The organism is Caballeronia sp. GAWG2-1, assembly GCF_023631405.1.
Lineage (GTDB): Bacteria > Pseudomonadota > Gammaproteobacteria > Burkholderiales > Burkholderiaceae > Caballeronia.
Window position 1 is genome coordinate 56981 of record NZ_JALQDD010000023.1, and the last position, 114586, is coordinate 171566.

Sequence of the window (114586 nt, forward strand, 5' to 3'; positions counted from 1 at the left end):
TACGGCAGCAGATCCACTCGAGTCAAGAGTTGTCGATGTGCGGTGGCACCGACTGAGTACTGCAAATCTTAGTACTTTGAACATCAGAGCGTGAAACATCCTTAGCATTTCCATCTATCATGTTGATATTCTTGAATGATTTCTGCTGCGACTGGTTTTTGCGAGGTTTCACGTCGTACTGAGCCGGGACGGATCGTTTTGTTTAGAGCCAGATGCTCGCGCGGCTCGTTTGAGAGTAATAAAAGTAAACACCTTTGAAACCTTGTTAACCCTGTTAACGCCTTGGCAAAACCTTACTGCATAAGGCTTTCCAGGCCGTCGGGTGAGATGTTTCAGGATAGAAGGTGAAGCTATTCGGGACACTCTGGTGATGTCCTTCAGGGCCGTACGTGAGGACTCGCGGGAGGCTTGGTGAGCGGATTCAGGGAGCCCGTTTTTAATGTAGGTGAGATTTTCCGGGGGCTTAGTGCCTCAGTTCTCCCGCCATGGTTGGATTGTGGTCGAAATCCTCGATCAACCGAGGTGAGGCTTATCGGGATTGGCCGATTGGTGTCCGTCACCGGATAAAACGGGTCGATTTTACCGATAGGTGAGGTATTTCAGGCGCCAAAGCGTTCGTGCGGTGAGACTTTGCAGGACCAACAGCCATAAAACGAGCGAAATCGGACCCCGAAGCCTTGGAGGTGAGGCTTTACGGGGAGATGTGAGGCCAGAGAGACCGCTACGTTTTGTGCAATGCTTCCCTTGAAGCGGGCCAAAATAGGAGAGGTGAGCTTTTACGGGGGCCTATTCGTGGTCATTCCCGCATTGGCTTGCTCGACGGAAGACACTTCCTTTGTCCTACTCCGAAATAGCGTGACATCGCTGAACCCGGTTCAAACACCTCATCTTCAGAATACCTTCTTTAAACAATGAGTTAGCACAAGCGCCTGGGCTATGCCAGCGTTAGGGTGAGAGTATTCGGGACCTCGTCGCGATAAGGCAGCGCTCACGGAATATCTCCTAGGGTGAGAATATTCAGGATCGGGCATTCGTCACGTAAGCCTTTCGAGCCGTCTTCGGAGCCTTATAGGGCGAGTCTCCAGCGGACGTAGACCGCGAAGGTGAGCTTTCTCAGGAGCTTCAAGTGAGCCTTTGCAGGACCGAAACGCGCCTCGAATTTTCCTTCAAGGTGAGCCCTTTCGGGATGCCAACACGCATGAACCAAGACGGCGCCTGGAGACGGCTTTGCTCACGTTTGTCCTATATTCCGCTTAAGGTGAGGTATTACAGGAGCGTTTTGAAGTTCGTCGACTTAAGGAGATCCACATATGCCCTTTTTCTGTTGCTTTTGGCGACGATCGTCATCCCAAATGAACGCGTCGTGCGTGTGCGACACGCCATTTTTGGGGAAAATTTTTTTCGGTGAGATTTTTCGGGACCTGTGCCGCGATGCCGTGATGCCCGCTGGCGCTTGCCGCTCCCGTTTACCCGCGTGGCTTCTAGGGATGGCGCCTGACGCTCAAAGGTGAGTGGTGAGAGTTTACGGGACCGCACCGCAGTGAGCTTCCGTTTGTTCTCGTACTTCACCCCAAACGGTGAAGGCCACCCCGTAGACGTTAATCACCGCACTCGGTATGCTGCTGGCAATCCCGATACTGTCCGACGCATGGCAACCAAACGCGCAAAGAAAACCGATGTTGTCAGCCCGAGCTCGGCTGAGTTGCGCAAGGCGGTCGAAGCCATCGCGATTCAACCGAAGAGCGGCAAGATCACGCTGCTTACTCGCAAGCTCTTCAACGTTCTGCTCGCCGTGGCGCAGCAGGCGGACGAATCTGGCGACACCTACCGCGCGTTGCTGTCCGACATCGTCGCGAATTCCGCATTCGATTCGAACGATACAGCGCTGGTCAAGGAGCATCTGCGTCGCATGGTGTCGGTGCAGGTCGAGTGGAGCACGGGCACGTCGAGCCAGAAGCCCGGCCGCAAGTGGGGCATCTCGACGCTCATCGCCGACGCGGAAATTCTCGAGGACCCGACGACGCGTCGCGTGTGGGTCGAATTTTCCTTCGCTCCAAAAATCAAAAAGAAGCTGCTCGATCCGGTGCAGTATGCGCGTCTGAGCCTGCAGTTCCAAAGCCAGTTGCGCAGCAGCGCGGGTCTTGCGCTTTATGAAATATGCGTGCGTTATCTGACCAACCCCAGCCATCTGACGATGCGCGAAACGTGGGAGTGGTGGCGGCCGATTCTATCCGGCACGCCAGATACCGAGGCTGGAGACGAGGCCAAGCGAGAGTACAAGTATTTCAAGCGCGACTATCTTCGTCCCGCAATCGCGGAAGTCAACGCCGTCACCAACATTTTCGTTGAACTGGTGGAACACCGAGAGGGTCGTCGCGTCGCCGAGATTCAGTTCCGCGTCACGGAGCGCAAGCAGCCGATGCTGGCGCTCGACGAACATCCGAACGTCTTCGACAGCACGCTGGTCGACAGGATGGTAAAGATCGGCATTCCGTTGAAAGAGGCGCAGACGCTGTACGCCGACAGCGAGGAAAATCGCATTCGGGCGGCGTTGCAGATGACCGAGCAACGGTTGCGCAGCACGACGCTTCCGCCTATCAGAAGCGCGGCAGCGCTGTTCAAGGACGCGCTCAAGAAGGGCTACGCGCCGCCGCTCGAAGCGCTACCGCCGGCAACGGCCAACGGCGCGCCGCGGTCGACAGCGGGATCGGCATCCGGCGCCGATGATCTCAAGGCACGCCTGCTTGGCGAGTTCTCGGCATATAGAAGGAAGGAAGCGCGTGCGCTCTACGACGAGCAAGGTGAGCGGGAACGGGAGCTGGCGCGGCAGAGTTTCGAAGACGACGTATTGCCGGAACTCGGCACGCATATGCGCGACGATTGGCGTAAGCGCGGCCTCGATTCGAAGCTGGCGGAAACGTCATTTTTCGACTGGCTGGCTAGGAAGACGTGGGGCGAGCCGACCGATGGGGATTTGCTCGCCTTCACACTTAGCCAGACACGCGCTAACTGAACGCGTCTGGCAGAGGGCGGACGCTGTTATTTCTTCTCTTCGTTGAACTGAAGCATGGTTTCGATCTGACGCAGCAGTTCATCTCGTCGATCCCGTGACAAGCCGCGCAACCGCAACTCAAGGCGATCCTCGCCATATGACTTGAGATCGCCGACCGCGACGCCGTCCAGTTTAATCTCCATTCGTTGGGCATAGCGTTGCCGGCCGGGTGGCTTGGGCACTTCTTGTCCGCTTGCGCGTCCCTTCACGATATCCGCGACTTGTCGCGTGCTCAGATCATCCGACGTGATCTTGTTGATGAGGCGCAGCGTGGCATCGCTGCCACGCGCCGAGTGGTAGCGCGTGATTTGATAGGCCATGTTCGACCCGAATCGATCAGGCCGAGCGACCATTTCCTGCATGACGTTTTCAGGAAGCTTCGCAACCGATAGCGCGACAGCGATAGTAGATTCGTCTAGCCCAAGATGGTCGGCCAATTCTCGTTGGCTCTGGAAATGTTGCTCGTCCAGAAAGCGTCGCCAGACGACGGCATTATCGAAGACGGTTTGCGAATCCCGCTGAACGTTCAGATCGTAGCCAAGCTTGTAGCTTTGAATTCCAATAGGCAGATCGACGACGATCGCTTTGACGGTTTCCTTGTTGGCTTCCTTGAGCGCACGGACGCGACGGCCACCGTCGCTTACGAAGAAGGTCCCAGCGTTATCGTAGTCGGGGATGACGTGGATGGCCTGCTGCTGTCCCTGCCTTGCAAGGTTGACGGCTAGCTCCGCGATTGATGCTTTCAGATAGAAATGGCGCGGATTAAACGGGCTTGCTTTGATCGCCTTTAGCGGCAACTCGATGACCTGCCCGGGCGTGTAGCGATTCGCACGTCGCCAGGCGCGAAACTGCTCGGATTCGGTGCTGACGTCTGCGTCGGCCTGCTCGTCGGATACGAAAGTGCTTGCGCGTCCATTCGCGGCCTGTCCGACGCTTTGTATATCGACGATTCCATCGATGGCGTTCAGGCGATCTAGAGCGGTTCGCTTCTCGCTGCTTGTCGTATCGGGGCGGGCCTTGAAGCCTTTTGCCAGTTGGGACGGTTTCATTCAGGGTCCTTTATGCGCATAAAGTCAGGAGAGCATGCCGAGGATTTCATCGGCGCACGCGCGAATCTCGGCAGCAGCGAGGCGCGAGCCGCGGTCGGACATTTGCAAAACGGTTTGTCCCAGCGCCATGGCCTGCTTGTAGCACTCTCGGGTTGGGATCTGCGTTTTTAGTAGCGGAAAGCCCAGTTCTTCAAGAGCGACCTTCAGCTCGCGCGTGAGCATCCGCTTCTCTTCCGTCTTGTTCAGCAGAAACACCGCGCGCAGATCTTCGTTCATCACCTGCGCTTGCTGAACCAGTTTGACGAGGCCGACGCTCGACCAATAATCGGCAGGCGATGATGATGTCGGAATCACTGCCACGCTCGCGGCTAGCAGAACGACGCCTGACACCTTCTCTGTAATTGACGGCGGGCAATCCACCACGATGATGTCGTAGTCATTCACGAACTTTCTGATTTCACGATGGATTTGTCCGCCCGCTTCCGAAAGATTCACGACAGGAAAGGGGATGCCGCTCGCTTCGTCTGACGCAGCGCTCGACCAGTGGATTAACGTGTTTTGACCGTCTGCATCGACGACGAGCACGCGCTTCTTCTTTTCGTGAAAAGCTGCGCCGAGGTGCATTGCAATCGTGCTCTTGCCAACGCCGCCCTTCTGCTGCGTGATCGCTATGATTTCCGCCGCCACTTTAATGCTCCGGTTTTTGCAGGCGGTTGAATTTTACATTGAGGTTTAGTAATTTCAACTTTAATTCGACATTTAATGTGTCGTTAGCCATTTGGCATAGGGTGAGCTTTAGTTGATTTTGTGAAAGCGCGGACGTGGGGCCTGATGGATGCAATTTCAAATCGCACATCATGCTCGACAGCAAGAAGCTGAGGCGTAAGACCAATATCTCCTCGTCACGGCTTTAGGCGTCTTGGAAATTATTAAGCGGTGCCGCGCGGCCGGACCAGCTTTATGCGCATAAAGTCACGGCACCCCCGAAGCCCGAAGCCCCGAAGCCCGAAGCCCGAAGCCCGAAGCCCGAAGCCCGAAGCCCGAAGCCCGAAGCCCGAAGCCCGAAGCCCGAAGCCCGAAGCCTCGCAGCCCACAGCCCGAAACGACACCGCACGCCCCACCCCCAAAATCGCCTATCCTAACCCTGCCTCAACCGCCATTCGCCGACCGAGTCCGGAGCTCCGTAATGACCGTTCGCAACCTGGACATCTTGTTCGCGCCGAAGTCAATTGCTGTGATCGGCGCATCAACGCGGCCGGGCAGCATCGGCGAAATGGTATGGGCCCGCGCCAACAGCGCTGGATTCAAAGGCCCAATCTGGCCAGTAAATCCAAAGCACCAAACCATAGGCGAACAGCCGAGCTTCGCCGACTTAGCTCACCTTCCTGAAGCGCCGAGCGTTGCGGTGCTATGCACGCCCCCTAAAACTTGGCCTCAACTAGTTGAACAACTCGGAGACTGTGGGACCAAAGCTGTCGTCGTTATTGGAGAGGCAGCGAGACACCCCGCGAGAGCCGAATTCATCTCCAATGCAGAGTCCCACGAATGGACTGCCCGTACCCTTGCCGCCGCGCGTCCCTTCCTGCTGCGCGTGGTAGGACCGGCAAGTCTCGGCGTAGTGTCTCCCGCCGTCGGCGCATGCCTCGGGGCGCCAGCGTGCAGTGTCAAATCGGGCGGCGTCGCTTGGGTATCAGGCTCGAATGCGCTAACCAATGGCGTGCTCGGCTGGGCCCGCGCGCGGGGCCTCGGCTTCTCACGCATCGTCGCGTTGGGCGATGAAGCCGACGTCGATTCCGGCGATATCCTCGACTTCCTCGCTACCGACGCATCGACCAAAGCGATTCTTCTTGCGATCGAAACCGTCCGCGCCGCACGCAAATTTATCTCCGCCGCGCGCGCCGCCGCGAGGAATAAGCCGGTACTCGTTCTACGAACCGGACACGACGACCCATTCGATCGCCTATACGGTGCAGCCTTCCGCCGTGCCGGACTTGTACGCGTGGATTCGCTCGACGATCTGCTCGACGAAATCGAAACCCTGGGCGTGGGAAGCGTCGCAGCCGGCGACGTGGCAACCGTCATCACCAGCGATCGCGGCGTCGCCACTTTGGCAAGAGATGCGTTCAGCAAAGCCGGCGATGATCTGGCGCAATGGCCACTCGCCGCACGCGACGCCGTCTCGCTCGCGTTACCCCGAGCCGAATCCGGTAATCCCCTTTTGCTCGGCGACGATGCATCGCCCGCCGATTTCGGCATCGCGGTGGAAACGCTGGCTCCGCATCGCGACACCGGCACCATCTTCGTCGTACACGCGCCGACGCATAGCGCGCCCGTCGCGGACGTCGCTCGCACATTGATCGCCGCGCGCCGCCAGGCTCATCGCGGATTGCTCGCGTGTTTCTTCGGTTGCGTGGATGCCGCCACCCGCGACGCACTCCACGCAAATGGCATCCCGGTTCACACTACCCCGCAGCGGCTCGCACGTGGCTTTGCACGCCTCGTCGATTTTCGTCAGGGACGCGAATTGTTGATGCAAACACCCGACGGACTTCCAACGGAAATTCCAGAAGAAATCGATATTGCGCAAAACGAAATTCGAATCGCGTTGGAAAACGGCATTGCGGAATTGAATGGTGAACGTGCGGCGCGCATCCTCGCCCGCTTCGGCATCACGGTGAAGCCGGGACCGCCCGATTCCTTTTCCGCCGATGCAGTCGAGATACAGGCGCGCCTGCTCAACCATCGCGTCTTTGGACCGGTGTTCGAATTCAAGGCCGAAGGCGCGCTCGGACTTGCCGATGCGCTTCATGAATTTGCGTTGCCTCCGCTCAACCCTGTCCTTGCGCGCGATCTCGTCATGCGTTCGCCGCGCTCGCGCGAATTGCCCACCGACATGCTGTTGAACGCGCTGACCGCGCTGTCGCAAATGGTTTGTTATATAGAGGAGATCGTCGCACTGCGGCTGACGTTGCGTGTCACGCGCGATTCGGTTGCGGTGCACGAGCCGCAATTGACCTTAGGCGCGTATCGCAAGCAGCTAGCGATCGTGCCGTATCCGCGATGCATGGATGAGACGCTCGACTGGCGCGGCATGCGTATTACCGTGCGGCCCATTCGTCCCGAGGATGAAGATGCGCATCGCGCGTTCGTATCGGCGAACACGGCCGAAGATTTGCGCTTGCGCTTTTTCGGTGCCGTGCGCAGTTTCGATCATTCGCAACTCGCGCGGATGACCCAAATCGACTACGACCGCGAAATGGCGTTGATCGTGACACGGAGCATTGCGGAGGGCGCCACGGAAACGCTGGGCGTCGCACGCGCCATTTCCGATCCGGACAACGAGACTGCGGAGTTTGCCGTCGCCGCGCGCTCGGACATGAAAGGGAAGGGCTTGGGCTCGCTGCTGCTCACGCGAATCATCGACTATGCGCGAGAGCGTGGAACACGCTGGCTGGTGGGCGAAGCTTTGCGCGAGAACACGGGGATGATCGCGCTCGCGCGCAAAGCCGGTTTCGAATTGATCAGAACCGAAGATCCGAGCGTCGTTGGTTTTCGGATGCGACTCGGTGAAAAACCGACCTAGCCGGCCGTTCGCGATTAGCCGGCCAGTCGCCCGGACGCCTCGTCGATCTGCGCTCTCGTTATCGCCAACTCTTCGAGCAAAGCATCGGGATACGAACTTCCCGTTTCCTTTTCGAGTCTCGCGATCGTCAGCGCCGAGCGCGCCGAGTCTTTCGGCGTCGCGATGAACGACTTCACGGAATGTCCCGCCGAGAATGCTTCGAAGAGCGGTACACGAATCTCTTCCGGCAGCGCACGCGAAGTCCATTGATAAGGCTTGCCGTTATGCGTCAGTTGCGGCGGCAGTGTGCGTTCCTTCTTCGCGGCCGGAATAAGGCCGAAATTGCGCGCCGCTTCCGCGATCTGCTCGGCGGAAAAAAGCTCGTCCGGCGTGATGTCGAACTGCGCGATATGCGCTTCGAGCGCTTGCATTGCAGCGGCGCGATCGTCGCGCTTCTTCTGTGCGCGCGCGACGATATCGCGCAATTCGTCGGCCTCGTCAGGCGTGATCGTAAAGCTCGCCTGTTTCTGTTGAAGTTCGGAAAAACGCTGGAATTCTGAATCGGAAAGGAGTTTTGCCATGAACCGTGAAGATAGAGCGCGGCGTGCGCGTGAACCGGCTGCCGCTTTTTAGGAGGGCCGCCATTCTAACGCGTGTATCAGCCTTGATTCAGTCCCGCGTCATCGAAAGCTCGCTCGCGGCGCCGCGCAAAAGCGCCGTTACTTCTTCGATGGAAGGCGCGACGTATTCGTCGATACGCCGCATGAAAGGGCAGGTCAGCGCCGCGATGGCTTGGCCCGATGGCCCAAGCAACGGAAAAGTCACATCGGTGACGCCGAAGGTCTGCTGGCTGTCCTTTTGTGAATAGCCGAGCTCGCCGATCTTTTCGTAGTCGGCATCGAGTACTGCGCGATCGAGCGCCAGTTCGCCTTTCACCTTTGTATGTTCCGCCAGCATGTGCTCGCGCTGCTCCTCGGTTTGAAACGCGAGCACCACGCGACCGGAGCCGGTGTCGATAAGGCCGACGCGTGACCCCAGCCGGACCGAAATTCCCCACGTGCCGGGACCGTCCACTTGCGCGATCACCAGCAGGTTGCCGCGATCGTAGACGACCAGGTGAACCGACTGCTCGGCGGCATCGGCGAAACGTTGCATCACGGGCAGAGCCTCGGCAATTAGCCGGTTCATCGGCGGATGCCGGTGCGCAAGCGCGTACAACTTCAGGCTCAGCGAATAGCGGTCGCCCTCGGGCGAGCGCACGACGTATTGTCGCGCGACCAGCCGTTCCAGCATCCGATACATCTCGCTTGCATTGCGCCCGAGCATCTTCGTGATCTCGGCGCGCGTCAGTCCCGATTTCTGTTCCGAGAGTAATTCGAGAATGTCCAGTCCCTTGTCGAGCGCGGGCGCGCGATAGCGATCCGCGTCGCCATCGGTGTCGGTTACTTCAACGTCCATGTTAGGTATGCGTCGATTCATGAATTGGCGCCGAGTTTAAGCCTTTCGTCAGCAATAGCGTTGCCCGCGCTAGGGAAAGCACCAACTGACTTCTGATTGTCCGTATATGAATAATACGTTCACTGATGAATATGCGTATCGACAGTTTCCCGTAGTCACCCACACGGCCGTAGTCGCAAAAAACACAAGATCAGGAGACAAGCATGACGTCCTCAACTTCCTTTCGCCGCCTGGCCGTAAAAGCCGGCGTGGCGCTCGCCGTACTTTCGACCACCGGTGCAGCTGGCCTCGCGCAAGCCGCCGATGCCGGCAAGGTCGGCCTCGGTCTCCCGCTTCTGACTTCGCCGTTCTGGCAGTCGTACAACAACTATCTGCCGAAGTACGCGAAGGACATGGGCATAGACATCCTTGCGCCCGTCAACTCGAACGGCGATCCCGCGCAGCAGATCACCGACATGAACAACCTGCTGAACCTGGGCGCGAAGGGCATCGTGGTCGGCCCGCTGGATTCGGCCGCAATCAGCCGCGCGCTCGACGCCTCGGCGGCGAAGAACGTGCCGGTCGTCGCCGTCGATGTCGCGCCGACGCAAGGCAAGGTCGCGATGGTCGTGCGCGCCGACAACCGCGCGTATGGTTCGAAGTCGTGCGAGTACATTGGCGAGCACGTGAAGTCGGGCAAGGTCGTGCAGATCATGGGCGATCTGGCATCGGTCAATGGCCGCGATCGTTCGGAAGCGTTTCGCGAGTGCCTGAAGAAATTCCCGTCGCTGAGCCTGCTCGAGATTCCCGCCGCATGGAAGGGCGAGGCCGCCGCGACCGCGCTCGACAGCCTGCTCACCGCGAACCCCGACGTGAAGGCGATCTATATGCAGGCGGGCGGCGTCTATCTGTCGCCGACGTTGCAGACCTTGCGCCGCAAGCAGTTGCTGGTGAAGGCGGGCGATCCGAAGCACATCGTGATCGTGAGCAATGACGGCATTCCGCAGGAATATGATGCGATCCGCCGTGGCGATATCGACGCGACCATCTCGCAACCCGCCGATCTCTACGCAAAGTATGGCCTCTTCTATATCAAGGCGGCTCTGGCGGGACAAACCTTCAAACCGGGCCCGACGGATCACGGCAGCACGATCGTTCAGCGCGGTCCAGGCATTCTCGAAGATCAATTGCCCGCGCCGCTCGTGACGAAAGCCAATGTCGATGACAAAACACTTTGGGGCAACACCGTCAAATGAGCGCGCCCGTCGTTGAGACAGTTGGCCTGACGAAGCGCTATGGCTCGACGCCCGCACTCGCAGATGTGAGCATGCGCGTGCTGCCCGGCGAGTCGCATGCGCTAGTCGGACGCAACGGCGCGGGCAAATCGACGCTCGTGTCGATGATCACCGGCCTGAAGAAGCCGGACGCTGGCGAGATCCGCTTCAACGACGCGCCCGCGCCGCCGCTCGCCGACCGCGATGCATGGCGCGAGCGCGTCGCCTGCGTCTATCAGCATTCGACGATCATCCGCGAGTTGTCGGTGGCCGAGAATCTGTACATCAATCGGCAGCATCAGAAGGGCGGCGTGATCGACTGGCGCGCCATGCGCCGTGATGCCCGCGCGCTGCTCGACCACTGGAAGATCGACGTGCGCGAAGACGCACGCGCGGGCGATCTGACAGTGGAAGCGCGGCAGTTGGTGGAGATTGCGCGGGCGTTGTCGTACGGTGCGCGCTTCATCATTCTCGATGAACCGACTGCACAGTTGGACGGCGAGGAGATCAAGCGTCTCTTCAAGCGTATTGAAGAGTTACAGCGCGAAGGCGTCACTTTCCTGTTCATTTCGCATCACTTGCAAGAGGTGTACGAAATCTGTCAGGCAGTGACAGTTCTGCGCGACGCTCGGCATATCGTCAGCGCGCCGGTTTCGGCATTGCCGCGCGACCGGCTCATCGAAGCGATGACGGGCGAGCAGGGAGGCCTTGCCGTCGCGGATGCCGCCGCGCGCGCGCCCCTGCCCGCTGGTGCGCCGCAAGCGCTGCGTGTCGAAGCGTTACGCGGCGACGACTACGAGAACGTCACGTTGAGCGTTCGCAAGGGCGAAGTGATCGGCCTGACCGGCGCGACGACGAGCGGCCGGACGAGCGTCGCCGAAGCCATCGCCGGATTGAAGGCGCAACGCGCGGGCACGATCAGCGTCGATGGCCGCGTGCTGCCGCCGGGCGACGTGCCGGCCGCGCTGGCGCATGGTGTCGGCTGCGTGCCGAAAGACCGGCATCGCGAAGGCTTGGTGCTGTCGCAATCCGTCGCGGAAAACGCGTCCATGACGATCGCGCGATTGCTCGGCCGCTTCGGTATTGCGACGCCCGCGAAAAAGAACGCCTTCGGACGCCGCATGATTGCCGCGCTCGGCATCAAGACGCAGGGCCCGGAACATATCGTGTCGGGCTTGTCGGGCGGCAATCAGCAAAAAGTGGTGATGGCGCGCGCGCTCGCCACTGATCCGGACGTGCTCGTTCTGATCGATCCCACCGCTGGCGTCGATGTGAAGTCGAAGGAAGCGCTGCTCGGCGTCGTCGAACGCGTGCGCGAGGAAGGAAAGGCGGTGCTCGTCGTATCGGGCGAGCTGGACGACTTGCGCACGTGCGACCGCGTCCTGGTGATGTTTCGCGGCGCCATCGTCGCCGAATTCCCTGCCGGATGGCAGGACCATGAACTCATCGCATCCGTCGAAGGGGTGAATCTCCATGAAGCATGACGTACCCAACCCGGCGATGACCGGCGCGAGCATGGCCGTGGCGCGCCCGCGCATCGAACTGGCGCGTTTTCGCGACCTCGCATTGCTGCCCGCGCTGGCGCTCTTGCTTGCCATCGGCGCGTTCGTCAGCCCGAGCTTTCTCACGCAGGCGAATCTCATCAGCATCCTTGGGGCATCGGCGGCGCTTGCGCTTGTCGTGCTGGCCGAATCGCTGATCGTTCTGACAGGCAAATTCGATTTATCGCTCGAATCGACGGTCGGCATTGCTCCCGCTGTCGGCGCGATGCTCGTGATGCCGGCGGCATCGGCGGGCTTCGGTTTCGAGTGGCCGGCGGCAGCGGGACTTGCGGCGATCGTCGTGGTCGGTGCGCTGATCGGCTTCTTCAACGGCTTTCTGGTCGTGCGGCTGCGGCTGAACGCGTTCATCGTCACGCTCGCAATGCTGATCGTGCTGCGCGGCATGCTCGTCGGCGCGACCAAGGGCGGCACGTTGTTCGACATGCCGCCTTCGTTCTTCACGCTGGCCACGACACTCGTGCTCGGTCTGCCGATCTCGGTATGGCTCGCGGCGGCCGCGTTCGCCGTTGCCGCGTTCATGCTGCGTTACCACCGCCTCGGCCGCGCGCTTTACGCGATCGGCGGCAATCCCGAAGCGGCGCGCGCGGCAGGCATTCGCGTGGAGCGCATCACGTGGGGCGTGTTCGTGCTCGGCAGCGTACTGGCATCGATTGGCGGTTTGATCGTCACAGGCTACGTCGGCGCGATCAACGCGAACCAGGGCAATGGAATGATCTTCACGGTGTTCGCGGCGGCAGTGATCGGCGGCATTTCGTTGGATGGCGGCAAGGGCACGATGCTCGGCGCGTTATCGGGCGTGTTGCTGCTGGGCGTCGTGCAGAACTTGCTGACCTTGGCGCAGGTGCCATCGTTCTGGATTCAGGCGATTTACGGCGCGATCATCCTGGGTTCGCTGATGGTGGCGAGACTGGCGGGTGGAGATGCGCAGAACTGAAGCGGGAGCGCAGCCGCACGCGTCTCGCGAAATCGGCTGACGCGTCCAGCGCCCGGACGACGAACGTCAGCAGGCGGCTGCTGAAGATGCCGCGAGCATACGGCTCAATGTCCACGACGACACGGATTTCAGAAGGAACGAGATGCCCGACACAGAGACAGAAACCACCGACCCCCGCCTGATCCTCTTGAGCAAAGAAGACAACTGTCTGATAGCAGCAGCCCGCCTAATCGCAGGCGAAACGCTTCAGATAGAAGGCGAGCCAGTCAAGCTGGAAACGACGATAGAACTGGCTCACAAAATAGCCCGCCGCGCGTTGAAGAAGGACGACAAAGTCCTGCGCTACGGCGCGATCATCGGCCACGTGAGCACAGACGTTCCCCGCGGCGCGCATCTCCACACTCACAATCTGGAGAGCGACTACATCCCCACCTACACGCACGACGCCGGCCATGCCTACGTGCAGCATTGAGAGCCATGAACACATCAACATTGCTGGGCTTCCCAAGAGCCGATGGCCGCAAGGGCATCCGCAACATCGTCGCGGTGGCGTACATGGTCGAGTGCGCGCATCACGTTGCCCGCGAGATCGTCACGCACTTCCGCCCATCGTTCGACGCATTCGACGCCGCGCAAAACGAAGCGCCGCCCGTGCACCTGATCGGCTTCCCCGGCTGCTATCCGAATAGCTACGCCGAAAAGATGCTGGAGCGCATCTGCACGCATCCGAACGTGGGCGCGGTGCTGTTCGTGTCGCTTGGCTGCGAAAGCATGAACAAGCACTATCTCGCCGATGTCGTGCGCGCGAGCGGCCGCCCCGCCGCCGTCGTGACGATCCAGGAAAACGGCGGCACGCGCAGCACGATTCAGCACGGTCTCGACTGGGTACGCGAAGCGCGCGCGACGCTCGCCGCGCAAGAGAAAGTGCCGATGGCGCTCGATGAACTCGTCATCGGCACGATCTGCGGCGGCTCGGACGGCACGAGCGGCATCACGGCGAATCCGGCCGTGGGCCGCGCCTTCGACACCTTCATCGACGAAGGCGCGGCGTGCATCTTCGAGGAAACCGGCGAACTCGTCGGCTGCGAATTTCATATGAAGACACGCGCGGCGCGTCCCGAACTCGGCGATGAAATCGTCGCGTGCGTGGAAAAAGCCGCGCGCTATTACACGACGATGGGCCACGGTTCCTTCGCGGTCGGCAACGCGGACGGCGGGCTCACGACGCAGGAAGAGAAGTCGCTCGGCGCGTATGCGAAGAGCGGCGCGTCGCCTATCGTCGGCATCATCAAGCCGGGCGATGTCCCGCCGACCGGCGGCCTTTATCTGCTCGATGTCGTGCCCGACGGCGAGCCGCGCTTCGGCTTTCCGAACATCAGCGACAACGCGGAAATCGGCGAACTCATCGCGTGCGGCTCACACGTAATCCTCTTTACGACGGGGCGCGGCTCGGTGGTCGGCTCGGCGATATCGCCCGTCATCAAGGTCTGCGCAAATCCGGCGACGTATCGCAACCTGTCCGGCGACATGGACGTGGATGCCGGCCGCATCCTGGAAGGCCGGGCGACGCTCGACGAAGTAGGGCGCGAAGTGTTCGATGTCACCGTGGCGGTGGCGACGGGCGCTGCGTCGAAATCGGAGTCGCTGGGGCATCAGGAATTCATCCTGACTTACAAAACCTTCGAGCCCGTCGGCCCCGCGTGTTTGCCTGGCGGCGCGCAACGCGTTAGTGTTGCGTCTCGCGGCACCGCAGAAGTCGTTTCGAACTGAACAATCGACTGAGGGTTGCACAATGAACGGAGACACGCAGGAGGCCGTCACGCGCCGACGCAAGATCGGGCGGACGGATCTGGAGGTGACGGCACTTTCGCTCGGCACGGCGCCGCTAGGCGGGCTTTATCACGAACTGACGGAAGACGAGGCGCGCGCTACAGTCGATGCGGCGTGGCAAGCGGGCATCCGTTTCTTCGATACCGCACCGCATTACGGACACACGAAGGCAGAACACCGTCTCGGCGATGCCCTGCGACGCCACGCGCGAAGTGACTACGTGCTCTCGACCAAAGTGGGCCGCCGCTTCGTGCCGCGCACCGCGCCCGACGACGGCAGCGAAGGCTGGGCCGCGCCGCTACCGTTCCAGGCCATCTACGACTACACCTACGACGGCATCCTGCGCTCGTTCGAAGACAGCCAGCAGCGGCTCGGCATGATCGACATCGATATCGTACTGATACACGACATCGGCCGTGTCACGCACGGCGAAAAAAACACGCATTATTGGCGTCAGCTCACCGATGAAGGCGGCTTTCGTGCGCTCGATGAACTCAAGCAGTCGCGCGGCGTGAAAGCAGTCGGCCTCGGCGTGAACGAAGGCGCGGCGGTGCGCGAGGCAATGGCCGAATACGACATCGACTGCGCGTTGCTCGCTGGCCGCTACACGCTGCTCGAACAGAACACGCTCGACGATCTCTTGCCCGAGTGCGAACAGCGCGGTGTGAGCATCCTGCTTGGCGGCGCGTTCAATTCGGGCATTCTCGCGCGCGGTCTCGATGCCGACGCGCAAGGCGATCTCAAGTTCAACTACGGCGATGCGCCCAAAGAGATCGTCGATCGTGTGGCGAGGCTGGAACGCATCTGTCGCGAGTATGGCGTCGCGCTGTCGACAGCCGCCCTGCAGTTTCCTTATGCGCATAAAGTCGTCGCCACGGTGTTGATGGGCGCGCGCAAGCCCGAGGAAGTGCGTGAGAATGCGGCGTCATTCGCCACGCCGGTTCCTTCGGCGTTGTGGGACGCTTTGCGTGCGGCTGGCTTGCTGCATGAGAAGGCGCCAACACCGCAATGAACATCGACGCTCATCAACATTATTGGGACCCGGCGCGTGGCGATTACGGTTGGCTCACGCCCGATCTCAAGCCGCTCTATCGCGTCTTCGGTTCCGATGATCTGGCGCCGCTCCGCAAGATCACGAATGTCAAGCAAACGGTCGTCGTGCAAGCGGCGGCGACCGTCGATGAAACGCGTTATCTGCTCAATCTAGCGCGCGATGACGAATCCATTGCGGGCGTCGTCGGCTGGGTTCCGCTCGATTCCGTCGACGCGGTAGAAATCATCGACGAATTCGCGCGCGACAAAAAATTCAAAGCCGTGCGGCCGATGCTGCAAGACCTGCCCGACGATACGTGGATAGACCACGCGCCGCGCCCGGAAGCCATCCAGCGTCTGATCGAGCTCGATCTTGCTTTCGACGCGCTCATCTTCGCGCGCCACGTGCCATCGCTCGTCGAGTTCGCCGGGCGTTATCCGGCGTTGCGTATCGTCGTGGATCACGGTGCGAAGCCGCCCATCCGCGATGGCGAAGCGGGCTGGCAACCGTGGGCCGGTGGCATCGCGCAACTCGCTGCCTTGCCGCAGCGCCTCTATTGCAAGCTATCGGGGCTCGCGACAGAAGCGTCGCCTAGCTGGACCGCCGACACGCTCGCGCCTTACGTCGCGCATCTCATCGACCAATTCGGACACGAGCGCCTCATGTGGGGCAGCGATTGGCCGGTACTGAACTTAAACGGTTGCTACACTGATTGGCACGCCGCCGCGAGGCGCTTGGTCTCGCATCTCGAAAAAGCCGAGGAAGACGCGATTTTCGGCGGAAACGCCCGTGCGTTCTATCGCCTCTGAAGCCGCTGATATACCCGGCATGTCTTAAAATCAACTTCCACTGGAGCAGTAGATGGTACAAAGACTGGCAGGCAAGACGGCGCTGATCACCGCGGCGGGACAAGGAATCGGGCTCGCGACGGCCGAGCTTTTCGCGGCGGAAGGCGCGCGCGTGATCGCAACCGACATTCGTATCGAAGGGCTCGAAGGCAAGCCGGTCGAAGCTCACAAGCTCGACGTGCTCGACCCCCAAGCCATCGAGGCGCTCGCGAAGGAAGTCGGCGCCATCGACGTGCTCTTCAACTGCGCGGGCTATGTGCATCCCGGTTCGATTCTCGAAGCGAGCGAAGCGGACTGGGACCTCGCCTTCAATCTGAACGCGAAGGCCATGTATCGGACGATCCGCGCGTTCCTGCCGAAGATGCTGGAAAAGGGCGGCGGCTCGATCGTCAATATGTCGTCGGCGGCGTCGAGCGTGAAGGGCGTGCCGAACCGCTTCGTGTATGGTGCGTCGAAGGCGGCGGTCATCGGGCTCACGAAATCCGTCGCGGCGGATTTCGTCACGCGCGGCATCCGCTGCAACGCAATTTGTCCGGGCACGGTGGAGTCGCCGTCGCTGAAGGACCGCATCGCCGAGCAAGCCAAGGCGCAGGGCGCGACGATCGACCAGATTCAGGCGGCTTTCGTTTCGCGTCAACCAATGGGCCGCGTCGGCCGCACGGAAGAAATCGCGGCGCTCGCGCTGTATCTCGCCTCGGACGAGTCGTCGTTCACGACGGGTCAGGCTCACGTCATCGATGGCGGCTGGTCCAACTAGGACCGGCCGCTGCGTTTTCAACCTTTGCATTTCGAAATACGAGGATCTATTCAGATGAAGCTGCTTCGTTACGGCCCCAAGGGTCAGGAAAAACCGGGTTTGCTGGATGCCGAAGGCAAGATTCGCGATCTGTCGAAGGTCGTGGACGACATCTCCGGCGCTACGCTGACCGATGCGGGCCTGGCCAAGCTGCGCGCGACCGACCCGGCGTCGCTGCCGGTGGTGGATGGCAATCCGCGTATCGGGCCGTGTGTCGGACGTGTGGGCAAGTTCGTGTGTATTGGCCTCAACTACGCGGATCACGCCGCCGAATCGAATCTGCCCGTGCCGACCGAGCCGGTCATTTTCGGCAAGTGGACGAGCGCCATTTGCGGCCCGAACGACGACGTGGAAATTCCGCGCAATTCGAAGAAGACCGACTGGGAAGTCGAACTCGGCGTGGTGATCGGCAAGGAAGCCAAGTATGTCGATGAAGCCAACGCGCTCGACTACGTGGCCGGTTACTGCGTGATCAACGACGTCTCCGAGCGCGAATGGCAGCTCGAACACGGCACGCAATGGGACAAGGGCAAGGGCTTCGACACGTTCGGGCCGCTCGGCCCGTGGCTCGTGACGAAAGACGAAGTCGCCGATCCGCAGAAGCTCGATCTCTGGCTCGAAGTGGACGGTCATCGTTACCAGAACGGCAACACGAAGACCATGGTCTTCACCGTCGCGCAACTGGTCGCGTATCTGTCGAAGACGATGAGCCTGCAGCCCGGCGATGTAATCTCGACCGGCACGCCTCCGGGCGTCGGCATGGGCGTGAAGCCCAGCGCCGTGTACCTGAAGTCCGGGCAGACCATTCGCCTTGGTATCGAAGGTCTCGGCGAGCAGCAGCAGAAGACGGTCGACGCGTAATTCCTTCGCGCTGTGAAAGCAAAAAACCTCGCTGCGGCGAGGTTTTTCGTCTTCAGGACGGAAGGTTGAGGTTCAGGCGTTATAGAGCGCTTCGGCCGCGCTTTCGCTGATGCGCGTGATCGTGCCTTGCGCCACCGCGACGAGCGTTTCGGCATTGCCGTCGGTGACGAAGACATCGCACTGGCAGGTTGCCTGCGTCATGCCGGCATGCACCACGCGCGCCCGCGCCATCAGCGTGCCGGAAACCGCCGGGCGCAGATAGTTGATCTTGTATTCGCCGGTGACGACCTTCGGACCGAGCCTCAGCGCGCCTGCGAACGTCAGCGCGTTGTCCACGAGATAACTCACCACCCCGCCGTGCACGAAACCGTGTTGTTGCCTCAGCTCATCGCGGATCTGCAGACACAGCGTGAGACTCGCTGCATCGACCTGCATCAGTTTCGTTCCGAGCAAGGCGCTAAACGGTTGCGCATTCAGCGCACCGCGCGCGATATCGACTAATTCGGCCATTCGGACACTCCTTGGGGTGGGTTCGGCGCCGTCCTGCAAAGACAATAGGTAGGGTTTCTTCGCACTGCAAGGACGTTCGACAAAAATCGTGCGAACGCAGCATGCGCGCGCCCGCCGTTTCGGCAAGCGCGCCGGTCATCCCGCTCGCGCAAAGCGGCATCGACGCCAAACAATTCAAGCTGGCGCGCTTCATTGCCGTAAACCCGGACTTCCGCCGTAGTCATACGGCTCATTCGTTCGGGTTCTTGAGAAATGTTTGCAAAGATCAAGGTTTCATCCGGTTTGCTCGCCGTGCTGGTGGTGTTTTGCCTATTCCAACTGGTCACCGAAGGGCTTGGCTTCTGGTCGCTTTCGCGCACGCATGACGATGTGGGCAACCTGTCCGATATCGCGCTCAAGCAAGTCAACGCGGTCAACAAGACCACGCAGCATCTGATGGATGCGCGCATCAACCTGTCTCGCGCCGGCACGCGCATGGTGCGCGGCGGCACGGAGCCGGTCGAGATCGTGCAGCACGCGCGCGAGCAGATCGCGCAGGCGGACAAGTCGTTCGCGGCCTTCCTCGACGCGCCGAAGACCGGCGATGAGAACAAGGCGCTCATGGCCGCGCTTCAGGCCAAATACGCGGAGTATTCGAAGGCGCTCGGCGAGCTCGTCCAGTATCTGGATGCGGGCAACATTCAGGCGTTCCTCGATCAGCCGACACAGGGCTTTCAGGATCGCTATCTCGCCGAACAGCAGAACTTCGTCAACTTCGGCAATGCGGCGAGCAGTGCGTATCTCGAATCGATCGATACGCGCTACGCCTGGTTCCGCGCGGTCGGCATCGCCATTTTCGTGGCGCTGGTCGCGGGTGTCGCGGCGGTGCATTTTGCGCTGCGCCGTGGCGTGATCGCGCCGCTGGAAGAAGCGGGACGCCATTTCGAGCGCATTGCGCAAGGCCGCCTCGACGAACGTATCGCGGAACGCGGCAGCAATGAAATCGGCAGGCTCTTCGCGGGACTCGCGATGATGCAGGCAAGCGTCGCCACGACGGTAAAGACCGTGCGCGAGACGTCCGATTCGATCAACTTGGGCGCCGATGAAATCGCGAGCGGCAACGCCGATCTGTCCGCGCGCACGGAGAATCAGGCGGCATCGCTCGAGGAAACGGCGTCGAGCATGGAAGAATTGACGGCGACGGTGCGTCAGAACGCCGAGCACGCGCGCGAGGCCAACACGCTGGCGGGCGTGGCGCTCGAAGCGACTTCGCGCGGTTCGGGCGTGGTGGATGACGTCGTGGAGAAGATGCGCGGCATCGCTAAAAGCTCGGACAAGATCGCGGAAATCATCTCGGTCATCGACGGCATCGCGTTTCAGACCAACATCCTCGCGCTGAACGCGGCCGTCGAAGCGGCGCGCGCCGGTGAGCAAGGGCGCGGGTTTGCAGTCGTCGCGGGCGAAGTGCGCGGCCTCGCGCAACGCTCGGCGCAATCGGCGAAGGAAATCAAGGAACTGATCGGCGAATCGGTCGCGCAGGTCAGCGACGGCTCGACGCTGGTCGAACGCGCGGGCACGGCGATGCGCGAGGTATCGACCTCGATTTCACGCGTCACGCAGATGATGGCGGAGATCAGCGCGTCGTCGCTGGAGCAGAGCGTGGGGATCGAGCAGGTGAACCAGGCCGTGACGCAAATGGACGAGATGACTCAGCAGAACGCCGCGCTCGTGGAGCAGGCCGCGGCTGCCGCGCAGTCGCTCCATGAACAGACGCGGCAGTTGAAGGATGCGGTTTCGGTGTTTCAGGTGGCTTGACGAGTGGATGACTTCGGCGTCTGTCGGGCGCCTGAATTTTCACGGCCCTGACGCTTTCGCTCGTCGAATGCGCAGGGCGGCTATCGATTGCAGCCGCAAGTAATGCCGTGATGCGATGGCGATCCAACCGCTCAATCCGGCAACGCCGCGTATGCCGTCGCCAAATGATACGGCGTGGTCGAAGGCATCTCCGACCTTGTGATCGCGCCGTCAGCCGAGCGGCACTCGATCCACCCGCGCGCATGTAGGAACCGTGCGCCGAAGCGTTCGATCTGTTCGCCGACGGCTTCGCCGCGCGTTGCCAGCGCGCGTAGATATTCGGTTTGCGCCCAGATGCGCTGCGTGCCATCGATCACGCGTCCCGCTTCGTCCAGCGCGGCGCTCACGCCGCCAGTCGACTTGTCGACGCCATGTTTCCGCGCGAAGTCGAACGCCTGTTCGAGCCGCGCGTTCAGTCCCGCCGCCTCGAATGCGGGATGGCCGCTGCCGATTGCCAGGAAATACCACTCGAATTGATGTCCCGGCTCCAGGCGATTGCCCGGCGCGCCAATCGGCAATTCGGCGATACTGCCGGTCGCCTCGTGCACGAACGTGCGCGCGACCGATTGCGCCAGCACAGCGAGCCGCTCGTCGAAAGCGATGTTGCCCGTGGCATCGCGCGCGGCGAGCCACGCTTCGCTCAAATGCATGAGCGGATTTTGCAGCGGACCTTCGAGCATCGCGCCGAAGTCTTCGCTGTACGCGGCGTTCAGCAAGCCGCCATCGCTACCCGCGAACTTCGTTTCGATAAGCCGCGCGGTTTCATCGAGCAAGGCGAATGCGTCCGCCGATCCGCTCTTTTGCGCGAAATGCGCGCACGCATAAACCACGAACGCGTGCGTATAAAGGTCCTTCTGGCGCTCGTGGGGCGCGCCGTTTGCATCGACGCTATAGAACCATCCGCCGTTTTGCTTGTCCTGAAAATAGTGTCGCAACGAATCGAACAGCACCGACGCGTGCGCGAGATCGCCCGCATCCGTGAAAGCGAACAACTGACGGGCGCATGCCATCGCGCGATAACGCTTGGGTGGCAACGGCGCGTGATCGTCGGGCGTAACGGCTTCGAATGGCAGGTGAAGCGCTGTGTTGAAGCCGGGACCGCGCCAAATGGGCAGCACGATGCTCGTGTAGTGTTCGCGCAATGAAGTGCCGTTTGAGTGCTGTTGCTGCATAAGACAAGTTCCAGCCTGATGGTTCGGAAGAGATGAGCCCTTTGAAAACGGCTCGGCACAGCCGGATAAGCATAGCAAAAGCGCTCCGGCAGGAGACCGGCCACGACGACAGGAGGTCAAAGATGTTGGGCAACGTAGAACTCGTTTCACGACTCATCATGGCTGCGGCGCTCGGCAGCGTGATCGGTTTCGAGCGCGAACGGCTTTCATGGGCGGCGGGCTTGCGCACGCACATGCTGGTGTGCGTTGGCTCCGCGCTCATCATGATCGTGTCTGCCTACGGTTTCGAAGAGGCGCTCAAGGCCGATCACGTCGTGCTCGATCCATCGCGGATCGCGGCGCAGGTCGTGTCCGGCATCGGCTTTCTCGGCGCGGGATCCATTCTGCTGCGTGGCGAGATCGTGCGCGGGCTGACCACCGCCGCGAGCTTGTGGTCGGTTGCGGCGATCGGGCTGGCGGTAGGCGGCGGGCTGTACACGGCATCGATCGCGGCGACGGCCATCATCCTCGTCATTCTGGCGGGACTCAAACCGCTGGAGCGGCGCTTCATCAGCGTCAAGCAGCAGCGGCAATTGACGATGCTGGTCGATCGCGGCTCGCTGTCCTTTCACGGCCTGCACGAAGCGCTCGGGCCAGGCAGCGTGCGCGTGAAGCAGTTCGTCGTGCAGCAAAGCGACGAATCGCCGGAACTCGATGAAGTGCAGGTCGTGCTTTCGCGGCTTTCGACGCAGGAATATCGGTCGATTTGCGAGCGGCTTAAGCATCTGAGCGTGGTGCGGGAATTCCACGAAGAGGATGGAAGCTGACGGCATCGCCCGCGCGACGCAAGACATGCACGAACACGATGTGGGATAAGCCGCCGCGCCGTGCGACAATGCCGCCTCTCGAAAATCATTGCCGAACCGCATGTGCGCGTTTCGCGCCGGTTGTCCCGGTCACCGCCTTTCGACCTATGCCAGATCCTGCTGTTAAGCGTCACCGCCATACCTTCGATACACCCGCCGACGCCGTCGCTCCTCTCACGCGACCGCGCCGTGGCCGCGCCGCCGAGGCGTCATCGGCCGACAGCGCCGACACCGAAAAGAAACTCGCGCGCGCCGTGCGTTCGGCGCAGCGTCTTGCCCAGTTGAGCGCAACGCAGCGCTGCGCGGGCGAGACGCTCGATCTCTTCGCCGAAGACGCCGAGCGCGCCAACCTTCAGGCGCTGAACACCGACATTCGCCAGGGCACGTTCGAAGGCTTCGAACTGCCGGACGTGTTTTTGGCGGCGGTGCAATCGAATGGCGCATTGGCCGTGAACAAGCGGATGGCGCCGCGTTCGGAAGCCGCGCCGCATCCGGCATCGGTTCAGGACGAGTTGCTCGTCGTGGCCGAAGGCGATGAAATCGACGCTGCGCCGCCAACTCATGCGCCAGGCGAACTTGCTGCATCGATCGACTCGCATTCCGCGGATATCGTCGCAGGCTCATTGAGCGCCGCGCTCGTTGATGCACGCATTGCGCATGAGGACGCGTCCTTCGACCCGGTGCTGGATCGCGCACGCGTGACGGCGTTCACCGACACAATCGACGCGTTACGCGCCGTGATCTCCGAGCAGCGCGGATCGACTGCCGCGCACGCCCGCCGCATGAAGACGCTGCTGACGATCATCGTGTGCGTCACGCTGCTGACGGTGGCGACCGGCGTCGTGCAAACGGTCGTGCTGATGCGTATGGGTCGCGACACCACGTTGCAGCAGGAGCGCATGGAGCAACTCATGCTCAATCAGCAGGCGACACTTGCTTCTCTCTTCGATGCGCATTCCGAAACCGACGCCAGTAACGGCGCTGCGAGTCGAGAGACGGCGCGTGCGCTCCACTCGCAACGTCACACGCGCTGATTCCCGCCAAAAACTGTTACTTTGACGCGACATTCCGTCTCAAGACGGACTGTCGCGTAAGTTTTTCGTCACTTTCTGCGTGCTTGCTGGAAGGCCGTCTCCGAGCTGTCCCCGTTTTCGCGAGAAAAAGTCACACTAAAAAATGTAGAAAAACTACCAATTTGTTCGGTCGTAAATGTTGCATTGCACTAGGAATAGCTAAGGGCAAACCCTATAATCGGTCCTAAGGGAAAACCCTCTTATCACCAACCGGAGTTTGACATGAGCTACCTCTTCGCCTTGCTGCAAAAATTCGCTTCGCTGTTCGAATCGCCGCACCTGCCGATGGACAGCGACTACTCGTATCAAGCGCGTTTCCGTGAATCCGAGCGTCAACGCAAGTCACGCGGTACCGCTTTCGGCGTTCGTCTGTAATGCGTAACTAATGGCGGTGCGGGACAACCACAACTAGCAATGCGAGACGGCCTGACGCCGTAGACCCCGCCCGCCGATTAGTCTTAAGTTTGTAGTTTTTCTAGCAGATTCCCTCTAACTTTCCGCCTTTAAGATCGCCCCGACCGAGCAATTTGGCCGCACGATCATCCTTCTTCCCCGCATCTGCATTGCAAACGCGCGAACACTTGTTCTTGCGCGACACGCGCAATTCGCCGAATCTTGGCCATTCGACGCCAAAAAATCCTTGCGTCACAAGGGCTTACCCGCGCCCGTCCAGAATCCTCCTTATTCCATTGTCGTATTTCGACATGCAGTTGTCGCAAATAGTCGGCTAGCGATACTTTTTTCTGGCAACTATGTATGCACAGCGCGGACGCACGTCCGCCACGCTATGGAGATTTCGATGAATTCCCCAAAGGTAGTAGTCGAAGGGCTATGCAAGGTGTTCGGCAACAGCCCCAAGCAGGCGATCGACATGCTCGCCGGCGGCGCGACGAAAGAAGAAGTCTTTGCGCGCACCGGGCAGATCGTCGGCGTACATAACGTTTCCTTCGACGTCAAGGAAGGCGAGATCTTCGTGCTCATGGGCCTTTCCGGTTCCGGCAAATCGACGCTGATCCGTTTGATCAACCGTCTCGTCGATCCCACCGCCGGCAAGGTGCTGATCGATGGCCGCGACGTGGCGGCCGTGCCGCGCTCGGAACTCACGGCGCTGCGCCGCAAGGACATGAGCATGGTGTTTCAGTCCTTCGCGCTGATGCCGCAGCGCACCGTGCTTTCGAACGCCGCATTCGGTCTGGAAGTCGCGGGCGTCGGCAAGAAGGAACGCGAGAAGCGCGCGATGACCGTGCTCGAACAAGTCGGCCTTGCATCGTTCGCGCAGAAGTTGCCAGCGCAACTATCGGGCGGGATGCAGCAGCGCGTGGGGCTTGCGCGGGCGCTGGCGGTGAATCCCTCGCTGATGATCATGGACGAAGCGTTCTCCGCGCTCGATCCGCTCAAACGCAAGGAAATGCAGAACGTCCTGCTCGACTTGCAACGCGAGCAGCAGCGCACGATTCTCTTTGTCTCGCACGATCTCGAAGAAGCCATGCGTATCGGCACGCGCATCGCGATCATGGAAGGCGGCCGCGTGGTGCAGATCGGCACGCCGCAGGAAATCATCCAGAACCCCGCCGACGACTACGTGCAAGCGTTCTTCGACGGCATCGATACCAGCCGCTATCTAACCGCCGGCGACCTCATGCAGACCGATGTCGTGCCGCTCATGAAGCATTCGCCGCAGATCGACGCATCGAGCGTGGCGGAGACGCTCAACGGCAGCGCGGACTATGCGTTCGTGCTTGACGGCGAGCGGCGCATTCGCGGTTTCGTCGGCCGCGATTCGAACGGCAATCCAGTGCCGCAGATCAATCACATCGAGTGTATCGAGCGCAACATGGCGCTCGATGACGTCGTGCACCGCGTGGTCGCGAGTCCCGCGCCGCTGCCGGTGGTCGACGCCGAGGGTTTCTATTGCGGTTCGGTCAACAAGTCGAACGTCCTGAAGGTCTTAACCCGCCATCGAGGTTCCCATGTCTGAAATCATTCCGCTCGGTAGCTGGGTCGATCACGGCGTCCATTACCTGCTCGACCACGACGCCAAGACGTTCGATTCAATCGGCAAGGTCATCGAGAGCTTCGCCGCTTTCATCGAACACAGCCTCCAGGCCGTCCCGATGTGGGCGCTCATGGCCATCTTCGTCGGCATCGGCTTGTGGCGCGTGGGCTGGCGCTTTGCCGCCTTCACGTTGCTCTCGCTCTTGCTGATCTACGCGACCGGCTTCTGGGATCAGATGGTCATCACGCTTGGTCTCACACTCTCGTCGACCTTCATCAGCCTGTTGCTCGGAATTCCGCTCGGTATCTGGACGGCGAAGAGCAAGGTCGTGGAGATGGCCGTTCGTCCCGTGCTCGACTTGATGCAGACGATGCCCGCCTTCGTGTATCTGATTCCCGCCGCGATGCTGTTCGGCCTCGGCCGCGTGCCCGGCATTCTTTCGACCGTGATCTTCGCGATGCCGCCCGCCGTCCGTCTTACGTCGCTCGGTATCAAGCACGTGAACCGCGAGATCGTGGAAGCGGGTCAGGCGTTCGGCTGCACGCCGTGGCAACTGCTCTACAAGGTGCAGATTCCCAACGCGCTGCCTTCGATCATGACAGGCGTGAACCAGACGATCATGATGGCGCTGTCGATGGTCATCATCGCGTCGATGGTGGGTGCGGGCGGTCTCGGCAACGACGTGCTCGCGAGCATTCAGCGTCTGGATATCGGCCTCGGCTTCGAGAGCGGCTTGTCCGTCGTGTTGCTGGCGATCATTCTGGACCGTATCACCGAGAGCTTCGGCCGTTCGCCCGGCATGGCGCGCGCCCCGCTTCTTTCGGGCATTCGCAGCGTCATGAAGGTGCGCCGCGCACCGGCCGCGCAACAAGGCTGATGCACTCATGAAACGCGACGCGCTCGTTCCGGCTGCCTCGGAATCGCCGTTGTCCAACCTCGCGCACTTCGGCTTCCTCACGCTGCCGAATTTCTCGATGATCGCGTTCACGAGCGCGGTCGAAGTGCTGCGCATGGCCAACTACGTCGGCCGCGCGCAGCACTACACGTGGTCGGTCATCACACCGGATGGCGAGCCTGCTCGAGCAAGCAATGGCATCACCGTGAAGCCAACCACGACGCTCGACGAAGCCGGCATGCCCGATGTGCTCATCGTCTGCGCGGGCTGGCACGTGACGGATCACGTGGACGATACGATCATCGAGCTATTGCAGCGCGTGCACGAAGCGGGCGTTCCGCTCGGCGGCATTTGCACCGGGCCTTATGCGTTGCTCGCGGCCAAGCTGCTCGACGGCTATCGCTGCACTGTGCATTGGGAAGACATGTCGCCGCTCAACAAGCGCTTCCCGCATGTGCGTTTTGCCGATGAGCTCTTCGTGATCGACCGCGACCGCATGACTTGCACGGGTGGCACGGCGCCGCTCGATCTCATGCTCAATCTCGTGAGCTTGCGGCTTGGCCAGGCGCATGCGGCGCAAGTGTCGGAGCAGTTCATCGTCGAACGCATTCGCTCTTCGACGGACTATCAGCACATTCCCGTCGATGCGCGCGTCGGCTTTTCGCGTGCCGAACTCGTCGAAGTGGTGCGCCTGATGGAAGCGAATATCGAAGAGCCGCTTTCGCTCGAAGAACTCGCGCGGCTCGTGCATCTTTCGCAACGACACTTGCAACGCATGTTCAAGATGTTCCTCAATGTATCGCCGACGCATTACTACTTGACGCTTCGCTTGCGGCGCGCACGCGAGTTGTTGCGCAACACGGATGCATCGATTGCACGCGTCACCAGCATCTGCGGATTCCATTCGCCTTGTCATTTCAGCAAGGCGTATCGCGCGCAATTCGGACACGCGCCGAGTGTGGAGCGGCGTCTGTCTGCTTGACCTAATCGACATCGTTCTGGCTTCGCGCGTTCTTCATGGACCGCGCGTGAGCCTCTCATCGTCAATTGAAAACAGCAACGGGAGATAAGGCATGAATCGTTCGTGGATCGCATCGTTTGCTTTCGCGGTAACTTGCGCTGCGAATGCGGCCGAACCCGCTGCATGTAAGAACGTGCGTTTCGCCGATGTCGGATGGACCGACATTGCCGCGACCACCGGGCTTGCATCGACGGTCCTGCAGGGACTTGGTTATAGCCCGACGAAAACGATCGCATCGGTGCCGATCACCTTCGCCGGCGTGAAGAGCAAGCAGATCGACGTGTTCCTCGGCTACTGGTCGCCGACCATGGATCCGATGATCGATTCGTTCAAGAAAGCGAATCAGGTGAAGGTGCTGCCGACGCCGAATCTCATCGGTGCAAAGTACACGCTGGCGGTGCCGGAATACGCGTACAACGGCGGCATCAAGACGTTCAGCGATATCGCGAAGAACTACGACAAGCTCGACGGCAAGATCTATGGTATCGAGCCGGGCAACGACGGTAACGCGCTCATCAAGAAGATGATCGACAGCAATCAGTACGGGCTCGGAAAGTTCAAGCTGGTTGAATCGAGCGAGGCGGGGATGCTTGTCGAAGTGAATCGCGCCATTCGCGACAAGAAGCCGATAGTGTTTCTGGGCTGGGAACCGCATCCCATGAACGTCCAGATGAAGATCGATTATCTCTCGGGCGGCGACGATGTCTTTGGCCCCAACTACGGCGAAGCGCGCGTGCTGACCGTGACGCCGACCGATTACGACACACGTTGCCCGAATGTCGCGAAGCTCGTATCGAATCTGCGGTTCACGACGGACATTGAGAATCACGTCATGCTGCCGATCATGAACAAAACCGACGCCAACAAGGCCGCGCGCGAGTGGTTGAAGCAGAATCCCGCGGTGCTCGATAAATGGCTCGCAGGTGTCAAAACCTTCGATGGCAAGGACGGGTTGCCGGCGGTGAAGGCTTATGTCGCCGGCAACTGAAGGTCAGGTGCGATAGTCCGTCTTGCCGCCCTCGATCATGCGCAAGGCGGCTTGCCATTGCAGCGCGATGATCCCTTCCGACTCGTCCCTGCGATACTGCGCGGCAGTCGTTTCGCAAACCTTCTGCGAAGGCAGATTCAGCTCGCCGCCGCCCGCGAGCGCACGCAGTTGAATCTCGCAGGCGCGTTCGAGGAAATACATCTCTTGAAACGCCGAGGGAATCGACGGACCGCAAGTGAGCAGCCCGTGATTGCGCAAGATCATCGCGTTATGCAGGCCGAGATCGTTGACGAGCCGGTCACGTTCCGCGAGATCGAGCGCAATGCCTTCATAGTCATGGTAAGCAATGTGCCCGTAGTACTTGAGCGCATGCTGGCTGATCGGCAAAAGCCCTTGTTTCTGCGCCGATACCGCCGCGCCCGCCGCCGTATGCGTATGCACGACGCACACGACATCGTGACGCGCCATATGAATGGCCGAGTGAATGGTGAAGCCCGCCGGATTGACGAGAAACCGCTCCGGATAATCCCGCGCAGCCGGATCCACCGCGCGTCCTTCGCTATCGATCAAAACAAGGTCCGACGCGCGCATCTCGTCGAAGAGCACGCCGTATTTGTTGATGAGGAAGTGATGCTCCGGCCCCGGCACGCGCGCACTGATGTGCGTGAAGATCATGTCGGTCCAGCGAAAATGCGCAATCACGCGGTAGAGCGCCGCCAGATCGCAACGCAGCGCCCATTCTTCCTTCGAATAACCGTGGTTCTCCATGCCGTTCCTCCTTGGGTTGTAAGCCGCGGATAACGTGGATAGATCGTGTTAGATCGCCTGTGCGCGGCCCGGGAAAGTCTCGTCGTAGTCCAGCGTCTGATTCTCTTCTTCGGCGTTGCCAGAGCCGCCTTGTTCACGATACATCATCGGCGGAAGACCGTATTGCTTGCGGAATTCGCGGCCGAGATGCGAGGCATCGGAAAAGCCGCAACTCGATGCAATATCCGCTACCGTCTTGTCCGAACTCGTGAGCAGCCACGCCGCCGTGCGCAAACGCACTTGCTTTGCGTAGGCTTGCGGCGCCTTGCCGGTTTCCGCCTTGAACAGACGTTCGAGTTGACGCGTGGAAAGGTCAAGCTTGTGCGCGAGTTCGTCGAGCGTGAGCGAGCGTCCCACGTGCTGTTCCATCAGCAGAATGGCGCGCTTGACCTTGGGATGCGTCGCCGGCGCAAGTCCCGGCGGATGCGGCTGCGGCGCGTTGCCCTTCTGCATGTCGTCGACGAGGAGAATGCGCAATGCCTTTTGCACCGTCGCGGTCTCGAAGTGACGCAGCAGGATGGCCGCCGCGACATCGATGGATGCGCGTCCGCCCGAACACGTAATGCGCCGCCTGTCGATCACGAAGAGCCGATCCGCCACGAGCGCCTGCTCATCCACGTGCGGAAAGCGTTCGACGAAATCCCAGTAGTGAAACCAGCTCACGCAGATTCGATGCCCTTCCAGCACGCCCGCACGCATCAGCGAGAACACGCCCGTGCACATGCCGACGATGGTTGCATCGAGGGCGGCGGCGCGGCGGATGAACTGCAAGGTGGCATCGCTTGCGGAGGGCCCCGAGTGCAAGAGACCGCCGACCACGACGACGTAATCGAAGTGCTCGGCCTGATCGAAAGTCTCCCACGGCGTGATCTGGATGCCGCAGCTTGCGCGCACGGGTGCGAGCGTCTCGCCGATCACGCTCCACGAACAGCGCACGGGGCGGCTGAAATCGCCTTCATCGGCGGAAAGGCGCAAGAGATCGACGAAACCGGAGAACGCGGTCAGCGTGAAGTTCGGCAACAGCACGATGCCGAAGCGAATACGCGATTTGGATTGACCGTCGATGGAAAGCGGCGGAAGCGATTCTGCGGGGTTCATGCGCGTGAAGTGCGGCGGCCTGGAAGTATGCCGCGAGCATATCACTCGTGCGTGGAGCACGGGCGCATGGTCAGAAATGAGAAGGGCCGCGATACGGCGGCCCTGAAGGAAGACTAGTTGCCCAGCACGGCGATGGCCCAGGCGAACGCCGAGCCGACGAGCGCGCCGGTGGTTCGACCGAGCAGGCTTGCGACGGTGTAGTCGGCCCAGCGCTGTTCGACTTCGGCCTTCAATACGCCGAAGTAACGCAAGGCGGGATCGACGCAACACGCGACCATCAACGCGGCCCAGGTGGGCGCTTCGCGCGTGAGAACGTGTTCGGGAGAAATGATGTCGATGGCCTGAAGCAAGCCGACCACGGCGGCGCCGACAATGAAAGCAAGAGTCCAGGATTTGAAGAACTGATCGGGAAGAGCAGAGCTTTGCATGGATACAGAAGACGAAGGAACAACAGAGAAACGAGCGACGCGTCAAGCCTTGAAGGGTGGCCGCTCACGGACTTAGGGAATATACCGAGACGTCCTCTTTCGGCCCGTAGGATCAGTCTCAAAATTCCCGCGATCTGCAACGAAGCTGCGCAAAAACGCGCCAACCTCGAAATGCTCTGCTACCGCCGCGTTCGCGTGGCGGACTCATGCGGCGACTTTCGATCAAACGTCATGAACCTTGGTAAATCCGTCATTGGGGCGAGCGTTCCCGCGCGCTGACGCCGCCATCCCATTTCGATGCCGCTTTTGTTCTATCGGACGGATTTGCGGTTTGGTGCAATGAGCACAGTCGCGAAAGGTGGGCAAGCGGCCCATGATCCAACCAGGAATGCACATGAACGTCAGCGTTTTCGATCTGTTCAAGATCGGCATCGGTCCTTCCAGCTCGCATACCGTCGGGCCGATGATCGCGGCGTGCCGCTTCGCCTCGCACATCGAGGACGCGAATCTGCTTGGCTTCGTCACGCGGGTGCGCGCTGAACTGTTCGGCTCGCTCGGCGCCACCGGCAAGGGCCACGGCACCGACAAGGCCGTGCTGCTCGGCCTGGAAGGCAATCTGCCCGATCTGATCGATCCCGACCTGATCGCGCCGCGCCTCAAAGAAATTCGCGAAACGAAGCGCCTGATGTTGCTCGGCAAGCATGCGGTCGCGTTCGAAGAGCGCGAACACATAGGCTTTTATCGCAAGCTGATGCCGGGCGCGCCGGGATCGAGCATCGTGCATCCGAACGGCATGCGCTTTCAGGCGTTCGACGAGAACGGCCAGCTGCTCGTCGAGAAAGAATACTTCTCGGTCGGCGGCGGTTTCGTCGTGAATCGCGAAGGCGATCGCGTCAACGGACTGCGCGCGGGCGGCAGCGTGCCGTATCCGTTTCGCACCGGCGACGATCTCATGCGCGTGTGCAAGGAGACAGGTCTGTCTATCGCCGAGGTCACGTTGCAAAACGAATGCGCGAATCGCAGCGAACAGGAAGTGCGCGAGGGCATGCTCGCCGTGTGGCGCGTGATGGCGGCATGCGTCGAGCGCGGCTGCAAGGAGCGCGGCGAGTTGCCGGGACCGATGCACGTCAAGCGTCGCGCGGCGGATCTTTCGTCGCAACTGCGCTTTCGTTCCGAAGAGTCGTTGCGCGATCCGCTTTCGATGCTCGACTGGGTCAACCTCTATGCAATGGCCGTCAACGAAGAGAACGCGGCGGGCGGCCGCGTCGTCACCGCGCCGACCAATGGCGCAGCGGGCGTGATCCCCGCCGTGCTGCACTACTACGTGAAGTTCATGCACGGCTCGAACGACGATGGCATCGTGCGCTTCCTTCTTACGGCAGCCGCCATCGGCATCATCTACAAGGAAACGGCTTCGATCTCGGGTGCCGAAGTGGGCTGCCAGGGCGAAGTGGGCGTGGCCTGCTCGATGGCCGCCGCCGCGCTGGCATCGGTCATGGGAGGCACGCCCGCGCAAGTCGAAAACGCCGCCGAAATCGGCATGGAACATAACCTTGGCATGACCTGCGACCCGGTGGGCGGCCTCGTGCAGATTCCCTGCATCGAGCGCAATGCGATGGGCGCGATCAAGGCCATCAACGCCGCGCGCATGGCGATGAAGGGCGACGGCCAGCATTACGTCTCGCTCGATTCGGTCATCAAGACCATGCGCGAAACCGGCGCCGATATGAAAACGAAATACAAGGAGACGTCGCGCGGCGGACTGGCCGTCAACGTCATCGAATGCTGAATTCAGTACGTCACGAAGGAAAGGAAACACCATGACCCGCTATTCGATCTTCAGCCTCTTGCGCAACGGCATGTCGTATCACGAGAACTGGGAGCGCCAGTGGCGAAGCCCCGAGCCCAAGCGCGAATACGACGTGGTGATCGTCGGCGGCGGCGGGCATGGTCTTGCGACGGCGTATTACCTGGCGAAGGAACACGGCATCACGAATGTCGCGATTCTGGAGAAGGGATGGATAGGCGGCGGCAATACCGCGCGCAACACGACGATCGTGCGCTCGAACTATCTGTGGGACGAATCTGCGGCTTTATACGAAAAGGCAATGAAGCTGTGGGAAGGCCTTTCGCAAGACCTCAACTACAACGTCATGTTCAGCCAGCGCGGCGTCATGAATCTCGCGCATACGCTGCAGGATGTGCGCGATACCGAACGCCGCGTGAACGCCAACCGTCTCAATGGCGTCGATGCCGAGTTCCTCACGCCCGCGCAGATCAAGGAAATCGAGCCGACTATCAATCTCAATAGCCGCTATCCGGTGCTGGGTGCGTCGATTCAACGGCGCGGCGGCGTCGCGCGTCACGATGCCGTGGCGTGGGGGTTCGCGCGCGGCGCGGATCAGGCGGGCGTGGACATCATCCAGAACTGTCAGGTCACGGGAATTCGGCGCGACGGCAGCCAAGTCACGGGCGTCGATACCACAAAGGGTTTCATCAAGGCGAAGAAGGTCGCGGTGGTCGCGGCGGGCAATACGACATCGCTTGCGGATATGGCCGGCGTGCGTCTGCCGCTCGAAAGCCATCCGCTGCAGGCGCTCGTGTCCGAGCCCATCAAGCCGGTGGTCAACACGGTCGTCATGTCGAACGCGGTGCACGCTTACATCAGCCAGTCCGACAAGGGCGATCTCGTGATCGGCGCGGGCGTCGATCAATACACGGGCTTCGGGCAGCGCGGCAGTTTTCAGATTATCGAAGGCACGCTAGAGGCTATCGTCGAAATGTTCCCGGTGTTCTCGCGTGTGCGCATGAATCGCCAGTGGGGCGGCATTGTCGATGTCTCGCCGGATGCTTGCCCGATCATCAGCAAGACGGATGTGAAGGGCCTCTATTTCAATTGCGGCTGGGGCACGGGCGGCTTCAAGGCGACGCCGGGCTCGGGCTGGGCGTACGCGCACACCATCGCGAAAGACGAGCCGCATGCGCTGAATGCGCCGTTCTCGCTGGAGCGCTTCTATACGGGTCATCTGATCGACGAACACGGCGCGGCTGCCGTGGCGCACTAATCGCACTTTAGGGAGTTAGGAACATGTTGCTGATCGAATGCCCCTGGTGCGGCCCGCGCGCCGAAAGCGAATTTTCCTGCGGCGGCGAAGCGGATATCGCGCGCCCGCTCGAAACGGACAAGCTCACCGACAAGGAATGGGGCGATTACCTCTTCATGCGCAAGAACTCGCGCGGCAAGCATCGCGAACAATGGATGCATGCGCAAGGCTGCCGCCGCTGGTTCAAGGCGCAACGCGATACGGTTTCATACGAGATTCAGGGCTACGAGACGTTCGACCGTCCGCTTGCCGTGATGGACACGAATAACGGAGGCACGTCGAAATGAGCCAGAAAGACCGACTCGGCGCGGGTGGACGCATCAACCGCGCGATTGCGTTGACGTTCACCTTCAACGGCAAGACGTATCAGGGTTTTCAAGGCGATACGCTCGCCTCCGCGCTGCTCGCCAACGGCCAGCATTTCGTTGCGCGTAGCTGGAAGTATCACCGGCCCCGCGGCATCGTCACGGCAGGTGTGGAAGAGCCGAATGCCGTCGTGCAGCTCGAAACCGGCGCGTACACGGTGCCCAATGCGCGTGCCACCGAAATTGAGCTGTATCAGGGACTCGTCGCGACGAGTGTGAATGCGAAGCCGAGCATCGAGAACGATCGCATGGCCGTGAATCAGAAGATCGCGCGCTTCATTCCAGCGGGCTTCTACTACAAGACCTTCATGTGGCCGCGCAAATTCTGGCCGAAGTACGAAGAAGTGATTCGCGATGCAGCGGGTCTCGGCAAGGCGCCCGAGCAACGCGACGCGGATCGTTACGACAAGTGCTTCGCGCATTGCGACGTGCTCGTGGTCGGCGGCGGTCCTTCGGGACTCGCGGCGGCGCATGCGGCGGGTTTGTCGGGCGCGCGCGTGATTCTCGTCGACGATCAAAGCGAACTCGGCGGCTCGTTGCTCTCGTGCCGCGCGGAGATCGATGGCAAGCCCGCGCTGCAATGGGTGCAGAAGATCGAAGCCGAACTGCGCAAAATGCCCGACGTGAAGGTACTTTCGCGCAGCACGGCGTTCGGCTATCAGGATCACAACCTCGTGACCATCACGCAGCGTCTGACCGAGCATCTGCCGGTGTCGTTGCGCAAGGGCACGCGTGAACTGCTGTGGAAGGTGCGCGCCAAGCGCGTGATTCTCGCGACGGGCGCGCACGAGCGGCCTGTCGTGTTCGGCAACAACGATTTGCCGGGCGTGATGATGGCTTCCGCCATATCGACGTATCTGCATCGCTATGCGGTGTTGCCGGGACGTCGCGCGGTCGTGTTCACCAACAACGATGACGCGTATCAATGCGCGCTCGATCTGAAGGCGGCCGGCGCGGACGTCACGGTCGTCGATCCGCGCCCCGCGGAAACGAAAGGTGCGTTGCCTGCTGCCGCGCGTCGCTATGGCGTGCGCGTCATCAACGATGCGGTCATCACGGCGGCGCACGGCAAGCTGCGCGTGTCGTCAGTGGAAGTCGCGGCTTATGCGAAGGGGCAAGTCGGCGCGAAGCAGTCCGACCTGCAATGCGACCTCGTGGCGATGTCGGGCGGCTGGAGTCCCGTGTTGCATCTCTTCGCGCAATCGGGCGGCAAGGCGCACTGGCACGAGGATAAAGCCTGCTTCGTCCCCGGCAAGGCCATGCAACTGGAAAGCAGCGTGGGCGCGTGCGCGGGCGAGTTCTCGCTGGCGCGCGGCATCCGCTTCGCACTCGATGCGGGCGCCGACGCAGCGCGCGCGGCAGGGCTTCTCGTCGCGCGGCCGAATCCGGTGCAAGTGGCCGAGATCACGGAAGCGCCGTCGTTGCCGTTGTGGCTCGTCGGTGGACGCGAACTCGCGACGCGCGGCCCCAAGCAGTTCATCGACTTCCAGAACGACGTCTCCGCTGCCGACATCTTTCTCGCGGCGCGTGAAGGCTTCGAATCGGTCGAGCACGTGAAGCGTTATACGGCGATGGGCTTCGGCACCGATCAAGGCAAGCTCGGCAACATCAACGGCATGGCGATTCTCGCGCAAGCTCTGAACAAGACGATTCCCGAGACCGGCACGACGACCTTCCGCCCGAACTACACGCCGGTTTCCTTCGGCACGTTCGCGGGCCGCGAACTGGGCGAGTTTCTCGATCCGGTGCGCAAGACGGCGGTTCACGAATGGCACGTTCAGAACGGCGCCGCGTTCGAGGATGTCGGCAACTGGAAGCGTCCCTGGTACTACCCGAAGGCGGGCGAGGATATGTACGCGGCAGTCGCGCGCGAATCGCTCGCAGTGCGCGAAAGCGTCGGCATTCTCGATGCATCGACGCTCGGCAAGATCGACATTCAAGGCCCGGATGCGGCTCAGTTGCTGAACTGGGTCTATACGAATCCGTGGAGCAAGCTCGAAGTCGGCAAGTGCCGCTACGGTCTCATGCTCGACGAAAACGGCATGATTTTCGACGACGGCGTGACCGTGCGCCTGGCCGACCAGCATTACATGATGACGACCACCACGGGCGGCGCGGCGCGCGTACTCACGTGGCTCGAACGCTGGCTGCAAACCGAATGGCCCGACATGCGCGTGCGGCTTGCCTCCGTGACGGATCACTGGGCCACGTTCGCGGTCGTGGGACCGAACAGCCGCAAGGTGCTGCAGAAGGTGTGTCACGACATCGACTTCGCGAACGCCGCGTTCCCGTTCATGAGCTATCGCGAGGGCACGGTGGCGGGTGCATCGGCGCGCGTGATGCGCATCAGCTTCTCGGGCGAACTCGCATATGAAGTGAACGTGCCGGCCAATGTCGGACGCGCGGTGTGGGAAGCCATCATGGAAGCGGGCGCGGAATTCGACATCACGCCCTACGGCACCGAAACCATGCACGTGTTGCGCGCGGAGAAGGGCTACATCATCGTGGGCCAGGATACGGATGGCTCGATGACGCCTTACGACCTCGGCATGGGCGGGCTAGTCGCGAAGTCGAAGGACTTCATCGGCAAGCGTTCGCTCACGCGTTCGGACACCGCCAAGCCAGGACGCAAGCAGTTCGTCGGTTTGCTCTCGGACGATCCTTCGTTTGTCATTCCGGAAGGCTCGCAGATCGTCGCGGGTCCGTTCCAGGGCGACTCGGCGCCAATGCTCGGTCATGTCACATCGAGCTATTTCAGCCCTATTTTGAAGCGCTCGATTGCGCTTGCCGTGGTGAAGGGCGGTCTCGACAAGATCGGCGAGGCGGTCACCATTCCGCTTTCGAGCGGCAAGCAGATCAACGCAAAAATCACCAGTTCGGTGTTCTACGATAGCGAAGGAGCACGTCAGCATGTGGAATGAAACCAGAGGTTCCTCGACGGTCGTCGATCGCGTCACGGTTGGACAAGGGGTGTGGCAGGAGTCACCGCTCGTCGGCGCGGATGCGTTGATGAAGGCGCATCAGGCGGGCTCGCCGAAAGCGTTTCGTCTTTCCGAGCGGCCGTTTCTCCAACTCGTCAACGTGCGTGGCGATACGCGCGATGCGGCCTTCGTGCAGGCCGTGCAAAGCGTGATTGGCTGCGCGCCGCCCGACAAACCGAACACCACCGCGCGCGGCAATGGCCACGACATGCTGTGGCTCGGCCCCGATGAATGGCTCGTGCGCTCACTGACCGCGCACGATGCCGCACGCCCCGCGCCGCTCGAAGCGAAGTTGCGCGACGCGTTCAAGGGCGCGTTCGCGGCAGCGGTGGATATCGGCAGCGGCTATACGGTGCTCGAAATCGATGGGCCGCGCACGCGCGATGTCCTTTCACGCGGATGCCCGCTCGACTTGCATCCGAAAGCATTCGGCGAAGGCCAGTGCGCGCAGAGTCATTACTTCAAGGCTTCGCTCACGCTCGTGCCGTTAGGCGGTGACCGCTTCGAACTGATCATCCGCCGCAGCTTCGCGGACTACTTCGTGAAGATCATGCTCGATGCCGCCGAGCCCTTGCTCGCATGAAGCCGTTCGAACCGCTTGCCATGGGCGGACAGGGCTGGCGCGTCGTCGTCGATGAACTGATGGTGACGACGCGCGTCGGCTTGTACGAACATGAGCATCGTGCGCCGCAGCCGGTTGCTATCGATGCAAGCCTGCGCTATCGAAGCACGCCGCATGAATCGACGGATGGTCTTATCGATTACGAAGCGTGGTGCGACCGCGTGAGTGCGTTTCTCGAAACGAAGCCGCATACGCGTTTGCTCGAAACGCTCGCGATGGAAATCGCCGCGTTCTCCTTCGATGAATGGCCCGCGCTCGACGGTCTCACGCTCGCGTTGCATAAGCCCAAGATTCGTGAAGGCACGCGCCGTCTTGCGTTGGAACTCGACTGGCGTCGTGCCGATTTCGACGCGTGGCGCGCACAGAACGCAGCCGCGCTTCAAGCTTCCTGACCTTCACGACGATGACTTCATCGCGCGACACGGCGGCGTTGCTTTCCGAGCGCGCGGTCAAGGAGCGCGATGCGAACGCGGCGCTCGCGCTTCTCGAACGCAGCATTGCGTTGAAGCATCGGCGGATTGCGTTGATTCGCTATCTGCATGCGCAGTATCTCGACGCGCCGCTCGATGCGCGTCACCACGAGTACGTGAAGGCCATCGCTGCAAGGCTCAGCGTTGATGCGCTCATGCGTATTGCCGCGGCGGCGCGCGCACGCTATGACGCATGACGCGTACGTTCCATCCCGATGACGCGAATCTTCTATGTTGCGGATTTATGTCGGCGTCTACTGAAAACGCTTTGACTTCTGTACGCCACGTCCACGCGGTTAGCGCCGCATCGAGAGAGGGATGACATGTCCACCGCCACGCAATCGCGCGCGAGCGCTGCTGCACGGCTAGAACGCCTGCCGTTCTCCGGGTATCACCGCACCATTTTCATCATCATTGCCGTTGCGTTTTTCTTCGATTCGGTGGACCTCGGCACGATGACCTTCGTGCTCGGTTCGATCAAGACGGAGTTCGGTTTGTCGACCGCGACTGCGGGCCTCGTTGCAAGCGCAAGCTTCTTCGGCATGGTGCTCGGCGCGGCCGTCGCGGGCTTGCTTGCGGACCGCTTCGGACGCCGGCCCGTGTTCCAGTGGAGCATGGTGCTGTGGGGACTGGCGTCGTACCTGTGCTCGACGGCGCATTCCGTCGATGCGTTGATCTTCTATCGCGTGCTGCTTGGTATCGGCATGGGAATGGAGTTTCCTATCGCGCAGACGTTGCTCTCCGAGTTCGTGCCGACGGCGTCACGCGGCAGACTGATTGCGTTGATGGATGGCTTCTGGCCGCTGGGATTCATCGCGTCGGGCGTGGTGTCGTACTTCGTGTTGCCGCAGTTTGGCTGGCGCACCGAGTTTGCGCTGCTCGCGATACCCGCGGTGTTCGTGCTGATCGTGCGGCGCGTGGTGCCCGAGTCGCCGCGATGGCTCGAACATCACGGACGTATCGAAGAAGCGGATCGCGTGCTCGATGAAGTCGAGGCGAAGGTCATGAAGGCCAGCGGCTTGCGTGCGTTGCCTGCGCCTTCGATGCTGGCGGAACCGCCTGTCAGGAAGGGCTCCGGAGCGTTTCGTGAGATCTGGAGTGCGGCATACAGGCGTCGCACGATCATGGTTTGGGCGCTTTGGTTCTTTGCGTTGCTTGGCTTCTATGGATTGACGTCGTGGCTCGGCGCGTTGATGCAACAGGCCGGTTTTGCCGTCACGAAGTCCGTGCTTTATACGGTGCTGATCTCGCTTGGCGGCGTGCCGGGTTTCTTGTGTGCGGCGTGGCTCGTGGAACGGTGGGGACGCAAGCCGACTTGCATCGCATCGCTTTTGGGTAGCGGGTTGATGGCGTACTTGTATGGCCAGACCGCGTTGCATGCTGAAACGCCGACGCTCCTGATCTGCGCGGGACTTGCCATGCAGTTCTTCCTCTTCGCGATGTGGGCCGTGCTTTATACCTATACGCCCGAGTTGTATGGGACCGGCGCGCGCGCGACGGGGTCGGGGTTTGCATCGGCGATCGGGCGTGTCGGGTCGTTGATCGGGCCTTATGTCGTTGGCGTCGTGTTGCCGGCCTTCGGACAAGGCGGAGTCTTTTCGCTGGGCGCCGCCTGTTTTGTGGTGGCGGCGTCGGCGGTTTGGATTCTTGGGATCGAGACGCGCGGGCTCGCGCTGGAGACGCTGGTTTCGGAGGCAGAGGTGGTGGAAGGGAGCGGGGTGCTGGTTTCGGCTCGGGAGTGAGGGATCGCGGCGTGGCCCACACCGTTGATCCCGAAGGCCGATGGTACGATGTAAAAAACGAACATCTCACTTCAAAGCGAAAATCGGCGAGAGACGGGACAAAGCCAGCGTATGACACGTTTATTCTTGCCCGGACCCAAGCGGCAACCAGTCCCGCGCCATGTTGTTCGATCGACCTCGCGCGCGGGATCTCCCCGATGAACAAGCATCCCGCGCAGCCTGACATGCAGGCGATCACGCCGCCCGATCGCGCGACGCTCCTGCGCGAAATCGACCGGACCGCGTGCTGGGATATCGTGGTGATCGGCGGCGGCGCGAGCGGTCTAGGCACGGCTGTCGATGCCGCGTCGCGCGGCTATCGCACCTTGCTGCTCGAAGCGCGGGACTTCGCGAAGGGCACGTCGAGTAAGGCGACCAAGCTCGTGCACGGCGGTGTGCGTTATCTCGCGCAAGGCAACATCCCGCTCGTGCGCGAGGCTTTGCATGAACGAGGCCTGCTTGCACGCAATGCGCCGCATCTGGTGAACGCGCTGGGTTTCGTCGTGCCCGCTTACCGCTTAACCGACAAGCTGTTCTACGGCGCCGGCCTGAAGGTCTACGACTGGCTTGCGGGCGCATTGAATCTCGCGCCGAGTCGTGGTCTCGGTCTGCGCGAAACGCACGACAAGGCGCCCATGCTCGCCGGCAATCTGCAGGGCCGTGCGCTCCGTGGCGGCACGCTCTACTATGACGGCCAGTTCGACGACGCGCGCCTCGCCATCGCACTCGCGCGCACGGTTTTCGATCTCGACGGCATCGCGCTGAACAATGCGGCAGTGCGCGGTATCGAAGTGGATCGCGCGGACAGGACGCATCGGATTGCCTTCGAAGACACCGAAACGGGCGATGCCTTCTCAGTGCGCGCCCGCTGCGTGGTCAACGCAACCGGCGTCTGGGTGGATGCCATTCGCGCAATGGACGATCACCGCGCGCGTCCCATCGTGGCGCCGAGTCAGGGCGTGCATCTCACGTTGCCCGGCCGCTTCCTCAAAAGCGATAACGCCATTCTCGTGCCGAAGACGAAAGACGGCCGTGTGCTGTTCGTGGTGCCGTGGCATAGGCAGACTATCGTCGGCACGACGGATACACCGCAGAGCGACGTGCCGCTCGAACCGCGTGCAAGCGACGCGGAGATCGACTTCATCCTGAGTTCGGCGGCAGATTATCTCTCGCTCAAACCGACGCGCGACGATGTCTTGAGCGTGTGGGCCGGCCTGCGTCCGCTCGTGAAGGGCGATAGCGGCGCGTCGACGGCGGCGCTGTCGCGCGAGCATACGATCGAATCGAGTTCCACCGGAATGATCACGGTGACGGGCGGCAAGTGGACGACGTATCGACTGATGGCGGAACAAGTGGTCGATCTGGCCATTGCAAACGGTCTGTTGGCGGCTGCGCCATGCCGCACGCGCTCGTTGCCCTTGCATGGCGCAACGGGCGTGCAAAGCGGGTACTACGGTTCGGATGCGGGGATCATTGAACGATTGCCGGGCGCGGACACGTTGCTCGTCGAAGCAGGCGGCCTGACCGAAGCGCAAACGCGTTTCGCGGTGCGCGCGGAGCTGGCGCGTTCGGTCGAAGACGTGCTTGCGCGCCGTAATCGCGCGCTCTTTCTGGATGCCGCCGCAGCACGTGCGGCGGCGCCCGAAGTGGCGCGAATCATGGCTCAAGAACTCGGCCGCGACGCTGCCTGGGAGTCCGCGCAAGTCGCCAGTTTCGAAGCCTTCGCCCGAAACTGGACCTTGCGTTGATGCGCTGAAGTAAGCGTCAGAACGCGTGCCGCATGCCGATCATCGCGATGAACTGCGACGGCCCGGACGACGGCGTGGTGTTCTGCGAATCGCCGACCACCGCGACTGCATCCGAAATTCTCACACCGCCCGCGCCATTCGCGATCAAAGACTGACCGCTCGCGTGCTGATAAGCCTGCAACGCGTAGAACGTGGTGCGCGCGGACAAAGCATAAGTCTGCTCCAGCGAAATCTGTTGATAACGCGCCGGGTCATTCACGCCGTTCGACTTGCTGGCCCGTGTGTAGCTGTAGCCCGCCGCTGCGGCGAAAGCAGGCGTGAAACGATACGACGCAATCGCGCCGTACGAGTTGAACACGGCTTCGTCCGAGAACAGTGAGTGCGCGCCCGGTGCGTATTGCACGTTCGAATAGTTCAGACCCACCATCAGGTCCTTGAGCGTGTAGCGCGCGGCAGCGGCGATCATCTGCACGCCGCCCGACGTGGCGTAGCCGTTGTTGACCGGCGAATTGTTGGCGAAGCTGCCGATGGCGCTGCTCGTCGCGACGTCTTTAAGGTGCACATAACCCGCTGCGATCGAGACGGGCTTGAAGTCGTAGCGCAACGCCGCGCTGAGGTTGGAGCCGCTCGCAATGCTGCCGGCTTCGCCGCCGAGTCCGGCTTGTGCGGCGAGCGTCAGACCCGCGATGTTCGGCGAGACATACGAGACCGAGTTATTGAAGCGCAGCGTGGTGTCGAGCGCATCGACATCGCCGGGATGTGCGCCGGTCGCGCCCGTGAGCGCGCTGGTCGGGCCGAGCGCGCCGACGAGATTGAAGTAGGGCGTGTATTGCCGCCCGAGCGTCAGCGTGCCGTAACGGTCGTTGGAGAGACCGGCATAGGCTTGTCGATTGAACATGCCCGCGGAGCTTGCCGCTGCGCCGTTCAGGGAATTGAAGCCGCTCTCCAGACGAAACACGGCTTTTGTGCCGCCGCCGAGATCTTCCGCGCCCAGCAGGCCAAACTTGCTCGCCTGCAAACTGCCTTGCGACATATACACGTTCGACGAGCCGCGCTGATTGCTGGCATAGGCGAAGGCGTTATCGACTACGCCGTACAACGTGACGCTGCTCTGCGCTGCCGCCGATGCGGACACGACCGCCGCTGCGAGCGGCAGACACGCGATGGCAAGCGCGCGCGTGGGTTGAAGCTTTGAGACTTGCATTGCTACTTCGGTCCTTCAGTTTAAAAGTGTTGATCAAATGTTGATGTTCAAGGTCAGATGTAGCCAACCCTGTTCGGTGCGCTCACTGATCACCGTGCCATTCGTGCATGAAGCACGGCGCGCGTCGGAAGCGGGCACGCTGATGCGCACTTCGTTCTGCGAGCGCGGCATGTTACCTGCTCGTTCGACGGCGATTCGCAACGTTTCGTGGTCGCTGTGTATTCGCACGCGCCAGCGGCCTTGTTCGCCGCGACGCCATGCTTCGCTTTCGCCGTCACATTTATTTCCATTCGGTACGGCGACGGGAACGCTTCGGAATACGAATGGGCTGCGATCGTAATAATTGAGATGAAGACGAGGCACTAGGGAAAACCATGCGTCGGATGCAAAGGTCGCCGCCGGTTATCGAGCCGAAGAGTTCGGCTCGGAGGAGGTTTCTCTGGAAATGCTCAGATGCGCGAGGTGGCGGAGTCGCTCGTCACGTCACTTTTGGCACGCTCGACCAGTTCCTTCTGCAACCAGCCGCTGTCGCGCGCGCGCTTGCCGTTCGCCACGAAGTACGGCGTCTCGACGCGTGGCAAGGCATCGCGCCCGCGAATGCGATCCGCGATCTTTTCCGCGAGCATGATGGTCGGCGCGTTGAGATTGCCCGTCGTGATCTGCGGCATGATCGACGCATCCACTACGCGCAAGCCTTCCATGCCGTGCACGCGTCCTTCGGCATCGACCACGGCCATATCGTCGTAACCCATCTTGCACGAGCACGACGGGTGATATGCGGTCTCCGCTTTCGCGCGGATGAAGGCATCCAGATCCCGGTCGCTCATGCTCTTTGCGCCGGGATTCAACTCGCGTCCGCGATATTTGCTGAGCGCCGGCTGCTGCATGATCTCGCGCGTGATGCGAAGCGCATCGCGGAACTCGCGCCAGTCGAGCGGATCGGCCATGTAGTTGAAGAGGATGCCCGGATGCGCGTGCGGGTCGCGTGACGTGAGCTTGACGCGTCCACGGCTGGGCGATCGCATCGACCCGACATGCGCCTGAAACCCATGCATCTCGATGGCGTTCGAACCGTTGTAATTGATCGCCACCGGCAGAAAGTGATACTGGATGTTCGGCCACGGATCGTCATCGCGCGTGCGGATGAAACCGCCCGCCTCGAACTGATTGCTCGCGCCTATGCCCGTGCCTTTCAGAAGCCATTCGAGCCCGATAGCAGGCTGATTACGCAGTTGCAGCGCGGGATAAAGCGAGACCGGCTCCTTGCATTCGTATTGCATGTACATCTCGAGGTGATCTTGCAGATTCTCACCGACTCCCGGCAGATCGTGCACCACGGGAATCTCGAGTTCCCTGAGCCAGCTCGAACGCCCGACACCGGAACGCTGCAGCAATTGCGGCGAAGCAATGGCGCCGCTGCATATGAGCACTTCACGCCGCGCATGCGCGCGCACGCGTTGCGCGCCATGCAGATAAGCCACGCCAGTCGCGCGCTTGCTCGCGAACAACACACGGTCAGTAGTTGCATGCGTAACTATCGTGAGATTGCCGCGATGCTTCGCGTGATCCAGATAACCACGCGCCGTGCTCGCGCGCCTTCCGTTCGGCGTGACGGTGCGATCCATCGGTCCAAAGCCTTCTTGCCGATAGCCGTTGAGATCGTCCGTACGCGGATAACCCGCCTGCACGCCTGCTTCGACCATCGCCGCGAAGAGTGGATTGTTGCCGGGTTTGCTGGTCGTGACATGAACGGGACCGTCGCCACCGTGATAATCGTTCGCACCGATATCGCGTGTCTCCGCTTTGCGGAAATACGGCAGACAGTCGAGATAGCTCCAGTTTGCAAGACCCGGCCGCATGGCCCAGTTGTCGTAGTCGAGCGCATTGCCGCGTATGTAGCACATGCCGTTGATGAGCGACGATCCGCCGAGTCCCTTGCCGCGTCCGCATTCCATGCGACGATCGTTCATATGCGGTTCGGGCTCGGTTTCATACGCCCAGTTGTAGCGCCGCCCTTGCAGCGGATAAGCAAGCGCCGCCGGCATCTGCGTGCGAAAGTCGAAGCGATAATCCGGGCCGCCCGCTTCGAGCAGCAGCACCGTCACGTCCTCGTCTTCGGTGAGACGCGAGGCAAGCACGTTGCCCGCCGATCCCGCGCCCACGATGATGTAGTCGTATTCCATCGCGCTCATCGAAAGCTCCTTAAAACACGGGCTGATAAGGCCCGAGCTCGACCTGCACGGACTTGATGCGCGTGTGGGCATTGAGCGTCACTATGCCGTTTTCGCGCCCCACGCCCGATTGCTTGTAGCCGCCCACGGGCATTTCCGCGGGCGATTCGCCCCATGTGTTGATCCAGCAGATACCCGCTTGCAACCGATGAATCACGCGATGCGCACGCGATATGTTCTCCGTGACCACGCCCGCCGCAAGCCCGTATTCGGTATCGTTCGCGCGCGCGATGACTTCGTCTTCGTCGTCGAAGGCAAGAATGCTCATCACCGGTCCGAAGATTTCCTCGCGCACGATACGCATGTCGTCGCGGCAATCGGCAAACACGGTCGGTGCGACATACTGGCCGCGCGCGAATGCACCATCGCTCATGCGCGCGCCGCCGGCGATGAGTCGCGCGCCTTCGCGCTTGCCGCTTTCGATAAAGCCGAGCACTTTATGCAGTTGCGCCGCGCTTGCAAGCGGGCCGAAGTTGGTGCGCGGATCATCCGGCGCGCCAATGCGAATACGCTTTACGCGCTCCAGCACCAGCGCTTCGAAGCGTTCGATCACGCCGCGCTCGACGAACACGCGCGTGCCGTTCGTGCATACCTGTCCCGAGCTAAAGAAGTTCGCGCTCATGGCAATGTCGGCGGCGCGTTCGAGATTGGCGTCGTGAAATACGATGAGCGGCGACTTGCCACCCAGTTCCATCGTCACTTCCTTGAGCGTCGAGCCGCCCGCATGCGCCATGACCTTCTTGCCGGTTTGCACCCCGCCCGTGAACGATATCTTCTCGATACCCGCATGTTCCGCGAGCATGGCGCCCACGCGGCCATCGCCTTGAACCACATTGAAGACTCCGGCGGGCACGCCCGCTTCGGTATAAATCTCCGCGAGCTTCAGCGCGGTGAGTGGCGTGATCTCGCTTGGCTTGAAGATCATCGCGTTGCCGGCCGCGAGCGCGGGCGCAGACTTCCAGCAAGCTATCTGGATCGGATAATTCCATGCGCCGATGCCCGCGCACACGCCAAGCGGCTCGCGTCGCGTATAGATGAACGACGATTCGCGCAGCGGTATTTGCGTGCCTTCGATGGCCGTCGCGAGTCCCGCGTAATACTCGATCACATCCGCGCCGGTGACGATATCCACGGCGCGCGTCTCCGCAATCGGCTTGCCGGTGTCGCGCGTTTCGAGCGCGGCGAGTTCGTCGTTGTGCGCGCGTAGCAGGTCGACGGTGCGTCGCAGGATGCGGGAGCGCTGCATCGCGGTCATCGCGGCCCATTGGCGTTGCCCTTCGTGTGCTGCGTGCACGGCGCGATCGACATCCGCTTGCGACGCCTGCTGGACGTGCGCGATGGATTCACCGGTGGCGGGATCGAGCGTGACGAAGGTTTCGCCGCTCGTGGCATCGACGTATGCGCCGCCGATGTAAAGGCGTTGCTCTTCCATGTCGTGCTCCTTTGAGGATGGAGGGTTTTAGCCGCGCGCTTCGAGCACCAGGTCGATGTAGTCGTAAGCGAGGCGCAACGCCGACTTCGTATCGAACGGTTCGCCTGCAAGCGCGCCGCGCAGCCAGAGACCGTCGATAAGCGCGGCAAGACCGCTGGCCGCACGGCGCGCGGCGGGCTTCGTCAAGGCGCGCGAGAAGTCCGCGCATAGATTCGAATAGAGTCGCCGCGTGTTGACACGCTGCAAACGCCGCAACTCGGGCTTGTGCATGCTCTCGGACCAGAACGCGAGCCATGTCTTCATGGCGGGGCCGTTCACCTGTTCGACATCGAAATTCGCGGCGACCACTGCGCGCAACTTCGCCCGCGGCTCGGCTTTCGCGGCCTTGCGGCGACGCGACGTGGCCTGCCAGAGATTACGCAGCACATGACGCATGGTGGCTTCGAGCAGCCCGTCCTTGTCGCCGAAATAGTGACTGACGATTCCCGTCGATGTGCTCGCGCGCTGCGCCACCGAGGCGAGCGTCGCACCGCCGAGGCCCGCTTCGTCGATGGTCTGCAAGGTCGCGTCGATGAGTTGCGCGCGACGAATCTCGCGCATTCCGAGTTTGGGCATGGTCGCTTCGGCTGTCAGTTCGATTCGATGTTAGGGGGTTTTATATTGAACGGTCAATCAATAAAAACCGCCGAAGAGCGTCATGTCGGTTTGAGTCAAACCCGCGTCGCATTGGAGATCGGTCGTGCGCGACTAGCGGCGCTACGCTCGACGAACGGGCGCGATGAACCGTGACGGTGCATCGCGCGAGCCGTCCACGAGACATGGAGACGATCAATGAGCAGCAATCGCGGCGTCGTATATCTGGGGCAGGGCAAGGTGGAAGTGCAGTCCATCGACTATCCGAAGATGGTCGATCCACGCGGGCGCGACATCGGCCACGGCGTCATTCTTCGCGTAGTCAGTACCAATATCTGCGGCTCGGATCAGCATATGGTGCGCGGCCGCACGACGGCGGAAGTCGGCCTCGTGCTCGGGCACGAGATCACGGGCGAAGTGATCGAAATCGGCCGCGATGTGGAGACGCTTGCCATTGGCGATCTCGTTTCGGTGCCGTTCAACGTGGCATGCGGGCGCTGCCCGACCTGCAAGGCGCAACATACGGGCGTGTGTCTGAACGTAAACCCGTCGCGTGCTGGCGGCGCGTATGGTTATGTCGATATGGGTGGCTGGATAGGCGGCCAAGCGGAATACGTGATGGTTCCGTATGCCGATTTCAATCTGCTGAAGTTTCCGGACAAGGCACAGGCCATGTCGAAGATACGCGACCTCACGTGTCTCTCCGACATCTTGCCGACGGGTTATCACGGCGCGGTGATGGCGGGCGTGAAGCCGGGTGCGACGGTCTATATCGCGGGCGCGGGACCGGTTGGAATGGCGGCGGCGGCATCGGCGCGCATCTTGGGCGCGGCGTGCACCATCGTCGGCGACATGAACGAAGAGCGCCTGGCGCACGCGCGCAAGATGGGTTTCGAGACCATCGATCTCTCGAAGGACGCGACGCTCGGCGAGCAGATCGAGCAGATTCTCGGTAAGCCGGAAGTGGATTGCGCGGTCGATTGCGTGGGCTTCGAGGCACACGGTCACGGCAGCGGCAGCGGCGAGGAAGCGCCGGCCACCGTGCTCAATTCGCTGATGGAGATCACGAAGGCAGCGGGCGCCATTGGCATTCCCGGCCTCTATGTCACCGATGACCCCGGCGCCGCCGATGCCGCCGCGCGCAAGGGCAGTCTCAGCATTCGCTTCGGCCTTGGCTGGGCGAAGTCGCATTCGTTCCACACGGGACAGACGCCGGTGATGAAGTACAACCGCAATCTGATGCAGGCCATCTTGTGGGATCGTTTGCCGATTGCGGATATCGTCAACGTGTCCGTGATTTCGCTCGATGAAGCGCCCGAAGGCTACAGAAAGTTCGATGGCGGCGCGCCGAGGAAGTTCGTGCTCGATCCGCACGGATTGTTGAAAGCGGCGTAATCGGCCTTTTTGTTCGAACCGTTATCAGGCAACCAGCGCCGAAGGTGCAACCGCCGCAAGTGAAGGCGCTTGCTTGCGGCGTTCGCGCGTGGGCGCGGTTCCGAAGGCATCGCGATAACTCTTCGAGAAGTGGCACGCCGACTGGAAGCCGCAAGCCATGGTGATATGCATGATCGACATATCGGTTTGCAGCAGCAGTTCGCGCGCGCGCCGCAGACGCAGCGTGAGATAGTAGTGCGTCGGCGTCATGCCGAGATGCTCGCGAAAGAGCCGCTGCAATTGCCGTTGCGACATGCCGGCAAGACGCGCCAGTTCCTCGCGCGACAGCGGCTCCTCGATGTTGTTCTCCATGAGCGAGATCACTTCGAAGAGCGACTTGTTGGCCGATCCGAGTCGTGCCACGAGCGGCATGCGCTGCTGCGCGCTCGTATCGCGTACATGTTCGACGATGAATTGCTCGGCGATCTGCGTCACGCGCGCCGTACCCACGCGGGATGCGATGAGATTGAGCATCATGTCGAGCGGCGCGACGCCGCCGGTACACGTGACGCGATCGCGGTCGATCACGAACAGTTCCTTCAGGAAGCGCGTGTCGGGAAACTCTTCCTTGAGCGCCGACATGTTCTCCCAGTGGATGGCGCACGCATAGCCCGCGAGTAAGCCCGCACGAGCCAGTGCATAAGTGCCGGTGCAGAGGCTGCCGAGCACGCTGCCCATGCGGGCGAAGCGGCGCAGCGCGGCGAGATGTGCGGGCGTGGTCGCGCGCTGCACATCGATGCCGCCGACCACGAACACGATATCGGGTTGTCCCACGCATTCCACCGGACCTGTGTCGACGGACAAGCCGTTGCTCGCGGTGACGGGACCGCCATCGGGACTCACGATCGACCAGCGATACAACGGCTGCCCCGTCAGATAGTTCGCCATGCGCAGGACTTCGATCGCGTTGGTGAAAGCGATCATGGTGAAGTTGGGAAGCGGCATGAAAGCGAAGTGCGACAGCGACGCCGTGCGATCGGGGGACATGTGAGGAATGATTCCTTCGAATCTATTGTTTGACGCCGTCAGATGCGGCGCTTTGCCACTTTTTGCATTTTGGTTTCGTTTGCAACTACCATGCCATCAGGCTAAACCCTGAGCCTCGCGAGGCATCGTGCATGCTTCATATAGACGCGATTTCCTCGCCGACCCTCCACGAGCAAGGGCGCGCACCTTCGAAGCGCACGGGCGTTCCGCGACAGTGCAGCGGCGCACCGAATAAATCGCTACACCGAAATCCATCGGGCCACTTGTCGAAAAAAGACGCGCATGTCGGAAAAGGCCAAGAACACGTCTAAATTCGTAAATTGACCGGCAGGACTAAAGTCAAGAATAGACGCAACGATTACGGCCGCGACGGCAAACGGAAAAGTATCCGAAGAGCCACCCGCACCGCCGTCGAACGACCGTCACACTTGACCCACGGACCTGCCAATGTCGAACTCGAATCCCTTCTTCGAAGCCCCGCTTGCATCCAGCGACGCTTCGGTGCGCGGCGCGATCCTGAAAGAACTGGAGCGCCAGCAATCGCAAATCGAACTGATCGCGTCGGAAAACATCGTGTCGCGCGCCGTACTGGAAGCGCAAGGCTCGGTGCTCACGAACAAGTACGCGGAAGGGTATCCGGGCAAGCGCTATTACGGCGGCTGTGAATTCGTGGATGAAGTCGAGGCGCTCGCCATCGATCGCATCAAGCAGCTCTTCAACGCGAAGTTCGCCAACGTGCAGCCGCATTCGGGCGCGCAGGCCAACGGCGCCGTGATGCTTGCGCTCGCCAAACCCGGCGACACCATTCTCGGCATGTCGCTCGATGCGGGCGGTCACCTCACGCATGGCGCGAAGCCCGCGCTTTCGGGCAAGTGGTTCAACGCGGTGCAATATGGTGTGAACCGCGACACCATGCTGATCGATTACGAGCAGATCGAGGAACTCGCGAAGCAACACAAGCCGTCATTGCTGATCGCGGGATTCTCGGCGTATCCGCGCAAGCTGGACTTCGCGCGTCTGCGCAAGATCGCCGATAGCGTCGATGCGAAGCTCATGGTCGATATGGCGCATATCGCGGGCATCATCGCGGCGGGGCGTCACGATAACCCCGTGGATCATGCGCACGTGGTCACGTCCACCACGCACAAGACCTTGCGCGGTCCGCGCGGCGGTTTCATCCTCACGAACGACGAAGACATCGCCAAGAAGATCAACTCGGCCGTGTTCCCCGGCCTGCAAGGCGGCCCGCTGATGCATGTGATAGCAGGCAAGGCGGTGGCCTTCGGCGAAGCGCTGCGGCCGGACTTCAAGACGTATATCGACAACGTGCTCGCAAATGCGCAAGCGCTCGGCGAAGTGCTCAAGGAAGGTGGCGTCGATCTCGTCACCGGCGGCACGGACAACCATCTGCTGCTCGTCGATCTGCGCCCGAAAGGCCTCAAGGGCAATCAGGTCGAGCATGCGCTGGAACGCGCGGGCATCACCTGCAACAAGAACGGCATTCCCTTCGATACCGAAAAGCCGACCGTCACCTCGGGCATTCGCTTAGGCACGCCGGCAGGCACGACGCGCGGCTTCGGCGTCAACGAGTTCCGCGAAACCGGCCGCCTGATTCTCGAAGTCTTCGAATCGCTGCGCGAGCATCCGGAAGGTGATCCGCAAACCGAACAACGCGTGCGCCGCGAGATCTTCGCGCTGTGCGAACGCTTCCCCATCTACTAAGCACACGGAGTTATCAACGATGAGCACTCTGCACGACAACAGCATCATCATCGACGGCCTGAACATCTCCAAGTTCGAGCGCTCCGTGTTCGAGGACATGCGCAAAGGTAACGTCACCGCGGTGAACTGCACGGTTTCGGTCTGGGAAGACTTCCAGAAGACGATCGACAACATCGCCGAGATGAAGCAACAGATTCGCGAGTACAGCGAGATTCTCACGCTCGTGCGCACGACCGACGACATTCTGCGCGCGAAGAAGGAAAACAAGACAGGCATCATCTTCGGCTTCCAGAACTCGTATGCGTTCGAGGACAACCTCGGCTATATCGAAGTGTTCAAGGAGCTCGGCGTGAACGTGGTGCAACTCTGCTACAACACGCAGAACCTGGTCGGCACGGGCTGCTATGAACCGGACGGCGGACTCTCGGGTTATGGCAAGGAAGTGATCCACGAGATGAATCGCGTCGGCATCATGGTCGATCTTTCCCACGTGGGCGCGAAGACTTCTTCCGATGCCATCGCCTGCTCGAAGAAGCCTGTCACGTACTCGCACTGCTGTCCCTCGGGACTCAAGGACCATCCGCGCAACAAGACCGACGATCAGCTGAGAGAGATCGCGGACGCCAACGGCTTCGTCGGCGTGACCATGTTCTCGCCGTTCCTGAAGAAAGGCCCGGACGCGACCGTCGACGATTATCTCGAAGCCATCGACTACGTGATCAACGTGATCGGCGAAGACAAGGTGGGCATCGGCACGGACTTCACGCAAGGCTACAGCACCGAGTTCTTCGACTGGATCACGCACGACAAGGGCCGTTATCGCCGTCTGACGAACTTCGGCAAGGTCGTGAATCCGGAAGGCATTCGCACGATCGGCGAGTTCCCGAACCTCACGGCCGCGATGGAAAAAGCGGGCTGGGGCGAGACGCGTATCAAGAAGGTGATGGGCGAGAACTGGATGCGCTTCTTCGGCGAAGTCTGGAACGTCTGACTCCAACAAGAACAGGGAACCCGCGATGCAACCGCAACTGCCTATCGACGTCGATCAAGAAACGGGCGTCTGGACTACCGACGCGCTGCCCATGCTGTATGTGCCGCGCCACTTCTTCACCAACAACCACGTGGCCGTGGAAGAAGCGCTCGGCCGCGAAGCTTACGCCGCGATTCTCTACAAGGCGGGCTACAAGTCCGCTTATCACTGGTGCGACAAGGAGGCGGACAAGCACGGCATAGCGGGCATGGCGGTGTTCGAGCATTACCTGAAGCGCCTGTCGCAACGCGGCTGGGGTCTCTTCGATATCGTCGAATCCGACCCGCAGAGCGCCATGGCGCGCGTGCATCTGCGTCACTCGTCCTTCGTGCTCGCGCAACCGGGCAAGCACGGCAAGCTTTGCTACATGTTCGCCGGATGGTTCGCCGGCGCGCTGGACTGGGTCAACGACACCGCACCCGACAGCACGAAGAAGGGGCCGCGTTCGCACTCGGTCGAAACGCAATGCGCCGCGGAAGGCTGCGAGCATTGTGTGTTCGAAGTGTCGCCGCTCGCATCGAAATAAAGGCTTCAAAGCAAAACCTTTCCGAGGTCGCCCGCAATGCGTTACCCGAACCTTTTCAAGCCACTCACGCTGAACAAACTGACCTTGCGTAACCGTATCGTCAGTACCGCGCATGCCGAGGTCTATGCCGAGCCAGGCGGTCTGCCCGGCGACCGGTATATCCGCTATTACGAAGAGAAGGCGAAGGGCGGCGTGGCGCTAGCCGTTTGCGGAGGTTCGAGCCCGGTGTCGATCGAGAGCCCGCAAGGCTGGTGGAAGTCGGTGAACCTGTCGACCGACAAGGTCATCGACCCGCTCTCGCGGCTGGCCGAAGCGATGCATCGGCATGGCGCGAAGATCATGATCCAGGCAACGCACATGGGCCGGCGTTCGGCGTGGCACGGAGAGAGCTGGCCGCATCTGATGTCGCCTTCGGGCGTGCGGGAGCCGGTGCATCGCGGCAACGCGAAGATCATCGAAGTGGAAGAGATCAAGCGCATCATTCAGGATTTCGCGGCGGCCGCGAAGCGCGTGAAGGATGCGGGCATGGATGGCGTCGAGATCTCGGCGGCGCATCAGCATTTGATCGATCAGTTCTGGAGTCCGCGCACCAACTTTCGCACGGACGAATGGGGCGGTTCGCTCGAAAACCGTCTGCGCTTCGGTAAGGAAGTGCTGCAGGCCGTGCGCGAAGCCGTGGGCGCCGACTTCGCAATTGGCTTGCGCATGTGCGGCGACGAATTCCATGAAGACGGTCTCGATCACGAACAATTGAAAGAGATCGCTCAAGCGATGGCTGAAACGGGCCTCATCGATTACATCGGCGTGATCGGTTCGGGCGCGGATACGCATAACACGCTCGCCAACTGCATGCCGCCGATGGCGCTGCCACCCGAGCCTTTCGTGCATCTCGCGGCGGGCATCAAGTCGGTCGTGAAGCTGCCGATCATGCATGCGCAAAGCATTCGCGATGCGGGTCAGGCGGAACGTCTGCTCGCCAACGGCATGGTCGATCTGGTCGGCATGACGCGTGCGCAGATTGCGGACCCGCATATGGTGATCAAGATTCGCGACGGCCGCGAGGACGAGATCAAGCAGTGCGTCGGCGCGAACTACTGCATCGACCGGCAGTACAACGGACTCGATGTGTTGTGCGTGCAGAACGCGGCGACATCGCGTGAAGCGACCATGCCGCATGTCATCGAAAAGACGCGCGGGCCGAAGCGCAAAGTCGTGGTGGTCGGCGCAGGGCCCGCGGGACTCGAAGCGGCGCGCGTGGCGAAGTCGCGCGGTCACGATGTCGTGCTGTTCGAGAAGAACGATTACGTCGGCGGCCAGATCATGCTTGCCGCGAAGGCGCCGCAGCGCGAGCAGATGGCGGGCATCGTGCGCTGGTTCGACATGGAAACGAAGCGGCTCGGCGTGGATCGTCGTCTCGGTGTCGCCGCCGACGATAAGGCCATCATGGCCGAGAAGCCGGACATCGTCGTGCTCGCGACGGGCGGCTCGTCGTTCACGGATCAAGTGCCTGCATGGGGCGTCGAACGAGGTCTCGCGGTGAGCGCCTGGGACATTCTCTCGGGCAAGGTCGAGCCGGGCAAGAACGTGCTCGTTTATGACGGCGTGAGCACGCATGCGGGCGCGGGCGTCGCGGACTTCATCTCGAGCCGTGGCGGCAATGTCGAGATCGTGACGCCGGACGTGAAGGTCGCCGATGACGTCGGCGGCACCACGTTCCCCATCTTTTATAGAAGGCTTTATGCGCAAGGCGTGATCCATACGCCGAACTACTGGCTCGACAAGGTGTACGAGGAAGACGGGAAGAAGATTGCCGTGATCCGCAACGAGTACACGGAAGAACAGGAAGAGCGCGCGGTGGATCAGGTCGTGATCGAGAACGGCAGCACGCCCAACGATTCCCTGTACTGGAAGCTGAAGCCCGAATCGCTCAATCGCGGGCAGGTGGATGTGCACAAGCTCTTTGCATCGGAAGCGCAGCCGTGTCTTTCGGAAGAGCTTGGAAACGGGCGTTTTCTCTTGTTCCGCGTCGGCGACTGCATCTCCATGCACAACATCCACGGCGCGATCTACGACGCGCTGCGTCTTTGCAAAGACTTCTGACGAGGGCTTTAGACGATGAACCCCGTGTTTGTCATCACCGTCTTGCTGTGGGTATCGGTGGCGGGTCTCGCCTTCGCCGTGATGAAGCGCGCGGCCTATTGGCGAGAAGGACGCGCCACGACTGCCGGTGCTTATGGCTGGGCTAACCTGCTGACCATCCCGAAGCGTTACTTCGTGGATTTGCATCATGTGGTCGCGCGTGATCCGTATATCGCGAAGACGCACGTTGCAACTGCTGGCGGCGCCGTTCTCGCGATGGCGCTCGTATTCCTCAACTACGGCCTCGCCATCTATTCGCCGTGGCTCGACAAGCTGATCTTCCTCGCGGCTATCGTCATGCTGGTGGGCGCGGTGTTCGTGTACCGTCGCAGACACGGCGCGAAGGAAGTGCCCGCGCGTTTGTCACGCGGACCGTGGGACAGCCTGCCATTGCTGCTCGGTTCTTTCGCGCTTGGTCTTGCATTGTTCATGCTGTTGCCGGCTTCGTGGATGTCGGGTGCACTCGCGATCATCGTTGCATTGCTGATCGCGGCGGGCGCATACACGATGACCTTCGGCGCGGCGCAAGGCGGCCCGATGAAGCATGCGATGGCGGGCTTGCTGCATCTCGCGTTTCATCCGCGTCAGGAGCGCTTTGCAGCGAAGAACGAGCATGATTTCGTGCCGCCCACCGCGCTCAAAGTGCCCGTACTCGATGCGCAGGAATATGGCGTGAGCAAGCCCATCGAGTTTCGCTGGAACCAGTTGCTGAGTTTCGATGCCTGCGTGCAATGCGGCAAATGCGAAGCGGCGTGCCCTGCATTCGCATCGGGACAACCGCTCAATCCGAAGAAGCTGATTCAGGATCTCGTCGTCGGCATGGTCGGCGGTTCGGATGCGCTCTACGCCGGCAGCCCGACCCCCGGAATTCCGGTCGGCAGGCATTCGGGCGCACCGGGCAAGCCGCTCATCTCCACGATGATCGAAGCCGATACCATCTGGTCCTGCACCACGTGCCGCGCCTGCGTGCAAGAATGCCCGATGCTGATCGAACACGTCGATGCCATCGTCGATATGCGCCGCAATCAGACGCTCGTGGAAGGCAACGTCCCGGGGAAAGGTCCGATCACGCTTGCGAATCTGCGTGAAACGGGCAGCGCGAACGGGTTTGACATCGGCGCGCGTTACGACTGGTCGGTGGATCTGCAAGTGCAGGTCGCGCAGCCGGGTCGTCCTGTCGATGTCTTGTTGATCGCGGGCGAAGGCGCGTTCGACATGCGTTATCAACGCACGCTGCGTGCGTTGGCGAAGGTGCTGAACAAGGCAGGCGTGGATTACGCGGTGCTCGGCGGCATTGAAACGGACACCGGCGATACGGCGCGTCGTCTCGGCGACGAAGCCACCTTTCAAGCATGCGCGAAGAAGCTCATAGGCACACTTTCGCAGTATTCGTTCCGGCGCATCGTGACGGCGGACCCGCATGTGCTGCATAGCTTGCGCAACGAGTATCGCGCGCTTGGCGGCTTCTATGAAGTGCAGCATCACACGGCGTTGATGGCAGAACTCGTCGCGAACGGCAAGCTCTCGCCGAAGGCCGCGACCGTGCTCGCCGACAAGAAGATCACGTATCACGATCCGTGCTATCTCGGCCGCTATAACGGCGAAACCGAAGCGCCGCGCAAGCTGCTGAAGTCCATCGGCATCAAGGTGGTGGAAATGGAGCGTAACGGCATGCGCGGACGGTGCTGCGGCGGTGGCGGCGGCGCGCCCCTGACCGACATTCCCGGCAAGCAGCGCATTCCCGATATCCGCATTGCCGATGCCCGCACGATAGGCGCGGAAGTGGTCGCCGTGGGTTGCCCGAATTGCACCGCGATGCTCGAAGGCGTGGTCGGCGCGCGTCCCGAAGTGCTCGACGTGGCGGAGCTGGTCGCCGCGGCGCTGGAGTAACACGATGAACGACAACATCAAACGAATCGATCCGCGCAGGCCGTTTATCGTCACGAGCGCGGGGCTCAAGCGCATCACGCTCGGCGAGATCGGCAGCGGCGCGCTGCTTGACTTCGTAGCAACACACCATGATGCAGCGAAGCCGCGCCGCACGGCGAAAGCGTCGCGTCGCGCGGTGCTGGTGGCGGCGCATACGGATCGCGGCGCGCTCGACGATCACGGCCGTCAGGCACTGGCCGCCGCCGCCTTGCTCGCGGACGATGAAACCGAAGTCGTGTTGATCGCGTTCGGCGCGTTCAGTGACGATGCGGCGTCGCTCGGCGCGGATCGTTATATCGAGCTGCCCGGCTTCGATCGCCGCCATTTCGCACCGGATGAAGAACTGCGCGCGCTCGCTGCCTGCGTCGCGGCCTTCACGCCCGTGCATGTCTTCATGCCCGACAACGCAACCGGCGACGGCGATCTCGGCCGGCGTTACGCGGCGCGCGCCGGTGCGAGTATCGCCACACACGTGGTGGAACTCGACCTTCAGCACGTCGCTGCGTATGCACATGCTGGCCGCGCGGTGGCATTGCGTGCGCTACCCGATGTGATCTTGCTCGCACCGAATGCGGTCGATGCCAAGCTGCCTTACGTCGGCGCAGGCGCGCGCGTGAATAGCGAAGACGTCGTGCCCGCGACGATGCCGAGCGCGTATGTCGATCTCGGCATCGAGGAAATGGACGCGGCCCAAGTCGCGCTCGAAGAAGCGGACTTCATCATCTCGGCGGGCAACGGCGTGACGGACGTGCCCGCATTCGAAGCGTTGGCAAGCACCTTGGGCGCGGCTATCGGCGCGAGCCGGGTGGCTGTCGACGACGGCAAGTTCTCGCGCGACAAGCAGATCGGCGCCACGGGCAAGACGGTGGAAGCTAGCGTGTATATCGCGTTCGGCATCTCGGGCGCGGTGCAGCACCTGCAAGGCATCAAGGATTGCCGGCATGTCATCGCGGTCAATCTCGATGCGAGCGCGCCCATTGCCAAGCGTGCGAATTTGACCATCGTCGCGGATACGCAAGAGACCATCAAGGCGCTGACGGACGCGGCGGCGGCCGCGCGTGCATCGCGTACCACTGGCAGCCCGATCCTGCAGACCGCGACGCTTGCCGAAGGAGCGTACGCATGAAAATAGCCGTTCTCGTTTCTACTGGCCGGCATCCTATCAGCGGCACGGCGCGTTATAGCCGCAACGACGCGGCCGCGCTCGCCCTCGGTATCGACATTGCAAAGGAACACGGCGCGCAACTCGATGTGCTGCATGCAGGCGACCCCGCCAATCCTGCGCTTGCCGAATATCTCGCACTGGGCGCACCGCGCGTCGAAGTGCTCAACACACCGGGCGATGCCTGCGCGGCACTCGCGCAACGTCTCGCGGGTTATCGACTCGTCTTGACCGGCACGCGTGCCGAAGGCGCGTTCGATAGCGGCACGTTGCCGTATCGGCTTGCCGATGCGTTGAACGTCGCGCTAGTCGGCTCGGCTGTCGATATCGACGTGACGAACGAAGGCGTCGAAGTGCGCCAGTTCATGCCGAAGGGCTTGCGTCGCCGTGTGCGCGTGCAGTTGCCCGCGCTCATCGCCGTGCATCCGCTCGCCAACGCGACACCGCGCTACGCGTATGCGCGTATGCGCGAAGGACGCGTCGCACCGGTTGCAGCGGCCGCGCCTGTCGATCCGGAAGCGAGCGCATGGAGCGTCGGCCCCGTGAGCGCGAAGCCCAAGCGCCTCGCCGCGCCCGAAAAGCGCACCGGCCATGCCCGCATGCTTTCCGCGACCACGACCGAAAGCCGTGGCGGAAGCGTCGTAATTGAAGGGAGTTCCGTCGAAAAAGCACAAGTGATCCTGGCGTATTTGCGCGAGCATCAACTGGTGGATTATTAAGTTCAAAGCGCAGCAAGCCCGCATTTCAGGGGTGTTGGCGGGGCACCAGACGTGACGCACAACGGAGCACACGATGAAAGTTTCGGCAGACGTTCGCGCAATGATCGAACGCCGCAAAAAGGGCCACACGCTCGAAGCGCCGTTCTACACGAGCGACGAGATTCACGCGCTCGACCTGGACGCGATCTTCCGGCAGCACTGGATACAGGTTGCGATCGAGCCGGACGTGCCGGAGCCGGGCGACTATACGACCGTCGATATCGGCCACGATTCGATCCTGATCGTGCGCGACGACGACATGCAGATTCGCGCGTTCCACAACGTCTGCCGTCATCGCGGCGCGCGTCTTTGCAATCAGGAGAAAGGCTCGCTCGGCAATATCGTGTGCCCGTATCACAGCTGGACCTATAACCTCAACGGCGACCTCATGTTCGCCGAACACATGGGCGAACAGTTCGACCGCTGCAAACATAGCCTCAAGAAGGTTCATGTGCAGAACCTCGCGGGCCTGATCTTCATCTGTCTCGCCGATGAACCGCCCGCCGATTTCTCCGTGCTGCGCGAGTCGATGGAGCCGTATCTTTTGCCGCACGGTCTCGCCGATTGCAAGATCGCGGCGAGCATCGACATCGTGGAAAAGGGCAACTGGAAGCTCACGATGGAGAACAACCGCGAGTGCTATCACTGCGTGGCAAACCATCCCGAGTTGACCATTTCGCTCTATGAATACGGCTTCGGTTATCAACGCACCCCTGCGAACGAGGACGGCATGGCCGCGTTCGAACGCACGGTGAGCGAACGCACGAAGCAATGGGAAGCGATGAACCTGCCTTCCGCCGAGATCGAACGTCTGGCGGATCTCGTCACCGGTTTTCGCACGCAACGTCTGCCACTCGACCGCGATGGCGAATCGCAGACGCTCGACGCGAAGGTGGCATCGAAGAAGCTGCTTGGCGGCTTCGAGCGCGCGGACCTGGGCGGCTTGTCGTTCTGGACGCAACCGAATTCGTGGCATCACTTCATGAGCGATCACATCGTCACGTTCAGCGTGATTCCGCTGTCCGCGGGCGAAACGCTCGTGCGCACCAAGTGGCTCGTACATAAGGACGCGCGCGAAGGTATCGATTACGACGTCGACAATCTCACCGCCGTGTGGCGCGCAACGAACGAACAGGACCGCACGTTGGTCGAGTATTCGCAGCTGGGTGCAACGAGCAGCGCTTACGAGCCGGGCCCGTATTCGCCGTTCACCGAAGGGCTCGTGGAAAAGTTCTGCGAGTGGTATATCGGCCGCCTCGACAACTATGCGAACACGCCCGACAAGGACGTGGTCACGCATGGCGAGAAAGTCGTTTCCTTCATGCGCTAAGCGCGTTCGAGAGGCAAAACATGATGCGCGATCAGGCCACGTTCGAGCCGACTGCAAGCCGTGTCACCCAGCCGCGCTTCTGGGGGACGCTGCCCGCGCGCTGGAATAGCGATACCGACGACACACTCGTCTGCTGTCACGTCCGGCAGGAAACGCACGACGTGAAGAGTTTTTTCTTCAAGGCGCCGAGCGAACGCAGCTTCGTGTTCGAACCGGGGCAGTTCATTACACTGGAACTCGATATCGACGGCGAGCAGATCAATCGCTGCTATACGATTTCCTCTTCGCCCACACGGCCGCACACCATTTCGATCACGGTCAAGCGTGTACCGGGCGGAAAGGTATCGAACTGGCTGCATGACAACGTGATTGCGGGATCTCGCGTGCGTGTGCTCGGGCCTTCGGGCGAGTTCACCTGTGCGCGGCATCCGGCGCGCAAGTTCCTGTTTCTTTCGGCGGGGTCGGGTATCACGCCGCTCATGTCGATGAGCCGCGCGCATCACGAACTCGGCGAGGACGCGGATATCGTTTTCGTGCACAGCGCGCGCACGCCCGACGACATCATCTTCTCGCGCGAGCTGGATCTCATTGCATCGAATCAGACAAACTTTCGCACGGCCTTCGTTTGCGAGCGCGTGGGCACGCGCACGAACTGGGCCGGTGTGACGGGCTTTCTCAGCTTGCCGCTACTGAAGCTGATTGCACCGGACTATCTCGAACGCGAAATCTTCACGTGCGGTCCAGCGCCTTATATGAAGGCGGTCCGCGATCTTCTCGATGAAGGCGGTTTCGATCGCAAGCATTATCACGAAGAGAGCTTCTCGTTCGAGACCATTGCGGAGGTCGCATCGCAGTTGACGACCGCGCACGTTGCCGACGCCATTGCCACACAGACCGATTTTGTCGAAGCGCGTGAAGAGGCAGTCGGCTTTGCGCCTCGACCAGCGGCGCCTGTCGATACGACATACAAAGTCAGCTTCGCCAAGATCCGGCGCGACATCGAATGCGGTAGCAACGAGAACGTGCTCGATGCCGCGAAGAAAGCCGGGGTGCGTTTACCCTCATCGTGCACGCAAGGCATGTGCGGCACTTGCAAGGTCAAGCTCGTATCGGGCGAAGTGAGCATGAAGCACGCAGGCGGCATTCGTCAGCGCGAAATCGATCAGGGCATGGTGCTGTTGTGCTGCAGCAAGCCATTGAGCGACCTCGTGGTGGATAAATAAAACTCGGCGTCGCTTCTGGACAACTGAGTGTCGGAAAAGTGCGTTACTGGCCAATTCTGGCTGGTGATTCTGGACGCTACGGCGTGGGGCCGCAAAGGGGAAATCAAATGAAAGCGATGAGAAGACTGTTCGTGCTGAGCGCCATGGCTGCGGCACTGGCCACGAGCATGGGCGCAAACGCCGAAGATAAACCGACCATCAAGATTGGCTACGTCGAAGGCTGGGACGACAGCGTGGCGACGTCGAACGTGGCGGCGCGCATCATCGAAAAGAAGCTGGGCTATCAGGTGCAACTCGTGCCGGTGGCGGCAGGCGTGATGTGGCAGGGCGTGGCGCGCGGCGATCTGGATGCGACGCTGTCCGCGTGGCTGCCGGTGACGCACGGTGCGTATTGGAACAACTTCAAGACGAAGGTCGTCGACCTCGGACCCAACTTCAATGATGCGAAGATTGGTCTGATCGTTCCTGAAAACGTCGATGCCAACAGCCTGACCGACCTCGAAGCGAAGAAGGCCGAATTCGATTCGCGCATCGTCGGTATCGATGCGGGCGCGGGCGTGATGCAAAAGACGAGCGAAGCCATCAAGGCTTATAACCTCGACTACAGGCTGATGCCGAGTTCGGGCAGCGCGATGACCGCTGAACTTGCGCGTTCGGAAGCGGCGAAGAAGCCGATCATCGTGACCGGCTGGAAGCCGCACTGGATGTTCGCGAAGTACAAGCTGAAATTCCTCGAAGATCCGAAGAAGGTCTTCGGCGAAGCGGAACACGTCGATAGCGTGGTGAATCCGGAACTCGAAAAGAAGGCTCCGCCGGTCGTGGCCTTCCTGAAGAAATTCCAGTGGAAGCCGGGTGAAATCGACAGCGTGATGCTCGCGACGCAAAACGGTGAGAAGCCGCAAGCCGCCGCCGATGCATGGATCGGCGCGCATGGCGATCGCGTGGACAGCTGGGTGAAGTAAGTCTCAGCGCCTGGATCAAGAAGGGGTGCCGCGAATCCGCGGCACCCCTTTTTTGTGCTTACCGTAGAACGACAGTGCGTTCGCCGTTGATGAACACGCGCCGTTCCGTGAACGCCTTGATGGCGCGCGCAAGCGTGATGCATTCGACATCGCGTCCCGTTGCAAGCAGGCGCTCGGGGCTATAGGAGTGATCCACGCGCTCCACTTCCTGTTCGATGATCGGGCCTTCGTCGAGATCGTCGGTGACGAAGTGCGCAGTGGCGCCAATCAGTTTTACGCCGCGCGTATGCGCCTGGTGATAGGGCTTCGCGCCCTTGAAGCCAGGCAAGAACGAATGGTGGATGTTGATCGCGCGGCCCTTGAGTTTGCGGCTCGTATCGCCGGAAAGAATCTGCATGTAGCGCGCGAGAATCATCAGTTCCGCACCGGATGTCTCGAAGAGATCGAGCAGACGCGCTTCCTGCTGCGCCTTGGTATCGGCCGCGATCGGCAGATGATGAAAGCGCAGACCGTGTTGTTCCGCAAGCGGCGCCAGGTCCGGATGATTCGACGCAATGCCGACAATATCCATCTTCAGTTCGCCCATGCGCCAGCGGAACAGCAGGTCCGCGAGGCAGTGTTCGAGCTTCGACACCATGATGAGCACCTTGGGCCGCGCGTTGAGATCGTGCATCGACCAGTTCATCGAGAAGCGTTGGGCGATGGGTTCAAACTCGCGCCGCAGCATCGGCAGATCGAGCGTGTCGTCTCGGCTTGCGCCATGAAACACGCAGCGCACGAAGAAGCGTTCGCTCAGGTCGTCGTCGAACACGGTGAGTTCGTCGATATAACCATGATGGCGTTCGAGAAAGCCGACGATGGCGGCGACTTGCCCCGCCGCGCTCGGACACGCAACGGTCAGCACCAGTTGATTGGGACGGGTTTCAGCGGACATGCACGCTCCACATTCGATAAAGGTCGCCACGCCGCTCGTGCGGCGAACGTTATCGCTAGTAGAGCAAATGCGCGGGCACGACGGATAGAAGCGAAGCGCCGTCGCGCTGGTATGCAAGCGTCAGGCGATCACGTCGCATTCATCGAGCAGCCAGTTGCTGAACGCGCGCACGACGGCAGACGGCTCGCGTTGCGTGACGAGCACGTAGCCGCGATCGGTGACGAGCGGAGTATCGTCTAGCGCGATGAGGTGGCCTTTGGCGATGAGGTCATCGACGAGCGGCGCCCAGCCAAGCGCGACGCCCTGGCCCATTACGGCCGCATGCGTGACGAGCGCGTAACTGTTGAAGGTGAAGCCGCCTTGCGCCGGCGGCGCGCTCAGCCCATGCGCCTCGAACCAGCCGGCCCATGAAAGCCAGCGTTCGGGCAACGTAGCCTGCAGATGCAAGAGCGGCAAGTCGAGCAGATCGGCCGCCCTCGACGGCTTGTTGCGTGCCACGAGCGCCGGGCTGCATACCGGCACGACGCTTTCAGGAAAGAGCCGGATGGCGTGCGGCGAACTCCACTGCGCGCGCGAGCTGCCGAATGCGATCACCACGTCCGCCGGTTCGCCGTCGGCATCCGATACATTTTGCGAGGTGACGATCTTCACATCGACATCGGGCATCAGCGCCTTGAATTGCGGCAGGCGCGGCATGAGCCAGTAGGTCGCGAAGCCGAAATCGGTCAACAGCGTGAGCGTGCGCTGAGCGTTACGCGCGCGAATCTCGCCGGTAGCCGTGCGGATGATATCGAGGCCTTGACGGACCGCTTCGAAGAGACGCGCGCCGTCTTCAGTCAAGGTGACGCCCCGGTGCCCGCGCTCGAAAAGCGGCACGCCGAGCGCTTCTTCGAGTTGCACCACGCGCTGGCTCACGGCGGGCTGTGTCGAGCCGAGTTCACGCGCGGCGGCAGTGAAGCTCGCGAGACGCGCGGCGGACTCGAACATCGAGAGCGCCTGCATGGGCGGTAGACGGTCCTGGCGCGGCATAAATCCCCCTTATGGGCGCATAACGATTTGCTCTCTTCACAGCGGCCATTTGAACGGCAATAGTCACATGAAGCGAACCCGCATCGCCATGCGCGTGTCCGCTGTCGATTCTATTCGAGGTATGCATTCATGCTTGAGACAAAACAAAATATCCTTATTCTCATGGCCGATCAGCTCACGCCGTTCGCGCTTGCGGCATACGGCAACGGAGTGACGAAGACGCCGTGCATCGACGCGCTCGCGCGTGAAGGCGTGGTGTTCGAATCGGCCTACTGCGCGAGTCCGCTCTGCGCGCCGTCACGCTTTTCGCTGCTCGCGGGTAAGCTGCCTTCGCAAATCGGCGCTTATGACAACGCGGCCGAGTTCCCTTCGGAGACGCTCACGTTCGCGCACTACTTGCGCGCCGAGGGATATCGCACGATTCTTTCCGGCAAGATGCATTTCTGCGGCGCGGACCAGTTGCACGGGTTCGAAGAGCGGCTGACGACCGACATCTATCCCGCCGATTTCGGCTGGACGCCCGACTGGGAGAATTTCGAGGCGCGTCCCTCGTGGTATCACAACATGAGTTCCGTGATCGACGCAGGTCCGTGCGTGCGCACGAATCAACTCGACTTCGACGACGAAGTGACCTTCACCACGCGTCAGAAGCTGTTCGATATCGCGCGCGAGCGCAATGCGGGCAAAGACGTACGACCGTTCATGATGGTCGCGTCGCTGACGCATCCGCATGACCCGTATGCCATTCCGAAAAGATACTGGGACCTGTATGGCGATGACGACATCGACATGCCTTCGTATCGCGATTCGCTCGAAGCCAGCGATCCGCATTCGCAGCGCCTGCGTCATGTCTGCGAGACGGATCGCACGCCGCCAACCGAGAGACAGATTCGCAATGCTCGCCGTGCGTATTACGGCGCGGTATCGTACGTGGACGATCAATTCGCATCGATACTCGAAGCGCTGGAACAGGCGGGTCTCGCAAATGACACAACCATCGTCGTGACGTCGGATCACGGCGAGATGCTCGGCGAGCGCGGCCTCTGGTACAAGATGACGTTTTTCGAGGGCGGCTGCCGTGTGCCCTTGATCGTGCATGCGCCGAAGCGTTTCGATGCGCATCGCGTGAGCGCTTCGGTATCGCATCTCGATGTGTTGCCCACGCTCGTCGAACTTGCGCGCGGCGATGCGCCTTCAGCGTGGCCGGATAGCATCGATGGGCAAAGCCTCGTGCCGCATCTCGCGGGCGCGGACGGCCATGACGAAGCCATCGGCGAGTTCCTCGCGGAAGGTGCAATCGCGCCTATCGTGATGATCCGGCGGGGGCGCTACAAGTTCATCCATACGAGTGTCGATCCCGATCAACTCTACGATGTCGCCGCCGATCCCCTCGAACGCAATAACCTCGCGAGCGATGCGCGGCACGCGTCGCAGGTCACCGCGTTCCGCGATGAGATCGCGCGACGCTGGGACCTGGAAGCGCTGCATCGCGATGTGCTCAAGAGTCAGCGCCGCCGCCATTTCCATTTCGCCGCGACCACGCAAGGTGCGATCCAGTCGTGGGACTGGCAGCCGCATGTCGATGCGAGCCAGCGCTACATGCGCAATCACATTGACCTCGATACGCTCGAAGCCATGGCGCGCTTTCCAGCGGTCGAGCGCTAGTCCCGCGCTAGTCACCAGCAACTCCAACGACAGGAACGCCCCATGAAAAAGCCCTTGTTTCATGCGCTCATTGTTGCCGCGCTCGTCGCCGTGGTCTCGCCCACATTCGCCGCCGATCCCTCGACCTGCACGCAGGTGCGCATGGCAGGTCCGGGATGGACCGACATCGACGCCACCAATGCGATGAGCGGCGTCATTCTGAAAGCGCTCGGCTACAGGCAGAACGTGGCGAACCTGTCTGTGCCGATCACGTATCAAGGCCTCAAGAAAGGCCAGATCGACGTGTTCCTTGGCAACTGGATGCCGGCGCAGGCGCCGCTCGTGAAGCCGTTCATCGACGACAAATCGGTGCAGGTGGTGCGCGCCAATCTATCCAACGCGAAGTTCACGCTGGCCGTGCCCGACTATGTCGCCGCAGCCGGCGTGCATTCGTTCGCCGATCTCGCGAAGAACGCCGACAAGTTCGATGACCGCGTCTACGGTATCGAGCCGGGCGCGCCCGCGAATCAGAACATCAAACGCATGATCGACGACAAAGCCTTTGGGCTGGGCGGATGGAAGCTCGTGGAATCGAGCGAGACGGGCATGCTCACGCAAGTGGATCGCGCGGTGCGGGACAAGAAGTGGATCGTGTTTCTCGCTTGGGAGCCGCATCTCATGAACACCAAGTTCAAGCTCGCCTACCTCGATGGCGGCGATCGATACTTCGGCCCGAACTTCGGCGGCGCGACGGTCAACACGGTGGCTCGTAACGGCTACGAGCAGCAATGCCCGAACGTCGGCCGCCTGTTCAAGCAGATGGCGTTCAACGTAGATCTGGAAAACGGCGTGATAACCGACGTGCTGGAGAAGAAGACGCGTGTCGATACAGCCGCCACGGACGCATTGAAACGGCATCCGGAACTGCTGAAGACGTGGCTCGACGGTGTGACGACTGCGAGCGGCGGGAACGGCCTGGAAGCCGTTCAGACCGCGCTCGGGGTGAAGTGATCGAAAACGATCAGTTGAGTTGCAAGCTGACGCGTTCCTGCTGCGACATCAGCATGGCGCGCATGGGCGACTGGATGGCGAGGAAGTGGACCATCAGGCTGGAAGGCTGCTGAAAATACCACGGCGTATTGATGCCGATGCAGTCCAGTCCGTCCTCGAGCGCCCAGTCGAGACGTTCGCGCAAGAGGTTTGCAATGATCGTCTGATCGCCGCCGTTCGCATACGTGCTCGACTTGTCGGGCGCGGCGCTCACGGCGCGATAGATCTCTTCGACGAACTCGACATTATGGTCCGTGCGTTTGAAACCGAGCACGCCTGCATTGATGATCCAAGGACCGATGTCGTGCGCGGCGAGAAGATCGCGATTCGCGAAGAGCGGTTCGAGCGGCTTGGATTGATCGACGAAAAGAATGTCGGCATCGACCCACATGACCCATTCGTGATGCGGCAGATATTTGCGCAGGAACCACGGCTTGAGCCAGGTGCCCGTCGTGCCTGGTTCCACCTCGGCGGGCGTATCGCGATAGACGTAGAGCGTGTAGCCGTGACGCTCGCAATAACGCTTGAAGTTCAACTCGGCGATTGCGCCGTACTCGCGCACGTTAGCCGTGTAGTAGGTCACGAGCGCGATGGGCTGGCCGGGGTTGTAGACGCTGAAGGGTTCGGCGGGCACATTCGCATGGGCTGAAAAATCGAGCAGGCGCGCGCCTTTTTGCTGGCAATCGTTGATGTGCTCGGCGAGCGCGTTGCGAAAGCTCGGATGAATGTAGCCGTACATCTTCTCTTCGTCCATCACGATGGTCCACAGATTCGGATACGTAGCCCAGACAGGCGTGAAGCGTGGATTGCAGAACATGGCGCACGTGACACCACCGCGCTCGCCCATCGGTTCGATGACGTCGAGCGGGGCGAGCAAGGTTTCTTCGTCATCGGTTGCGCCGCCGATCTTGCATTCGCCGATGCAACGAACGATGAAGTTGCGAATGTCCTTCGTGTTACGCCAGACCTGCACGGCGGCCTGATGACTGCCCGTGTTGCCGTTGAGCGAAGGAAGCAGATGTTGCCTTCCTTCGGCCATGGGTTCGACGGGATACATGTTCAGCACGAGGCAGTCTTCGCTGAAGCAGACGAGCAAAGCCATTTCAGGCATCTGCCGCAAGTGATGCAGCACGAGTTCGTACTTGAGAAGCGTTCGTTGGGCTTTGCCCTGCATACCCGCCATGGAAACAGCGGTGTGCTCATAGCCCATGCGAGAGCTGTAGTGCTTGTGATTGGCAAGAACGTGAGGGGCGTCGACGTGGAAGATGCTCAGGCAGCGAGTGGTCATGTTCGATCAGTGGTTGATGCAGATGTTGCGATGTAGCGCTTTTTTACAGATTCAGAAGTATGGGTAGGAGCAGAGGAATCCGATATCGGGCATGTCCGAAATAGAAGGGCTGCAAATGAGCGCGAGTCGCAACTGGACATGTTTGCGTCGCACCGGGTCGAGCCGTGGCTTATATGTGGCCTTACTTTTACGACGTTGGCGCACGCACGCCGATGCATCGAAATGCAGCGTTTCAGCGGCAGTCTTTAGCACTTTCAGCAGGACACGACGAACGATCAGCAACCTTCAACGACACGACAACCCACAAGAAGAGGAGCAGCAGATGAGAAGAGGACATGCCGCACGAAGCGTTTCGAGACTCGCCCGCGGCCGTCGTTCCAGTCTTGCGGGACTCGCGCTCGCGGCGAGCGCGGCAGGCGCGCCGGCCCTATCGCACGCGCAGAGCAGCGTGACGCTCTACGGCATTCTCGACGCAGGCATCACCTATGTGAACAACACCGGTGGCTCGCATGTCGTGAAGTTCGACGATGGCGTGTCCTACGGCAACCGCATCGGCTTTCGTGGCGTGGAAGATTTGGGCGGCGGACTGCAGGCGATCTTCGCGCTGGAATCGGGCTTCCGCCTCGGGACCGGGCGCTATGCATTCGGCGGCGCGGAGTTTGGACGGCAAGCCTATGTGGGCCTCAAGAACCCGTGGGGGCAAATCTCGTTCGGTAATCAGCTAGATATGACCGAGGAGATGGTCTACCTCTACAACATCTCGGCATGGGGAAGCGGCTATGCCATCCACCAGGGCGACTTCGACCGGATGAACGGCGACCGCTTGCCGAACTCGGTCAAGTTCCTCTCGAACAATATCGCGGGTTTTACCTTCGGCGGCATGTATTCGTTCGGCAATAACGCGGGCGACTTTCATCGCAACAGCGCGTGGAGCGTGGGCGCGCACTATGCGGCCAACACCTTCAACGTGGGCGCGGCCTATACGCAACTGAACAACCCGTTCGGCATTTACGCGTTCGATCCCTACGCGATGATCGGCGCGCGCACGTTCTTGGGCCAGCCGACGGTATCGGTCGATCCGGCCACGGGCGCAGTCACGGACCTCTACAGCACGAATTCGTTTCCCGTCGATAAACAAGGCGCCTTTGCAGTCGGCGGCGCGTGGACGCTCGGCGACCTGATGCTCTCGGGCAACTTCACGTACACGACCATCAAGGGCCTCGGCGTGACCTCGCATATGCAAGTCTACGAAGGCGGCGCGTCGTATTCGTTCAGGCCGGATCTCGCGCTTTACGGCGGTTATCAGCACACGCGCTTCGAAGGCAATCACTGGAACCAGGGTTCGCTCGGACTGCACTATCTGCTTTCGAAGCGTACCGACGTCTATGTATCCGGCGATTATCTGCGTGCGTCGGGTCCGATCGATGCCGTCATCGGTTATAGCTTCACGCCGTCGACTTCGAATACGCAGTCGGATGTGCGCATCGGCATGCGGCACTCGTTCTAGGCGAGACGAAGATCACGCGGCGGCAGGCACGGCGCGCAACGCGCTGCGGTCCTGCCGCGGACTCGCATTGAAGCGCGCGCGATACGTCCGCGAAAAGTGCGACGGCGATTCGAACCCGCACGCGACACACACGGCAAGTATCGACATATCGGTTTGCTGCAGCAGCTCGCGTGCGCGCGTGAGACGCAGCCCGAGATAAAAATGCGTCGGCGTGTCCTTTAGCGCGGTGCAGAACAGGCGTTCGAGCTGACGTCGCGTGACGCCGATGGATTGCGCGAGCTCATCGGGCGAGAGCGGCTCTTCCATATGCTGCTCCATCACGCCGATCACCTGAATCAACTTGCGATTGTGAATGCCATAGCGCGCCGCGATCTTCATGCGCTGATGGTCCGAGCGCTGCCGGATGCGCCCCAGCACGAACTGCTCCGACACTTGCGCCGCGAGTTCCGCGCCATGATCGCGCGCGATCAGATCCAGCATGAGGTCGATGGACGCAGTGCCGCCCGCGCACGTAATGCGCCGCGTATCGATCTCGAACAACTCCTGGCTCGTTTCTATCGCGGGATAGCGCTCGGCGAAGGCCGCCGCCGCTTCCCAGTGCAACGTCGCGCGCTTGTCCGCGAGCAGGCCGGCTTCGGCGAGAATGAAGCTGCCCGTATCGATGCCGCCAAGCGTCGCGCCCGCGCGATCCAGCCGCTTCAACCACTCGCCGATGCCGCGTGTATAGCGCGCGAGCGGCTCGAATCCCGATACGACGAACACGGTATCCGCATGTGTCACGCTGTCGAACGCGCTTTCCGCATTCAGCGAGATGCCGTTGCTCGCGGCCACCGGCCCGCCATCGGGCGACAGGATATGCCAGCGATACAACTCGCCGCTGAAGCGATTTGCAACCCGCAAGGGCTCGATCGCCGACATGAAGCCAATGGACGAGAACTCGGGCAGCAGCAGGAAGTGGAAGTCTTGGGGAACGGGCATCGAATGGCGTGTGGCGCTTTGGACGAACGCTCCACGCTAGCAAGCACAAAAAGCCCGCGCAATCCGGCGTGGCCCGTATTCGCAGGCCTTTCTTCTAGCACGTCGCATGCGGTCAAGTCGCGGTCGCAAGCGGTCGTTCGTTCGCCTTTATGCGGCGTTACTTTTGATGCACGCCGGCACGACGAACCGGCATCCAATGAACCCTCACCGGAACAGCACGCCATGAGACATCGCCTGGTTTCGAAACTGCTTCTGACCGGCGCCTGTGCCGCGACCGCACTGACTCACGGCGCCTTCGCGCTTGCCGCCGATGATGCGAGCTGCCGCAACGTGCGCTTCGTGGATATCGGCTGGACCGACATCACGTCGACGACCGCGCTCGCTTCCGTCGTCTTCGAAGGGCTCGGTTATGCGCCGAAGACCACGGTCGCCTCCGTGCCCATTTCGCTCGCGGGTCTGAAGAGCAAGCAGATCGACGTGTCGCTCGGCTACTGGTGGCCGGTGCAGGAAAAGGCGGTCGAGCCGTTCCTCGAATCGAAGAGCATTCAGAAGCTCGATCCGCCGAATCTCTCTGGCGCGAAGGCCACGCTTGCCGTGCCGAGCTATGCGTATGACGCGGGCATCAAGTCGTTCGCGGATATCGCCAAGCATCGCGATGAGCTCGACGGCAAGATCTACGGCATCGAACCGGGCAGCAGCGCAAACGCCAAGATTCAGAAGATGATCGACACGAATCAGTTCGGGCTCAGCGGATTCAAGCTCGTGCAATCGAGCGAGGCAGGCATGCTGGTGACGGTGGAACGCGCCATTCGCGACAAGAAGCCGGTCGTGTTTTTGGGCTGGGAGCCTCATCCCATGAACATTCAGATGAAGATCAACTATCTCGCTGGCGGCGATGAAGTCTTCGGCCCCAACTATGGCGAAGCGCGCGTCTACACGCTCACGAATACCGACTTCCTCACACGCTGCCCGAACGCCGGCAAGTTCGTATCGAATCTCAAGTTCAATACCGATCTCGAAAACCGTCTCATGGAACCGGTGATGAACAAGGAACGCCCCGCCGAAGCGGCAAAGGCGTATCTCAAGAAGAATCCGCAGGTGCTCGATTCATGGCTTGCGGGCGTGAAGACCGTCGATGGCAAGGATGGTCTGCCAGCGGTGAAGCAATACCTCGGACTTTGAACTGAATAAGGACAAGCGCCACCATGAACCATGACGTGATCGTGACCTGCGCGGTAACGGGAGCAGGCGACACAACGGCCAGACATCCGGCAATACCCGTCACGCCCAGGCAGATCGCCGAAGCGGCTATCGAGGCCGCGCGTGCGGGCGCGACCGTGGCGCATTGCCATGTGCGCGATCCGCAAACCGGGCGCGGCAGCCGCGACCCGGCGCTGTATCGCGAAGTGGTGGATCGCATTCGTTCATCGGATGTCGATGTCATCATCAACTTGACGGCGGGCATGGGCGGCGATCTGGAAATCGGCGCGGGCGAAGAGCCGATGCGCTTCGGCAAGGGCACCGATCTCGTCGGCGGTCTCACGCGTCTTGCGCATGTCGAGGAACTGCTTCCGGAAATCTGCACGCTCGATTGCGGCACCCTCAATTTCGGCGATGGCGACTACATCTACGTCTCGACGCCCGCGCAACTCCGAGCCGGGGCAAAGCGCATCCAGCAGCTTGGCGTGAAGCCGGAACTCGAGATTTTCGATACCGGTCATCTCTGGTTCGCGAATCAGTTGCTGAAGGAAGGCCTGCTCGATGCGCCGCCGCTTTTTCAGCTTTGCATGGGCATTCCTTGGGGCGCGCCGCCCGACACGGGCACCATGAAGGCCATGGTCGATAACCTGCCGCCTGGCGCGCATTGGGCGGGCTTCGGTATCGGCCGCATGCAGATGCCGATGGTCGCGCAAGCCATGCTACTCGGCGGTCATGTGCGCGTGGGTCTCGAAGACAATCTGTGGCTCGATCGCGGCGTGCATGCGAGCAACGGTTCGCTCGTGCAGCGCGCGGTGGAGATCATCGAACGTCTTGGCGGACGCGCGCTCACGCCGGCGGAAGGGCGTCGCAAGCTCGGTTTGCCGGCGCGTGGCGAACGCTTGCTGGAGCGTCGCGCGCTCGGGCAGTTGGCATAGGATCAGGATCACTACAATCGGATGGACGATATGCAAGTCAGGCAATTCGCCGCGCTCGGCGCGGGTGTGATCGGCAGCGGCTGGGTGGCGCGCGCGCTTGCGCATGGGCTAGATGTCACCGCGTGGGACCCGGCGCCTGGCGCTCAAGCGCAGTTACGCGCGAACGTCGCCAATGCGTGGCCGGCGCTGGAACGCGTGGGACTGGCGAAAGGCGCGTCGCAGGATCGCCTGCGCGTGGTGGAAACTGTCGAGGAGTGCGTCGCCGATGCGGATTTCATTCAGGAGAGCGCGCCCGAACGCGAGGAACTGAAGCTCGCGCTGCACGAACGCGTGAGCCGCGCGGCGAAGGCCGGTGCGATTATCGCGTCATCCACTTCGGGCCTTCTGCCCAGCGATTTTTACGCACGCGCCGTACATCCCGAGCGCTGCGTGGTCGGGCATCCGTTCAATCCGGTTTATCTTTTGCCGCTCGTCGAAGTGCTTGGCGGCGAGTTGACTTCCGGCGACGCGATCGATACCGCGATGAGCTTCTACGCATCCATCGGCATGAGGCCGCTTCGCGTAAAGAAGGAAGTGCCGGGCTTTATCGCGGACAGATTGCTCGAAGCGTTGTGGCGCGAGGCGTTGCATTTGGTGAACGAAGGCGTGGCGACGACCGGCGAGATCGACGATGCAATTCGGTACGGCGCGGGCATTCGCTGGTCGTTCATGGGCACGTTCCTGACCTATACGTTGGCGGGCGGCGAGGCGGGCATGCGACACTTCATGCAGCAATTCGGCCCCGCGCTCGAATTGCCGTGGACGAAGCTCGTCGCGCCGACGCTCACCGATGAACTCATCGACCGCGTGGTGGACGGCACGTCGCGGCAGACGAACGGACGCGGCATCAAGGAACTGGAGCGGTATCGCGACGACTGCATCACGAGCGTGATCGAGGCGATTGCGCAGGCGAAGGCACGGCACGGTATCGAAGACTAACGGGGCGAGATTCATGAGCACGATTTATCGCGACACCGTGAAGGCCGAATGGGTCGATTACAACGGCCATCTGCGTGACGCGTACTACATGCTGATCTTTAGCCTCGCGACCGATGCGTTCATGGACGGCATCGGTCTGGACGACGCGGGCAGGCGCGCGCGGCAGCGCACGCTCTACACGCTCGAAGCCCATGTGAGCTATCTGCGCGAGATCAAGGAAGGCGCGGCGGTGCGAGTGGACGCGTGGGTCGTCGCGCGCGACAAGAAGCGCGTGCATCTTTATCTGGAGATGTTCGAAGCGGACGAGGCGGAGCCGGTATCGGCGTGCGAGCAGATGATGATGCACATCGATTCGAGCGGCGCGCCGAAGTCGGCTTCGTTCGATGAAGACGTGGCGCGAAGTATCGATATGCACGCGGTGATTGCCGCGTGCGATGCGCGTTATGCGGGGCGGGTGATTGGTTTGCCCGCGCGTTCCGCTGGCACCTCGGTTCCCGCCTGAGCACGCCAGCGCCGCAACAACAACGCGTTCGCCACCACGCTCACGCTCGAAAACGCCATCGCCGCGCCGGCGAACATTGGGTCGAGCATGCCGAATGCGGCAAGCGGAATGCCGATCAGGTTGTACACAAACGCCCAGAAAAGATTCTGCTGAATCTTGCGATACGTCCGGCGCGAAATGTCGATGGCATCCGCCACGAGCGCCGGGTCGCCACGCATGAGCGTGATGCCCGCCGCTTCGATCGCCACGTCCGTGCCGCTGCCCATCGCGATGCCGACATCGGCGGCGGCGAGCGCGGGTGCGTCGTTGATGCCGTCGCCCGCCATCGCCACGATGCCGTGGTTCGATGCCTTCAATTCCGCGATCACGCGCGCCTTGTCCGCGGGCAAGGTCTGCGAGAAAACCAGCGCCGACGGAATGCCCAGCGCGCGCGCAACCGCCTGCGCGCTACCCGCGTTATCGCCCGTAACGAGCGCGGCCTTCACGCCCAGTTGCGCGAGTCTTTCGATGGCGGCCCGCGCCGTCGGCTTGATCGTGTCGCCGAACGCGAGCAGGGCGAGGACGGTCGCCTTGCCGTCAGCGCGGTCCAAGAGCCATGACACCGTGTTGCCCTGCGCTTCGAGGTTGCGCGCCTCGACGGCAAGCGCTTCGGGCACGGCCGCATGCAATTCCTCGACCCAGCGCGCACTGCCTATCGCCACGTTGCGCGCGCCGATGAAAGCCTCCGCGCCGCGTCCGGCAATTGCTTTCGCCGACGTCGCCTCGTATCGCGCAATGTCCGGCGTGCTATCGGCGAAACCGACTACCGCTTTCGCCAATGGATGCTCGCTCATTCTTTGCACCGCCGCCGCCAGCGCGAGTGCTTCCGCGCGCTCGAATCCCGGCGCGGCTTCGAACGCGACGAGGCTCGGTTGGCCGACCGTCAGCGTGCCGGTCTTATCGAACGCAACGACGCTAATGGCATGCGCCTGTTCCAACGCCTCCGCGTCCTTGATCAGGATGCCGTGACGCGCCGCGACGCCCGTGCCGGCCATGATGGCGGTCGGCGTGGCGAGGCCGAGCGCGCACGGGCAGGCGATCACGAGCACGGCGACCGCGTTGAGCCAGGCGGTCTCGGCATCCGCGCCATGCAGAAGCCAGCCCGCCAGCGTGATGAGCGCGATAACCAGAATTGCCGGTACGAAAACGGCGGACACGCGATCGACCAGGCGCTGGATCGGCGCTTTTTCCGCTTGCGCCGATTCGACCAGCCGGATGATCCGCGCGAGCGTCGTTTCCGCGCCGATGGCCGTCGTTTCGATCGCGATCACGCCTTCGCCGTTGATCGATCCGCCCGTCGCGCGCGCGCCCGGCTCTTTCGCAACCGGCAGACTCTCGCCCGTGATCAGCGATTCGTCGACATGCGTGCGTCCCTCGCGCACGATGCCATCCACCGGCACGCGCTCGCCCGGCCGCACGATGGCGATGTCGCCCACGCGCACATCGGCGAGCGCAATCTCGCTTTCATGCGAAGGATTGGCGCGATCGCGCACGCGCGCCGTGGTCGGACGCAGCGCGTTCAGGGCGCGGATGGCGTCGGTGGTCTGGCGTTTGGCGCGCGTCTCCAGCCATTTGCCAAAGCGCACCAGCGTGATGACGACCGCCGATGCCTCGAAGAACAGATGCATCGGCATGCCGCCGTGCGCGAACATCTGATAGACACTCAGCGCCCACGCCGCCGATGTCCCCAGCGCCACGAGCAAATCCATATTGCCCGCGAACGCCCGCAGCGCGCGATAACCGCCGACGTAGAAACGCGCGCCGAAGCCAAACTGGACGATGCTCGCGAGCGCCAGTTGCAGCCAGGGCGAGAGCGCTGCGCCGAACATCGGCGCAAGCAAGGGCAGCGTGACGAGCGCGCTCGCGACCACCGCGACGAGTTCGGCATCGAGCGCTTGCGGCGTTTTCGCATCGACAGGCGGCGCGTCGGGCTCGACCTTCGCCGCTTCATAACCGGCTTTCGTAATGGCCGCGACCAGTTGTTGGTCGGTGACGGCATCGTTCGTATGGACGGTGGCTTTTTCGGTCGCGAGATTCACGGCGACCGATTCCACGCCCGGCACTCGTCCGAGCATTTTCTCGACGCGCGCGACGCACGACGCGCACGTCATGCCGCTCACGGCGAATTCCGCGGTTCTGGTTTGATTGACTGGTGCCGATGACATGATGAAACGCTCCTTCTGGCCACGCATGAAGCCAGTATCGACCTTCCAACGATTGGAAGGTCAAGAGCGCATTTCAGTCGCGAGGCGGTTCGATCGAGCCGAACATGGCGTCGGCGAGCGCGCCGGCTTCCTCGCCGCCGCGCTGACGCAAGCCCTCGACCGCGCCGATGCGGTCTGCTTCAGCCTTGTTCTGCGAAAGCTTTGCCTTGCCGACCAGCCGCGTCACCTCGATTTCGATGCCGACGATCGCGCCCAGCAATTGATCGATGAAATCGCGCGGCGCGTCGCCCATTTTCCACGGCATTGCTTCGCCCGCTTCCATCTTGCGCGTGAGTTTCGCAACGACGCCGCGCACGTAGGCTTCGTCGTCACGCACGGTGATTCGGCCATGCGCATGCACGACGAGGTAATTCCACGTCGGCACTTGACGGTGGGTTTCCTGCTTGCTCGGATAGAAAGTCGGCGAGATATAACCTTCCGCGCCCTGAAAGATCACCAGCACGTCCTCGCGCGCCCCGACTTCGCGCCACACGGGATTTGCACGTGCCACGTGCGCGCGCAAGGTGCCGTGTTCGCCGATGGCGGGATCGAGTTCGAAAGGAATGTGATTGGCGTCAAGCCCATTCGGGCCATGCGTGACCAATGCGCCAAAAGGATGCGCGGCAATCAGCGCGCGCAGGGCTTCCGGGCGGTTTTCCTCGAAATGGGCGGGAATATACATGCGTCGGACTCGTTCGAAAGGTTCTAAAACATTCATGTTACGCGATGCCGTGAAGCGAGTCTCGACGAGTGGTCAGACGTATTTGCGCGACGAGTAGCGCCTTTTATGCGTGTTGTCTTGCCTATCATCAGCGGATACGTTAAAACCCCAATTTCGAGATCGAATTTTCGGCGCGCTACCTCGGGGATCAGGACGGCGGCGGGCTGCTCGTCTGCGAACCCATCGAAATAAAACCGGATTTCCATTCGAATGAATAAGCACCGACGCTGGACGCTTCCGCTCAACGCCGCTTTATGGGTCAGCACGAGCCTTTCTGCCGCGGCCTTGCTCGCCGGCTGCGCGGGAACCGCGACGCCCGAGGCGGCAAATACGGGCGGCTGGGTAAAAAACCAGGTCGTCGATGCCTACACGTTCGGCTTTCCGCTCGTCGCGTCGGACATCGCGCGGGAACGTGCAAGCGGGGCGGCGCGGCCGGGTCAGGCGCCGCTCAACACGTTCCGCCACGCCATCGCGTTGCCGCCCGCGGGCGCGACCGGCTGGCCGAGCGTCGATACGCTCGATTCCTCCGCATGGCTCGATGTCTCCGCCGATCCCGTGATCGTGACCGTGCCCGCCGCGCCGCGCGCACGCTATCTCGATACCCGCGCGTTCGATGCATGGAGCAACGCGCTGTATTCGAGCGCCGACACGACGCCGTTTCCGAAGGCGCAGCTCATTGCCTTCGTGCCCGCCGGCTTTACGGGCACGCTGCCCGCCGGTGCAACGCGCGTCGAAACGCGCACGCGCTACGTCTGGCTTTCGGTGCGCGTGCGGGTGAACGGCATGCGCGACGTGCGCGAAGTCAGAAAGCTGCAGACGTCGATGCGCATCGATACGCTTACGCCCACCAAGGGCTCGCTCGCCGATCCTACTTCGACCGTGACGGGCGCGTGGCCGGGCAATGCCACGGGCCAGACGCCTAGCGTGCCGCCTTTGCCGAGCGCGGCGCCGACGGCATCGCCCGGCGCGCAGGCCGAAGCGCTCGATGCCAACGCGTTTTTCGCGCGCCTTGCCCGCTCGCTCGACGACAATCCGCCCGCCGCCGACGATGCGCCCGCGATGTCCCGCCTCGCCGATCTCGGCGTGAAGCCGGGCGAACCGGTGCAGTTCAAGAAGGCCGACGCGCCGCTTCTGGCGTCCGGTGTCGCGGATGGCCGCGCGCATCTCGCGACGGCGCCATCGAACGCGATCACGAAGAACGGCTGGACGTGGTTCGGCGACGACGTCGGCAACTACGGCACGGATTACATTCTGCGGGCTTATCTCGCGCGCCATCAGCCGTTTTCGGGGACGAAGGCGGGCGAAGCGAAGCCGGTTGCGCGCGTGGACAGCGACGGCCATCCGCTCAACGGCGCGAACACCTACGTGCTGCACTTCGCGCCGAACCAGTTGCCGCCGGTGCGCGGTTTCTGGACGCTCGCGGCCTACACGAAAGATGGCGCGTTCGCCAACGGCAAGCTGCCGCGTCTGTCGCTAAGCGACCGCGACCGCCTCAAGAAAAACCGCGACGGTTCGGTCGATGTCACCGTATCGGCCGAAGCACCGCCGCGTGCGCGCGCATCGAACTGGCTGCCCGCGCCCGACGGCGACTTTCAGCTGACGATGCGCCTCTACGCGCCCAAACCGCAGGCAAGCGACGGCACGTGGACGCCGCCGGCCGTCGAACGGCAGTGAAGCATTTGATGAACGTTTGCGCGATGCCTCGTCGTATACTCGAAGCATCCTCTACCTGACAGGGCGATGCGCCGCCGCGCGTCGCAGCGCGCATCGAATGGCAAGCGTCACCAAGTCTTCACTGGCCTCGGCCGGGCAAACCCTGCGCGGCGTCGTGCATGCACGGCGTACGCGGCGAATCGCGATTGGCCTGATCATCTTCGTGGTGGTCATCGGCCTTCTCGGCTTCTTCGTCGCGCCGCCGGTCATTCGTCATATCGCCGAGCAACAGCTTGGCAAGCAACTCGACCGGCCGGTGACCATCCGGCGCATTTGGCTCAATCCTTATTCGCTCGATTTCGAAGCTGATGACGTGCATATCGGCGAAGCGCCCGCGAATCTCGCGAAAGCGCCCCGCGCGGCGGCCGGTTTCGTCGATGTGTCGCGGCTCGTCGTGCGCACGTCGTGGTCGTCCATCTTCCGGCTCGCGCCCGTCGTCAATGAACTGAAGATCGATTCGCCGCGCATCAGCATCGTGCGTTTCGACGGCGAGCATTTCAATTTCTCCGATCTGATCGAGAAATTCTCGAAGCCTTCGTCGCCGCCATCGGACAAGCCGGCGCGCTTCTCCGTGTCGAACATTCGCGTGGAGAACGGCCGGATCGTGTTCGACGACCGGCTCCTGAAGGCGAAGCACACCATCGACCAGTTCGCGCTCGGTATCCCCTTCATCGCGACGCTGCCCTCGGCCACCGATATTTTCGTGACGCCGTTATTACAGGCGCACATCGACGGCTCGCCGCTCGTCGTGAAGGGCCGCACGAAGCCGTTTTCGGAGTCGCGCGAGTCGGAGATCGCGCTCACGCTCGACGGACTCGACGTGCCGCAGATGGCGTCTTACGCGCCGGCTTCCGTGCCCGTCGCGGTGAAGAGCGGCAAGCTCACGACCGACCTCAACGTGCGCTTTGCCATTGCCGGCGATGCACCGACCATTCGTATCGACGGCACTGCGGATCTGGCCGATCTCGCCGTCACCGATAAAGCGAACGCACCGCTCGTCGCCGCGCGCGCGTTGCATGTGAAGATTGCCAACGCCGAGCCGTTACGCGATATCTATCATCTCGACGAAGTGACGCTTGCGGGCCCGGATGTACGGCTCGCGCGCGATCCGTCCGGCACGCTCAACGTGCAGAAACTCGCGCCGCCGCCCGCGATGGCCGAGGTGAAGAAGCCCGAAGCGAAGGACACGCCGCCGCTCGATCTGGCTATCAAGCACGTTGCCATCGACGACGGCAAGATCGCGTTCGATGACCAGTTGATGAAGCAGCGCGTGCAGGAAACGCTGACAGGTCTTGCCGTCACGCTCGATGGTTTTTCGACGCTCGACAAGACGCCCGCGCGCTACACGCTCAAGACGGCGTTCGGTCACGGCGGTTCGCTCGGCGCTTCCGGCAACGTCGCGCTCGCCGCCAAGACCGCCGACGTCAAGTTGGCGCTCAAAGCATTGGCGCTGCCGCCGTTGCAGCCTTATATCGCGAATTCGCTGGCGGCGCGCGTGACGAGCGGCACGCTCGGCGCGAATCTGCCGGTGTCGGTCGATTGGTCGAAGCCGGAAGCAAACGTGCAGGTCGGCGCGGGCGATGTGAAACTCGACGCGCTCACGCTCGTGCCGAATGCATCGAATGGCGCGGATGCCGCCGCGCCCATCAAGCTCGATGCCGCGCTCGCGAAGATCGTCAAGGTGGATGTGCCCGCGCGTCAGGTCGCGCTCGACAGCGTGCAGTTGAAGGGACTTTCGCTCGATGCCACGCGCCGCAAGGACGGCAGTATCGACCTGGCCGCGCTCGCTGGAGCGCATGAGGTTGCGCCGGAGCCGAGCGCCACGCGCAAGATTCAGAAGGCGCAGGAAGCGGGACCGGCGTGGCGCTATCAAATTGGCCAGATCGCGCTCGATAACGCCTCGGCTAATGTCACCGACTTGACGCCCACGACGCCCGTGAAGCTGCGCATTGCGCCGATGTCGGTAGCCGTGAAGCAGTTCAGCGACGATCTCTCGAAACCGCTCGATGTTACCGGCAAGCTCACGCTCAACGGGCGTGGCGCGCTCGATATAAATGGCACGGTCACGGTCACACCGCTCAAGCTCGCGCTGCATGTGAAGGGCGATCAGGTCGATGCCGCCGCCTTCGAACCGTATTTCGGCGACAAACTCAACGTCGATATCGCAAGCGCGTTCCTCAACGCCAATGGCGATGTCGGCTTGTCGGGCAGTGGCAAGACTCTCGCGGCTTCCTACAAGGGCGATGTTTCGCTGACAGACGTGCGCATGCAGGACAAAGCGACGTCCGACCGTTTCGCCGGCTGGAAACTGCTCGGCCTCACCAACGTGAAGGTGAACTATGGCGAGCGCGGCACGGACGTTGACGCGGCGCGCGTGACCTTCGCGAACTTCTACGGCCGCGTGTTGCTCGACGCGCAAGGCAAGCTGAACCTGAAGAGCGTCGTGGCAAGCGACAACGGCCCGCGGCAGTCGGTGACGCGCGATCAGTCGAAGCCCGAGGCATCGGCGGCGGCATCCGCGGCGGTCGCGGCGAGTGCGCCCGTCAAGACGGCGGCGGCCTCCGGTCCTCCGGTGAACATGCGCTTCGGCCAGCTCGTATTGCAGAACGGCCGTGTGACCTACACCGACAACTTCATCAAGCCCAACTTCACGGCGAATCTCGTGTCGATCAACGGGACCATCGGCGCATTCGGCACGCATTCGACGACGCCCGCGCCCGTCGATGTTGCCGCCAAGCTTGCCGCGAACGGACCGGTTTCGATCAAGGGACAGGTGAATCCGCTCATCGAAAAGCCCGCGCTCGACTTGACCGCGAGCGCGCACGACGTCGAACTCACCAACCTCACGCCGTATTCGTCGAAGTATGCGGGCTATCCGATCACGAAGGGCAAGCTCAACGTCGATCTGCATTACATGCTCGGCGACGACAAGCTCACGGCGAACAACCACCTGTTCATCGACCAGTTGACGTTCGGCGATCACGTCGACAATTCGACGGCGACGAAGCTGCCGGTGCGGCTCGCCGTGTCGTTGCTAAAGAATTCGCGCGGCGAGATCGACGTGAACATTCCCATTTCGGGATCGCTTTCGAATCCGGAGTTTTCTATTGGCGGGCTCGTCTGGCAAGCCATATTGAATCTGGTGCAAAAGGCGGTGACCGCGCCGTTCTCGCTGCTCGCGCATGCGTTCGGCGGCAGCGGCGAGGAGCTGAATTACGTCGAATTCGACGCAGGCTCGGCGACGCTTAACGATGCCGCGCAGAAGAAGCTGGAGACGATTTCGAAGGCGCTCGCGGACAAAACGTCGATCAGGCTGGATGTGACGGGGCGCGTCGATCCGAAAGTCGATGAACCCGCGTTACGCAGCGCTTGGCTGGATGGCCAAATCAAACGCGCGAAGGTCCGCGACATGTCGGATGGCGGCGAGAATGTGGACTGGCAGTCGGTGAAGGTATCGGATGCGGATTACGACAAGTATCTGACGAAGGTTTATAAGTCGGCGGATTTCAAGAAGCCGAAGAACTTCATCGGCTTGACGAAGTCGGTGCCGGACGCGGACATGAAGAGCGCGCTGACTGAAAACGCACCAGTCGATGAAGGCGCGTTGCGCGATCTGGCGCAGCGCCGCGCGCAGGCGGTGAAGGAGTACTTCGACGGGAAGATCGACAGCAGCCGGATTTTTGTCGTCGCGCCCAAGCTGAACGCGGACGGGATCAAGGATAAGGGCGCGGGGGAGCGGGTGGAGTTGGGGTTGAAGGGTTGAAGTGAGCGTTGGCCGTATGGACGACCTTTGCCTGCTGCAAGTATTGTTTATTATTTCAACGTCCGTTCGAACCGGATAACCGCTGAAGAACGGGAGTCAGCCGATGGGAACGAGTTACGAGCAAGACGTGGTGGCATGGGCCAAGGAACAGGCCGCGCTGCTGCGTGAAGGAAAGCTCTCGGCCATCGATATCGAGCATATCGCAGAGGAAATCGAAGACGTGGGCAAGTGCGAGCAACGAGAATTGGCAAGCCGCATGTCGGTGCTGCTAGCGCATTTGTTGAAGTGGCAGTGTCAGCCGGAGAGGCGTAGCAAAAGCTGGCGATTTACGATCCGCAAGCAGCGCAAGGACGTAATGTATGTTTTGCGAGAAGCACCGAGCCTTAAAGGTAAGTTCGATGACGCGGATTGGATCGACCTTATTTGGTCCAAGGCTAAAAATCTGGCGCAGGCGGAGACGGGAATCGATATCGACGTATTTCCGGAATTGTGTGCTTGGCCAATGATCCAGGCACTCGAGCCAGAGTTCTACCCCGACTGACTTCCCGATGCGCGGGCTTTCTCAGCCCGCGAGCCACCACCTAATGCGCCCCCGCCGCCGCCCCACCGCCGCCACCCTTCGCCACCTTCGTAATCCAGATCAGCGGAATGATCAGAATGAAGATGACCGCTGAAATGAGGAAGATATCGTTGAGCCCCATCATCGCGGCTTGAGTGTTGACGGTGAAGTTGAACATCCCACGCGCCTGGGCTTCACCGATATTCAGCGTCGATTGCGACATGCCGAGCGACTGCAAGAACGCCGGGTTATAGATATTCGCCTGCTCCGTCAGCCGCTCGTGATGCAGCGCGATCCGATGATCCCACTCGTTGCCCGCAAGCGATGTCCCCACCGCGCCGCAAAACACCCGCGCGAAATTCGACAAGCCTGCCGCCGCCGGTATTTTCGATGGCGGCAAGCCCGACAGCACGATGGCCGTGAGCGGCACGAAGAACATCGCCATCGGAATGCCTTGCAGGAGCGTCGGCAGCACGAGATGCCAGGTATCGATCTCGATCACATACTTCGAGCGCAGCCAGAATACGAACGCGAAGCCCACGAACGCCATGGTCGCGATCACGCGTGCGTCGCTGCGCGGCAGCACCTTGCCCATTACCGGCGCGAGAATCACGGCGAAGATGCCGAGCGGCGCGGTGACGAGACCCGCGTCGACGGAACGGTAGTTCAAATACTGCTGCATCCATTGCGGCAACAACACGAGATTGCCGAAAAACACGCCATAAGCGACCGAAATGGCCACCGTGCCGCCGAAGAAATTGCGTCCCGCGAAGAGCCGCAAATCGACGACCGGATTCTCCGCCGTCAGCTCCCACACGACGAAAAACGCGAATGAAATGGCTGCCGTTATCGCGAGAATGACGATGACCGGCGACTGGAACCAGTCCAGATCGCGTCCCTTGTCGAGCATGATCTGCAAGGACGCGACCCACGCGATCAGCAGCCCGAGCCCGACGATATCGATAGGCGCCTTGCGGCTCGGCGACTCGCGGTTGCGGTAGATGATCCACGTCACGCCCGCCGCGAAAATGCCGACCGGGATGTTGATATAGAAGATCCACGACCAAGAATAACTATCCGTGATCCAGCCGCCGAGCGCGGGACCGGCGATCGGGCCGACGGTCGCGGTCATCGCCCAGAGCGAGAGCGCCATCGACGATTTCTCTTTCGGATACGAGCCGAGCAGAATGGCTTGCGAGAGCGGAATCAGCGGCCCGGCCACCGCGCCCTGCAAGACGCGCGCGAAAAGCAGCACAGGCAAATTGGGCGCAAGACCGCACAACCACGAGGAGAGCACGAACATGAGGATCGCGCCGACGAACAGATGAATTTGCCCGAGTCGCTGCGTGAGCCAGCCGGTCAGCGGAATGGAAACCGCGTTCGACGCGGCGAACACCGTGATGACCCAGGTGCCTTCGTTGACCGAGACGCCGAGATTGCCGGAGATGGTCGGAATCGCGACGTTGGCGATCGACGAATCCAGCACGTTCATGAACGTAGCGAGCGCCACGGCGAAAGTGGCGAGCACCAGTTGCCCGCCTTGCAGTGGTGCGGGCGCGGCCGGTTGTCCAGGGGCGGCGGGGTTCGTTCGAGGCGGCGTGCTCAATGCTTTTCCTGTGAGGGCGCCGCGGCGCTTCGACGCGCCGCGGGTGGTGAATCAAGCCGCCAGTGTGCCTGTGCCGTGGGAAAGTTGCTGAACGCCCGCTCATCCCTCATTTCGCCGAAATATCGATTTCCCCCAAATACTTCTTCGCGAACTTGTCGATCGTGCCGTCGGCCTTCACCTTCGCGATGGCCGCGTTGAGTTTGCTCTTCAGCGCATCGTCGCCCTTGCGCACGCCGTACGCAATGCCGCTGCCGAGAATCTTGTCGTCCCGCACCGGCGCGCCGACGAACGCAAAGCCGTTGCCGTCGGGCTTCGACAGAAAGCCGGTTTGTCCCGCAGGCGCGAGCACCAGCGTGGCATCGAGGCGGCCGGACTTGAGGTCCGTGTAGACCTGGTTCTGATCCTGATACGGCACGACCTTCACGCCTTCGTTTTCCCAATGCGCCTTGGCAAAGGTCTCCTGGATCGAACCCTGCAACACGCCCACGCTCTTGCCCTTTAGCGACGCGGGCGTCGGTTCGAGTCCACTGCCCGTTTTCGCGATGAGTTGCGTCGGCACGCGATACACCACCGTCGTGAAGTCGATGGCCTGACGGCGCTGGTCGGTCGCGTTCATCGCCGAATTGATGGCGTCGAACTTGCGGCCCTGCAGCGCGGGAATCAACCCGTCGAAAGAGGTCTCGACCCACTTGCAGCTCATCTGCGCCGCCACGCACACGGCGTTGCCGACATCGATATCGAGTCCTTGCAGTTCGCCCGTCGACGCCTTCGACTCGAACGGCGGGTACTGCGCTTCGAGCCCGAAACGCAAGGTATCGGCGGCGAACGCCGCGCCGCTCGCGAACGAGCAGGCAAGGAATAGGGCGGTGGCGGCGTATTTGATCTTCATCGTGTCGTGTCTCGAATGTTTTTAGATGGAGCAAAGGCGGCGCGCGCCTTCGATCAGCGTGTCGTCGTCCTTCGCGAACGAAAGCCGGATCACGTGGTTGTCGGTGCCGTCGGTATAAAACGCGGACAATGGAATGGTCGCCACGCGCGCCTCGCGAATCAGGCGCAGCACGAAGTCGCTGTCGCTTTCATCCGAAATCGCGCTGTAGCGTGCGAGCATGAAGAAACTGCCCGCGCTCGGCAGCAATTCGAAGCGCGATCCCGCGAGCGATGTCGCCAGCAAATCGCGCTTGTGCTGATAGAACGGTCCGAGGTTGAGATAGCTCGATTCGTCGGCGAGCGCTTCGGCGAAAGCCATTTGCATCGGCGTATCGGCGGAAAACGTCATGAACTGGTGAATCTTGCGGATCTCGGCAGTCAACGCGGCGGGCGCGAGACAGTAGCCAACGCGCCAGCCCGTCACGTGATACGACTTGCCGAACGACGACACGATCACGCTGCGCTCGGCCAGTTCCGGGTAGCGCGCCATGCCATGATGCGGCGCGCCGTCGAACACTACGTGCTCGTAGACTTCGTCCGACAGCACGATGATCTTCGTGTCGCGCGTGAGCGCCGTGAGACGCGCGATGTCTTCATCGGCGAAGGCGCTGCCGGTCGGATTGTGCGGCGTGTTGACTAGGATCATGCGCGTTTTCGGCGTGATGGCCGCCGCGACTTCGTCCCAGTCGATCTGAAAATTCTCCGCCGATAGCTGGATGGCGATAGGCGTCGCACCCTGAAGCTGCACGATCGGCGCGTAACTGTCGAACGACGGCTCGAAGTAGATCACCTCGTCGCCGGGATGCACGAGCGCGCTGATGGTCGCATAAAGCCCCTCGCTCGCGCTCGCCACAACCGTCACTTCCGTTCCCGGATCGTACTGCGCGCCATACAGCTTGTGCGTCTTGTCGGCGATGGCTTCACGCAGCGCCAGCACGCCCGACATCGGCGAATATTGGTTATGTCCTGCTCGCATGGCTCGCTCGACGCCTTCGATCAGGCGCGGATCGCATGCGAAGTTCGGCGCGCCTTGAGAAAGATTGAGCGCGTGATGTTCGTCGGCAAGCTGGCCGATCACGGTGAAAATAGTCGTGCCGACGCTCGGCAGTTTCGACTCGGGGATGCAGGCGCTTTGCACGGCAAATGTCTCCGGTATTGCAGTCCGTCGATTGAACCGCGGCAATAAAGCCGGAACAATCGAAACTTTGTCATACTAGCCATGCTTCGAATTCATGGCTACGTAGACAAACCCGCGAACGACCACATGAAACCCTTGCCATCCCTGGACGTGCTGAAGACCTTCCTCGTGGTCGCGCGCAAGCTCAATTTCACACGCGCCGCCGATGTGTTGAACGTGACGCAAGGCGCGGTGAGCCGCCAGATTGCCGGACTGGAGGCGCATCTCGGCTATGCGCTCTTCGTGCGGCAGGCGCGCGGCCTTGCGCTCACGCATCATGGCGCGTTGCTCATCGCGCCGTTGCAGCAGGCTTTCGAACAGATCGCCGATGCGCTCGCGAAAGGTGGCGCACAGTCCGGAACACTGCGTCTGAAGTGTCCGACCTGCGCCATGCGCTGGGTCTTGCCGCGTGTCATTCGTCTGCAGAACGAGCGTCCGGAACTGGTGATCGAAGTGACCGCAGCCGTGTCGCACAGTGTCGAGTTCAACGCCGAACAGTTCGATGCAGCCATCGTGTTTGGCGCGCCGGCGCCAGCGCAGAAGGGTGTCAGCTCGCACCATCTGTTCGATGAAGTGTTGACGCCCGTCTGTGCGCCCGAGCAGTTCAAGGTTCGGCGGGACCGCGCACCGACGCCCGACGATCTGGCCGGCAAGACGCTTTTGCATCCCACACGCGACCGGCGCGACTGGCTCTTGTGGCTCGGCGCTTATGGTTACGCCGGCCTGCCTTCGATGAAGGCGCAGCATTTCGACACGCTCGATCTCGCCATCACATCGGCGATGCAGGGTCTCGGCGTAACCATCGGCGACTTGTCGCTGATCGAGGACGACTTGCGCGCGAAACGCGTGATCGCGCCGTTTTCGCTGTGTGTGCCGAGCGGCGCGGCGTACTACCTCGTTTACCCCGAGCGGCCCGCGCCGTCGCCGACCTTGCAGCAGTTCGCGACATGGCTGGAAGGGGAGGCGGCACAGACGCGTGAGACGCTCCAGGCTTACACGAACGCCGTGCAAGCCTGAGCACGTGCAACGCTTACATGCCGTGCTTCGTCACCACGGTGTCCCACTGGCCGTTCTTCACCTGATAGAGCGTCGATGACGCGTTCTTCAACGCGCCGTTGTCATCGAATGCGATCGGGCCGGTAATGCCATCGAAGGAGATCTTCTTCAACGCCGGCCGATACACCTTGGGATCGGCGGAACCGGCCTTCTCCATTGCGTTGATCGCGGCCCACGCGGCGTCGTAGCCGAACGGCGCATACGAGAGAATCGCCACCCCGAAGCGTTTTTGGAACTTGTCGCTGAACGCCTTGCCTTGCGGCAGCTTGTCGAGCGGGCTGCCGTATTCCCACGCCTGCGCGCCTTCGGCCGCGTCGCCGGCGAGCTTGAGGAAGTCGGCATCCATCACGCCGCCGCCGCCCACGAACTGCGCGGTCATGCCGAGCTGCTTCATGCGCTTGACCACGGCTGCCGCTTGCCGATCCAGTCCGCCGAAGAAAATCAGATCGGCGTTGGCCGCCTTCAGACGCGTGAGCTGCGCGCTGAAGTCGACCGTCTGGTTGTCGCTGAATTCGCGCGCGACGATCGTGCCGCCTTTCGCTTTCACCGCTTTCTCGAACTCGTCGGCTTCGCCCTGACCGAAGGCCGTGCGGTCGTCGATGATGCCGATCTTCTTCGCCTTCGTCGTCGTCACCGCGTAGGCGCCGGCGTTGCCCGCGTTCTGCGCATCGCTCGAAATGACCGTGAAGACGTTTTCCAGGCCACGCGTGGTAATGGTCGGGTTAGTCGCCGCGGGATCGATCAGCGGAATGCCGGCGGTGTTGTAGATCGGCGATGCAGGCAGCGTCGTGCCCGAGTTGAAGTGTCCGACGACCACGGCCACGCCGTCATCCACGAGCTTCTGCGCGGCCTGCACGCCGATGCGCGGGTCGGCCTGATCGTCTTCCGCCGCGATTTCGAACTTCGCCGTCTTGCCGCCGATGCTGATCTTTTTGGCGTTCGCTTCATCGAGCGCGAGTTGCACGCCGTTCTGGAGATCTTTGCCGTAGCCCGCGTTTGCGCCGGTGAGCGGCGCGGCAAAGCCGACTTTCACCGTCATGTCCTCGGCGGCCGCGGCGAACGGCAGCGCGGCAAGCGCGACGGCGGCGCAGACTAGCTTGAGGCTCGTGTGGATACGCATGGTTTCCTCTCCTTGTTGGTCTGACTGACTGTTTCGACTATCGAATGGGACATCGCCACAAGTGCGCCGGCAAGAAGGGCTTTCCCCTCGCGCGCATCCGGCGCACGGTGAACGAGGCGGGACATGCGCAATTTAGGGAGCCAAATTCGCCGCGTCTTGTTGTTAAGTCGCGTGACGGATGCGGATTTCGGCATAGCGTCGGCGGACCGAATCCCCAAGCGGGATGCGGCACTGCGGGATTTGAAGCAACTCGCGCCACGACGATTCGCGCCGCGTCCCGAGAGCCTCCTGTCGCGTCGATGAAAACGCGGCCCTTGACAGAGTGCATATGCACAAATATGCTAAACGGCATGGCTACGAATCCGAACTCTTCTCTCTTCGATTGCAACTGCTTTGCTATCCGTCAGGCCGCGCGCTATGTCTCGCAGTTGTACGAGCGGCATCTGAACGTGGCCGGCATCACGGCCGCGCAATACACGCTCATGTTGGCTATCGCGCGCCGGCCCGATGTGTCGATGGCGGATCTCGCCGACGCCATGGTCATGGACCGCACCACGCTCGTTCGCGCGCTCAAGCCTTTGCAACGCGATGGCATCGTCGAAGCGGAGCAGCAGGCGGCGAGTTCGCGTGCAGTCGGGCTGCGGCTGACGTCGCAAGGCAAGGAGACGCTCAAGAAAGCGGTCGAGCAATGGCGCATCGCGCAGGCCGAGTTCGAAGCGAAGTTCGGAGAGAAGCGCGCGAAGGCCTTGCGTCAATCGCTATTCGAACTAACCGCGTCGGCTTGAGGCGAAAGCACGAATGCTCCGCGTCTGGCTCAAGAGCGCGGCTTGTTGTGCGCTTCATCGAAGCCCGCCGCCGCTTCCTGCACGTCGGGCGGAAAGTCGCCGAACTCCATGACTTGCCGCACTTCGATCACCTCGTTGTCCGAAGCGGGACAACGCTTCGCCCATTCGATGGCCTCTTCGCGCGATTTGACCTGCAGCATCCAGTAACCGCCTAGCACTTCCTTGGCTTCGGCGAAAGGGCCGTCGACGACGCGCGGCTTGCCGCCTTCGAACGAAACGCCCGCGCCCATCGAAGGGGGATGCAGTCCGTCGAGCGCGAGCAACACGCCTGCCTTCTGCAGTTCTTCGTTGTACTTCATCATTGAGGCGACGGCTTCGGCGGAGGGCAGCGTGCCCGGTTGCGCGCTTTCGTAGCCGCGCGGGATCATCAGCATCATGAAACGCATGGAATGCTCCTCGATAAGTTGCAAGCGTGGCCTTTCCCCGCTCACACCCTACGACGAGCCAGCCGCAAGCAAATCGACAGACGCGCGCCTTAAGCGTTTATCCCTAGCCGATTCCGGTTGCTTTAAGCGCGTCTCGCGCCGAATAATGTAATCCATTACATCTCGTTCGCCGCGGTGGCGCGCAGCATGTCGGATACGGTTCGTACACGCGAGGAAGTATCGATAGCGGATGTCGCCGAGCGCGCGGGCGTGTCGGTCGCGACGGTATCGCGCGTGCTCAACGGCCATGCGAACGTGCGCGAGACGACGCGCGAAAAAGTGCGCGTGGCGGTCGCTGCGAGCGGTTACCGCATCAACGAACTTGCGCGCAATCTCCGCACGGCGGAAAGCCGTCTGCTGCTCACCATGGTGCCGGACTTCGGCAATCCGTTTTATGCGGCTATCGTACGTGGCATCGACAGCGTGGCGCGACAAAACGGCTATTTCATGCTGATGTGCGATACCGGCGCCGACCCCTTGCGCGAGCGCAGTTACTTCGACCTGTTACGCGGACGCCGTGCCGATGGTGCAATCTGTCTCGACCCCGCCGCCGTGCAAAAGGCGCTTGCCGAAGAGGCCTCGACCTTGCCGTGGGTTGCGTGCTGCGAATTCGATCCGGGCGCGGGCGTGCCTTACGTGGGCATCGACAATCATCTTGCAGCGGGCGATGTCGTGCGGTATCTGCTTGGCAAGGGACACGAACGCATCGCGCTCATCAACTCGGGACACGGCTATCTGTACGGACGCCAGCGGCTGGCCGGTTATCGCGATGCGCTTCGGGACGCGGGTATCGAAGCCAATCCGGCGTGGCAGGTCGAACTCGAAAGCCTCGATTACGACGCCGGCGAACGCGCGGCCACGCAGCTTGCCTCGCTTGGCGAGCGCACAAGACCGACCGCGATCTTCGCCGTTTCTGACACGCTCGCCATAGGCGTGATGAACGGTCTGCGCGGCGTCGGCTTGCGCGTACCGGAAGATGTCGCGGTAGTGGGCTTCGACGATATCGCGGTGGCCGCACATGTCTATCCGCCGCTTACCACTGTCTCGCAGCCTATGCAGGCGCTCGGTGAAACGGCGGCGGAACTGCTGCTCAAGCGCCTGCGCGATCCACGCACGGACGTGCCGGGCGTGCTGCTGCCGCATCGACTCATTCAACGAAGGAGCGCGTGAAAATGAGCCTTGCCGTGCGCTTCGAGGGGATCGAAAAACAGTTCGGGCCGGTGCGCGTGCTGCACGGCGTGAGCTTCGATCTGAAGCCGGGACGCATCCACGGCTTGCTTGGCGAAAACGGCGCGGGCAAGTCCACGCTCATGAAAATCCTCGCTGGCTACGAGCGCGCCAACGCAGGCGAGATGGTGATCGACGGAAGACGAGCCGACTTCAGAAGTTCGCGTGAAGCGGAACATGCCGGCATCGTGCTGATCCACCAGGAACTGAACCTCGCGGATCATCTCAGCATCACGCAGAACATGTTTCTCGGGCACGAGTTGCGGCGCGGCTTCTTTCTCGATGAACCGGCCATGCGCGATGCCGCCCGCGACGCGCTCACCGAAGTCGGCCTGCACAAGAACCCGGACACGCGCGTGCGCGACTTGATCGTCGCGGAAAAGCAGTTGGTCGAGATTGCCAAGGCGATGCTGCGCAATGCGCGCCTGCTCATCATGGACGAGCCCACCGCGACGCTCACGCCTTCCGAAACGCAGCGTCTTTTTGCGTTGATGGCACGGCTGAAGGAAGCGGGCGTGACCATCGTCTATATCTCGCACAAGCTCGACGAAGTGGAGCGCGTGACCGGCGAAGTGATCGTCATGCGCGATGGCCGCTTCGTCGCGCGCTCGCCGACCGATGAAATCACGCGTCATCAAATGGCGAACCTGATGGTCGGCCGCGAAGTCTCCGACATGTTCCCGGACAAGCCGCCGCTCGCCGCCGATGCGCCCGTCGCCTTCAAGGTCGATCAAGCGTCGGTGCCGGGCTGGGCGGAAGGCGTGAGCTTCTCGGTGCGCGCGGGCGAAGTGTTCGGCTTCGCGGGTCTCGTCGGCGCGGGACGCACGGAACTCTTCGAAGCGCTCGTGGGTTTGCGGCCGCTGAGCGCGGGAACCATCGCGATTGAAAATGGCACCGTGAAGCTCAAAAGCCCGCGCGACGCCATGCGTCACGGCATCACTTACTTGAGCGAAGACCGCAAGGGACGCGGCCTGCATGTCGACATGGCGTTGAAAGACAATCTCACGATGATGACGCTGGAACGCTACGCGCATCCGCTCGTCGACATGCACGCGGAACGCGTGGCGCTCGAAGTCGCCGTGAAGGACTTCGGCATACGCACGGGCAACGCGAAGAGCCGCGCGCGCATGCTCTCGGGCGGCAATCAGCAGAAGCTCGCGCTCGCCAAGTTCCTGCATCCCGATCCGCGCGTGATCGTGCTCGACGAACCGACGCGCGGCGTCGATGTCGGCGCCAAACGCGACATCTATTTCCTGATTCATCGCCTGGCCGCCGAAGGCCGCGCGGTGATCGTGATCTCTTCCGAGCTGATCGAACTCATCGGGCTTTGTCATCGCGTCGCGGTGATGCGCGCGGGCGAGCTCGTCGCGACGCTCGGCATGGAACTCCTGACCGAAGAGAGGTTGATCGCGCATGCGACCGGCACACACTGAAGACACCGCGCAGGAAAGCCGCCTCGCCGCCTACTCACGCATACTGTTCGGCGTCGGGCCGCTGATCGGGCTGATCGCGCTTTGCGTCGGCGGAACCATGCTCAACGGCGACTTCGCCACTTTCGACAACGCCATGAACGTGCTCACGCGCACATCGTTCATCGGCATCATCGCGGTGGGGATGACCTTCGTCATCATCTCGGGCGGGATCGACCTGTCGGTCGGGTCAATGGCCGCGCTCATCGCGGGCAGCATGATCTACATGATGAACGGGCTGCTGCAGGGCGTGCGCGGACATGCCGTGCCGCCGCTCGCGATTCTCGCGCTCGGCATCGTGCTGGCGCTCGTGCTCGGTGCGTTGTTCGGGCTCGCGCATGGCTTGCTCGTGACCAAGGGGCGCATCGAGCCGTTCATCGTCACGCTGGGAACGCTCGGCGTGTTTCGCGCGCTTCTGACATGGCTCGCGGATGGCGGCGCGCTCACGCTCGACAATTCGCTCGTCGATCTCTACGGCCCGGTCTATTACGCGAGTCTCTTCGGCGTGCCCGTGCCGATCTGGGTGTTCCTGATCGTCGCGGCGGGCGGCGCTATCGTGCTCAATCGCACGGTGTTCGGGCGTCACGTGCAGGCTATCGGTTCGAACGAACAGGTTGCGCGTTATGCGGCCATTCGCGTGGATCAGGTGAAGATCGCGACCTACGTGCTGCTTGGACTGTGCGTCGCGGTCGCGACCGTGCTCTACGTGCCGCGGCTCGGTTCGGCCACGCCGACCACCGGCCTCTTGTGGGAGCTCGAAGCCATCGCGGCCGTGGTGGTGGGCGGCACCGCGCTCAGAGGCGGCGAAGGGCGCGTGATCGGCACGGTCATCGGCGCGATTCTGCTTTCGGTCATCAACAACATCTTGAACCTGACGAGCATCATCAGCGTGTATCTGAATGCGGCGGTGCAGGGCGCCGTGATCATTTTCGTGGCCTTCCTGCAGCGTGGACGTCGATAGAAGTATCTAAAACACAGGAGACATCGTCATGAAACTCGTGCTTCGCGCGCTCGCCGCGCTTACCTTGACGGCGAGCGCGTTCGCCGTTTCCACGTCCGTATCCGCCGCCGATAAAGTCGTGCTCGGCGTCGCCATTCCGACCGCGACGCACGGCTTCACGGGCGGTATCGTCTGGTGGGCCAACGAAGCGAAGAAGGAACTGGAGAAGGCGCATCCCGACCTCAAAGTGATCGTGAAGACGGCGGCCGGCGCGCCCGAACAGGCCAACCAGTTGCAGGATCTCGTGACGGTCAACAAGATCAATGCGCTCGTGATTTTCCCGTTCGAATCGGCGTCGCTCACGCAGCCAGTCGCGCAGGTGAAGAAGAAAGGCGTGTACGTGACGGTCGTGGATCGCGGCTTGACCGACACCAGCGCGCAGGACGCGTACGTCGCCGGCGACAACACTGCGTTCGGCAAGCTGCCCGCCGAATATCTCGCGAAGACGCTGGACAACAAGGGCGATATCGTCGCGTTGCGCGGCATTCCGACGACCCTCGACAATGAACGCTGGGCCGCGTTCGAAGGCGTGATCAAGCAGCATCCGGACATGAAGATTCTCGATGCGAAATACGCCAATTGGAATCGCGACGACGCCTTCAAGACCATGCAGGACTATCTCACGCGCTTCAAGCACATCGACGCCGTGTGGGCCGCCGACGACGACATGATGATCGGCGTACTGAAGGCGATCGAGCAGGCAAAGCGCACCGATATCAAGGAAGTGTTCGGCGGCGCGGGATCGAAGGAAGCGGTCAAGCGCATCATGGATGGCGACAAGCTCGTAAAGGCCGACGTCTCGTACTCGCCGAAGTTCATCTACGACGCGATCAAGCTCACCGCCGAAGCGCGCTTGAAGGGCGACAAGCTGCCGCCGACCACGATCATTCCCTCGGTGCTCATCACGAAGGAGAACGCCAAGCAGTTCTATTACCCGAACTCGCCGTTCTGAGTGGCGGGCCGGTTTCGACCGGCCCTTCGCGTTGTTCAAATATCGAGGCGAAAGATGAAGACCATCAAGGGCCCCGCGATCTTTCTCGCGCAATTCATGGGCGACGACGTGCCGTTCGACTCGCTCGCGCATCTCGCGTCGTGGGCGAAAGGACTCGGCTACGCGGGCATTCAGGTGCCGGCGGATCCGCGTCTGATCGATCTGGAGAAGGCCGCATCCAGCGATGCCTATTGCGACGACATTCGCCGCACCGTCGAGGATGCGGGCGTCGCGATCACCGAATTGTCTACGCATCTGCAAGGGCAACTGGTCGCGGTGCATCCGGCCTACGACACCTTGTTCGATGGCTTCGCCGCGCCCCATGTGCGAGGCGATCCGGCCGCGCGCACCGAATGGGCGATCGGGCAATTGAAGTACGCGGCGGCGGCATCGAAACGGCTCGGGCTCGCTGCGCATGTGACCTTTTCGGGCGCGCTCGCGTGGCCGTATTTCTATCCGTGGCCGCAGCGTCCGGCGGGTCTCGTCGAAGCCGCATTCGAGGAACTTGCCGCGCGCTGGCGACCGATCCTCGATGAGTTCGAGCACGCGGGCGTCGACGTGTGTTACGAACTGCACCCCGGCGAAGACCTGCACGATGGCGTGACCTTCGAGCGCTTTCTCGCGGCGGTGGATGACCATCCGTGCGCGAATATCCTGTTCGATCCGAGTCACTTCGTTTTGCAGCAACTCGATTATCTGGCGTTCATCGACATCTATCACGCGCGCATCAAGGCGTTTCATGTGAAGGACGCGGAGTTCCGGCCGAATGGCCGCCAAGGCGTGTACGGCGGATATTCGGGATGGGTCGAGCGCGCCGGGCGCTTTCGCTCGTTAGGCGACGGGCAGATCGACTTCAAGGCGATCTTCTCGAAGATGGCGCAATACGATTTCCCAGGCTGGGCCGTGCTTGAATGGGAATGCGCGTTGAAGCATCCGGAAGACGGCGCGCGCGAAGGCGCGGTGTTTATCCGCGATCACATCATCCGCGTGGCCGAACGCGCCTTCGACGACTTCGCGGGCAGCGGCGCGAATCGCGAGCAGTTGCGCGGCGTGCTCGGCATGGGAGAAACGCGATGAAGCGCGTGCGGCTGGGCATGGTAGGCGGCGGCGAGGGCGCGTTCATCGGCGCGGTGCACCGGATCGCGGCGCGGCTCGACGACCGTTATGAGTTGGTGGCGGGCGCGTTGTCATCGGACCCGCAGCGCGCGGCGGCGAGCGCATCGGCAATCGGTTTGCCGCGCAGCTATGGCGATTATCGCGAAATGGCGCGAGTCGAGGCGGGGCGTTCGGACGGCGTGGAAGCGGTGGCTATCGTCACGCCGAATCATCTGCATGCGCCCATTGCCACGGCGTTTCTCGAAGCCGGCATCCACGTGATCTGCGACAAGCCGCTCGCGGTATCGCTGGCCGAAGGCGAGGCGCTGCAAAAGCTCGCGCGCGACAAGGGGCTGGTGTTCGCGGTGACATACACGTACACGGGCTATCCGCTCGTGCGGCATGCGCGCGGCATGGTGCGGCAGGGATTGCTCGGCGATATCCGCGTGGTGCAGGTCGAATATGCGCAGGACTGGCTTTCGTTGCCGGTGGAAACGCAGGCGAACCGTCAGGCCGTGTGGCGCACCGATCCCGCGCTCGCGGGGCCGGCGGGATGCCTCGGCGATATCGGCACGCACGCGTATCAGCTTGCCGACTACGTGACGGGGATGCGGCCGTCGGAGTTGGCGGCGGAAGTGACGACGTTCGTGGCGGGGCGGCGTATCGACGATCACGTGCAAGCGATGCTGCGCTACGCGAACGGCGCGCGCGGCATATTGTGGGCGAGCCAGGTCGCGGCGGGCGAAGAGAACGCGTTGCGCCTGCGCGTTTATGGCACGAAGGCCGGTTTGATGTTCGATCAGCAGGAGCCGAACGAATTGTGGTTCACGCCGGTGGGCGGCGCGTCGCAGCGAATCACGCGCGGACGCGTGCAAAGCGCCGAGGCGCTGCACGCGACGCGGGTTCCGGCGGGGCATCCGGAAGGGTATCTAGAGGCGTTCGCGCAGCTTTATACGGATGCGGCGGCGTGTATCGCTAGCGGGACGACGCAGGGGGATGACTGGTTGACCACGGTCGACGATGGCGTCGCGGGGTTGAGGTTCGTGGAGGCGGTGTTGAGGAGTAGTGGGAGGGATGGGGCTTGGGTGGGGGTCGATTGAATCCGTTGCGAAAAAAAAAAGCGGCTCCAAAAGAGCCGCCCCGCTTCAACTCAAACCAGCACCCTCAAGCCCAGTTAGCGTGAAAGCTGCCCGGCTTATCCGTGCGCTCGAACGTATGCGCACCGAAAAAGTCCCGCTGCGCCTGCACGAGATTCGCCGGCAGTGTTTCCGACCGGTAGCTGTCGAAGTACGCCACCGCCGATGAAAACGCCGGCACCGGCACGCCCGCCTTCACCGCCGCCACGACGACATCGCGCAATGCGTCCTGGTACTTCGCGGCGATATCGCTGAAATACGGATCGAGCAGCAAATTGGCTAGCCCCGCGTCCTTCTCATATGCGTCCGTGATCTTTTGCAGGAAGCGCGCGCGGATAATGCAACCCGCCCGGAAAATCTTGGCGATGGTGCCGTACTGCAAGTTCCAGTCGTATTCGTCCGATGCCGCGCGCAACTGCGCAAAGCCCTGCGCGTAGGAAACGATCTTGCTCAGATACAGCGCGCGCCGCACCGATTCGATAAATGCCTCGCGGTCGCCGTCGAACTTCGGCGACGGACCGGTGAGGACCTTGCTCGCCTTCACGCGCTGATCCTTCAGCGACGACAAAACACGCGCGAACACCGCTTCGGTAATCAGCGGCAACGGTGCGCCGAGATCGAGCGCGTTCTGGCTCGTCCACTTGCCCGTGCCTTTCTGCGCCGCGCGATCCAGAATGACATCGACGAGATCCTTGCCGGTTTCGTCGTCTTTCTTCGAGAAAATCTTCGACGTGATTTCGATCAGATAGCTGTCCAGCTCGCCCTGATTCCACTCGACATACACTTTGCCGAGTTCTTCGTTCGACAGACCCGCCACGCGCTTCAGCACGTCGTAGCTTTCGGCGATCAATTGCATATCGCCATACTCGATGCCGTTGTGCACCATCTTCACGAAGTGACCCGCGCCGTCCGGGCCCATGTACGCGACGCACGGTTCGCCGTCCGGCGCCTTCGCGGCGATCTCGGTGAGGATCGGTGCGACGAGTTCGTAGGCTTCTTTCTGACCGCCCGGCATGATCGACGGGCCCTTGAGCGCGCCTTCCTCACCGCCCGACACGCCCGTGCCGATGAAATGCAGCCCCGACTTCGCGAGGTCCTGATTGCGGCGAATGGTATCGGTGAAATGCGTATTGCCGCCGTCGATGAGAATGTCGCCCTTGTCCAGCAGCGGACGCAGCGCGTCGATGGTGGCATCCGTGCCGGCACCGGCCTTGACCATCAACAGAATGCGGCGCGGAGTTTCGAGCGACTGGACGAACTCTTCGAGCGTGTACGCGGGCACGAGCTTCTTGTCGGGATGTTCGGCAATCAGTTCATCGGTTTTTTCGCGGCTGCGGTTGTAGACCGAAACGGCGTGGCCGCGGCTCTCGATATTCAAGGCCAGGTTGCGGCCCATGACGGCGAGGCCCACTACGCCGATAGCTTGCTTGCTCATTGCTTGATCTCCGGATGGCCGAAGCCCGCGGCTCGTGGCGCAGGCTTCGGGGATGAAACGTATCGATAAATGCGGCGTTCGCAGGATGAAGAGATCGTCTTCACGCGCGGATCGCGCCGGGGCCGGCTGAAGGCCCGGTGCGACGCGCTGCGGCGCGGCCGGAATTCTACCGGCGGCGCGGCCGCTGACGCGAACGCAGACCGACCCGAATTTACCACTTTGAGCGCCATCCGGCAGGGAAAGCGCGCTCTCGGCAGGGCGTTCGGGCAGCGCACGCGGCGCCGTCATAGAATGACCAGCCCAACCAGCACGCGCGAGGCAATTCATTCATGGCGCAGGCCCGGCGCGCGCGAGCGCATCATTATTCGGTCTACGTCGTCGAACTGGCGGACGCAGTCTGGAACGAGGCGCGCTTTCGTCGTGCGAATCCGGATTACGTGTTGGGCAAGCCGTTCGTCTATGTCGGCATGACGGGAATCGATCCCGACGTGCGCTTCGACAAGCACAAGGCGGGCATTCAGTCGAACCGCTTCGTGCGCGATTTCGGCTTGCGGCTCTTGCCGCATCTGTATGAGATGTACAACCCGATGCCCTACGAGGGCGCGCGCGATATGGAAGTGGAACTGGCAATCGGCTTGCGCGAAGCGGGTCATGGCGTCTGGCAGGCGTGAAGAACGATCACGAACACGAGCACCATCAACGACACGGAGCGTGACATGCGGATTCTGGTAGTGGGCGCGGGCGCCATCGGCGGATACTTCGGCGCGCGGTTACTCGAAGCAGGCAGGGACGTGACCTTTCTGGTGCGCGAACGCCGCGCGCAGAAGCTGCACGAGAGTGGCCTCGTGGTGAAAAGTCCGGCCGGCGATCTCCATTTCGACGCGCCGCCGCTCGTGCTGGCAAAGGACATCGATAAGCCGTTCGATCTCGTTATCCTGAGCTGCAAGGCTTATGACCTGGCCAACGCCATCGATTCGTTCGTGCCCGCGGTCGGACCGGACACCGCCATCCTGCCGCTTCTGAACGGCATGGGCCATCTCGACGTGCTCGATGCGCGCTTCGGCACGGCAAAAGTGCTCGGCGGGCAGTGCGTGATAGGCGCGACGCTCGGCGCTGAAGGCGAAGTGCTCCATCTGAACGACATGCAGTCGATGACCATCGGCGAGCGCGCGGGCGGGCGTTCGGCGCGCATCGACACAATCGCCGCGCAATTGAGCGACGCGCGGTTCGATCTGCAGGTGAGCGAGGACATTCTGCAGGCGATGTGGGAGAAGTGGGTCTTCCTGGCGACGCTCGCCACGGGAACGTGCCTGATGCGCGCGCCCGTTGGCGACATCGTGAGCGCGCCGGGTGGCGATGATGTGTTGCGTCGTCTCTTCGACGAATGCAGCGGGATCGCGGCCGATAACGGTCATTCGCCGGGCGAGGCGCTCGTCACGCGTGCACGCGGTTACTTCACGGACCGCGGTTCGCTGATGACGGCGTCGATGCTGCGCGATCTGGAAAACGGCGCGCGGATCGAAGCGGATCATATCGTCGGCGACTTGCTGGCGCGGCGCAAGACGCCGGTGGATGGCGCTTCCGTGCTGGCAATCGCGTTTGCGAATCTGAAGGCTTACGAAGCGCGGCGGGCGCGGCTGGCTGGCTGAGGACGGCGATGCGCCGCGTTCGCCTTCGCCTTCGCAGCGGCGAACCGCCATGCGTACCGCATCGCTTTCAATCAACCCACAACGATAAACACCTCTTCTGGCGCACATCGGGACGCTGTACCCTTTCGGCTTTCCCGATGAACGTTCACGCCCGCGCCTCATGTCATCCGATCCCGCTCTCACCGGCCGCACCGCCGCGCCGCCCACCGTCTCGCAGATCTTCACCGGCTTTCTCACACTCGGCCTCACCGCGTTCGGCGGCGCGTTGCCGCTCGCGCGGCGCGAGATCGTCGAGCGCCGTAAATGGCTGACTGCCGACGAGTTCACCGATCTGCTCGGCCTCTGCCAGTTCCTGCCGGGCGGCAACGTGATCAACCTGTCGGTGGCTATCGGCATGCGCTTTCGTGGCCTGGCCGGCGCGTTCGCGGGCCTGCTCGGGCTGATCGGCGGGCCGTCGCTGATCGTGATCGCGCTGGGCGTGATCTATCAGCGCACGCATCAGGACCCTCGTATCGCGCATCTGTTCGCGGGGCTTGCGGCGGCGGCGGCCGGGCTGCTGATCGCGATGGCGATCAAGATCATGTGGCCGCTGCGCAAGAAGCCCGAGGCGGCAGTCATCGCGCTCGTCATGCTCGCGGCCATCGCGTTCCTGCGCACGCCCTTGCTTCCGTCGATGCTCGTGCTCACGCCGATCTCGGTCCTCATTGCGTGGAAGGTGCGCCGATGATCGCGAATCTGCTTTCGCTCGCCGCCATCTTCAGCCAGCTCTCGCTGCTCGCATTCGGCGGCGGCAACACCATTCTTCCCGAGATGCAGCGGCAGGTCGTGCAAGTACACGACTGGATGACGAAGGCCGACTTTTCCGCGCTCTTTGCACTGGCGCAGGCGGCGCCCGGGCCGAACATGATGGTCGTCACGCTGATCGGCTGGCATGTCGCGGGCTGGCCGGGCGTGCTGGTCACGTCGATCGCGAAGTTCGGGCCGTCATCGCTCGTGACGATTGCCGCGCTGCACGCGTGGGAGCGGTTCAAGGACCGACCGTGGCGGCGCTATGTGCAACTCGGTCTCGTGCCGATCACGGCGGGCCTCGTGGCGGCGAGCGCGCTGCTGATCGCCGAGGCATCCGATCAGACGTGGATGCTGGTCGCGATCACCGCTGTCGTGGCGGTCGTGTCGTACAAGACGAAACTGCATCCGCTGTGGTTGCTGGCGGGCGGAGCGCTGATCGGGCTGACGGGGATCGGGCAGTGAACGGGCAGTAAGCGCGGTCCGCAAAGGCCGGCTCAAGCATGCGGGCGCACTTTCTGCTGAAATCGAACCGGACAAGACAGCCAGGACGAAGCCATGACCATGACCACCGAATACGCGAAAACCGCGCCCGAGCGCGCTGAACTCGATGCATCGACGGCGCCCGTCGTCATCGAATTCGGCACCGACTGGTGCGGCTTCTGCCGCGCCGCGCAGCCGCTGATCGCACAGGCGTTCCAGGAACATCGCGATATCCGTCACATGAAGATCGAGGACGGCAGCGGCCGACCGCTCGGCCGCTCGTTTCGCGTCAAGCTGTGGCCGACGCTCATTTTCATGACAGGCGGCAAGGAAGTCGCGCGGCTGGTCCGTCCCGGCGACGCGTCCGAAATACGCGATGCGCTGGCGCTGATCGACGATCCTTTGGAGCAGTAGCCGCTTCCCGGCTAGGGGTTAAAGCTGATACGATCTCGGCCATGCAAACTTGTATGATGACCCGATGACCGTACAAGAGCCGTCCATCCGTATGTTCGAAAAGATCCCGTCCCGCGCCCTGAGCGATACGGTCGCGCAGCAATTGCAAAAGCTGATCGAGAAGGGCAGTTTCACCGCCACCGGCAAGCTGCCGACCGAAGCCGTGCTCGCGCAGGAGTTCGGCGTGAGCCGCACGGTGATTCGCGAGGCCATTTCGCGGCTGAAAAACGAAGGCATGGTCGAACCTCGGCAAGGCAGTGGCGTCTTCATCGTCGAGCGCGCGGGCATTCGGCCGTTGCGGATCGACTACGCGCAGGCCGTCGAGCCGGGCTCCGTGCTGCATATCCTCGCGCTGCGCCGGGCGATCGAAGCCGAAGTCGCGTCCGAAGCCGCGATGCGCCGCACCGACGAGCAAATGGCCGCTATCGACGCCGCGCTCGTTCGTATCGATGAAGCCGTGCGCGCCGGCCAGAACGGCGTGGCGGAAGACGTGGCGTTCCATCGCGAGATCGCGACCGCCACGGGCAATCCCTATTTCCTCAAGACGCTCGCTTTTCTGAGCCAGTACCTCGAAGCCGGAACCATCGTCACGCGCGGCAACGAAGCGCTGCGCGAAGACTTTTCGCGACAAGTGCGCGAGGAACACGCCGCCATCGCCGAAGCCATTCGCGCCGGCGACCCCATGGCCGCGCGCAACGCCGCTCAGACACATCTCTACAACGCCGCGCGCCGACTGGCGGAAGCGGGCCTTTGCTAACCGCTTCATCGAAAATCAAGAGAACGCTATGTCAAGAAACGTGGGAGTCATCGGGCTGGGCGCAATGGGTCTGGGCGTCGCGCGCTCGCTATTGCGCGCGGGCTTCGCCGTGCATGCATGCGATGTCCGCCAGCAAGCGCTCGATTCGTTCGCGGCCGAAGGCGGCATTGCATGCGCGTCGCCGGCCGAAATGGGCGGCAAGTGTGAGGTCGTCGTCACGCTGGTCGTGAACGCCGCGCAAACCGAAGCGGTTCTATTCGGCGATAACGGCGCGGTCCCGGCGATGAAACCGGGCAGCGTCGTGCTCGCCTGCGCGACGGTCGCGCCGGGTTTCGCGGTGGAGCTCGGCAAGCGCGTCGCGGCAACCGGCGTGCTGATGCTGGACTCGCCGGTATCGGGCGGCGCCGCCAAGGCGGCATCCGGCGAAATGACGATGATGACCTCCGGCCCCGCCGATGCCTACGCCGCCTGCGAAGACGTGCTCGATGCCATCGCGGGCAAGGTGTATCGGCTGTCGGAGGAGCACGGCGCGGGCTCGAAGGTAAAGATCATCAACCAGTTGCTGGCGGGCGTGCATATCGCCGCCGCCGCCGAAGCCATGGCGCTCGGCCTGCGCGAAGGCGTGGACCCGGACGCGCTCTACGACGTCATCACGCACAGCGCGGGCAATTCGTGGATGTTCGAGAACCGCGTGCCGCACATTCTCTCGGGCGACTACACGCCGCTATCCGCCGTCGATATCTTCGTGAAGGACCTGGGCCTCGTACTCGATACGGCCCGCACGTCGAAGTTTCCGCTGCCGCTTTCGGCGGCCGCGCATCAGATGTTCATGATGGCCTCGACTGCCGGACACGGCGGCGAGGACGATTCCGCAGTCATCAAAATTTTTCCGGGCATCGAAGTCCCGAAGGGAGCGAAATAATGGCGCAGGCCTTGCTTGGCTGCATCGCAGACGATTTCACCGGCGCGACCGATCTCGCCAACATGCTCGTGCGCGGCGGCATGCGCACGGTGCAAAGCATCGGCGTTCCGGCAGCCGGGACGAAGATCGAAGCCGACGCGTTGATCGTCGCGCTGAAATCGCGCACGATTCCCGCCGAGGACGCCGTGCGTCAGTCGCTCGAAGCGCTCGAATGGCTGCGCGCGCAAGGCTGCCGCCAGTTCATCTTCAAGTATTGCTCGACCTTCGATTCCACCGACAAGGGCAATATCGGCCCGGTCGCGGACGCCTTGCTCGAAGCGCTGAACGACGACTTCACCATTGCCTGCCCCGCGTTTCCAGAGAACGGCCGCACGATCTTTCGCGGCAACCTCTTCGTCGGCGACGTGCTGCTGAATGAATCGGGCATGGAGAACCATCCGCTCACGCCAATGACCGATCCCAACCTCGTGCGCGTGCTGCAACGGCAAACGAAGTCGAAGGTCGGCCTGATTCGCTACGACACGGTCATGAAGGGCGCGGATGCGGTACGCGCGCGCATCGCCGAACTGAAGAAGGATGGCGTGCGCCTGGCTATCGCGGATGCCATTTCCGACGCCGATCTCTTCGTACTCGGCGACGCCCTCGGCGACCTCAAACTCATCACGGGCGGCTCGGGTATCGCGCTTGGACTGCCGGAAAATTATCGCGCGGCGAATCTGCTTGCTCATGCGGAAGATGCGGGCGAGCTGCCGAAGATCGAAGGCAGGTCGGTGGTGCTCGCGGGCAGCGCGTCGAAGGCCACGAATGCGCAGGTCGCGGAGTGGCGCGCGTCGAAGCCGAGTTTTCGCGTCGATCCGCTGGCGCTGTCGCGCGGCGAAGCGGTCGTCGATCAGGCGCTGGAATTCGCGCGCAGTCATGGCGATGAAACCGTGCTCATCTACGCAACGTCTTCGCCGGATGACGTAAAGGCCGTGCAGAAGGAACTGGGCGTGGAGAAGGCGGGACAGCTGGTTGAAGACGCGCTCGCCGCGATTGCGCGGCAACTGCGCGACGCAGGCGTGCGCAAGTTCGTGGTCGCGGGCGGCGAGACATCGGGCGCGGTCGTGCAGGCGCTCGACGTGCGTTCGTTGCGTATCGGGCCGCAGATCGATCCGGGCGTGCCCGCGACGCAATCCATCGGCGCCAATGCAGACGATGCGCCGCTCGCGCTTGCGCTCAAGTCGGGCAACTTCGGCACGACGGATTTCTTTGCGAAGGCCTTGAAGGCGCTGGACGGGGTGGCGTGATGTCATCGAACGAAAACCGTATCCGCGAGGAAATCTGCGTGACGGGCGCGAGCCTGTACGAACGTCGCTATACCGTGGGCAGCGCGGGCAATATCAGCGCGCGTCTCGACGATGGCTGGCTCATCACGCCGACCGACGCGTGCCTCGGCCGGCTCGATCCGGCGGATATCGCGAAGGTGGATCTGGAAGGCAAGCATGTGTCGGGCGGACGTCCATCCAAGACGCTGGCGCTGCATCGGCGCATCTACGAGAACAATGCGGATGCGCACGGCGTCGTGCATACGCATTCGACGCATCTCGTCGCGCTGACGCTCGCGGGCGTCTGGAAAAACGAGGACGTGTTGCCGCCGATCACGCCGTACTACGTCATGAAAGTCGGCCATGTGCCGCTGATTCGCTATCGACGTCCGGGCGATCCGGCCGTGGCGGAAGAAGTGGCGGCGCTGGCATCGACGGTGCGCGCGGTCTTGCTTGAGCGGCTCGGACCGGTGGTGTGGGAAAAGTCGGTGGCGCATGCGTCGTATGCGCTAGAGGAACTGGAGGAGACGGCGCAGCTTTACTTATCGACGATGCCGAGGCCTGCGCCGTTGCCCGACAGCGCGCTCGAGGATTTGCGCACGACGTTCGGTGCGCGTTGGTGAGAGCCGTGCGAGGTTGCGAAGGCCGCGCGCGGTAACGACGCCGCAGCGGCACTCGGCTACCGCAACCAAGAGCAATTAACGCGCTGACTTTAGTGGTCAAGACCCGGAATCGAACGCATTGAAAAGGAGACAACCGCAATGCCCCGCTTTGCAGCCAACCTCACGATGATGTACCCGGAACACGAGTTCCTCGACCGCTTCGGCGCAGCCGCGAAAGACGGTTTCAAGGCGGTCGAATTCCTGTTTCCCTATGACTTCTCGGCATCGGACATCAAAACCCGATTGCAGGACAACAACCTCACGCAAGCGCTTTTCAACGCGCCGCCGGGCGACTGGGCCGCAGGCGAACGCGGCATCGCGTCCTTGCCGGGCCGCGAGGACGAATTCAAGAAGAGCGTGGACAAGGCGCTCGAATACACCGCCGCGCTCGGCAACAAGAAACTGCACTTCATGGCGGGACTCATCAAGCCCGGCGATTCGCGCGAGGAGCGCAAGTCGATCTACCTGAAGAATCTCGCGTATGCGGCGAAGCAGGCGGAATCGGCGAACGTGGATGTCGTGATCGAGCCGATCAACACGCGCGACATTCCCGGCTTCTTCCTCAATCGTCAGGACGAAGCACAGGCTATCTGCGATGAAATCGGCGCGCCGAATCTGCAAGTGCAATTCGACATCTATCACTGTCAGATCGTGGAAGGCGATATCGCGGTCAAACTCAAGCGCGACATGAAACGCGAAAACGCGGGCATCGGCCATATTCAGATTGCGGGCGTGCCGGATCGACACGAGCCGGATCTGGGCGAACTCAACTACCCGCATCTGTTCGATCTCATCGATTCGCTGGGCTACGAAGGCTACATTGGCTGCGAGTATCGCCCGAAAGCGGGCACGTCCGCGGGCCTCGGCTGGCTCAAGCCTTACCTATAAAAAAGGAGACGACATGAAGGTTCTGATCACGGGAGGCGCAGGCTTCCTCGGGCAAAAGCTCGCCAAACGTCTGCTGGAAAAAGGCGAACTCGACGGCAAGCCTGTCACCGAGCTCGTACTGCTCGATGTCGCGCGCCCGAGCGATGCCGCGCTTCTCGACGACAACCGCGTCAAAGCCGAAACCGGCGACATCTCGGACAAGGCCACGCTCGAGCGCTACATCGATACGAAGACGGAAGCCATCTTTCATCTCGCGGCCATCGTGAGCGGCCAGGCGGAAGCCGACTTCGACCTCGGCATGAAGATCAATCTCGATGCCTCGCGCGCGCTGCTCGAAGTGTGCCGCGCGCGGGGCCACGTGCCGCGCGTCGTGTTCACGAGTTCGGTCGCGGTGTATGGCGGAACGCTGCCGGAAGTCGTGCAGGACGACACCGCGCTCAACCCGCAATCGTCGTATGGAACGCAAAAGGCCATCGCGGAATTGCTGCTGTCCGATTTCTCACGGCGCGGTTTCGTCGATGGCCGCGTGCTGCGCCTGCCGACCATCAGCGTGCGGCCGGGCAAGCCGAACGCGGCGGCGTCGTCGTTTGCGAGCGGCATCATCCGCGAGCCGCTCAATGGCGAGCGCTCGGTATGTCCCGTCGATGGCGACACGCGCGTCTGGCTGCTCTCGCCGAAAAGCGCGGTGGACGCGCTCATCGCCGGATGCGAGATCGAGCGCGCGAAGCTGGGTCTTCGGCCGGTGATCAATCTGCCGGGGCTTTCGGTGAGCGTGAACGAGATGGTCGCGGCGCTGCGTGAAGTCGCGGGCGATGAAGTCGTGGCGCGCATCGACTTCGAGCCGGAGCCGCGCATCGAAAAGATCGTGGGAAGCTGGCCGGGCGCGTGGAATCCAGCGCGTGCTGAAGAACTCGGGCTCACGGGCGACAAGTCTTTCGCCGATGTGATTCGCGCGTATATCGCCGATCAACGCGGTTAAATGAGGCAGGACGCCGTGTTTTCACGGCGTCCGCGCGAGCCAACCCGCAGCGCACCCGGCAACCGCCTCAAAGGTTGCACGATGCAAGCTTGTATCCCCTTTCCGCGCTACACTCCTCCCTTAAATGTGACGAACGCCGGTCCGGCGCCGCGTGCACCGCAGTGAACCACGAGCGGTAGCCTGCTCGTTTCTCATTCCAGCGCCGATCCGCGCTGCCGCCACGCGCAAAACCCGTCGTCTCGTCAGGCTGCCCCTTGCGCGGAGAATCCCATGTTGCTCCACCAGCTCGTCGATCGATTCGGCCCGTTGATCGTATTCGTCAATGTGATGGGCGCGGCGCTCGGGCTGCCCGTGCCCGCCATGCCAACGATGATCGTCGTCGGCGCGTCCATCGCGCTAATGGCGGTGAATGGCGCGGCGTTCTGGCCACCGCTTATCGGTGTTCTGTGCGTGGCGGTCGCGGGCGGAGTGATCGGCGATCTCGTCTGGTTCCAAGGCGGCCGCAAATACGGCGACCGCACGCTCAAGACCATCTGCAAGCTCTCGCTGTCGCGCGATACCTGCGTCAAGAAAACCGAGCGCTTCTTCGGCCGGTGGGGCGTGCGCATTCTGCTCGTGGCGAAGTTCATTCCCGGTTTGTCGCTCGTGTCCGTGCCGCTCGCGGGCGCCATGGGCGTGAAGCTGCGCAGCTTCATTACCTGGGACGGTCTTGGCATTGCGCTGTGGGGCACGGTTGGCCTTACGGTCGGCGTGCTGTTCGCGGCCGAACTGGAAATGGTCTTCGCCATGATTTCGCAGCTCGGCCGGCAGGCCATCATGGTCGTCGCGGTGCTGCTCGCGGTGTATGTGGCGTATCGCTGGTGGCGTCGCCGCGCGCTCATGGCGACGCTGGAAAAAGCGCGCATCAGCGTGGACACGCTTTACACGATGATGCGCGACGAACCCGTGCCGGTGATCTTCGATATCCGCTCGCCGGAAAAGCGCATGCTCGATCCGTTCACGATTCCCGGCTCCGTGTTCGCCGATGAACGCGAGTTGGCGAAGATCATTGAAAACTACGACAAGTCGCGCAAGATCGTCATCTACTGTTCGTGCCCGAATGAAGTATCCGCTGCGTGGATGGCGAAGACCATGCGCAACGCGGGCTTCAACGATGTCGTGCCGCTCACGGGCGGGCTCGATGCCTGGCGTCTCGCCGGCTTCGATGTCGCGAAGCTGACCGAGTTCGGCCAGATCGTCGCGGCCACGCCGGAAGAAGTCGCCGAGATGGCGGCAATGTGCCCGTGGCCCGTGAAACAGGCGCCGGGCGCATCGGCTGCGGCGTCTTCCGCGACGGCGGCATCCACGGGCTCCGCATCCTTGCATGAAGCTGGTTTTCCACACGGAGATCGCGCATGAGTACAACCCCGAACAACGAGCACGGCGCGGACATGCCCAATGTCGTGGCATGGAGCGCGCGAGTGCCGTCGTCGGAAGATCCGAACGTCGTTCCGTCGACGACCGTCGTCGAGCCTGCGGCAGCGGATGAAAACGCGCCATATTCGCCGCTGAATTCGCGCATGCATCAGATGTTCCCCATCCTCACGGCGAACGAGATCGAACGCATGAGCCGCTTCGGCAGCGCGGCGCGCTGGCGCAAGGGCGAGTGGCTCTTTCGCACGGGCGATCTCGGGCGCGGCATGGTGATCGTGCTGAGCGGTTCGGTGCGCGTGACGCGGCGCGATGCGCTCGACCGCGTGCATCTGGTTGTCGAGCATGGTCCGGGCAATTTTCTGGCGGAAGTGGCGCAGCTTTCGGGCAAGCCGTGTCTCGTCGATGGCATGGCCGCCGAGGATGTCGAAGGCGTGGTGATCCCGCCCGAGCGTCTGCGCGCGCTGCTCGTCGCGGAAGCGGAACTGGGCGAGCGCATCATGCGGGCGCTGATTCTGCGGCGCGTCGGCTTGATCGAAAAAGGCAGCGGACCGGTGCTGCTCGGCCAGTCCGACGATGGGCGTCTGGTTTCGCTGCAAGGTTTCTTGCGGCGCAACGGCCATCCGCACACGGTAATCGACGCGTGTACCGATCCCGATGCCATCGCGCTTCTCGAACGCATCTCGGCTTCGAAAGCCGACTTTCCGCTGGTGATCTGTCCGGACGGCACCGTATTGCGCGCGCCGACCGAGAACCAGGTGGCGACGCAACTCGGCTGGCTGCCGGAATTCGATCCGAGCCATGTCTACGATGTCGCGATCGTCGGCGCGGGACCGGCCGGGCTCGCCACGGCGGTGTATGCGGCGTCGGAGGGATTATCGGTTGCCGTGTTCGACTGTCGCGCGCCGGGCGGACAAGCGGGCGCGAGTTCGCGTATCGAAAACTATCTCGGTTTTCCGACCGGTATTTCAGGGCAAGCGCTTGCCGGACGCGCGTTCGTGCAGGCGCAGAAGTTCGGCGCGCATATCGCCATTCCCACGCGCATCAAGGCGCTGCATTGCGGTGCGACGCCCATTCGGATCGAACTCGAGAACGGCACGTGCGTGGCGACGCAGACGGTGGTGATTGCATCGGGCGCGGCATATCGGCGGCCGGCCATCGCCGGGCTCGAAAAGTACGAAGGGCATGGCACGTATTACTGGGCGTCGCCGGTCGAGGCCAAGTTGTGCAAGAACTCGGAAGTGGTGCTGGTCGGCGGCGGTAACTCGGCGGGACAGGCGGCCGTGTATCTCGCTTCGCACGCAAAGCACGTGGATGTGCTGATTCGCGGCGCGGGGCTCGCGGCCAGCATGTCGCATTATCTGGTCGAGCGCATTGCGTCCTTGCCGAACGTGACGGTGCGCACGCATACGGAGATTACCTCGCTCGAAGGCGACGATCGCATGTTGAGCGCCGTTGTCTGCAAGACGCCGGAGGGGCCGTTGCGGCTCGAATCGCGGCATCTGTTTCTCTTCACGGGCGCGGACCCGAACACGGACTGGCTGACCAATTGCAACGTCAACACGGACAAGAAGGGTTTCGTGCTGACCGGGCCGGAAGCGCACGAGGGCCGCACGCAAGGCGTGATGATGCTGGAGACGAGCGTGCAGGGCGTGTTCGCCATCGGCGATGTCCGCTCGAGTTCGACCAAGCGCGTGGCGGCCGCGGTCGGCGAGGGTGCGGCGGTCGTCGCGCAGATACACGGCTTGCTCGCCCGGCGACAGGCGGTGCCTGCACCGGTTGCTTGATAAAAAAGCCCCGCATTTGCGGGGCTTTTCGTTTGAGGCAGGCTCGAAAGCCGGTCAGAACCGATGCCGCAAGCCGACACGCGTGACGAACTGCGTGTTCGCTCCGGCACTCTGGCCGATAAAGGCCGTCGACGAGCCGATTTCCGCTTGCACCGGCACATTGCGGCCGGCAACCGTGTTGCTGCCCGACGCCTTCTGATAGATGCCGAGCAAATACACATCGGTGCGCTTGGACAACGCGTAATCCACCGCGCCGTTGATCTGATGCCATTTGCCTTCGAAGTTGTCGTCGAGCTTCGAGAACGTATAGCCGAGACCCGCGCTGAACGCCGGCGTGATGTTGTACTTGCCGCCGATTTCGTAGTTGTTCAACTTCGACGATGCCGCGACCAGCGGTTCGAACGTCGTATGCGTCCAGTTCGCCCAGACCGTGGCCGCGGAGAACGTGTAGCGCGCGCCGACGCCATAGGTTTCGAGATCGCGCAGGCCGCCCGTGGCGATGTTCGCGATGTTCGTGCTGAATGCAGGCGTCGCGCCATTCGGGAAGCGGATGTTGGTGTACGCCGCGCCGATGCCGAACGGTCCCTGGTTGTAGTTCAAACCGAAGCTGTACGTGCTCGACGAACCTTGCGTCGCGCCCGCGCCCGTGGTGGTCGGCGTGCCTGCGAATTGCGTCGAATTGGAAAAGCCGTACATGGCGCCGAAGGTTACGCCATAGAAGCTCGCGCTGTTGAACTTCACCGAGTTGTTGATACGGCTCGAAGTCAACTGATCCAGATCGTTGATGTGGTACGCATAGTTGCCGGCGGGCGTTTGGCTACCCATCGTGTAATTGCCGCCGATGACATCGGTGGAGAACGAATACTGGCGACCGAAGGTCAGCGCGCCGATATCGTTCTTCGACAGACCGACGAAGGCTTGCCGGCCGAATTCCGCGCCGCCTTGGCCGAGCGTGCCATCGCCGCTATTGAAGCCGCTTTCCAGGACGAAGATGGCCTTGAGCCCGCCGCCCAGGTCTTCCTGGCCGCGCAAACCCCAGCGGCTGCCTGATGCAACGCCGTCGCCGTACTTCACGAGGTTGTCGTGGCTGTTCGGTCCGGTCGAAACCTTGTTCGCATAGGTGATACCGGCGTCGATCAGGCCGTATAGCGTGACGCTGCTTTGCCCATGCGCGGCCATGCCGAAGGTCCCAAGGATGGCGAGCGCCAGGATTTTCTGCTTCATCGATCTTTCCTTGTTATTTGCTGTTCGCGAGTGACGATTTGCCACGCGAAGCGGCGCCGCTTGTGCGGCTGTTGTGTTCACGCCGAAGGGTTTCGTCGGACATACCGTTGCGCGATGAACACCATCGTTATGTCGCGTGGAATATAGCGAAATGTCAGCTAGCGGTAAACGCTTCGAGGGGAAGCTGTAGCCTTTCTTCCACAATACTTGCTATAAGAATTTTTATAGCTTGAGCAAGGATGAGGCAGGAAAGCGCAGTTCGAATTCGATCCAGCCGTTCTGCGTGCAACGCGCCGACGCGCTGCCGCCATGCATGCGCATGATTGCCTGGACGATGGAAAGGCCGAGCCCGCTGGACTCCGTGAACTCGCTACGAGCCGCATCGCCACGATAGAAGCGGTCGAAGAGACGCGCCAGTTCGGCGTCTTCTATACGCGCGCCGCGATTGCCCACGACGATGCATGCGCCGTCCGCATCCGCGTGACCTGACAGGCGCACGACCGTGCCTGCGCTCGCGTAACGCACCGCATTGACGACCACATTGCCGATCGCGCGGCGGCACATGATTGCGTTTGCAACTATCTGGCCGCTTGCCTCGATATCGAAGCTGATGTGCCGTTCTTCCGCGATGCCTTCGAAGTAAGCGGCGAGGTTGTCGAGTTCGTCGCGGATATCGAGCTTCTCGCATTCGATGCGTTGCGTTTCGTGATCCGCTTGCGCCAGAAACAGAATGTTCTGCGCAATGCGCGCGATTCGCTCCAGTTCCTCCAGATGCGATTCGAGCACGGTGCGATACTCCGCCACGCTGCGTTCATGCGCGAGCGTTACCTGCGTCTCGCCGATCAACACGCCAATCGGCGTACGCAGTTCGTGCGCGAGATCGGCGGAAAACTGCACGAGGCGCGCATAGCCGTGTTCGAGCCGGTCGAGCATGGCGTTGAACGAAGCCGCGAGGCTTTGGAGTTCCTGCGGCGCGTGCGCGACGTCGAGTCTCGCCGACATGCTGTCCGGCGCGATCTCGGCGGCTTTGTCCGCCATGAGCCTGAGCGGCATCAGGCCGCGGCTCGTGACCCAGTAAGCGAGCAGCATCGTAACGAGCACGGCGGCGATCATGGTGATCCACACGCGCACGAGATACGCCGACAACACGTGCGCTTCCTGCGTCATCACGTGCGCGGCCATGATCTCAACCACTTCACCGCTTTCGCCGATACGCGCCTGCGCACCGAGCCAGCGCATGCGCACGCCATCGGCGCGCGTGCCTTCGTAAAGATCGTCGAGCGCGACTGCGCGTGTCACGGGCACGGTCTGCAGCGGCGGCAGCGGCATGTTCTCGGGATTGACGGCGATGAACGGCGCCGCGCCCGCACGTCGGAAGATGATCACGTCCTGCCGGTCGCCGAGCATGGTTTCGAAAAGCCGCGGCCGCGCTTCGATTTCCTTGATCGTGTAGAGGTCGTGCAGCAGCGCGCGATAGTGTTCGACGCGGGCGATCAACTGATAATCCGCACGCGTGGAGAGGGCGGAGTTGGTCGCGTGATAGAGCGATGCGCCGACCATGCCGACCACCACGCACACGATCAGCACGAACGACACGGCAATACGTACGGCAAGCGAGCGCGACGGCTGCGGCGGCAGCCAGCGCAAGACGGCGTCGTTCAAGGCTCTTCCCCAAACGAATAGCCGATACTGCGCACCGTATGAATCAGCTTCGGTTCGAACAGATTGTCGATCTTCGCGCGCAGACGCTTGATGGCGACATCGACCACGTTGGTGTCGCTATCGAAATTCATGTCCCACACTTCCGAGGCAATCTGCGTGCGGGACAACGCCTCGCCCTGATGCTTGCAAAAGAGATGCAGCAGCGCGAATTCCTTGTTCGTCAACGCGATATCCATGCCCTTGCGCGTCACCTTGCGGCGCAGCACATCGACGTGGAGATCGGCAATCTGGAACATGTCCGATTCGCGCATCACGCCGCGACGCAAGAGCGTGCGAATGCGCAGCACGAGTTCGGTGAAGGAAAAGGGCTTGACGAGATAGTCGTCCGCG

100 protein-coding genes (1 of these 100 only partly in view) are annotated in these 114586 nt (G+C 62.0%); 70 read left to right on the plus strand and 30 right to left on the minus strand.

Features of this window, described 5'->3' with window-relative positions:
* Window positions 1-1648: 1648 nt before the first annotated feature.
* Window positions 1649-3013 (plus strand): replication initiation protein, encoded by a 1365-nt coding sequence (locus NCR98_RS14230; protein WP_244828994.1) that lies wholly within the window; start codon window positions 1649-1651, stop codon window positions 3011-3013.
* A 26-nt stretch (window positions 3014-3039) separates the two neighbouring features.
* Here NCR98_RS14230 and NCR98_RS14235 read toward each other — a convergent pair whose 3' ends face one another.
* Window positions 3040-4101 (minus strand): ParB/RepB/Spo0J family partition protein, encoded by a 1062-nt coding sequence (locus NCR98_RS14235; RefSeq protein ID WP_250526482.1) that lies wholly within the window; start codon window positions 4099-4101, stop codon window positions 3040-3042.
* 24 nt (window positions 4102-4125) lie between these two features.
* Window positions 4126-4788: a ParA family partition ATPase gene (gene parA, locus NCR98_RS14240; protein ID WP_250466370.1), complete on the minus strand. Its 663-nt coding sequence runs from the start codon at window positions 4786-4788 to the stop codon at window positions 4126-4128.
* Window positions 4789-5287: 499 nt separating this feature from the next.
* On the opposite strand from parA, the gene NCR98_RS14245 reads away from it, so the two are divergent.
* Window positions 5288-7684: a bifunctional acetate--CoA ligase family protein/GNAT family N-acetyltransferase gene (locus NCR98_RS14245; protein WP_250526483.1), complete on the plus strand. Its 2397-nt coding sequence runs from the start codon at window positions 5288-5290 to the stop codon at window positions 7682-7684.
* 14 nt (window positions 7685-7698) lie between these two features.
* Here the strand turns inward: NCR98_RS14245 and NCR98_RS14250 are convergent, their stop codons facing one another.
* Together NCR98_RS14250 and NCR98_RS14255 are read right to left on the minus strand one after the other, a co-directional pair.
* On the minus strand, window positions 7699-8244 hold the full coding sequence (locus tag NCR98_RS14250) for a hypothetical protein (protein ID WP_250466373.1): 546 nt from the start codon (window positions 8242-8244) through the stop codon (window positions 7699-7701).
* An 88-nt stretch (window positions 8245-8332) separates the two neighbouring features.
* Complete coding sequence (locus tag NCR98_RS14255) at window positions 8333-9121, minus strand: IclR family transcriptional regulator (protein ID WP_250509754.1); 789 nt, start codon at window positions 9119-9121, stop codon at window positions 8333-8335.
* A 203-nt stretch (window positions 9122-9324) separates the two neighbouring features.
* Here NCR98_RS14255 and NCR98_RS14260 point away from each other — a divergent pair, with 203 nt between their 5' ends.
* The 9 genes from NCR98_RS14260 to NCR98_RS14300 all read left to right on the plus strand — a co-directional run bounded on the left by NCR98_RS14260 (window position 9325) and on the right by NCR98_RS14300 (window position 18238).
* Complete coding sequence (locus tag NCR98_RS14260) at window positions 9325-10356, plus strand: sugar ABC transporter substrate-binding protein (RefSeq protein WP_250526484.1); 1032 nt, start codon at window positions 9325-9327, stop codon at window positions 10354-10356.
* Window positions 10353-11858 carry a sugar ABC transporter ATP-binding protein gene (locus NCR98_RS14265; protein WP_250493028.1) on the plus strand — a complete coding sequence of 502 codons (1506 nt, stop codon included), beginning with the start codon at window positions 10353-10355 and terminating at the stop codon, window positions 11856-11858. The genes NCR98_RS14260 and NCR98_RS14265 overlap by 4 nt, the downstream gene beginning before the upstream one ends.
* The gene (locus tag NCR98_RS14270) at window positions 11848-12870 is read left to right on the plus strand and encodes an ABC transporter permease (protein WP_250526485.1); all 1023 of its coding nucleotides are present in this window, start codon (window positions 11848-11850) and stop codon (window positions 12868-12870) included. The genes NCR98_RS14265 and NCR98_RS14270 overlap by 11 nt, the downstream gene beginning before the upstream one ends.
* A 142-nt stretch (window positions 12871-13012) precedes the next feature.
* Window positions 13013-13342 carry a UxaA family hydrolase gene (locus NCR98_RS14275; RefSeq protein WP_250466382.1) on the plus strand — a complete coding sequence of 110 codons (330 nt, stop codon included), beginning with the start codon at window positions 13013-13015 and terminating at the stop codon, window positions 13340-13342.
* A 5-nt stretch (window positions 13343-13347) separates the two neighbouring features.
* The gene (locus tag NCR98_RS14280; protein WP_250526486.1) at window positions 13348-14640 is read left to right on the plus strand and encodes a UxaA family hydrolase; all 1293 of its coding nucleotides are present in this window, start codon (window positions 13348-13350) and stop codon (window positions 14638-14640) included.
* Between the two features lie 22 nt (window positions 14641-14662).
* Window positions 14663-15712: an aldo/keto reductase gene (locus NCR98_RS14285; protein ID WP_250466386.1), complete on the plus strand. Its 1050-nt coding sequence runs from the start codon at window positions 14663-14665 to the stop codon at window positions 15710-15712.
* Entirely contained in the window at window positions 15709-16542 is an 834-nt protein-coding gene (locus tag NCR98_RS14290; RefSeq protein ID WP_250526487.1) for an amidohydrolase family protein, read from the plus strand. Before NCR98_RS14285 ends, NCR98_RS14290 begins: the two co-directional genes overlap by 4 nt.
* Before the next feature lie 52 nt (window positions 16543-16594).
* Complete coding sequence (locus tag NCR98_RS14295) at window positions 16595-17338, plus strand: SDR family oxidoreductase (RefSeq protein ID WP_244829007.1); 744 nt, start codon at window positions 16595-16597, stop codon at window positions 17336-17338.
* A gap of 54 nt (window positions 17339-17392) precedes the next feature.
* Entirely contained in the window at window positions 17393-18238 is an 846-nt protein-coding gene (locus NCR98_RS14300; RefSeq protein ID WP_244829008.1) for an ureidoglycolate lyase, read from the plus strand.
* 72 nt (window positions 18239-18310) lie between these two features.
* On the opposite strand, the gene NCR98_RS14305 is transcribed toward NCR98_RS14300, so the two are convergent.
* A complete protein-coding gene (locus NCR98_RS14305) occupies window positions 18311-18748 on the minus strand; it encodes a PaaI family thioesterase (protein WP_250466388.1) in 438 nt (145 codons plus the stop codon).
* A gap of 252 nt (window positions 18749-19000) precedes the next feature.
* On the opposite strand from NCR98_RS14305, the gene NCR98_RS14310 reads away from it, so the two are divergent.
* Complete coding sequence (locus NCR98_RS14310) at window positions 19001-20542, plus strand: methyl-accepting chemotaxis protein (RefSeq protein WP_250526488.1); 1542 nt, start codon at window positions 19001-19003, stop codon at window positions 20540-20542.
* A 131-nt stretch (window positions 20543-20673) separates the two neighbouring features.
* On the opposite strand, the gene NCR98_RS14315 is transcribed toward NCR98_RS14310, so the two are convergent.
* The gene (locus NCR98_RS14315) at window positions 20674-21753 is read right to left on the minus strand and encodes an AGE family epimerase/isomerase (protein ID WP_250526489.1); all 1080 of its coding nucleotides are present in this window, start codon (window positions 21751-21753) and stop codon (window positions 20674-20676) included.
* A 122-nt stretch (window positions 21754-21875) separates the two neighbouring features.
* Between NCR98_RS14315 and NCR98_RS14320 the strand changes: the two genes are divergently transcribed.
* From NCR98_RS14320 to NCR98_RS14350, 7 genes are all read left to right on the plus strand, one after another.
* Entirely contained in the window at window positions 21876-22559 is a 684-nt protein-coding gene (locus NCR98_RS14320; protein WP_244829012.1) for an MgtC/SapB family protein, read from the plus strand.
* A gap of 146 nt (window positions 22560-22705) precedes the next feature.
* Window positions 22706-23632: a hypothetical protein gene (locus NCR98_RS14325; protein WP_250526490.1), complete on the plus strand. Its 927-nt coding sequence runs from the start codon at window positions 22706-22708 to the stop codon at window positions 23630-23632.
* Between the two features lie 261 nt (window positions 23633-23893).
* Window positions 23894-24046, plus strand: coding sequence for a hypothetical protein (locus tag NCR98_RS14330; protein ID WP_250466395.1), 153 nt, complete (start codon window positions 23894-23896; stop codon window positions 24044-24046).
* Window positions 24047-24470: 424 nt separating this feature from the next.
* The gene (locus tag NCR98_RS14335; RefSeq protein ID WP_250526491.1) at window positions 24471-25649 is read left to right on the plus strand and encodes a quaternary amine ABC transporter ATP-binding protein; all 1179 of its coding nucleotides are present in this window, start codon (window positions 24471-24473) and stop codon (window positions 25647-25649) included.
* The gene (choW, locus tag NCR98_RS14340) at window positions 25642-26544 is read left to right on the plus strand and encodes a choline ABC transporter permease subunit (RefSeq protein ID WP_244829016.1); all 903 of its coding nucleotides are present in this window, start codon (window positions 25642-25644) and stop codon (window positions 26542-26544) included. The genes NCR98_RS14335 and choW overlap by 8 nt, the downstream gene beginning before the upstream one ends.
* A 7-nt stretch (window positions 26545-26551) precedes the next feature.
* On the plus strand, window positions 26552-27544 hold the full coding sequence (locus NCR98_RS14345) for a GlxA family transcriptional regulator (protein ID WP_250509764.1): 993 nt from the start codon (window positions 26552-26554) through the stop codon (window positions 27542-27544).
* Between the two features lie 91 nt (window positions 27545-27635).
* Window positions 27636-28571 (plus strand): choline ABC transporter substrate-binding protein, encoded by a 936-nt coding sequence (locus NCR98_RS14350; RefSeq protein WP_250526492.1) that lies wholly within the window; start codon window positions 27636-27638, stop codon window positions 28569-28571.
* Between the two features lie 3 nt (window positions 28572-28574).
* On the opposite strand, the gene NCR98_RS14355 is transcribed toward NCR98_RS14350, so the two are convergent.
* The 3 genes from NCR98_RS14355 to NCR98_RS14365 form a co-directional block, all read right to left on the minus strand.
* Complete coding sequence (locus NCR98_RS14355) at window positions 28575-29339, minus strand: class II aldolase/adducin family protein (RefSeq protein WP_250466401.1); 765 nt, start codon at window positions 29337-29339, stop codon at window positions 28575-28577.
* A 48-nt stretch (window positions 29340-29387) separates the two neighbouring features.
* Complete coding sequence (locus tag NCR98_RS14360) at window positions 29388-30476, minus strand: GlxA family transcriptional regulator (RefSeq protein ID WP_244829020.1); 1089 nt, start codon at window positions 30474-30476, stop codon at window positions 29388-29390.
* Between the two features lie 113 nt (window positions 30477-30589).
* Window positions 30590-30904, minus strand: coding sequence for a hypothetical protein (locus tag NCR98_RS14365; RefSeq protein ID WP_244829021.1), 315 nt, complete (start codon window positions 30902-30904; stop codon window positions 30590-30592).
* Between the two features lie 394 nt (window positions 30905-31298).
* On the opposite strand from NCR98_RS14365, the gene NCR98_RS14370 reads away from it, so the two are divergent.
* From NCR98_RS14370 to NCR98_RS14410, 9 genes are all read left to right on the plus strand, one after another.
* A complete protein-coding gene (locus NCR98_RS14370) occupies window positions 31299-32693 on the plus strand; it encodes an L-serine ammonia-lyase (RefSeq protein ID WP_250526493.1) in 1395 nt (464 codons plus the stop codon).
* A 31-nt stretch (window positions 32694-32724) separates the two neighbouring features.
* A complete protein-coding gene (locus NCR98_RS14375) occupies window positions 32725-33969 on the plus strand; it encodes a sarcosine oxidase subunit beta family protein (protein ID WP_244829023.1) in 1245 nt (414 codons plus the stop codon).
* Window positions 33970-33992: 23 nt separating this feature from the next.
* A complete protein-coding gene (locus tag NCR98_RS14380; protein ID WP_244829024.1) occupies window positions 33993-34295 on the plus strand; it encodes a sarcosine oxidase subunit delta in 303 nt (100 codons plus the stop codon).
* Complete coding sequence (locus tag NCR98_RS14385) at window positions 34292-37294, plus strand: sarcosine oxidase subunit alpha family protein (RefSeq protein ID WP_250526494.1); 3003 nt, start codon at window positions 34292-34294, stop codon at window positions 37292-37294. The genes NCR98_RS14380 and NCR98_RS14385 overlap by 4 nt, the downstream gene beginning before the upstream one ends.
* Window positions 37284-37937 carry a sarcosine oxidase subunit gamma gene (locus NCR98_RS14390; RefSeq protein ID WP_250526495.1) on the plus strand — a complete coding sequence of 218 codons (654 nt, stop codon included), beginning with the start codon at window positions 37284-37286 and terminating at the stop codon, window positions 37935-37937. The genes NCR98_RS14385 and NCR98_RS14390 overlap by 11 nt, the downstream gene beginning before the upstream one ends.
* Window positions 37934-38368 (plus strand): dihydroneopterin aldolase, encoded by a 435-nt coding sequence (locus NCR98_RS14395; protein WP_250466413.1) that lies wholly within the window; start codon window positions 37934-37936, stop codon window positions 38366-38368. Before NCR98_RS14390 ends, NCR98_RS14395 begins: the two co-directional genes overlap by 4 nt.
* Before the next feature lie 11 nt (window positions 38369-38379).
* Window positions 38380-38643 (plus strand): hypothetical protein, encoded by a 264-nt coding sequence (locus tag NCR98_RS14400; RefSeq protein ID WP_244829028.1) that lies wholly within the window; start codon window positions 38380-38382, stop codon window positions 38641-38643.
* A 126-nt stretch (window positions 38644-38769) separates the two neighbouring features.
* Window positions 38770-40188: an MFS transporter gene (locus NCR98_RS14405; RefSeq protein WP_250526496.1), complete on the plus strand. Its 1419-nt coding sequence runs from the start codon at window positions 38770-38772 to the stop codon at window positions 40186-40188.
* A 197-nt stretch (window positions 40189-40385) separates the two neighbouring features.
* Complete coding sequence (locus NCR98_RS14410; RefSeq protein WP_250526497.1) at window positions 40386-41975, plus strand: glycerol-3-phosphate dehydrogenase/oxidase; 1590 nt, start codon at window positions 40386-40388, stop codon at window positions 41973-41975.
* Between the two features lie 16 nt (window positions 41976-41991).
* Here the strand turns inward: NCR98_RS14410 and NCR98_RS14415 are convergent, their stop codons facing one another.
* The 5 genes from NCR98_RS14415 to betI form a co-directional block, all read right to left on the minus strand.
* Window positions 41992-43179: a porin gene (locus tag NCR98_RS14415; RefSeq protein ID WP_250526498.1), complete on the minus strand. Its 1188-nt coding sequence runs from the start codon at window positions 43177-43179 to the stop codon at window positions 41992-41994.
* 33 nt (window positions 43180-43212) lie between these two features.
* Window positions 43213-43350, minus strand: coding sequence for a hypothetical protein (locus NCR98_RS14420; protein WP_244829032.1), 138 nt, complete (start codon window positions 43348-43350; stop codon window positions 43213-43215).
* Window positions 43351-43628: 278 nt separating this feature from the next.
* A complete protein-coding gene (gene betA / locus NCR98_RS14425; protein WP_250526499.1) occupies window positions 43629-45371 on the minus strand; it encodes a choline dehydrogenase in 1743 nt (580 codons plus the stop codon).
* Window positions 45372-45381: 10 nt separating this feature from the next.
* Window positions 45382-46842, minus strand: a complete 1461-nt coding sequence (gene betB, locus NCR98_RS14430; RefSeq protein WP_250526500.1) for a betaine-aldehyde dehydrogenase — start codon at window positions 46840-46842, stop codon at window positions 45382-45384.
* A 27-nt stretch (window positions 46843-46869) separates the two neighbouring features.
* Window positions 46870-47457, minus strand: coding sequence for a transcriptional regulator BetI (gene betI, locus NCR98_RS14435; protein ID WP_244829035.1), 588 nt, complete (start codon window positions 47455-47457; stop codon window positions 46870-46872).
* A gap of 216 nt (window positions 47458-47673) precedes the next feature.
* Between betI and fdhA the strand changes: the two genes are divergently transcribed.
* Complete coding sequence (gene fdhA / locus NCR98_RS14440) at window positions 47674-48870, plus strand: formaldehyde dehydrogenase, glutathione-independent (protein WP_244829036.1); 1197 nt, start codon at window positions 47674-47676, stop codon at window positions 48868-48870.
* A 24-nt stretch (window positions 48871-48894) separates the two neighbouring features.
* Here the strand turns inward: fdhA and NCR98_RS14445 are convergent, their stop codons facing one another.
* Window positions 48895-49896 (minus strand): GlxA family transcriptional regulator, encoded by a 1002-nt coding sequence (locus NCR98_RS14445; protein WP_244829037.1) that lies wholly within the window; start codon window positions 49894-49896, stop codon window positions 48895-48897.
* Between the two features lie 447 nt (window positions 49897-50343).
* Between NCR98_RS14445 and NCR98_RS14450 the strand changes: the two genes are divergently transcribed.
* From NCR98_RS14450 to NCR98_RS14495, 10 genes are all read left to right on the plus strand, one after another.
* Window positions 50344-51618 carry a serine hydroxymethyltransferase gene (locus NCR98_RS14450; protein ID WP_244829038.1) on the plus strand — a complete coding sequence of 425 codons (1275 nt, stop codon included), beginning with the start codon at window positions 50344-50346 and terminating at the stop codon, window positions 51616-51618.
* A gap of 19 nt (window positions 51619-51637) precedes the next feature.
* On the plus strand, window positions 51638-52609 hold the full coding sequence (locus tag NCR98_RS14455) for a dipeptidase (protein WP_244829039.1): 972 nt from the start codon (window positions 51638-51640) through the stop codon (window positions 52607-52609).
* A 25-nt stretch (window positions 52610-52634) separates the two neighbouring features.
* The gene (locus tag NCR98_RS14460; protein WP_250509779.1) at window positions 52635-53174 is read left to right on the plus strand and encodes a DUF5943 domain-containing protein; all 540 of its coding nucleotides are present in this window, start codon (window positions 52635-52637) and stop codon (window positions 53172-53174) included.
* 36 nt (window positions 53175-53210) lie between these two features.
* Window positions 53211-55274 (plus strand): NADH:flavin oxidoreductase, encoded by a 2064-nt coding sequence (locus tag NCR98_RS14465; RefSeq protein WP_250526501.1) that lies wholly within the window; start codon window positions 53211-53213, stop codon window positions 55272-55274.
* A 15-nt stretch (window positions 55275-55289) separates the two neighbouring features.
* A complete protein-coding gene (locus NCR98_RS14470; protein WP_250526502.1) occupies window positions 55290-57203 on the plus strand; it encodes a (Fe-S)-binding protein in 1914 nt (637 codons plus the stop codon).
* 4 nt (window positions 57204-57207) lie between these two features.
* Entirely contained in the window at window positions 57208-58368 is a 1161-nt protein-coding gene (locus NCR98_RS14475) for an electron transfer flavoprotein subunit alpha/FixB family protein (RefSeq protein ID WP_250526503.1), read from the plus strand.
* Window positions 58365-59123 (plus strand): adenine nucleotide alpha hydrolase family protein, encoded by a 759-nt coding sequence (locus NCR98_RS14480; protein ID WP_250466431.1) that lies wholly within the window; start codon window positions 58365-58367, stop codon window positions 59121-59123. The genes NCR98_RS14475 and NCR98_RS14480 overlap by 4 nt, the downstream gene beginning before the upstream one ends.
* Window positions 59124-59196: 73 nt before the next feature.
* Window positions 59197-60492, plus strand: coding sequence for an aromatic ring-hydroxylating oxygenase subunit alpha (locus tag NCR98_RS14485; protein WP_250526504.1), 1296 nt, complete (start codon window positions 59197-59199; stop codon window positions 60490-60492).
* A 23-nt stretch (window positions 60493-60515) separates the two neighbouring features.
* Entirely contained in the window at window positions 60516-61715 is a 1200-nt protein-coding gene (locus tag NCR98_RS14490) for an FAD-binding oxidoreductase (RefSeq protein ID WP_244829739.1), read from the plus strand.
* 107 nt (window positions 61716-61822) lie between these two features.
* Complete coding sequence (locus tag NCR98_RS14495; RefSeq protein ID WP_244829046.1) at window positions 61823-62677, plus strand: glycine betaine ABC transporter substrate-binding protein; 855 nt, start codon at window positions 61823-61825, stop codon at window positions 62675-62677.
* 58 nt (window positions 62678-62735) lie between these two features.
* Here the strand turns inward: NCR98_RS14495 and purU are convergent, their stop codons facing one another.
* Complete coding sequence (purU, locus tag NCR98_RS14500; protein WP_250526505.1) at window positions 62736-63611, minus strand: formyltetrahydrofolate deformylase; 876 nt, start codon at window positions 63609-63611, stop codon at window positions 62736-62738.
* A gap of 120 nt (window positions 63612-63731) precedes the next feature.
* Complete coding sequence (locus NCR98_RS14505) at window positions 63732-64640, minus strand: choline sulfate utilization transcriptional regulator (protein ID WP_250466434.1); 909 nt, start codon at window positions 64638-64640, stop codon at window positions 63732-63734.
* A gap of 129 nt (window positions 64641-64769) precedes the next feature.
* Here NCR98_RS14505 and betC point away from each other — a divergent pair, with 129 nt between their 5' ends.
* Window positions 64770-66305, plus strand: coding sequence for a choline-sulfatase (betC, locus tag NCR98_RS14510; protein ID WP_250526506.1), 1536 nt, complete (start codon window positions 64770-64772; stop codon window positions 66303-66305).
* A gap of 42 nt (window positions 66306-66347) precedes the next feature.
* Window positions 66348-67295 (plus strand): choline ABC transporter substrate-binding protein, encoded by a 948-nt coding sequence (locus NCR98_RS14515; protein WP_250526507.1) that lies wholly within the window; start codon window positions 66348-66350, stop codon window positions 67293-67295.
* A gap of 10 nt (window positions 67296-67305) precedes the next feature.
* Here NCR98_RS14515 and NCR98_RS14520 read toward each other — a convergent pair whose 3' ends face one another.
* On the minus strand, window positions 67306-68622 hold the full coding sequence (locus NCR98_RS14520; RefSeq protein WP_250493052.1) for a glycosyltransferase family protein: 1317 nt from the start codon (window positions 68620-68622) through the stop codon (window positions 67306-67308).
* Window positions 68623-68944: 322 nt separating this feature from the next.
* On the opposite strand from NCR98_RS14520, the gene NCR98_RS14525 reads away from it, so the two are divergent.
* Entirely contained in the window at window positions 68945-70129 is a 1185-nt protein-coding gene (locus tag NCR98_RS14525; RefSeq protein ID WP_250493053.1) for a porin, read from the plus strand.
* A 12-nt stretch (window positions 70130-70141) separates the two neighbouring features.
* Here NCR98_RS14525 and NCR98_RS14530 read toward each other — a convergent pair whose 3' ends face one another.
* Entirely contained in the window at window positions 70142-71107 is a 966-nt protein-coding gene (locus NCR98_RS14530) for a GlxA family transcriptional regulator (protein WP_250493054.1), read from the minus strand.
* A 222-nt stretch (window positions 71108-71329) separates the two neighbouring features.
* On the opposite strand from NCR98_RS14530, the gene NCR98_RS14535 reads away from it, so the two are divergent.
* Genes NCR98_RS14535 through NCR98_RS14550 form a run of 4 tightly spaced genes read left to right on the plus strand, consistent with a single transcriptional unit; the run spans window position 71330 to window position 74722 of the window.
* Window positions 71330-72289 (plus strand): choline ABC transporter substrate-binding protein, encoded by a 960-nt coding sequence (locus NCR98_RS14535; RefSeq protein WP_250526508.1) that lies wholly within the window; start codon window positions 71330-71332, stop codon window positions 72287-72289.
* 23 nt (window positions 72290-72312) lie between these two features.
* Window positions 72313-73242, plus strand: a complete 930-nt coding sequence (cdhC, locus tag NCR98_RS14540) for a 3-dehydrocarnitine:acetyl-CoA trimethylamine transferase CdhC (RefSeq protein ID WP_244829055.1) — start codon at window positions 72313-72315, stop codon at window positions 73240-73242.
* Between the two features lie 30 nt (window positions 73243-73272).
* Window positions 73273-74220: an L-carnitine dehydrogenase gene (locus tag NCR98_RS14545; protein ID WP_250526509.1), complete on the plus strand. Its 948-nt coding sequence runs from the start codon at window positions 73273-73275 to the stop codon at window positions 74218-74220.
* Between the two features lie 13 nt (window positions 74221-74233).
* Window positions 74234-74722 (plus strand): thioesterase family protein, encoded by a 489-nt coding sequence (locus NCR98_RS14550; RefSeq protein ID WP_250526510.1) that lies wholly within the window; start codon window positions 74234-74236, stop codon window positions 74720-74722.
* Here NCR98_RS14550 and NCR98_RS14555 read toward each other — a convergent pair.
* Both NCR98_RS14555 and NCR98_RS14560 read right to left on the minus strand, forming a co-directional pair.
* Window positions 74662-76836, minus strand: coding sequence for a heavy metal translocating P-type ATPase (locus tag NCR98_RS14555; protein WP_502799750.1), 2175 nt, complete (start codon window positions 76834-76836; stop codon window positions 74662-74664). The two genes, NCR98_RS14550 and NCR98_RS14555, sit on opposite strands and share 61 nt — an antisense overlap.
* A 163-nt stretch (window positions 76837-76999) precedes the next feature.
* Window positions 77000-77647 carry an FMN-binding negative transcriptional regulator gene (locus tag NCR98_RS14560; RefSeq protein ID WP_250466444.1) on the minus strand — a complete coding sequence of 216 codons (648 nt, stop codon included), beginning with the start codon at window positions 77645-77647 and terminating at the stop codon, window positions 77000-77002.
* Window positions 77648-77896: 249 nt separating this feature from the next.
* Here NCR98_RS14560 and NCR98_RS14565 point away from each other — a divergent pair, with 249 nt between their 5' ends.
* From NCR98_RS14565 to NCR98_RS14575, 3 genes are all read left to right on the plus strand, one after another.
* Entirely contained in the window at window positions 77897-79360 is a 1464-nt protein-coding gene (locus NCR98_RS14565) for a DUF1254 domain-containing protein (RefSeq protein ID WP_250526512.1), read from the plus strand.
* Between the two features lie 97 nt (window positions 79361-79457).
* Window positions 79458-83162, plus strand: a complete 3705-nt coding sequence (locus NCR98_RS14570) for a DUF748 domain-containing protein (protein WP_250526513.1) — start codon at window positions 79458-79460, stop codon at window positions 83160-83162.
* A gap of 103 nt (window positions 83163-83265) precedes the next feature.
* A complete protein-coding gene (locus tag NCR98_RS14575; protein ID WP_250526514.1) occupies window positions 83266-83703 on the plus strand; it encodes a DUF29 domain-containing protein in 438 nt (145 codons plus the stop codon).
* Between the two features lie 40 nt (window positions 83704-83743).
* Here NCR98_RS14575 and NCR98_RS14580 read toward each other — a convergent pair whose 3' ends face one another.
* From NCR98_RS14580 to NCR98_RS14590, 3 genes are all read right to left on the minus strand, one after another.
* A complete protein-coding gene (locus NCR98_RS14580; RefSeq protein WP_244829063.1) occupies window positions 83744-85327 on the minus strand; it encodes a DHA2 family efflux MFS transporter permease subunit in 1584 nt (527 codons plus the stop codon).
* A 106-nt stretch (window positions 85328-85433) separates the two neighbouring features.
* On the minus strand, window positions 85434-86216 hold the full coding sequence (locus NCR98_RS14585; protein WP_244829064.1) for an ABC transporter substrate-binding protein: 783 nt from the start codon (window positions 86214-86216) through the stop codon (window positions 85434-85436).
* Window positions 86217-86237: 21 nt separating this feature from the next.
* Window positions 86238-87392, minus strand: a complete 1155-nt coding sequence (locus NCR98_RS14590) for a methionine aminotransferase (protein WP_250526515.1) — start codon at window positions 87390-87392, stop codon at window positions 86238-86240.
* A 126-nt stretch (window positions 87393-87518) separates the two neighbouring features.
* Between NCR98_RS14590 and NCR98_RS14595 the strand changes: the two genes are divergently transcribed.
* Complete coding sequence (locus tag NCR98_RS14595) at window positions 87519-88448, plus strand: LysR substrate-binding domain-containing protein (RefSeq protein WP_244829066.1); 930 nt, start codon at window positions 87519-87521, stop codon at window positions 88446-88448.
* A 13-nt stretch (window positions 88449-88461) separates the two neighbouring features.
* Here NCR98_RS14595 and NCR98_RS14600 read toward each other — a convergent pair whose 3' ends face one another.
* On the minus strand, window positions 88462-89607 hold the full coding sequence (locus tag NCR98_RS14600) for a branched-chain amino acid ABC transporter substrate-binding protein (protein WP_244829067.1): 1146 nt from the start codon (window positions 89605-89607) through the stop codon (window positions 88462-88464).
* 350 nt (window positions 89608-89957) lie between these two features.
* Between NCR98_RS14600 and NCR98_RS14605 the strand changes: the two genes are divergently transcribed.
* The gene (locus tag NCR98_RS14605) at window positions 89958-90392 is read left to right on the plus strand and encodes a MarR family winged helix-turn-helix transcriptional regulator (RefSeq protein ID WP_250509799.1); all 435 of its coding nucleotides are present in this window, start codon (window positions 89958-89960) and stop codon (window positions 90390-90392) included.
* Window positions 90393-90421: 29 nt separating this feature from the next.
* Here NCR98_RS14605 and NCR98_RS14610 read toward each other — a convergent pair whose 3' ends face one another.
* Window positions 90422-90838: a YciI family protein gene (locus tag NCR98_RS14610; RefSeq protein ID WP_250526516.1), complete on the minus strand. Its 417-nt coding sequence runs from the start codon at window positions 90836-90838 to the stop codon at window positions 90422-90424.
* Window positions 90839-91024: 186 nt separating this feature from the next.
* Here NCR98_RS14610 and NCR98_RS14615 point away from each other — a divergent pair, with 186 nt between their 5' ends.
* The 6 genes from NCR98_RS14615 to NCR98_RS14640 are packed head-to-tail and all read left to right on the plus strand — an operon-like array spanning window position 91025 to window position 97759.
* Window positions 91025-92047 carry a LacI family DNA-binding transcriptional regulator gene (locus NCR98_RS14615; RefSeq protein ID WP_250526517.1) on the plus strand — a complete coding sequence of 341 codons (1023 nt, stop codon included), beginning with the start codon at window positions 91025-91027 and terminating at the stop codon, window positions 92045-92047.
* 2 nt (window positions 92048-92049) lie between these two features.
* Window positions 92050-93537, plus strand: coding sequence for a sugar ABC transporter ATP-binding protein (locus tag NCR98_RS14620; protein ID WP_250526518.1), 1488 nt, complete (start codon window positions 92050-92052; stop codon window positions 93535-93537).
* Window positions 93518-94534, plus strand: coding sequence for an ABC transporter permease (locus NCR98_RS14625; protein ID WP_244829072.1), 1017 nt, complete (start codon window positions 93518-93520; stop codon window positions 94532-94534). The genes NCR98_RS14620 and NCR98_RS14625 overlap by 20 nt, the downstream gene beginning before the upstream one ends.
* Before the next feature lie 28 nt (window positions 94535-94562).
* Window positions 94563-95525, plus strand: coding sequence for a substrate-binding domain-containing protein (locus NCR98_RS14630; RefSeq protein WP_244829073.1), 963 nt, complete (start codon window positions 94563-94565; stop codon window positions 95523-95525).
* 54 nt (window positions 95526-95579) lie between these two features.
* Window positions 95580-96641 (plus strand): sugar phosphate isomerase/epimerase family protein, encoded by a 1062-nt coding sequence (locus NCR98_RS14635; protein WP_250526519.1) that lies wholly within the window; start codon window positions 95580-95582, stop codon window positions 96639-96641.
* Window positions 96638-97759: a Gfo/Idh/MocA family protein gene (locus NCR98_RS14640; protein WP_250526520.1), complete on the plus strand. Its 1122-nt coding sequence runs from the start codon at window positions 96638-96640 to the stop codon at window positions 97757-97759. Before NCR98_RS14635 ends, NCR98_RS14640 begins: the two co-directional genes overlap by 4 nt.
* Window positions 97760-97823: 64 nt before the next feature.
* Here NCR98_RS14640 and gnd read toward each other — a convergent pair whose 3' ends face one another.
* Window positions 97824-99230, minus strand: coding sequence for an NADP-dependent phosphogluconate dehydrogenase (gene gnd, locus NCR98_RS14645; RefSeq protein ID WP_244829078.1), 1407 nt, complete (start codon window positions 99228-99230; stop codon window positions 97824-97826).
* A gap of 329 nt (window positions 99231-99559) precedes the next feature.
* Between gnd and NCR98_RS14650 the strand changes: the two genes are divergently transcribed.
* The 13 genes from NCR98_RS14650 (at window position 99560) to NCR98_RS14710 (ending at window position 111310) form a co-directional block, all read left to right on the plus strand.
* Window positions 99560-99901 carry a hypothetical protein gene (locus NCR98_RS14650; protein WP_250466455.1) on the plus strand — a complete coding sequence of 114 codons (342 nt, stop codon included), beginning with the start codon at window positions 99560-99562 and terminating at the stop codon, window positions 99899-99901.
* 45 nt (window positions 99902-99946) lie between these two features.
* Entirely contained in the window at window positions 99947-100879 is a 933-nt protein-coding gene (panE, locus tag NCR98_RS14655; RefSeq protein ID WP_250526521.1) for a 2-dehydropantoate 2-reductase, read from the plus strand.
* Window positions 100880-101039: 160 nt separating this feature from the next.
* Entirely contained in the window at window positions 101040-101606 is a 567-nt protein-coding gene (locus tag NCR98_RS14660; protein ID WP_244829081.1) for a chromate transporter, read from the plus strand.
* Window positions 101603-102130 (plus strand): chromate transporter, encoded by a 528-nt coding sequence (locus tag NCR98_RS14665; RefSeq protein ID WP_250493072.1) that lies wholly within the window; start codon window positions 101603-101605, stop codon window positions 102128-102130. The genes NCR98_RS14660 and NCR98_RS14665 overlap by 4 nt, the downstream gene beginning before the upstream one ends.
* A gap of 93 nt (window positions 102131-102223) precedes the next feature.
* Window positions 102224-102562, plus strand: coding sequence for a thioredoxin family protein (locus tag NCR98_RS14670; protein ID WP_244829083.1), 339 nt, complete (start codon window positions 102224-102226; stop codon window positions 102560-102562).
* Between the two features lie 91 nt (window positions 102563-102653).
* The gene (locus NCR98_RS14675; RefSeq protein WP_244829740.1) at window positions 102654-103358 is read left to right on the plus strand and encodes a FadR/GntR family transcriptional regulator; all 705 of its coding nucleotides are present in this window, start codon (window positions 102654-102656) and stop codon (window positions 103356-103358) included.
* Window positions 103359-103386: 28 nt separating this feature from the next.
* Window positions 103387-104280, plus strand: coding sequence for an L-threonate dehydrogenase (ltnD, locus tag NCR98_RS14680; protein WP_250493074.1), 894 nt, complete (start codon window positions 103387-103389; stop codon window positions 104278-104280).
* Entirely contained in the window at window positions 104280-105566 is a 1287-nt protein-coding gene (gene otnK, locus NCR98_RS14685; RefSeq protein ID WP_250466459.1) for a 3-oxo-tetronate kinase, read from the plus strand. The genes ltnD and otnK overlap by 1 nt, the downstream gene beginning before the upstream one ends.
* The gene (otnC, locus tag NCR98_RS14690) at window positions 105566-106207 is read left to right on the plus strand and encodes a 3-oxo-tetronate 4-phosphate decarboxylase (RefSeq protein WP_244829741.1); all 642 of its coding nucleotides are present in this window, start codon (window positions 105566-105568) and stop codon (window positions 106205-106207) included. Before otnK ends, otnC begins: the two co-directional genes overlap by 1 nt.
* A 138-nt stretch (window positions 106208-106345) precedes the next feature.
* Window positions 106346-107134: a 2-oxo-tetronate isomerase gene (gene otnI / locus NCR98_RS14695; protein ID WP_250526522.1), complete on the plus strand. Its 789-nt coding sequence runs from the start codon at window positions 106346-106348 to the stop codon at window positions 107132-107134.
* Between the two features lie 13 nt (window positions 107135-107147).
* On the plus strand, window positions 107148-108113 hold the full coding sequence (gene denD / locus NCR98_RS14700) for a D-erythronate dehydrogenase (protein WP_250493077.1): 966 nt from the start codon (window positions 107148-107150) through the stop codon (window positions 108111-108113).
* A gap of 273 nt (window positions 108114-108386) precedes the next feature.
* On the plus strand, window positions 108387-109511 hold the full coding sequence (locus tag NCR98_RS14705; protein ID WP_370652223.1) for a DedA family protein/thiosulfate sulfurtransferase GlpE: 1125 nt from the start codon (window positions 108387-108389) through the stop codon (window positions 109509-109511).
* On the plus strand, window positions 109508-111310 hold the full coding sequence (locus NCR98_RS14710; RefSeq protein WP_250526523.1) for an FAD-dependent oxidoreductase: 1803 nt from the start codon (window positions 109508-109510) through the stop codon (window positions 111308-111310). Before NCR98_RS14705 ends, NCR98_RS14710 begins: the two co-directional genes overlap by 4 nt.
* A gap of 54 nt (window positions 111311-111364) precedes the next feature.
* Here NCR98_RS14710 and NCR98_RS14715 read toward each other — a convergent pair whose 3' ends face one another.
* The 3 genes from NCR98_RS14715 to NCR98_RS14725 form a co-directional block, all read right to left on the minus strand.
* Window positions 111365-112534, minus strand: coding sequence for a porin (locus NCR98_RS14715; protein WP_250526524.1), 1170 nt, complete (start codon window positions 112532-112534; stop codon window positions 111365-111367).
* 222 nt (window positions 112535-112756) lie between these two features.
* Window positions 112757-114196 (minus strand): heavy metal sensor histidine kinase, encoded by a 1440-nt coding sequence (locus tag NCR98_RS14720; RefSeq protein ID WP_250493080.1) that lies wholly within the window; start codon window positions 114194-114196, stop codon window positions 112757-112759.
* Window positions 114193-114586 carry the 3' portion of a heavy metal response regulator transcription factor gene (locus NCR98_RS14725; RefSeq protein WP_250526525.1) on the minus strand. 278 nt of this gene lie beyond the right edge of the window, so the window shows 394 of its 672 coding nt (coding positions 279-672); its start codon lies beyond the right edge, outside the window; it ends in the stop codon at window positions 114193-114195. The genes NCR98_RS14720 and NCR98_RS14725 overlap by 4 nt, the downstream gene beginning before the upstream one ends.

What these genes read in the sequence shown, in the direction of transcription:
- NCR98_RS14230 (WP_244828994.1), top strand. Translation starts at nt 1,649, where the DNA reads ATGGCAACCAAACGCGCAAAGAAAACCGATGTTGTCAGCCCGAGCTCG.
- NCR98_RS14235 (WP_250526482.1), bottom strand. Translation starts at nt 4,101, where the DNA reads ATGAAACCGTCCCAACTGGCAAAAGGCTTCAAGGCCCGCCCCGATACG.
- NCR98_RS14245 (WP_250526483.1), top strand. Translation starts at nt 5,288, where the DNA reads ATGACCGTTCGCAACCTGGACATCTTGTTCGCGCCGAAGTCAATTGCT.
- NCR98_RS14250 (WP_250466373.1), bottom strand. Translation starts at nt 8,244, where the DNA reads ATGGCAAAACTCCTTTCCGATTCAGAATTCCAGCGTTTTTCCGAACTT.
- NCR98_RS14255 (WP_250509754.1), bottom strand. Translation starts at nt 9,121, where the DNA reads ATGGACGTTGAAGTAACCGACACCGATGGCGACGCGGATCGCTATCGC.
- NCR98_RS14260 (WP_250526484.1), top strand. Translation starts at nt 9,325, where the DNA reads ATGACGTCCTCAACTTCCTTTCGCCGCCTGGCCGTAAAAGCCGGCGTG.
- NCR98_RS14265 (WP_250493028.1), top strand. Translation starts at nt 10,353, where the DNA reads ATGAGCGCGCCCGTCGTTGAGACAGTTGGCCTGACGAAGCGCTATGGC.
- NCR98_RS14270 (WP_250526485.1), top strand. Translation starts at nt 11,848, where the DNA reads ATGAAGCATGACGTACCCAACCCGGCGATGACCGGCGCGAGCATGGCC.
- NCR98_RS14275 (WP_250466382.1), top strand. Translation starts at nt 13,013, where the DNA reads ATGCCCGACACAGAGACAGAAACCACCGACCCCCGCCTGATCCTCTTG.
- NCR98_RS14280 (WP_250526486.1), top strand. Translation starts at nt 13,348, where the DNA reads ATGAACACATCAACATTGCTGGGCTTCCCAAGAGCCGATGGCCGCAAG.
- NCR98_RS14285 (WP_250466386.1), top strand. Translation starts at nt 14,663, where the DNA reads ATGAACGGAGACACGCAGGAGGCCGTCACGCGCCGACGCAAGATCGGG.
- NCR98_RS14290 (WP_250526487.1), top strand. Translation starts at nt 15,709, where the DNA reads ATGAACATCGACGCTCATCAACATTATTGGGACCCGGCGCGTGGCGAT.
- NCR98_RS14295 (WP_244829007.1), top strand. Translation starts at nt 16,595, where the DNA reads ATGGTACAAAGACTGGCAGGCAAGACGGCGCTGATCACCGCGGCGGGA.
- NCR98_RS14300 (WP_244829008.1), top strand. Translation starts at nt 17,393, where the DNA reads ATGAAGCTGCTTCGTTACGGCCCCAAGGGTCAGGAAAAACCGGGTTTG.
- NCR98_RS14305 (WP_250466388.1), bottom strand. Translation starts at nt 18,748, where the DNA reads ATGGCCGAATTAGTCGATATCGCGCGCGGTGCGCTGAATGCGCAACCG.
- NCR98_RS14310 (WP_250526488.1), top strand. Translation starts at nt 19,001, where the DNA reads ATGTTTGCAAAGATCAAGGTTTCATCCGGTTTGCTCGCCGTGCTGGTG.
- NCR98_RS14315 (WP_250526489.1), bottom strand. Translation starts at nt 21,753, where the DNA reads ATGCAGCAACAGCACTCAAACGGCACTTCATTGCGCGAACACTACACG.
- NCR98_RS14320 (WP_244829012.1), top strand. Translation starts at nt 21,876, where the DNA reads ATGTTGGGCAACGTAGAACTCGTTTCACGACTCATCATGGCTGCGGCG.
- NCR98_RS14325 (WP_250526490.1), top strand. Translation starts at nt 22,706, where the DNA reads ATGCCAGATCCTGCTGTTAAGCGTCACCGCCATACCTTCGATACACCC.
- NCR98_RS14330 (WP_250466395.1), top strand. Translation starts at nt 23,894, where the DNA reads ATGAGCTACCTCTTCGCCTTGCTGCAAAAATTCGCTTCGCTGTTCGAA.
- NCR98_RS14335 (WP_250526491.1), top strand. Translation starts at nt 24,471, where the DNA reads ATGAATTCCCCAAAGGTAGTAGTCGAAGGGCTATGCAAGGTGTTCGGC.
- choW (WP_244829016.1), top strand. Translation starts at nt 25,642, where the DNA reads ATGTCTGAAATCATTCCGCTCGGTAGCTGGGTCGATCACGGCGTCCAT.
- NCR98_RS14345 (WP_250509764.1), top strand. Translation starts at nt 26,552, where the DNA reads ATGAAACGCGACGCGCTCGTTCCGGCTGCCTCGGAATCGCCGTTGTCC.
- NCR98_RS14350 (WP_250526492.1), top strand. Translation starts at nt 27,636, where the DNA reads ATGAATCGTTCGTGGATCGCATCGTTTGCTTTCGCGGTAACTTGCGCT.
- NCR98_RS14355 (WP_250466401.1), bottom strand. Translation starts at nt 29,339, where the DNA reads ATGGAGAACCACGGTTATTCGAAGGAAGAATGGGCGCTGCGTTGCGAT.
- NCR98_RS14360 (WP_244829020.1), bottom strand. Translation starts at nt 30,476, where the DNA reads ATGAACCCCGCAGAATCGCTTCCGCCGCTTTCCATCGACGGTCAATCC.
- NCR98_RS14365 (WP_244829021.1), bottom strand. Translation starts at nt 30,904, where the DNA reads ATGCAAAGCTCTGCTCTTCCCGATCAGTTCTTCAAATCCTGGACTCTT.
- NCR98_RS14370 (WP_250526493.1), top strand. Translation starts at nt 31,299, where the DNA reads ATGAACGTCAGCGTTTTCGATCTGTTCAAGATCGGCATCGGTCCTTCC.
- NCR98_RS14375 (WP_244829023.1), top strand. Translation starts at nt 32,725, where the DNA reads ATGACCCGCTATTCGATCTTCAGCCTCTTGCGCAACGGCATGTCGTAT.
- NCR98_RS14380 (WP_244829024.1), top strand. Translation starts at nt 33,993, where the DNA reads ATGTTGCTGATCGAATGCCCCTGGTGCGGCCCGCGCGCCGAAAGCGAA.
- NCR98_RS14385 (WP_250526494.1), top strand. Translation starts at nt 34,292, where the DNA reads ATGAGCCAGAAAGACCGACTCGGCGCGGGTGGACGCATCAACCGCGCG.
- NCR98_RS14390 (WP_250526495.1), top strand. Translation starts at nt 37,284, where the DNA reads ATGTGGAATGAAACCAGAGGTTCCTCGACGGTCGTCGATCGCGTCACG.
- NCR98_RS14395 (WP_250466413.1), top strand. Translation starts at nt 37,934, where the DNA reads ATGAAGCCGTTCGAACCGCTTGCCATGGGCGGACAGGGCTGGCGCGTC.
- NCR98_RS14400 (WP_244829028.1), top strand. Translation starts at nt 38,380, where the DNA reads ATGACTTCATCGCGCGACACGGCGGCGTTGCTTTCCGAGCGCGCGGTC.
- NCR98_RS14405 (WP_250526496.1), top strand. Translation starts at nt 38,770, where the DNA reads ATGTCCACCGCCACGCAATCGCGCGCGAGCGCTGCTGCACGGCTAGAA.
- NCR98_RS14410 (WP_250526497.1), top strand. Translation starts at nt 40,386, where the DNA reads ATGAACAAGCATCCCGCGCAGCCTGACATGCAGGCGATCACGCCGCCC.
- NCR98_RS14415 (WP_250526498.1), bottom strand. Translation starts at nt 43,179, where the DNA reads ATGCAAGTCTCAAAGCTTCAACCCACGCGCGCGCTTGCCATCGCGTGT.
- NCR98_RS14420 (WP_244829032.1), bottom strand. Translation starts at nt 43,350, where the DNA reads ATGCCGCGCTCGCAGAACGAAGTGCGCATCAGCGTGCCCGCTTCCGAC.
- betA (WP_250526499.1), bottom strand. Translation starts at nt 45,371, where the DNA reads ATGAGCGCGATGGAATACGACTACATCATCGTGGGCGCGGGATCGGCG.
- betB (WP_250526500.1), bottom strand. Translation starts at nt 46,842, where the DNA reads ATGGAAGAGCAACGCCTTTACATCGGCGGCGCATACGTCGATGCCACG.
- betI (WP_244829035.1), bottom strand. Translation starts at nt 47,457, where the DNA reads ATGCCCAAACTCGGAATGCGCGAGATTCGTCGCGCGCAACTCATCGAC.
- fdhA (WP_244829036.1), top strand. Translation starts at nt 47,674, where the DNA reads ATGAGCAGCAATCGCGGCGTCGTATATCTGGGGCAGGGCAAGGTGGAA.
- NCR98_RS14445 (WP_244829037.1), bottom strand. Translation starts at nt 49,896, where the DNA reads ATGTCCCCCGATCGCACGGCGTCGCTGTCGCACTTCGCTTTCATGCCG.
- NCR98_RS14450 (WP_244829038.1), top strand. Translation starts at nt 50,344, where the DNA reads ATGTCGAACTCGAATCCCTTCTTCGAAGCCCCGCTTGCATCCAGCGAC.
- NCR98_RS14455 (WP_244829039.1), top strand. Translation starts at nt 51,638, where the DNA reads ATGAGCACTCTGCACGACAACAGCATCATCATCGACGGCCTGAACATC.
- NCR98_RS14460 (WP_250509779.1), top strand. Translation starts at nt 52,635, where the DNA reads ATGCAACCGCAACTGCCTATCGACGTCGATCAAGAAACGGGCGTCTGG.
- NCR98_RS14465 (WP_250526501.1), top strand. Translation starts at nt 53,211, where the DNA reads ATGCGTTACCCGAACCTTTTCAAGCCACTCACGCTGAACAAACTGACC.
- NCR98_RS14470 (WP_250526502.1), top strand. Translation starts at nt 55,290, where the DNA reads ATGAACCCCGTGTTTGTCATCACCGTCTTGCTGTGGGTATCGGTGGCG.
- NCR98_RS14475 (WP_250526503.1), top strand. Translation starts at nt 57,208, where the DNA reads ATGAACGACAACATCAAACGAATCGATCCGCGCAGGCCGTTTATCGTC.
- NCR98_RS14480 (WP_250466431.1), top strand. Translation starts at nt 58,365, where the DNA reads ATGAAAATAGCCGTTCTCGTTTCTACTGGCCGGCATCCTATCAGCGGC.
- NCR98_RS14485 (WP_250526504.1), top strand. Translation starts at nt 59,197, where the DNA reads ATGAAAGTTTCGGCAGACGTTCGCGCAATGATCGAACGCCGCAAAAAG.
- NCR98_RS14490 (WP_244829739.1), top strand. Translation starts at nt 60,516, where the DNA reads ATGCGCGATCAGGCCACGTTCGAGCCGACTGCAAGCCGTGTCACCCAG.
- NCR98_RS14495 (WP_244829046.1), top strand. Translation starts at nt 61,823, where the DNA reads ATGAAAGCGATGAGAAGACTGTTCGTGCTGAGCGCCATGGCTGCGGCA.
- purU (WP_250526505.1), bottom strand. Translation starts at nt 63,611, where the DNA reads ATGTCCGCTGAAACCCGTCCCAATCAACTGGTGCTGACCGTTGCGTGT.
- NCR98_RS14505 (WP_250466434.1), bottom strand. Translation starts at nt 64,640, where the DNA reads ATGCCGCGCCAGGACCGTCTACCGCCCATGCAGGCGCTCTCGATGTTC.
- betC (WP_250526506.1), top strand. Translation starts at nt 64,770, where the DNA reads ATGCTTGAGACAAAACAAAATATCCTTATTCTCATGGCCGATCAGCTC.
- NCR98_RS14515 (WP_250526507.1), top strand. Translation starts at nt 66,348, where the DNA reads ATGAAAAAGCCCTTGTTTCATGCGCTCATTGTTGCCGCGCTCGTCGCC.
- NCR98_RS14520 (WP_250493052.1), bottom strand. Translation starts at nt 68,622, where the DNA reads ATGACCACTCGCTGCCTGAGCATCTTCCACGTCGACGCCCCTCACGTT.
- NCR98_RS14525 (WP_250493053.1), top strand. Translation starts at nt 68,945, where the DNA reads ATGAGAAGAGGACATGCCGCACGAAGCGTTTCGAGACTCGCCCGCGGC.
- NCR98_RS14530 (WP_250493054.1), bottom strand. Translation starts at nt 71,107, where the DNA reads ATGCCCGTTCCCCAAGACTTCCACTTCCTGCTGCTGCCCGAGTTCTCG.
- NCR98_RS14535 (WP_250526508.1), top strand. Translation starts at nt 71,330, where the DNA reads ATGAGACATCGCCTGGTTTCGAAACTGCTTCTGACCGGCGCCTGTGCC.
- cdhC (WP_244829055.1), top strand. Translation starts at nt 72,313, where the DNA reads ATGAACCATGACGTGATCGTGACCTGCGCGGTAACGGGAGCAGGCGAC.
- NCR98_RS14545 (WP_250526509.1), top strand. Translation starts at nt 73,273, where the DNA reads ATGCAAGTCAGGCAATTCGCCGCGCTCGGCGCGGGTGTGATCGGCAGC.
- NCR98_RS14550 (WP_250526510.1), top strand. Translation starts at nt 74,234, where the DNA reads ATGAGCACGATTTATCGCGACACCGTGAAGGCCGAATGGGTCGATTAC.
- NCR98_RS14555 (WP_502799750.1), bottom strand. Translation starts at nt 76,836, where the DNA reads ATGCTCGGACGAGTGCCGGGCGTGGAATCGGTCGCCGTGAATCTCGCG.
- NCR98_RS14560 (WP_250466444.1), bottom strand. Translation starts at nt 77,647, where the DNA reads ATGTATATTCCCGCCCATTTCGAGGAAAACCGCCCGGAAGCCCTGCGC.
- NCR98_RS14565 (WP_250526512.1), top strand. Translation starts at nt 77,897, where the DNA reads ATGAATAAGCACCGACGCTGGACGCTTCCGCTCAACGCCGCTTTATGG.
- NCR98_RS14570 (WP_250526513.1), top strand. Translation starts at nt 79,458, where the DNA reads ATGGCAAGCGTCACCAAGTCTTCACTGGCCTCGGCCGGGCAAACCCTG.
- NCR98_RS14575 (WP_250526514.1), top strand. Translation starts at nt 83,266, where the DNA reads ATGGGAACGAGTTACGAGCAAGACGTGGTGGCATGGGCCAAGGAACAG.
- NCR98_RS14585 (WP_244829064.1), bottom strand. Translation starts at nt 86,216, where the DNA reads ATGAAGATCAAATACGCCGCCACCGCCCTATTCCTTGCCTGCTCGTTC.
- NCR98_RS14595 (WP_244829066.1), top strand. Translation starts at nt 87,519, where the DNA reads ATGAAACCCTTGCCATCCCTGGACGTGCTGAAGACCTTCCTCGTGGTC.
- NCR98_RS14600 (WP_244829067.1), bottom strand. Translation starts at nt 89,607, where the DNA reads ATGCGTATCCACACGAGCCTCAAGCTAGTCTGCGCCGCCGTCGCGCTT.
- NCR98_RS14605 (WP_250509799.1), top strand. Translation starts at nt 89,958, where the DNA reads ATGGCTACGAATCCGAACTCTTCTCTCTTCGATTGCAACTGCTTTGCT.
- NCR98_RS14610 (WP_250526516.1), bottom strand. Translation starts at nt 90,838, where the DNA reads ATGCGTTTCATGATGCTGATGATCCCGCGCGGCTACGAAAGCGCGCAA.
- NCR98_RS14615 (WP_250526517.1), top strand. Translation starts at nt 91,025, where the DNA reads ATGTCGGATACGGTTCGTACACGCGAGGAAGTATCGATAGCGGATGTC.
- NCR98_RS14620 (WP_250526518.1), top strand. Translation starts at nt 92,050, where the DNA reads ATGAGCCTTGCCGTGCGCTTCGAGGGGATCGAAAAACAGTTCGGGCCG.
- NCR98_RS14625 (WP_244829072.1), top strand. Translation starts at nt 93,518, where the DNA reads ATGCGACCGGCACACACTGAAGACACCGCGCAGGAAAGCCGCCTCGCC.
- NCR98_RS14630 (WP_244829073.1), top strand. Translation starts at nt 94,563, where the DNA reads ATGAAACTCGTGCTTCGCGCGCTCGCCGCGCTTACCTTGACGGCGAGC.
- NCR98_RS14635 (WP_250526519.1), top strand. Translation starts at nt 95,580, where the DNA reads ATGAAGACCATCAAGGGCCCCGCGATCTTTCTCGCGCAATTCATGGGC.
- NCR98_RS14640 (WP_250526520.1), top strand. Translation starts at nt 96,638, where the DNA reads ATGAAGCGCGTGCGGCTGGGCATGGTAGGCGGCGGCGAGGGCGCGTTC.
- gnd (WP_244829078.1), bottom strand. Translation starts at nt 99,230, where the DNA reads ATGAGCAAGCAAGCTATCGGCGTAGTGGGCCTCGCCGTCATGGGCCGC.
- NCR98_RS14650 (WP_250466455.1), top strand. Translation starts at nt 99,560, where the DNA reads ATGGCGCAGGCCCGGCGCGCGCGAGCGCATCATTATTCGGTCTACGTC.
- panE (WP_250526521.1), top strand. Translation starts at nt 99,947, where the DNA reads ATGCGGATTCTGGTAGTGGGCGCGGGCGCCATCGGCGGATACTTCGGC.
- NCR98_RS14660 (WP_244829081.1), top strand. Translation starts at nt 101,040, where the DNA reads ATGTCATCCGATCCCGCTCTCACCGGCCGCACCGCCGCGCCGCCCACC.
- NCR98_RS14665 (WP_250493072.1), top strand. Translation starts at nt 101,603, where the DNA reads ATGATCGCGAATCTGCTTTCGCTCGCCGCCATCTTCAGCCAGCTCTCG.
- NCR98_RS14670 (WP_244829083.1), top strand. Translation starts at nt 102,224, where the DNA reads ATGACCATGACCACCGAATACGCGAAAACCGCGCCCGAGCGCGCTGAA.
- NCR98_RS14675 (WP_244829740.1), top strand. Translation starts at nt 102,654, where the DNA reads ATGTTCGAAAAGATCCCGTCCCGCGCCCTGAGCGATACGGTCGCGCAG.
- ltnD (WP_250493074.1), top strand. Translation starts at nt 103,387, where the DNA reads ATGTCAAGAAACGTGGGAGTCATCGGGCTGGGCGCAATGGGTCTGGGC.
- otnK (WP_250466459.1), top strand. Translation starts at nt 104,280, where the DNA reads ATGGCGCAGGCCTTGCTTGGCTGCATCGCAGACGATTTCACCGGCGCG.
- otnC (WP_244829741.1), top strand. Translation starts at nt 105,566, where the DNA reads ATGTCATCGAACGAAAACCGTATCCGCGAGGAAATCTGCGTGACGGGC.
- otnI (WP_250526522.1), top strand. Translation starts at nt 106,346, where the DNA reads ATGCCCCGCTTTGCAGCCAACCTCACGATGATGTACCCGGAACACGAG.
- denD (WP_250493077.1), top strand. Translation starts at nt 107,148, where the DNA reads ATGAAGGTTCTGATCACGGGAGGCGCAGGCTTCCTCGGGCAAAAGCTC.
- NCR98_RS14710 (WP_250526523.1), top strand. Translation starts at nt 109,508, where the DNA reads ATGAGTACAACCCCGAACAACGAGCACGGCGCGGACATGCCCAATGTC.
- NCR98_RS14715 (WP_250526524.1), bottom strand. Translation starts at nt 112,534, where the DNA reads ATGAAGCAGAAAATCCTGGCGCTCGCCATCCTTGGGACCTTCGGCATG.